This window comes from Flavobacterium soyae (genome assembly GCF_021245985.1).
Classification (GTDB): domain Bacteria; phylum Bacteroidota; class Bacteroidia; order Flavobacteriales; family Flavobacteriaceae; genus Flavobacterium; species Flavobacterium soyae.
Genome location: NZ_JAJQXA010000006.1, coordinates 1 through 115,343, shown reverse-complemented (window position 1 = coordinate 115,343; position 115,343 = coordinate 1). Strand labels below are relative to the sequence as shown.

Here is a 115,343-nt window from a genome sequence, read left to right as displayed (position 1 = left end):
ATAAACGTTGGTATTATTTTATTGGTTTCTTTTTTTATTGGCCAATATGTTCTGTCTTTTTTCGGAATTAGTATTGATGCTCTTCGTATTGCCGGTGGAATTGTAATTGTAAATTCAGGTTTTTCATTACTTTCCGGTAAATTCAATAAAAAACGAGGAATTAATAAAAAAATAGAAAACGAAGTACAGCAAAGAAATGATATCGCTTTAACTCCCCTAGCGATTCCAATGCTTGCTGGACCAGGTTCTATTTCTTTACTAATTGCATTTTATCAGGAACACCATCAAATGGAGGAAATCATTTTTTCTTGTCTTGCAATTTTAACAATTGCTGTAGTTATTTTTGTTATTCTAAAAAGCGCGCATTATCTGGCAAGAATTTTAGGTGCATCTGGAATTGTAGCAATATCAAGGATTGTCGGGTTTATTGTAATTTCTATAGGAATTCAATATATCGTAAGTTCAATTGTAAATATTATCAAGGGAAATTTTTAAATGTAATTTGCCTTTTAGCATAGAGAAACGGGATAGAAACATTTAGTTTTTATCCCGTTTACTTTATATAAAAATCTTAATTTCTTGGCAAAAATACTTCAGCCATCATACATCTTGCGCTTCCACCACCACAAGCTTCAATTGTATCCAAACTTGAACTTAAAATCTCGGCATGTTTTTCTAATTGTTGAATTTGTTTCGGAGTCAAACTTTGATGAGCCGATGCACTCATAACAATATATTTTTTATCATTTGTTCCTCGAACTTCCAACATATTACCTGCAAAATTATTTACCTGATCTTCTGTAATTAAGATGATTTCCTTTTTATCATCTTTAAGATTATCAAGAACCATTTTTCTTTCTTTTTTATCATCAATACAATCTGCACAAATAACAGCAAAAGTTTCACCTAAGCACATCATAACATTTGTATGATATATTAACTTACGTTCTCCATCAACTGTTTGAAAAGCTTCAAAAATTACCGGAGCATAATCAAAATCCTCACAAAACTCAATAAATAATTCTTCATCGGCACGAGGCGATAAAGCGCAATACGCTTTTGCATTGGCACGATCTAAAAGCAAACTTCCAGTTCCTTCTAAAAAATAACCATCATCTTCTGCAGATGTATAATCCATTATATTAGAAATTTCAAAACCTTTTTCTTCTAAAGTATCTAAAATATCTTCACGACGTTCTAAACGACGATTCTCTGCAAACATTGGATAAAGAGCGACATCTCCGTTTTCATGAAATGAAACCCAATTGTTTGGAAAAATACTATCCGGAGTATCCGTTTCTAAAGTGTCTTCAATAACCGTAACATCAACACCTACGGCTCTCAATTTTTCCACAAACGTGTCAAATTCTTGCTGCGCTTTTGCATTAACTGTACTTGGCAATAATCCGTCTAATACTTTTTGGTAATAATTATTTACAGCTGTTTGTTCATTCATTCTGAAAGCAACAGGCCGTATCATTACAATTGCATTTGTTGTTTGTTTCATTTTATATATTTTTTGTTTCAAGTTTTAAGTTTCAGGTTTCACGTCTTGTAAAAAACTTGAAACCTGAAACTTGAAACCCAAAAACTATTTTTTAATCTCTAATTAATGGCAAAGTTGAACATCTCAACAAACCTTCTTGTTTTGCAATTTCAGCATACGGAATTTCCTCCACAGTAAAACCATTTGCCCGAAGCCAATTGTTTAAGCGGGTAAAATTTTTCTCAGAAACAACAACATCTTTATCAATCGAAAATACATTTGAAAACATATTGTACATTTCCTCTCTCTCAATATGAAATAAGTTTTCCTTTCCGAAAAGATTTACCAAATACAAATAATCTGCTTCTTCACGGAAACCTCTTTTATAAATAATTCCTTTGTCTTTTCCAACTGGTTGAAAACAGCAGTCTAAATGCAATGCATTATCACGAGCCTCCAATTTCGATTTAACTAAATCAAATTCTTTCACAATTTTATTTGGAAACAATCCTTTAATATAATTTACACCATGCATATTTGTTCTGGCAGTAATATAATCTTTGTAGTCGCTTCCTTTGTATGTACCAATAAAAATATGATCATTCCAAAGCATAACATCGCCACCTTCAATGTGAACTTCTTCTGGCGGGCGTACAACTTTTATTGTATCAATTTGATCAATAACATACTGAATTGCATCTAACTCTCGTTCACGATCTGGTAAAATATTTGATTTTATGAAAACATCATCAATTACAAATCCTATATCTCTAGCAAAAATCTGATTGTAGTTTTCAATCATTTCAGGGCGATAAACAGTAACATTATACTTCTGAAAAACAGCATTAAAAGCATCCATTTCAGCAACCATATCTTTTTCAATAGGATATGTTCCGGCTTTAATATGTTCCAATGATTTAGGATCATAGGCTTCTTCTAATGAAGGAGTTGGCCCATTATGAACGGCTGAACCCAAAACTACAGCACGCAATCTTGACGTTTCGTTCTTTACATTTAATTGCAACATAACTTTATTATATTTTGAACAAAGATAAAAAAAGCTTTACAGTTAAGTAAAGCTTTAGTTTTTTTTATTTGTTAGACTTAAAGTCTCTTAAAGGATGTCCGGTATAAATTTGTCTTGGCCTTCCAATTGGTTCTTTATTTTCACGCATTTCTTTCCATTGTGCAATCCATCCCGGAAGCCTGCCAATTGCAAACATAACAGTAAACATGTCAGTTGGAATTCCTAATGCTCTGTAAATAATTCCAGAATAGAAATCAACGTTTGGATATAAATTTCTTGATTTGAAATAATCATCTTCAAGAGCTGCAGACTCTAATTTTTTAGCAATCTCTAAAATCGGATCTTCAACACCTAAAGTCTCTAATACTTCTTTAGCAGCTTTTTTAATAATTCTTGCTCTTGGATCAAAGTTTTTATAAACTCTGTGGCCAAATCCCATTAAACGGAAAGGATCATTTTTATCTTTTGCTTTCGCCAAGAATTTATCAGTATCTCCACCGTCTTTGTTTATTTCTTCAAGCATTTCAAGTACAGCCTGGTTAGCCCCTCCGTGAAGCGGTCCCCAAAGAGCAGAAACTCCTGCAGAAATAGAAGCGAATAGTCCCGCATGAGATGAACCTACCATTCTTACTGTAGATGTAGAACAGTTTTGTTCGTGATCTGCATGAAGAATAAATAATTTATCTAAAGCATCTACAACAACTGGATTTACAGCATAAGGTCCTGTAGGCAATTTAAACATTAATTGCATAAAATTCTCTACATATCCTGTTGTATTATCGTAATAGTTTAACGGATAACCCATAGATTTTCTATAAGTCCAGGTTGCAATTACAAGAAATTTACCCATTGTTTTACAAATGGCTTCGTACATTTCTTTTTCATTGTCAACATTTACAGCTTTTGGATTAAATGCTGTCAAAGCGCTCGTCAAAGCAGATAACACTCCCATTGGGTGTGCAGTTTTTGGAAAACCATCAATGATATTTTTCATTTCTTCGTTTACCAAAGTATGCTTTTTAATACCATTTTCGAACTGCTCTAATTCTTGAGCGGTTGGAAGTTCTCCGAAAATCAAAAGATAAGAAACTTCTAAGAAACTAGCTTTTTCAGCCAAATCTTCGATTGAATATCCTCTGTAACGTAAAATTCCTAATTCTCCGTCTAAGAAAGTGATTTCACTTTTACAAGATCCAGAATTTTTATATCCCGGGTCAATTGTAATAATACCTGTTAAATCACGTAATTTGTTAATATCGATAGCGGATTCATTTTCGCTTCCTGTGATTACCGGAAGTTCAATTTTCTTACCATCTACTTCTAATGTAGCTATTTTTGACATAATATAATCGGAAATAATTCTATAAATAATAATTTATCAAATCTAAGGAATTTAAGACTAATTAAAAAAAGAATCCTGCTATGAATTTGTTAAAACTCCAAAAAAAAACCATTCGTACAAAACGAATGGTCTAATCTTAATATATAACTCTTACAATTATTTAATCTTGAAAGCGTTTAACCCTGGAAAATAAGCAGTACTTCCTAACTCTTCTTCGATTCTTAATAATTGATTGTATTTTGCCATACGATCAGAACGGGAAGCAGAACCTGTTTTAATTTGACCACAGTTTAATGCAACCGCTAAGTCAGCAATTGTATTATCTTCTGTTTCTCCAGAACGGTGAGACATTACTGAAGTATATCCAGCGTTTTTAGCCATATTTACTGCAGCAATAGTTTCTGTTAAAGTACCAATTTGGTTTACTTTTACAAGGATTGAATTAGCGATTCCTTTTTCGATACCAGTTGACAAACGAGCAACATTAGTTACAAATAAATCATCACCTACTAATTGTACTTTATTTCCAATTTTTTCTGTCAAATATTTCCATCCATTCCAGTCATCTTCATACATACCATCTTCGATAGAGATAATTGGATATTTAGCAGCAAGTTCAGCTAAATAATCAGCTTGCTCCTCAGAAGTTCTGATTTTTCCAGTTTCACCTTCAAATTTAGTATAATCGTATTTACCGTTTACATAGAATTCAGAAGCTGCACAGTCAAGGGCAATCATAATTTCGTCGCCAAAAGTATATCCTGCTTTTTCAACCGCTAATTTGATAGTATCTAAAGCATCTTCAGTACCACCCGCTAAGTTTGGAGCAAAACCACCTTCATCACCAACAGCTGTACTTAAACCTCTGTCGTGTAAAACTTTTTTCAAACTGTGGAAGATTTCAGTTCCCATTTGCATAGCATGTGTAAACGAAGTTGCTTTTACAGGAAAAATCATAAATTCCTGAAATGCAATAGGTGCATCAGAGTGAGAACCACCATTGATGATATTCATCATTGGAACAGGTAACGTATTAGCAGAAACCCCGCCTACATATCTGTATAAAGGTAGTCCAAGTTCGTTAGCAGCAGCTTTTGCAGCAGCTAAAGAAACTCCTAAAATAGCATTAGCTCCTAATTTAGATTTATTTGGAGTTCCATCTAAATCGATCATTAATTGATCGATAGTATTTTGTTCAAAAACAGAAGTTCCAACTAGTTCTTCAGCAATAACAGTATTTACATTGTTCACTGCATTCAAAACTCCTTTTCCAAGATAAGCTTTACCTCCGTCACGTAATTCAACAGCTTCATGTTCTCCAGTTGATGCTCCAGATGGAACAGCAGCTCTACCTAAAACTCCGTTTTCAGTTACTACATCAACCTCAATAGTAGGATTTCCTCTGGAATCCAAAATTTGTCTTGCGTGAACTTTAATTATAATACTCATTATTTTTTGTTTTTTATTAATAGATTATAGATTTTTTTTCGAAATTAGAAAAATATTTAATATTAAAAACGAATTTTCTTTACTAAACACCTTTATTTATTAACTACATCGTTTTAGACACAGCTAGTTTTATATTCTCAACAAATTCATCAAATAAATATGACGAATCATGGGGTCCCGGACTTGCTTCAGGATGATATTGTACTGAAAAACAATTCTTATTTTTCATTCGCATACCTGCAACTGTACCATCATTTAAGTGTAAATGCGTAATCTCTAATTCAGGATGATTGTCTAATTGTTCTTTTTTTACAGCAAAGCCATGGTTTTGAGAAGTAATTTCTCCTTTTCCTGTAATGATATTTTTTACTGGGTGATTAATCCCTCGATGCCCATTAAACATTTTATAAGTCTGAACGCCATTTGCCAAAGCAATTACCTGATGTCCTAAACAGATTCCGAATAAAGGTTTATCTTCTTCAAGAATTTTCTTTGCAACTTCGATTGCACCAAATAGTGGATCTGGATCCCCAGGTCCATTTGACAAGAAAAATCCATCTGGATTAAACGAATTCAGATCTTCATAAGTTGAATTGTACGGGAAAACTTTAATGTAGCAATCTCTTTTAGCAAGATTTCTTAAAATATTCTTTTTAATTCCAAGATCAAGTGCAGAAATCTTATATGTAGCATTTTCATCGCCAACAAAATATGGCTCTGTAGTCGAAACTTTTGAAGCTAACTCCAAACCTTCCATGTCCGGAACATTTGCTAATTCTTTTTTCAAATCCTCAACTGGAGTTCCATCTGTACAAATTACCGCATTCATTGCTCCATTGTCGCGAATGTAACTTACAAGGGCTCTTGTATCAACATCAGAAATACAAATTAGATTTTGTTTCGTAAAGTAGTCTTCCAGACTTCCAGAAGCACCTTCTCTAGAATAATTAAAGCTAAAGTTTTTACAAACCAAACCAGCAATCTTGATGCTGTCTGATTCAACTTCTAAATCATTAACACCATAATTACCAATATGCGGATTAGTCGCAACCATAATTTGACCAAAATAAGAAGGATCAGTAAAAATCTCCTGATATCCGGTCATTCCAGTATTAAAACAAACTTCACCAAAAGTTTTACCGCTGATTCCGATAGATTTACCATGAAAGATAGTTCCATCGCTAAGTAATAAAATGGCGCTTTGTCGTGTTGTGTATTTCATTCTTTAATTTGTATTGTTTTTAATCGTCTTATGAAACTTATTAATATTTCATTTGTAATTAGGTATTTTGCAAATTTACTTCTTTAAAAGAGCGCTGCCAAGATTTTTTAAATTTTTCATTCATAAAAATAAAACCTTGACACTGAAATAAGTTAAATTTTACTCTTCTAAAAAAATCAAAAAAAAAGGATAAACTAAAAATTAGCTTATCCTTGATTTCTATAGAATCATTACTTTCATAATTATTCAGAAGCTTCAGTAGTCGATTCTGATTCAGCTGCAGGAGCTTCAGGAGCAGTACCTTCAGCTTTCTTAGCTTTACCACCACGACGGCTTTTAGCTTTTTTAACTTCTTTTTTACCTCCATTGTAAAGTTCATTGAAATCTACAAGTTCGATCATCGCCATATCAGCGTTATCTCCCAAACGATTTCCAACTTTAATGATACGAGTGTATCCACCTGGGCGGTCTCCAACTTTAGCAGCTACATCTCTGAACAAATCAGTTACAGCATATTTGCTACGTAAGTATGCAAAAACAATACGACGATTGTGAGTCGTATCTTCTTTTGATTTTGTGATTAAAGGCTCAACGAATTGTTTAAGCGCTTTAGCTTTAGCAACAGTAGTGTTAATACGTTTGTGCTCGATAAGAGAACAAGCCATATTAGCTAACATAGCTTTTCTATGTCCAGTCTGTCTGCTTAAGTGATTGAATTTTTTTCCGTGTCTCATTGCTATTTTAAATTTAATCCCGCAAGCGGGATTGAATTATTCTTTATCTAGTTTGTATTTAGCTAAATCCATTCCGAAAGTTAAATTCTTAACTGCAACAAGTTCATCAAGTTCAGTTAAAGATTTTTTACCAAAATTACGGAATTTCATTAGGTCATTTTTATTGAACGATACTAAATCACCAAGTGTATCAACTTCAGCCGCTTTCAAGCAATTTAATGCTCTTACAGATAAATCCATATCAACAAGCTTAGTTTTAAGCAATTGTCTCATATGCAATGACTCTTCATCATACGATTCTGTTTGTGCAATTTCGTCAGCCTCAAGTGTAATTCTTTCATCAGAAAACAACATGAAATGGTGAATTAAAACTTTAGCAGCTTCAGTAAGGGCATCTTTTGGATTAATAGATCCATCAGTTTTGATTTCAAAAACTAGTTTCTCGTAATCTGTTTTTTGCTCTACACGGAAATTTTCGATTGCATATTTTACATTTTTTACCGGAGTAAAAATAGAATCTGTAAAAATCGTTCCAATTGCAGCATTCTGTTTTTTGTTCTCTTCAGCAGGAACGTATCCTCTACCTTTTTCGATTGTTAGATCGAAGTTCAATTTGATTTTAGAATCTAAATTACAGATAACAAGGTCTGGATTCAAAACTTGAAAACCTGAGATAAATTTTTGAAAATCACCTGCTGTCAATTGATCTTTACCAGAAACAGAAATTGTAACTGATTCATTATCGATATCTTCAATTTGACGTTTGAAACGTACTTGTTTAAGATTAAGGATAATTTCGGTAACATCTTCAACAACACCTGAAATAGTAGAAAACTCATGATCTACACCTTCGATACGAACAGATGTAATTGCATAACCTTCTAACGCTGAAAGCAAAACTCTTCTAAGTGCATTACCAACTGTCAATCCATAACCAGGTTCTAAAGGTCTAAATTCGAATTTACCTTCAAAATCGGTTGAATCGATCATGATAACTTTATCGGGCTTTTGAAAATTAAATATTGCCATAAATTTCGACTAAGTCAATTATTATTTGTTGTACAACTCTACGATTAATTGTTCTTTAATGTTTTCTGGAATTTGAAGTCTCGCAGGTACAGAAACAAAAGTTCCTTCTTTAAGATCATTGTTCCAAGTAATCCATTCATAAACATGACTTGAATTTGATAAAGAACGTTCGATAGCTTCTAAAGATTTAGATTTTTCACGAACAGCAACTTTATCACCAGGTTTTAGGTGGTAAGAAGGAATGTTTACAACTTCTCCGTTTACAGTAATGTGTCTGTGAGATACAATTTGACGAGCACCTCTTCTAGATGGAGCAATTCCCATTCTAAAAACAACATTATCTAATCTTGCTTCACATAGTTGTAATAAAACTTCACCAGTTACACCTTTAGTAGCTGATGCTTTTTCGAATAAATTTCTGAATTGTTTTTCTAAAATTCCATAAGAATATTTAGCTTTTTGCTTTTCCATTAACTGAACAGCATACTCAGATTTTTTTCCTCTTTTCTTAGCCATCCCGTGTTGTCCAGGTGGGTAATTTCTTTTTTCGAAAGATTTATCATCTCCGAAGATTGCTTCGCCAAATTTACGAGCGATTTTGGTTTTTGGACCAGTATATCTTGCCATTTTAAAAAAATTTTAAGGTAGAGATTATGAATTCAGGTCTAATCCTCCGATAATCTATATTCTACCTTGATTATACTATAAAAATAAAAAATTAAACTCTACGTCTTTTTGGAGGACGACATCCGTTGTGCGGCATTGGAGTAACGTCGATAATCTCAGTAACTTCAATTCCACCGTTATGAATAGAACGGATAGCAGACTCACGTCCGTTTCCTGGTCCTTTTACATAAACCTTAACTTTTTTAAGTCCTGCCTCAAGAGCTACTTTGCTACAATCTTCTGCTGCCATTTGAGCTGCATACGGAGTATTCTTTTTAGAACCTCTGAAACCCATTTTACCAGCTGAAGACCAAGCAATAACTTCACCTTTCTTATTTGTCAAAGAAATGATAATATTGTTGAAAGTCGAAGAAATATGAGCTTCACCCGTTGATTCAACGATAACTTTACGTTTTTTTGCAGTTGCTTTAGCCATATTACTTATTATTTAGTTGCTTTTTTCTTGTTAGCAACAGTTTTTCTTTTTCCTTTTCTTGTTCTAGAGTTGTTTTTAGTTCTTTGACCTCTTAATGGAAGACCAGATCTATGACGAATTCCTCTATAACAACCAATATCCATTAAACGTTTGATGTTCAAAGAAACTTCAGAACGTAATTCTCCTTCAATTTTGTAAAATGAAACAGCATCACGAATCGCTCCGATCTCGTCATCATTCCAATCTTGAACTTTTTTATCTTGGCTAACTTGAGCTTTTTCTAAAATCTCAATAGCTCTACTTTTTCCTAATCCGAAGATGTAGGTAAGTGCTATAACACCTCTTTTGTTTTTTGGGATATCTACCCCTGCTATTCTTGCCATAATTATCCTTGTCTTTGTTTAAATCTAGGATTCTTTTTGTTTATCACGTACAATCTTCCTTTTCTACGCACGATAATGCACTCGGCACTTCTCTTTTTTACTGATGCTCTAACTTTCATAGTGAATATCCTTTAATATCGATAAGTAATTCTTGCTTTTGACAAATCGTAAGGACTCATTTCCAGTTTCACTTTATCACCAGGTAATAACTTGATATAATGCATACGCATTTTTCCAGAAATATGAGCAATTACAATATGTCCATTTTCTAACTCCACACGGAACATCGCATTAGATAATGCTTCAATGATTGATCCGTCTTGTTCTATTGCTGATTGTTTTGCCATAAATATATTAAGCTACTGCTTTTCTATTTTTACCAGTCTTCATTAAACCATCATAATGTTTGTTTAACAAGTATGAATTGATTTGTTGAATAGTGTCTATTGCAACCCCAACCATAATTATTAATGAGGTACCTCCAAAAAACATTGCCCAAGATTGTTGTACATCCATAATACTTACAACAATAGCTGGGAACACAGCAATCAAAGCAAGGAATAAAGATCCTGGGAAAGTTATTAAAGACATCACTTTATCTAAGAAATCTGAAGTTTCAGCTCCCGGACGAACTCCAGGAATAAAACCGCCGCTTCTTTTTAAATCATCAGCCATTTTGTTAGTAGGTACAGTGATTGCAGTATAAAAGAATGTAAATACAATAATTAAAGTTGCAAAAACAAAATTATACCAGAAACCAAACATATTACTAAATGCACCAACAATAGATTGTGATGTATCTGACTTAGACAATCCAGCTACAGCTGCAGGGATAAACATAATTGCCTGAGCAAAAATGATTGGCATAACTCCAGAAGCATTAAGCTTAAGAGGAATCCATTGTCTATTACCGCCTGCCAAATCTTGCTCATAATCACCAGTTGTTGTACGACGAGCGTATTGAACCGGGATTCTACGTACTGCCATTGTAAGCAATACACAAGAAATGATTACTAATAACCACACAATAATTTCAATAACTAACAACATTGGACCTCCATTGTTGTTGGTAACTCTCGTTGTAAACTCTTGAATAAAAGCTTGAGGTAAACGAGCTAGGATACCAACCATAATTAATAATGAAATTCCATTTCCAATACCTTTATCAGTAATTTTTTCACCAAGCCACATAGCAAAAATTGTACCTGTAACTAAGATGATAACAGAGGAGAACAAAAATTCAGGTGAATTAAAGCCTAGTAGAAAAGCACTACCAGGCAATGTTCTGTATAAATTATAGATATAAGTTGGACCTTGAACCAGTGTAATAGCTATAGTCAACCAACGAGTGATTTGATTAATCTTTTTTCTACCACTTTCTCCGTCATTTTGAAGTTTTTGTAAATAAGGAATCGCAATTCCCATTAACTGAACAACAATAGATGCAGAAATATAAGGCATAATACCTAAAGCAAAAACTGAAGCTTTAGAGAAAGCACCCCCAGTAAACATGTCTAGGATAGATCCTAAACCATTTTTAGTTTGTCCCGCTAAACCTGTTAATTGAGTTGCGTCAATTCCAGGAAGCGTAACGTGTGCACCAAAACGATATACTAAAAGCAATCCTAATGTAATTAAGATTCTGTTTTTCAGTTCTTCGATTTTCCAAACATTACTTATTGATTCAATAAATTTCTTCATCTTAATAGATAAGTTATATAGTTACAGCTTCTCCACCAGCAGCCTCAATAGCAGCTTTTGCAGTAGCAGTAAATTTGTGGGCAGTTACTTTTAATTTTGCTTTCAATTCTCCTCTACCTAAAATCTTAACGATTTCATTTTTGGTAGCTAGACGATTTGCCACGAAATCTGTCATTGAAACAGAATCAGTAATCACACCATTGTCTACTAATAATTGAAGCGTATCTAAATTAACACCTTCGTATTCTTTACGATTGATGTTTTTGAAACCAAACTTAGGAACACGTCTTTGAAGTGGCATTTGTCCACCCTCAAAACCAATCTTTTTAGAATAACCAGAACGAGATTTTGCTCCTTTGTGACCTCTTGCAGCAGTGCCACCTTTTCCAGAACCTTCTCCTCTACCTAATCTTTTATTTTGATTGTGCGTTGATCCTTCAGCAGGTTGTAAGTTACTTAAATTCATAACAGTATTTGTTATTTAGCTTCTTCAACAGAAACTAAGTGTTTAACTTTATTTATCATACCAAGGATAGCAGGATTTGACTCATGCTCTACAACTTGTCCCATTTTACGTAGACCTAAAGCTTCTAAACCTCTCTTTTGAGAAAGAGGACAGTTGATCTTGCTTCTTACTTGTTTTACTAATAATTTAGCCATAATTTACTTGATTAACCTTTAAAAACTTTTTCTAAAGAAACACCTCTTTGTTTTGCAACAGTATGAGCGCTTCTCATTTGTAATAAAGCATCAAAAGTTGCTTTAACTACGTTATGAGGATTTGACGATCCTTGAGATTTTGATAATACATCATGAATACCAACTGATTCAAGAACTGAACGAACAGCTCCACCAGCAATAACTCCTGTACCATGAGAAGCAGGAATTAAGAATACACGTGCACCACCAAATTTTCCTTTTTGTTCGTGAGGAACTGATTGACCATTTAAAGGAATTTTTACCAAATTTTTCTTAGCATCTTCTACTGCTTTCGCAATTGCTTCAGAAACGTCTTTAGATTTTCCTAATCCGTGACCAACTACTCCATTTTCATCACCTACAACTACAATAGCAGAAAAACCAAAAGCTCTACCTCCTTTTGTAACTTTAGTAACACGATTAACACTTACCAGACGATCTTTAAGTTCAAGACCACTTGGTTTTACCAATTCTACATTTTTGTATTTAGACATAATATATTAGAATTTAAGTCCAGCCGCTCTTGCGCCTTCTGCTAATGATTTAATACGACCGTGATATAAATAACCACCTCTATCAAAAGTAATGGTATCAATCCCAGCTTTTAACGCTTTCTCTGCAACTAATTTTCCAACAGCAGCAGCGATTTCAACGTTAGTACCTTTTCCTATTTCTTTTTCTCTCGAAGATGCAGCTAATATAGTAACTCCATTTACATCATCAATAAGTTGAGCATAAATTTCTTTGTTACTTCTAAATACAGATAGTCTTGGTTTAGCAGCAGAACCACTAATCGTTTTTCTAATTCTGAATTTAATTCTCTGTCTTCTTTCAGATTTTGTTAATGACATAATCTTATTTTTTAAGCTGATTTACCTGCTTTTCTTCTTAATACTTCACCCACAAATTTAACACCTTTACCTTTGTATGGCTCTGGCTTACGGAAACCTCTGATTTTCGCAGCAACTTGACCTAAAAGTTGTTTATCAAATGATGTTAATTTTACGATTGGGTTCTTACCTTTTTCAGATATTGTTTCTAAAGCTACTTCTGGAGCAATTTCTAAAACAATATTGTGAGAATATCCAAGAGCTAAATCTAATTTTTGACCTTGGTTTGAAGCTCTATAACCAACTCCAACTAATTCTAGTTCTTTTGTAAAACCTTCAGAAACACCGATAATCATATTATTGATCAAAGATCTGAATAATCCGTGTTTTGCTCTGTGGTCTTTATGATCAGACGATCTTTCAACTAAAACTTGATCGCCTTCAACAGTTACATTTACGTCCGAAAACTCCTGAACTAATTGACCTTTTTTTCCTTTTACTGTAATAATACCGTCTTTAACTTCTACAGTTACACCAGCAGGGATTACAATTGGGCTTTTACCTATTCTTGACATCTTATCTAGTGTTTAAAATTAGTATACGTAACAAATTACTTCACCACCTACATTTAATTGCTTAGCTTGTTTTCCTGTCATCAAACCTTTTGATGTAGAAACAATAGCAATTCCTAATCCGTTAAGGATTCTTGGTAATTTGGCAGCACCTGCGTACTTACGTAAACCAGGTTTACTAATTCTTTGGATATCTTTAATTACAGGCTCTTTAGTATCTTTATCATACTTTAAAGCAATTTTGATAGAACCTTGAACAGTGTTCGTCTCAAATTTGTAACTTAAGATATAACCTTGATCAAATAAGATCTTAGTTATTTCTTTTTTAAGATTAGAAGCTGGAATTTCAACAACTTTGTGGTTTGCTGCCACAGCGTTACGAACTCTAGTCAAATAATCTGCAATAGGATCTGTATACATATGTATTTGATTGCGATTATGGTTTTCAGGAAGCACCCTGCCTCCTGAACCTTTAATCAATTTATAAACTTTTTTAAATTACCAGCTGGCTTTTTTTACACCTGGAATTAATCCATTGTTAGCCATTTCACGGAAAGTTACACGTGAAATACCGAATTGACGGATATAACCTCTTGGTCTTCCAGTTAATTTACAACGGTTGTGTAAACGAACAGGTGAAGCGTTTTTTGGTAATCTTTGTAAACCTTCGTAGTCTCCAGCTTCTAATAAAGCTTTTCTCTTTTCAGCATACTTAGCTACCGTTTTTTCTCTTTTCACCTCACGGGCTTTCATTGATTCTTTAGCCATATCTTAATTCTTTTTAAAAGGTAATCCTAATTCAGCCAATAATGACTTTGCTTCCTTGTCTGTTTTTGCAGTAGTAACAAATGTAATATCCATTCCTGAGATTTTGTTTACTTTGTCAATATCAATTTCCGGGAAAATGATTTGCTCCAAAACTCCAAGATTGTAGTTACCTCTTCCGTCGAAACCAGTAGCTTTAATACCACTAAAATCTCTAACACGCGGTAAAGCAGAAGTAATAAGTCTATCTAAAAACTCATACATTCTTTCACCACGTAATGTAACTTTTGCTCCAATAGGCATCCCTTTTCTCAATTTGAAAGACGCAACGTCTTTCTTTGAAATTGTAGATACTGCTTTTTGTCCAGTGATCTTTGTTAACTCATCAACTGCATAGTCAATAAGTTTTTTATCAGATACAGCTGCACCAACTCCACGGCTCAAAACGATTTTTTCAAGTTTTGGAACTTGCATAACGTTTGTATATCCGAACTCTTCTTTAAGAGCAGAGATTACTCTACTCTTATATTCTTCTTTTAGTCTAGGTGTATATGCCATTACTATAGTACTTGATTAGATTTTTTTGAAAATCTTACTTTCTTATCTCCTTCTACTCTAATACCTACTCTAGTTGTTTCCTTAGTTTTAGGATCAATTAGTGCAATGTTAGAAATTTGAATAGAAGCCTCTTTCTTAACGATACCACCTTGAGGGTTTTTAGCACTTGGTTTTGTATGTTTTGAAACCAGGTTAACACCTTCAACTATCGCTTTATTTTTCTCACGGTAAACACGTAAAACTTTACCTTCAGCACCTTTATGGTCTCCGGCAATAACTCTTACGATATCTCCTGATTTTATTTTTAGCTTTATCATCTTAAAACGAATTAAAGCACTTCTGGTGCTAATGATACAATTTTCATGAATTGTTTTTCACGAAGTTCTCTTGCTACCGGACCAAAAACACGAGTTCCTCTCATTTCCCCTGCTGCATTCAAAAGAACACATGCATTGTCATCGAAACGGATATAAGAACCATCAGCTCTTCTCACTTCTTTTTTGGTACGCACAACAACTGCAGTTGAAACAGCTCCTTTTTTCACGTTACCGTTTGGAGTTGCATCTTTAATAGATACTACAATCTTGTCACCAACAGAGGCATACCTTCTTTTGGTACCTCCTAAAACACGAATAGTTAAAACTTCTTTTGCTCCCGTGTTATCTGCTACTTTTAGTCTTGATTCCTGTTGTACCATAATTATTTAGCTCTTTCTAAGATTTCAACTAATCTCCAACATTTTGTTTTACTTAAAGGACGCGTTTCGCTAATTCTTACAGTATCTCCAATGTTACAGTCGTTTGTTTCGTCGTGTGCAACATATTTCTTAGTTTTCAACACGAACTTACCGTATAATGGGTGTTTTACTTTTCTTACTTCAGCAATAACAATAGATTTATCCATTTTATTTGAAGTAACAACACCTATTCTTTCTTTTCTTAAATTTCTTTTTTCTTCCATCTTTCAGCAGAATACAATTATTGTAACTCTCTTTTAGTTAACTCTGTAGCCAATCTTGCAACTGTTCTTCTAACGCTTCTAATTTGAAGTGGGTTAGCAATTGGAGAAATAGCGTGAGCCATTTTTAGGTCAGCATATACTTTCTTAGTTTGACTAAGCTTTTCTTGCAACTCCGCTGCAGAAAGATCTTTTATTTCTGATTGTTTCATAATAAATATAAATTATGCTTCGAAATCTCTAGCAACGACGAATTTAGTTTTTACTGGAAGTTTCTGAGCTGCAAGACGTAAAGCCTCTTTTGCAACTGACAATGGAACTCCTCCAACTTCAAACATAATTCTTCCTGGTTTAACAACAGCAGCCCAATACTCAACTGCTCCTTTACCTTTACCCATACGTACTTCAAGAGGTTTCTTAGTGATAGGTTTGTCTGGAAATATTTTAATCCATAATTGTCCCTCTCTCTTCATGTAACGAGTTGCAGCAATACGCGCAGCTTCAATTTGACGAGAAGTTAAGAACATTCCATCTTCATGTACAGATTTAATACCAAACATTCCATTAGAAAGTTCATGCCCTCTTTGAGAGTTACCTTTCATTTTACCTTTTTGTACCTTACGGTATTTTGTTCTTTTAGGCTGTAACATTTTTCTTTAGTTTAAAAATTTACTTTCTTTTACGAGCGTCTGGTTTTCCACCTTTATTAAAGTTAGATTTACCTCTAGGGGCATCTCCACCTTTACCACCGCCAGTACCAGATTGTTTTTTATCCATTCCAGCAAGTGGAGAAAGATCTCTCTTTCCATAAACTTCACCTTTCATGATCCATACTTTGATACCCATTCTACCGTAAGTAGTGTGAGCTTCAGCCAAAGCATAATCAATATCAGCTCTGAAAGTTGATAGAGGAATTCTACCTTCTTTGAAACCTTCAGAACGTGCCATTTCAGCACCATTCAAACGACCAGAAATCAAAACTTTAATACCTTCTGCATTCATACGCATAGAAGCTGCAATAGCCATCTTAATTGCACGTCTGTAAGAGATACGGCTTTCGATTTGACGAGCGATGCTGGTCGCCACAAGATAAGCATCTAACTCAGGTCTTTTAATTTCAAAGATGTTAATTTGAACCTCTTTGTCAGTAACTTTCTTAAGTTCTTCTTTTAACTTGTCTACCTCTTGTCCGCCTTTTCCGATAATGATACCAGGTCTAGCAGTAGTGATAGTAACGGTTACAAGTTTCAAAGTTCTCTCGATGATTACTTTTGATACACTAGCTTTTGATAAACGAGCGTGGATATACTTTCTGATTTTGTGATCTTCGGCAAGTTTATCACCGTAATCATTTCCACCATACCAGTTTGAGTCCCACCCTCTGATGATACCAAGTCTATTTCCAATTGGATTTGTCTTTTGTCCCATGCTGCTTAAGAATTGCTTTGTGTGTTATTGATAGCTCCAAGCACGATTGTAACGTGATTAGAACGTTTTCTTATTCTGTGTGCACGACCTTGTGGAGCTGGACGAAGTCTTTTTAACATCATTCCACCATCTACTCTGATCTCTTTAACAAATAATCCAGCTTCTTCTAAATTACCTTCACTATTTTTTTGCTCCCAGTTATTGATTGCAGATAATAATAGTTTTTCTAATTTTCTTGAAGCTTCTTTAGAACTGAATCTTAAAATGTTAAGTGCTCTTTCTACCTTCTGACCTCTTACCAAGTCCGCTACTAAGCGCATTTTTCTAGGTGAAGTAGGGCAGTTATTCAATTTTGCGAAAGCAATAGACTTATTAGCCTCTTTTCTCGCATCTGCTGTTTCTCTTTTACGAACTCCCATTGCTTCTTATTTTTTACCTTTATTTTTTGCTCCAGCATGACCTCTAAAAGATCTAGTTGGTGAAAACTCTCCTAATTTGTGACCTACCATGTTTTCTGTTACGTAAACTGGTACAAATTGACGACCGTTATGAACTGCGATAGTTTGTCCAACGAAATCTGGAGTAATCATTGAAGCTCTAGACCAAGTCTTAACTACTCCATTTTTACCACTTTCTACGTTTTCCTGAACTTTCTTGTCTAATTTATAATGAACGAAAGGTCCTTTTTTTAATGAACGTGCCATATCTTATTATTTCTTTCTACGTTCTACGATATACTTGTTACTCGGGTTTTTCTTAGAACGAGTTCTGTAACCTTTAGCTGGCAATCCGTTTCTTGAACGCGGGTGCCCTCCAGAAGAACGTCCTTCACCACCTCCCATAGGGTGATCAACTGGGTTCATCGCTACTGGTCTAGTTCTAGGTCTTCTTCCTAACCATCTTGTTCTACCTGCTTTTCCAGATACAACTAATTGGTGGTCAGAATTAGAAACAGCTCCAATTGTAGCCGAACAAGTTAACAAGATTAATCTTGTCTCACCAGATGGCATTTTAATTGTTGCATATTTCCCGTCTCTTGCCATTAACTGAGCAAAAGTTCCAGCTGAACGAGCAATAACCGCTCCTTGTCCTGGACGTAACTCAATACAAGATATAACAGTTCCAAGAGGAATTCTGCTTAAAGGTAATGTATTACCAATTTCAGGTTGAGATTCTGGACCAGAAACTAATTTCTGACCAACTTTCAATCCATTTTGAGCAATAACATAAGTTTTCTCTCCATCAGCGTAAGCTAATAAAGCGATGAACGCAGTACGATTTGGATCGTATTCGATTGATTTCACTGTAGCTGGGATTCCATCTTTAGTTCTTTTGAAATCGATAATACGATATCTCTGCTTGTGACCACCACCCGTATAACGCATGGTCATCTTTCCTTGACTATTTCTACCTCCAGAGTTTTTTATCGGCGCTATCAAAGAGCGTTCCGGCTTATCAGTTGTAATGGCGTCATAACCATTCACAACTCTAAATCGCTGACCTGGGGTAATAGGTTTTAATTTTCTTACTGACATTTTTCTATCTTAGATATTGTTGTAAAAATCAATTGTTTCTCCTTCTTGTACTTGAACAATTGCTTTTTTAATTGCATTTGTCTTTCCACTGATTAAACCACTTTTAGTGTATTTAGTAGATCTATCTGGTCTCACATTCATTGTGTTAACTGAAACGATAGTTACTCCATAAGCAGCTTCAACAGCTTTCTTAATCTGAACTTTGTTTGCTTTTTTGTCAACAACGAATCCGAAGCGGTTTAGAACTTCACTTTCTTTGGTTACTTTTTCAGTTACTATAGGTCTAATTATGATACTCATACTCCTATTATTTGCTTAAATTTTCTTCAATTAACTCTAAAGAACCTTCCAAAAGCACCAAATTATTAGTGTTTAATATTGCGTAAGTGCTTAATTCTGAGCTAGTTACGACATTAGAAGCCTTTAAATTGCGTGACGACAAATATACATTTTTATTTGACTCTCCCAACACAAATAGAGATTTTTTATTTTCTAACCCTAAAGCTTTCAAAACGTTAATGAAATTTTTAGTGTTTGGCGCATCAAAATTAAAGTCTTCAAGAACAATAATATTTGATTCTTTTGCCTTGATCGAGAAAGCTGATTTTCTAGCCAATCTTTTCAACCCTTTATTCAACTTGAATGAATAACTTCTTGGTCTTGGTCCGAAAACTGTTCCTCCACCTTTAAACAAAGGATTCTTAACACTTCCCGCACGAGCTGTACCCGTACCTTTTTGCTTTTTAATCTTACGCGTACTTCCAGTTACTTCAGCTCTTTCTTTAGCTTTGTGAGTACCCTGTCTTTGATTAGCAAGATATTGCTTAACATCAAGATATACAGCGTGATTATTTGGTTCAATTGCGAATACTGAATCAGAAAGTTGAACTTTTCTACCAGTATCTTTTCCGTTGAAATCTAATACTTTTACTTCCATTACTTCTGAATGATTACGTAAGAGTTTTTGTGCCCAGGAATACATCCTTTAACAACAAGTAGATTCTTTTCAGCAACTACTTTTAAAACTCTAAGGTTTTGAACTTTTACATTATCTCCTCCCATTCTTCCAGCCATACGCATTCCTTTGAATACTCTAGATGGATAAGAAGAAGCTCCTACAGAACCTGGCGCTCTTAAACGGTTGTGCTGACCATGAGTAGCTTGTCCAACACCACCAAAACCGTGACGTTTAACAACCCCTTGGAAACCTTTACCTTTAGACACACCTTGTACATCTACAAATTCTCCTTCTTCAAAAATAGAAACATCAATAAGATCTCCTAATTTTTGTTCAGTTGCAAAATCTTGGAATTCAACGACTTTTTTCTTAGCAACAGTTCCAGCTTTTTTAAAGTGACCTAAAGCCGCTTTAGTAGAATGTTTCTCGTTTTTGTCATCGAAACCTAACTGCAACGCTTCGTACCCGTCAACACCTTTGGTTCTGACTTGGGTAACAACACACGGCCCAGCTTCGATTACTGTACAAGGAATGTTTTTCCCGTTTTCATCGAAAATACTAGTCATGCCGATTTTTTTACCAATTAACCCAGACATAAATATTAATTATTAATTACTAAAATTCCCTTCAATTTGAAAATAACAGAAATTTCCAAACAGGGAGTGCAAAAGTAGATATTAAAATTGAATATACCAAACAGTTACAAAAATTAAATCGCTCATTATCAAAATCCAAGCCCCAAACTCACAACAAAAGAGATTTTATTTATTCCAAAATCTAAACTTTAGACTTCAATAAAATTCAATTTTACATACAACAATTACTTAAATAAATCACAACAAAAAACTCTCGCAGCATGCTAAAATAAAGACATCTATACATTTCATCTCTAGCCTTAACTACAAAAAAATCAAATTAAAAATCACCTTGAAGCAATAAAAAAAGCGAGACACTTACGTCTCGCTTTTATATATAAAAAATATAAAAAAAATTATACTTTTATCTCTACTTCAACACCACTTGGCAATTCAAGTTTCATTAATGCATCAATAGTTTTTGATGAAGATGAATAAATATCAATCAATCTCTTGTATGACATTACTTCAAACTGTTCTCTCGCTTTTTTGTTAACGTGCGGAGAACGTAGCACAGTGAAAAGTTTTTTGTGAGTTGGCAACGGAATTGGACCTGTTACAACTGCTCCAGTAGTTTTTACTGTTTTTACGATCTTTTCAGCAGATTTATCTACCAACATGTGATCGTAAGATTTTAGTTTTATTCTGATTTTTTGACTCATTTTCTTAAAATTAAGCGTTACCTTTTGCTTTTTTGATTACCTCTTCTGAAATATTAGAAGGTGTTTCTGCATAGTGAGAAAACTCCATTGTTGAAGTAGCTCTACCAGAAGATAATGTTCTTAATGTAGTTACATATCCAAACATTTCTGATAAAGGCACATCAGCCTTAATAGTTTTAGCACCATTTCTATCACCCATATCATTAACCTGACCTCTACGACGGTTCAAGTCACCTACGATATCACCCATATTTTCTTCTGGAGTAATAACTTCGATTTTCATGATTGGCTCAAGAATAACAGCTCCAGCAGCACGTCCTGATTCTTTATAACCCATTCTTGCAGCTAACTCAAAAGATAATGCATCAGAATCCACAGGGTGGAAAGATCCATCAGTTAAAGTTACTTTCAAACTATCCACAGCATATCCTGCCAACGGACCAGTTTTCATAGCCTCTCTAAATCCTTTTTCAACAGCAGGGATATATTCTTTAGGAACGTTACCACCTTTTACAGCATTGATAAATTGTAATCCAACTGGAACTTTACCATCAACTTCATCAGCAGGCTCGATTGTAAATACGATATCCCCGAATTTACCACGACCTCCAGATTGTTTCTTGTAAGTCTCTCTATGTGTTGCAGATCTTGTAAACGCTTCTTTATACTCAACTTGAGGCTCACCTTGGTTTACTTCAACTTTAAATTCACGTTTCATACGATCCACTAAGATATCTAAGTGAAGCTCACCCATACCTGAAATAATAGTCTGCCCAGAAGCCTCATCAGTTCTAACTGTAAATGTTGGATCTTCTTCAGCTAATTTAGCTAAAGCCATACCCATTTTATCTACGTCAGCTTTTGTTTTTGGCTCAATAGCAATACCAATTACAGGATCAGGGAATTTCATAGATTCCAAGATAATTGGATTCTTTTCATCACAAAGAGTATCTCCTGTTTTAATATCTTTAAATCCAACAGCAGCACCAATATCTCCAGCTTCAATAAATTCGATTGGATTTTGTTTATTAGCATGCATTTGGTAAATACGAGAAATTCTTTCTTTATTACCAGAACGAGTATTTAAAACATAAGATCCAGCATCTAAACGCCCAGAATATGCACGGAAGAAAGCTAAACGCCCAACGAATGGGTCAGTAGCAATTTTAAACGCCAAAGCAGCGAATGGCTCTTTAACATCTGGCTTACGTAAAATTTTCGTTTGATCTTCTTCTAATAAATCAGCATCATCAGGATGAATTCCTTCAATACCTTCTTTATCTAAAGGAGATGGTAAATACTTACAAACCGCATCCAACATAAACTGAACACCTTTGTTTTTGAAAGATGAACCAGCAAGCATTGGAATAATAGCCATATCAATAGTAGCAGCTCTTAATGCATTGTTGATTTCTTCCTCTGTAATAGAGTTTTCATCTTCCATATATTTATCCAAAAGATTTTCATCATAAGTTGCAATCTCTTCGATAAGAATAGAACGGTAATGCTTAACATCATCAATCATATCCGCTGGGATATCAACGATATCAAAAGTAGCTCCTTGAGTTTCATCATGCCATACAATAGCTTGATTTTTCACTAAGTCAACAATACCTTTAAAATCAGCTTCATCTCCAATAGGCAAAGTAATTGCAACCGCATTCGATTTCAACATGTCTTTAACCTGTCCGCATACAGCTAAAAAGTTAGCACCTTGACGATCCATTTTATTTACGAATCCCATACGAGGAACTCTATATTGATCAGCAAGTCTCCAGTTAGTTTCTGATTGAGGCTCAACACCATCAACAGCACTAAATAAGAAAACCAAACCATCAAGTACACGTAAAGAACGGTTTACCTCTACGGTAAAGTCAACGTGTCCAGGAGTATCAATAATATTAAAGTGATAAGGCAATGATTCCGGAAGCGCTTTACCTTGCTCTGTTGGAAAATTCCAAGTACAAGTCGTAGCAGCAGAAGTAATTGTAATACCTCTTTCCTGCTCTTGCGCCATCCAGTCCATTGTTGCAGCACCATCGTGTACCTCACCAATTTTGTGTGACTTTCCAGTATAAAAAAGAATACGCTCAGTAGTTGTTGTTTTACCAGCATCAATGTGAGCAGCAATTCCGATATTTCTTGTATATTTTAAATCTCTAGCCATTTCTTACGAATTAAAATCTAAAGTGAGAGAATGCTTTGTTAGCTTCTGCCATTTTGTGAGTATCCATTCTTTTCTTAACCGCAGCACCTTCTTCTTTAGCAGCAGCTAAACATTCTGACGCTAAACGTTGTGCCATAGATTTTTCATTTCTTCTTCTAGAATAAAGTATTAACCACTTCATTGCCATAGAAATTTTTCTGTCTGGACGAATCTGCATTGGAATTTGAAATGTAGCTCCACCAACTCTACGGCTACGTACTTCTACGTGAGGCATAACGTTTGTTAAAGCATCTTTCCAAATTTCTAATGAAGTTTTCTCTGAATCTTGCTTTTTAGTTTCAATGATATCAATTGCATCATAAAATACTTTGAAAGCTGTAGATTTTTTACCATCCCACATTAAGTTGTTCACAAAACGCGTTACCAACTGGTCATTAAACCTTGGATCCGGTAAAAGTGGTCTTTTCTTTGCCGCTCTTTTTCTCATGTCTTTTTCTTAAAAGTTTTAAATTACTTTTTTGCTTCTTTTGGGCGTTTAGCACCGTACTTAGATCTTCTTTGCGTTCTTCCTGCAACTCCTGACGTGTCAAGCGCTCCACGAACGATATGATATCTAACACCTGGTAAATCTTTTACCCTTCCGCCTCTAACTAATACTATCGAGTGCTCTTGTAGATTGTGTCCTTCTCCAGGAATGTAAGCATTCACCTCATTACCATTTGTCAAACGTACACGCGCAACTTTACGCATTGCAGAGTTTGGTTTTTTTGGTGTAGTAGTGTAAACACGCGTACAAACCCCTCTTCTTTGAGGACAAGAATCTAAAGCAACCGATTTACTCTTCTTAGTTATCTGAGTTCTTCCTGTTCTTACTAATTGTTGAATTGTTGGCATAATTAATACTAAAAATTATTATGTTTATTAAATTCCCGCTTTTTACGGGGTTGCAAATGTATAAAATAATTTCCACTATACAAACGTTAATCTATTAATTTTCAACAACATTATTTATTAGTATGTTTTTACAAACAAACAATAGATATTTGCATACACTTTAATTAAACAAAACATTTTCACTTGAAACAGTTTTTTAATACATTGTTTTTTTTCTTCATAAGCTTTTCTGCTTATACTCAAACCTTTCATCTAAAAATAAACGGATCAAATGAAATTGAAAACAAAATTATTGACTCCTTAAATTACACTGCAGTTCACCCAAATATCAAATCACTGTTTGATGAGATAAAAAACACTTCCGGAAAACTTTCAAAAAAAGGCTTTTTAGACAATAAAACACTAGAAAACAACAAAATAAATGACAGCACTTATGCCGTTATTTTTAGCCTAAAAAACAGAATAAAAAGTATACATATATATATAGGTATAAATAATCGCTTTTTTGATTCTCATAAAAAACAAAATGACTCCATAATTCTTCCTTATAGTGAAATTGAAAACTATTTAAACTCGAAAATAATACAAGCTGAAAAAGATGGTTTTGCACTTAGCAAAATTAAACTCGAAAATATCCGAAGAAAGGATTTGGTAATTTACGCCGACTTAAATTTTAAATCTGAAAAAAAACGCAATGTAAATTCCATTATTCTAAATTATGCAAATAACAATTCTCGTGATTTTTTTCCGAAAGGCCATTTAAAACGACTTAATAAAAAATACCTAAACAAAACATTTAATCAGGAGATCACAAAACAGCTTTACGAAGACATTAATAATTTCGAGTTTGTTTCTCAAACAAAATATCCTGAAATACTCTTTACAAATGATTCTACTAAAATTTATACTTACGTAGAAAAAAGAAAAGCAAACACTTTTGATGGCTTCATTGGATTTTCAAATGACGAAAACAAAAAAGTAACTCTTAATGGTTATCTTGACATTCTACTAATCAACACACTTCATGCCGGAGAACAATTTTCATTGTACTGGAAAAGCGACGGAAATCAACAAAAGACCTTTAACACTAAATTGGAGATTCCATATATATTCAAATCACCACTTGGAATAAAAGCCCAATTAAACATATTCAAACAAGACAGTACTTTTCAAAACACAAAAACGGCAATTGATTTAGGTTATTATATAAATTACAATTCTAAAATATATCTAGGATATCAATCTACTGAGTCAAGCGACATTCAAAACACCAACAACTCAACAATCAGTGATTTTGACAATTCGTATTTCACATCAACTTTCGAATATAAAAAAACAGATTACAACAATTACCTGATGCAAAGAAAAGCATTCTTGAACCTAGCATCCGGATACGGGAGAAGAAATACAAATAACGATTTAGAAACAGCCGGATCAAGCAAACAATTCTACATAAGTCTAAGTGCCGGCTATAATTTTGAACTCAACAGTAAAAATTATATTAACATAAATTCACAAAATTTTTATTTGCAAAGTAAAAACTACATTTCAAACGAATTGTTCAGATTTGGCGGAATTAAATCAATAAGAGGATTTTTAGAAAATAGTCTCCAGGCAAATTTCACAGCATCCATTCTTACAGAGTACAGATATATTGTTTCATCAAATCTCTACATTAATTCAATCTTAGATTATGGAATATATCAAGACTTAACAAGCGTTTCAGAGCCTAACAAAATAAAAAAATTAATAGGAATTGGAATTGGAACCACAATTCAAACTCCAAATGGGTTAATAAATATTAATCTCACAAACGGAGCTAATAAAACTCAGGAATTACAATTATATAACACTATCATAAACATATGTTATAATGTTAAATTTTGACCTTTAACGAAAAAAAAAAATATTTTACTAGGAAAGTTAACAAATTATTAAGAGTTTTGCGATACTAATTCAAAATATTTAAAAATGAAACTAAAGTTCAATGGATTCTTAGTGCTTTTATTAGTACTAGTTGCGCAACTTTCTTTTGCGCAAGAAAGAGCTGTTTCGGGAACAGTTTCTGACAATGCAGGAATGCCTTTACCAGGTGTTAGTGTAATAGTCAAAGGAACAAAATCTGGAACACAAACCGATTTTGATGGTAAATATTCTATCAAAGCTTCATCAAGCCAAATTTTGGTATTTAGCTACATTGGGATGAAAACCCAAGAAATAGCTGCAACTTCATCAACAGTTAATGTAAAATTAGCAGGAGATGCACAAGAACTTGAAAGCGTTGTTGTAACAACAGCTTTAGGTGTAAAAAGAGAGAAAAAATCTCTTGGTTATGCAACACAAGAGGTTAAAGGAGGAGATTTAAGAAATGGTACTGCAAGTGGTAACTTCTTAAACGAACTTTCTGGTAAAGTTGCCGGGGTTAACGTAAGAAGAAATACTAACTTTGGTGGTTCTACAAGTGCTATCTCACGTGGGGTTAAAGCTATCAATCAAAGTAATGAGATGCTTATTGTAATTGATGGTATGCCAATTAACAATGCAAACAATACTAATGATGGTACTGTAGCTCAATCAAGAGGAGCTCAAGGTTATGACTATGGAAATAATGGTATGGATATCAATCCAGAAGATATTGAAAGTGTCAACGTATTAAAAGGTGCAGCTGCATCTGCACTATATGGTTACCTTGCTGGAAACGGGGTTTTAATGATTACTACTAAAAAAGGTAAAGCTAAAAAAGGTTTAGGAATCACTGTTTCATCTGAAGTAGTTACTGGTGTAATAGACAAAAGCACTTTTACTAAATACCAAAAATCATACGGAGCTGGATACGGTGCTTCTTTTGACACTACACAAGATATTGATGGTGATGGTGTAAATGACAGAGTTGTATACATGGGAGATGATGCTTCTGTTGGAGCTGCTTTTGATCCATCATTAAATGTTTACCAATGGGATGCATTCTCTGCTTATCCAGGAAATAACAATTACGGAAAAAAAACTGCTTGGGTTGGAGCTAAAAATGATCCTACATCATTCTTTAAAAATTCTTTATCATTAGTAAATACTATCTCTTTTGAAGATGGTAATGACAAAACGAATGTTGTATTCAACTATACAAACACTAAACAAACAGGTGTAATGCCTAATAGTGAAATAAACAAAAATAATTTCAGTTTAAAATTGAATCATCAATTTACAGACAGATTATCTTTGAGTACTTTTGCTAACTTTTCAAATCAAGCTACAATTGGTAGAAACATGACTGGATACAGCGACAACTTAGTTTCTGGTTTCCGTCAATGGTGGCAGACAAACGTTGATATCAAACAACTTGAGCAAGCTTACAACGCTTCAGGCGGACAAAACATTACTTGGAACAGAACATCTGCATCTAATGGATTCCCAGCTTATTGGAACAACCCATATTTTGATCGTTACAAAAACTACCAAAATGACAGCAGAAATCGTTTTGTAGGTTATGCTAACTTAACATACAAAATTGCTGACTGGTTGTCTGCAACAGCAAAAATATCTACAGATACATACGCTGAACTTCGTGAAGAAAGATTAGCAGTAGGTTCTGTTGGAAAAACTTTTGGTATCAATGCTTTCACAGAAACATCAGGATACCAACGTTATAATGGCAACTTCTCTGAGCAGAACTACGATTTATTACTTAACTTCAAAAAGAATTTTGGAGAGAACTTTAGCTTCACTGGAGTATTAGGTGGAACTGTAAGAAGAAATTACTTCAATCAAATTACAGCTTCTACAGAAGGAGGACTTATTACTCCGGGACTTTATAGCTTAGATAATTCAGTTTCTGGAAGCCCATTCCCTTATGAAAGAGAAACTAAAACTGGAGTAAACAGTTATTTTGCTTCTGTTTCGTTAGGTTACTTAGATCAGTTTTTCATCGATGCAACATCAAGAAGAGATGCATTCTCTCAATTACCAGAAGGTGACAACTCATTATTTAGTAACTCTATTTCAGGCAGCTGGGTTTTCACAAAAGCTGTAGATGCTAGCTGGTTAACGTTTGGTAAATTAAGAGGTGGATACTCTGAGAGCCCACTTGGAACTCCAACATTGGCTTTAGTTGATACTTATACTAAAATCAACTCATTCAATGGACAACAACAATATTCTGTAAACTCTACAAAAAACAATCCTAATTTAGAACCTATCAAAACTAAAACGCAAGAGATTGGTCTTGAGATGCAATTCTTAAACAGAAGAGTTGGTTTTGACGTGAGTTTATACAAAAACGTTAATGACGGTGAAGCTATCCCAGTTCCATATTCAACTGCAACAGGATATTCAACTCGTTATGTAAATGCTGCAACTATTGAAAATAAAGGTATTGAGGTGCAATTTAATGCAACCCCTATTAAAACAAATGATTTCGCTTGGGATATTACAGTTAACTGGTCTAAAAACGACAACAAAGTAACTGCATTAGCTGATGGCGTACAGAACTTATTAATTGGAGCTTCATACCCTGGAGGTGTAACATTAAATGCAGTTGTTGGACAACCATTTGGTGTACTAAAAGGTACAGATTATACTTACACAGCTGATGGTCAAAAAATTGTTAACCCTACAACAGGAAGATATGTTATCAACACATCTACAAATAACATCATTGGTGATATCAACCCAGATTGGATTGGTGGTATTCGCAACAAATTCTCATACAAAAATCTTTCTTTCAGCTTCTTAATTGATATGAAAAAAGGAGGAGATATCTTCTCAACTGACCAATGGTATGGTGTTGGTACAGGTTTAACTGATGATACTGCCGGCAACAACGACCTTGGAAACCCAAAAAGAAATACAATTGCTAATGGTGGAGGTATAATCAATCCGGGAGTTTATGCTGACGGGACACCAAATACTACAAGAACTGCTTATTCAACTGGTGGAGCTATTACTAATGCTTACTCTAACGGACCAAGAAGTCAATATATATACGATGCTGGTTTTATCAAATTAAGAGAAGTAAATATTACTTATACTTTACCAACTTCATTAGTACAAAAAATCAAATTGGTAGATGCAAAAATCTCGCTTATTGGATCTAACTTATGGATAATTGACAAAAATCTTCCAGACGCAGACCCAGAAAGTGGTTTAGGTTCTAACATTGGATCTGCTGGTTTATCTATCGGATCTCTTCCAACCACTAGAAACATTGGTTGCAACTTAACAATAAAATTCTAAGCTATGAAAAATAGACTTCTTATATTAATACCGCTTTTATCCTTGTTTGCATCATGTACTGATGATATCACAGGATTAAACACGGACACTAAACGTCCAACTTACACTCAGGCTGAATACTTATTTACTAACGCAGAACATGCAATGGTAGATCAAGTAACAAGCACTTCTGTTAACTTTAACGTTTTCAGATTATTTGCTCAACAATGGACAGAAGTTCAATATCCACAAGAAAGTCAGTATGATTTAACAGGACGTACTATTCCTGATACTCACTGGACAACATATTACCGTGATGTACTAAAAGACTACAAAGAAGCTAGACAAATTTTGGTTGATTCAAAAGCTGCTTATACTGGAGCTCCTGAAGGTCTAATTGTTATCGATAATAAAATTGCTGTAATCGATATCTTAACTGCATATAGTTATGGAATTTTAGTAGATACTTTTGGAGACGTTCCTTATAGTGAAGCATTAGATATCTTAAATCACCCGCTACCAAAATACGATGACGCTCAAACAATCTACAGAGATCTTATCTCAAAATTAACAACAGCATCAAATGCATTAGATGCCAGCGAGGATAGTTTTGGTGATGCTGATTTGATCTATGGTGGAGATGTAGCAAAATGGGCAAAATTTGCAAATTCATTACGTTTAAGAATGGCAATTAACATGCATGATGTTGATGCTACTTATGCTTCAACTCAAGCTTTAGCTGCAATTGCAGATGGTATAATCACATCAAGTGCTGATGGAACTTATATGAATTATGCTGCAACTCAGCCAAATGCAAACCCATTGTATGTTGATTTAGTTGCATCTGGTCGTAATGACTTTATACCAGCTGATACATTCGTAAACAAATTAAATGCGCTTAGCGATCCTAGAAGACCTCAATATTTCACTGAATATCCAGTTGGATCTGGATTATACAAAGGCGGTGTCTATGGAGCAATTAACACTTACGATGCATTCTCTCATTTAACTGAGACAATTAAAGTACCAACATATCCTGGTGTATTATTTACTTATTCTGAAGTTGAGTTTTTATTAGCTGAGGCATCTGCAAGAGGTATCGCTGTTGGTGGTACTCCAGCATCTCACTACAATGCGGCCATTACAGCTTCTATGTTAGATTGGGGCGTAGCACCAGCTGCTATCGCAACTTACTTAGCAAGACCTGATGTAGCTTATGCTACAGCAACAGGAACTTGGCAGCAAAAAATTGGGGAACAATCTTGGATTGCTTTATACAACAGAGGATTTGAAGCTTGGACTTCATACAGAAGATTAGATTTCCCTGCTTTACAAGTACCTGCAGTAACTTATGGTGACATCACAGAAGTTCCAAAACGTTATTCTTACCCTAACAGAGAGCAAACTCTTAATGCTACTAATTTACAAGCAGCAGTTACTAAATTAGGAAACAATAATGTTACTACTAAAGTTTTCTGGGATAAACACTAAATTTATTCTAAATTAAATACTAAAAAGCCATCCCGTTCATTCGGGGTGGTTTTTTTTTATATAAACATTATACCTATATTTGCCACATGGAAAAAGAACATCAAATATTTGGTATTAGAGCCATTATAGAAGCAATACAAGCTGGTCAGGAAGTTGACAAAGTATTTATACAAAAAGAAATTTCCGGAGAATTAATGAAAGATTTAATGAAGGTAATGAAACGTGCCAACATTAATTTCTCTTACGTTCCGGTTGAAAAACTAAATCGATTAACACCAAACAATCATCAAGGTGCTGTTGCAACAATTTCACCTATTGGATTCATTGATATAGAACATTTAGTAGAATCGACTATTGCTTCGGGTTCAAAACCATTATTTTTAATATTAGACCAAATCTCAGATGCGAGAAATTTTGGTGCTATTATCAGAACTGCAGAGTGTACAGGAGTAAATGGAATTATCGTTCAAAAAGCAGGTTCTGCACCGGTAAATGGCGACACGGTTAAAACATCAGCAGGTGCAGTATTCAATGTACCTATTTGTAAAGTGGAACATATTAAAGATGCAATATTCTACCTTCAGGGATCTGGAATAAAAACTGTAGCCGCTACCGAAAAAACAGATCAAAACATTTATGACTTATCATTAAATGAACCCGTAGCTATTATAATGGGATCTGAAGACAGAGGTATAAATCCTTCTGTTTTAAAAATCGTAGATGAAAAAGCAAAGTTACCAATGTTTGGTTCCATAGGATCACTTAACGTATCTGTTGCCTGCGGTGCATTTTTATACGAGGCAGTTCGTCAAAGAAGTTAATATATCCAAAAAATAGAATGACAACTTAATAAACATTAAATGTCGTCAAAAGTTACTCATAATATAATACGTAGAAAAATTGGGTATGTCGTTGTAATTTTTTTAATTACAACAATGAGTCACGGGCAAACAACAAAGTATAATCAATTTTGGGGTGAGATTCAATTTAACAGAACCATTACCAAAAAGTGGTCAACAGAACTTAATTTAGGCACAAGTTACAGTAGTACTGAATCATCTGCAAATATTTTTGAGGAGAATACGCAACGATCATTTAGAGCTTGGGGGCATTACTATCTGTCTCCACGTTGGAAATTATCCTCATTTGTTGGGTACTTTAATAATAAGGATGTTCCAGAAATTGGACAATACGAATCTCCAGAATGGAGATTCGCCTTACAGGGCATCTATTATTTTCATAAAACCGGATATACATTAAGCACAAGAATGCGGCTTGAACTTCGTCATATGAAAAATGACGATGACAATTATGAAAATGTATTTCGATATCGTCAGCAAGTTAAATACTTAAAGCCCATCAACAGTAAAGTTTTACGAGAAGGTGTTGTATATGCTGTTGCTTCTGATGAACTATTTTTTAAATCTGGAACAAAAGTTACCGGTCTTAGTTTTTTTGACAGAAACAGATTAAATATTGGGGCTGGTTATCTTTTTACAGATAACATACAAATCGAACTAACTTATGCTAACGAATACCTTCCGAGGGATGATGGAAATCAAATCATAAATGCCGCAGCGTTCACACTTACTTTTAATAATTTTTTTGAGAATCTAAACAAAAAGTTCTTACACAAATCCGAAACTACAAGTGATGATTAAATCTACTTTTCTTCTTCTTTTAAAAAGCAGGCTAGCTGATTTACAATTTCATCTTTATGTAATTTGAAATTATAATCACGCATAAACTCAGTTCCCTTCATATTTATAGAAGCAACAACGGCTTCGAATTTAGAAAATGCTTTTAAATCCTTTTTGTCTATTAAATATAAAACCTGCATAACAGAATCATTTTTTATATACTGGGTATCATAATGCGTCAATTTATAAGCATTATTGTCTGCTAAGTGTATTATCAAATCATCTGTAATTTCTTTGCCTACTTTCTTTTCCGGAAATGGCATGGGCTGTAGAGCAACAAAATAATTTTCTTTATCGGTAACAATATTTATTTTTAGAGATTTAGATTTTGCGGTATAAAAAACCGCTGGATCAAAATAATACATCAGAGAACCGTCTGCAAGTACTTTATTTTTTGCATCACATTGAGCAAAAGATTCAGAACCTCCAAAAATCAATAAAATAAAAATAGAAAAGAAAGTGTTTTTCATGAGTTAGAATAATCAAATTAAAATAAATCTTGACAAATTTAATAATTTAAATCCATAAAAATTACCCCTCAAAGCCTTTATCAATTGGTTCTGATTTAGTTACAATATAATTTACAATAATATTGGAGTTAAAATACATATTAGGATTTTCATTTTCTTCTTCAGGAATTTCAGTATTTACGAAATTTCCATCCTCATCAAAATGTTTCATAAAAGCATCTTGCGAAGGATCAAAGTCAGGTTTCTGCCAATCGTAAATTATAGGTTTTGTATATTCAGAAGTCTTATAATATAAAGAGAGTCCAAATCCTGTTATAAATCCTCCTAAATGTCCTTCCCAGGAAATTGCAGCATCTACATCTGGAAAAACATACCAAATCATTCCTCCATAAAGTAAAATAACAGATAACGAAAGTGCCACCAAACGATAATACTTAGTTTGTATTCCTTTAAAAAAAATAAAACTGACCAAAACATAAATTAATCCACTGGCACCAATATGAAAATTTTCCCGGCCAATGATCCAGGTTATTAATCCCGAAAATAGAATTCCATAACAGATAACCCCAAATGACTGCTTGGGATAAAAAAACTGCAAAGCTGTCAGCAAGACAAAAAGCGGAATTGAGTTATTATATAAATGCTCTAAATTTTCGTGAATAAATGGACTAAACAAAATACCTTGTAATCCGAAAAAATCCCTGGGATAAATTCCGTTTTGGTAAAAATCAAAATCAAATCGAATCTGAATCCAGTATATAACCCATAGAAAAAGCACAAAAAATACTGGAACTCCAATAACTGCAGTTGAAAACTTAAATTGATTATCATTCATATAGTCTCGAGTCTAATTCATGTTTTTGACATCAAAAAACTATCCAAACAAAATTTACTGATAATTTGTCAGCTATTCAATTATATGTTAAATGTTTAAAATTGAATTGGTATATAATATTTCATGTAATAAAATTAATTTTGAAAATAGTAATTTTACAAAATGGAAGCACCGTTAGCCGAGCGTATTCGCCCACAGAAATTAGAGGATTATGTTAGTCAAAGTCATTTGGTTGGGCCAAATGGTTCATTGACGCAGCAAATTTCAAAAGGAATAATTCCGTCACTTATTTTTTGGGGGCCGCCGGGAACTGGCAAAACAACTTTGGCACAAATTATTGCACAAGAATCTAAACGTCCGTTTTATATTTTAAGTGCCATTAATTCTGGAGTTAAAGACATTCGCGACGTAATTGAAAAAGCAAAACAAAGCGGAGGTTTGTTTACTGCCAAAAACCCTATTCTATTTATTGATGAAATTCACAGGTTTAGCAAATCGCAGCAAGATTCACTTTTAGCTGCCGTCGAAAAAGGATGGATTACCCTTATTGGTGCAACTACAGAAAACCCAAGTTTTGAAGTTATTCCCGCACTACTATCGCGCTGTCAAGTGTATATACTAAATGCTTTCACAAAAGATGATTTAGAAGCCTTATTACATCGTGCAATGAAAATTGATGTAGAATTAGCGTCTAAGAAAATAATTTTAAAAGAAACAGAAGCATTACTCCGACTTTCTGGCGGTGACGGCAGAAAACTGCTCAATATTTTTGAACTTGTAGTTAATGCCTCTCCAAGCGATAATGTAATTATTACCAACGATCGTGTTTTTGAATTGGTTCAGCAAAATACTGTTTTGTATGACAAAACTGGTGAACAACATTATGATATTGTTTCTGCTTTTATAAAATCAATACGAGGAAGCGATCCAAATGGTGCCGTTTACTGGCTGGCGAGAATGATTGAAGGAGGTGAAGATGTAAAATTTATTGCCCGCAGAATGCTGATTTTATCTAGTGAAGATATTGGAAATGCAAACCCAACGGCATTTATTATGGCAAATAATACTTTTCAGGCGGTTTCAACAATAGGTTATCCGGAAAGCCGAATCATATTAAGCCAATGCGCCATATATCTGGCAACATCTCCCAAAAGCAACGCATCCTATATGGCTATTGGAAATGCACAGCAATTGGTAAAACAAACAGGTGATTTACCTGTTCCTATACATTTGCGAAATGCTCCAACTAAATTGATGAAAGAATTAGGGTATGGTGAAGATTATAAATATTCTCATGATTATGCGAATAATTTTGCTGAACAAGAATTTCTGCCCGATGCCATAAAAGAAACGGTTCTTTACAATCCGGGAAGCAATTCCAGAGAGAACAGCAACCGCGAATTTTTAAAGAACCGCTGGAAAGATAAATATGGTTATTAAACCATAATATGTTTTAGAATTTTACAGAAACTTTTTCTGAAACCAATTTATCATTTTGATAATACTCAAAATACCATTGATTATCTTTTGCGTTTAAAGACCCCTGAATTCCATCTTTAATAGCAATAAAAGAATCTGCACGTGAAGTTTTTAATAGTTTCATTACCACTTTTGGCGTTTTATCAATTAACTGAAAACCATTTTCTGTTGGCTGCGCATATAATAAATTTGGATCTGAAAGATTAACTGCAGGCTTCTCTTCAACTTGAGTATTTGCTACAGCAACAACTGGAGCTGCAGTTTGCATTACACTCGAAGAAATTGAAGAAACAGTTTTTCCATTATATTTATAATGCAGCCCAATAACAGATACAAATGCACCTTCAAGGCTTTCTTTATATGCCGCTTCATAATCCTTTTCCCTGCTTTTTCCAGTTTCAGAAGTATAAACTACTTTTCCGTAGCAATCCTTAAACTGAATAAAAAGTTTCGTTACTAAAAAAGCATTGTCTTTTTTAACATCGATATACAAAAGCTCGCATCTATCATAACCTGCAGGTATTTGCTCATTAGTATAAAAAGCCTCAAAACCAGCTTTAAGTAAATTTGATTTAGTTAACGTAGCTAATCGATATTGATTATCTGTTTTTATAAAATCATATTTAAGAGGAATCATAACCGCTTTATAATCGTTAACAGATTGCGAAAACCCAATAGCAGAACAAAATAGTAAAGCCAGAAAAACTTTTATTTTCATAATTATAAATATTTTTTTAGTTCAAGTAAATGATTAATTTGTTTTAAATTTTTAGGCACATCAATATTTCTAACATTGAAGAAAATTGCATCGAGACCAGCGTTTAAAGCACCATTAACATCTGCATCAAAATCATCTCCAATCATAATGCTGCTTTCTTTTGAAGCCTGGGCCAGATTAACAGCATAGTCAAAGATAATACTATTTGGCTTTTTAACCCCTGCTAATTCAGAATTTGTAATTGTACTGAAATAACCTCCTAGTGAAGCATTATTAATTTTCTTGGTTTGAACATGGGCAAAACCGTTTGTAATGATATGCAATTTATATTTTGGTTTAAGATATTCCAGAACTTCAATTGCTCCATCAAAAAGATAATTATTATCGGTCAAAAACTCAATATAATCGTTAGCAATTTGATCTATGTTTTCATCGGAAATGGAATAATTTAAAGCATCAAAAGAATATTTTAACCGGTTATAACGTAATTCCTGATGCGTAATTTCATCGTTTTGGTATAACCTCCAGCATTCCTGATTTATAGGAACATATTTTTTAATAAAATCTTCAATTTTTATCTCTCCGAAGTTATTTTTAAAAATACGGTCAAATGCCATTTCTGAATTTTTATCAAAATCCCAAAGTGTGTGATCTAAATCAAAAAAAATGTCTGTAATGTTGGTATTCATAAATTAAAAAATTCCTTCATCTACAAAACTATAATATTTTGTTTCAGTAATAATCAAATGATCTAAAATTTTAACATCTAGAATCTCTCCTGCTGTTTTTATTTTCTTTGTAATTTGTTTATCTGCATCACTTGGTTTCAAATTCCCAGAAGGATGATTATGACACAAAATCAAACCTGTAGCGCCATTTTCTAATGCTAATTTAAAAACTAATCGTATATCTACAACTGTTCCAGCGATTCCTCCTTTGCTTAATTGAGATTTAGAAATAACTTTATTCGAATTATTCAGAAAAAGTACCCAAAATTCTTCATGAGACAATTCACCTATAATGGGCTGCATAATTTCGAAAGCATTTTTACTTGAGATAATTTTGGATAATTCAACTGTATCCTCTACTCTTCTTCTTCGCCCTAATTCTAAAGCTGCAATAATCGTAATTGCTTTTGCTTCGCCAATACCTTTAAATTGCATTAATTGAGAAATAGATACTTTTCCTAAAGAATTTAGATTTCCTGCATTGGCTAAAATCCGTTGACTTAATGCAACAGCAGATTCATTGCGACTGCCAGATCCTATTAAAATAGCCATTAATTCAGCATCACTTAACGCATCTTTTCCTTTTAGCATTAATTTTTCCCGAGGCTTATCATCTTCTGACCAATTTTTTATAGCAAAATGACTCCCTTCCATAATAATGTATTTTAAGAGGCGAATATATACTAAAAAGAAGAAAAATCTTTCAAAAAATTGAATCATTTCCAAATTTGTTTAACTTTAAAAACTAACCTATCTCGAAATGAAAATTTTATGTATTTCTTTCCTTCTATTTCTTTTTATATCCTGTCAAAAGAAGGAAATAGCAAAAATTGCAAGCAATGAAAATCAGGCAAATAGTTTTGCAGAGAGATTATCTCAAGCTGCGATTTCAATTATTGATCCATCGATAGATTATGATCCTGCTTATTTTTCAATTCAATATCCTAACGGAGATGTTCCGGCAAAAAAAGGTGTTTGTACGGATGTTATTATTCGCTCTTATCGAAAATTAGGAATTGATCTTCAAAAAGAAGTTCATGAAGATATGATAGAAAACTTTGATACATATCCGAATTTAAAAAATTGGGGAATGACTAAAACAGATACTAATATTGATCACAGAAGAGTGCCAAACCTTGAAATATTTTTTGAAAGAAAAGGAACAAAACTACCTGTAACTCAAAATTCAAACGATTATAAAACAGGCGAAATTGTAACATGGATGATTAATGACAAACTGCCTCATATAGGAATAGTAACCAACAAAAAATCAAAAGACGGAAAACGAAACTTGATTGTTCACAATGTTGGTAATGGCCAAGTTCTTCAAGATTGTTTATTTGAATATAAAATTGTTGGGCATTTTAAATATTCAAAAGAAATTCCAAATTAGAAATTCCAAAATCTAAAAATCTAAAAGTCAAAAAAAAAGCCAGCTGTAAAAACAGCCGGCAATTATCTAATTTTCAAATTGACCAATTTCCTCCTAATTAATCAATTGTTTTACTTCATCAAAATTCAAACCTCCGTAATTTCCTGAACTCATTAATAAAAGTGCTGAATTATCTAAGTTCAAATTGAATAAATATTCTTTAAACTCAGCTGGGTTTGTATAGATAATTAAATCTTCTCTATTAAAAGCAGAAGCAATTTGCTCGTATGTAACTTCTTCTAACTGTTTAATTTTTACAGCATCCGGAGAATAAAAAACTACCGCAACATCAGCATATTCTAAGGCCCCCTCATACTCTTTTAAAAATTCAGCATTTAAACTGCTGTAGGTATGTAATTCTAAACATGCTACTAAAGTTCTGTTTGGATATTGTTCTTTTACTGCTTTTGTTGTTGCAGCCACTTTACTTGGTGAATGTGCAAAATCTTTGTAAGCAACTTTTCCTTTTCCTTCGGCAATTTTTTCTAAACGTTTAGATGCACCTTTAAAACTGGCAATTGCTTCATAAAAATCAGCTTCGTCAACACCCATATTTTGGCAGATCCATTTTGCTCCGGCAAGATTATTTAAATTATGCGCTCCAAAAACTTCAATTGGCATATCGCCTTCTGGTGTTTTTAATAATGTTACACCATCACTAACCGTATATTCAGGAGTGTGATACGGTAATTTACGAATTGGATTTGTTGCAGCTTCAGAAACACGTTTAACTTCCGGGTCATTTTCGTTATAAACTAAAATCCCTCCATTTGTAATTTTCGAAATAAAGATTTCAAATTGCTCTACATAATTTTCATATGTTGGAAACACGTTAATATGATCCCACGCAATTCCAGAAATCAAAGCAATATTGGGTTGGTACAAATGAAACTTCGGACGACGGTCTATTGGGGAAGATAAATATTCATCACCTTCTAAAACCATAAAATCATTTTCTTCGGTAAGATGCACCATCGTATCAAAACCCTCCAATTGTGCACCAACCATATAATCAACTTCAATATTATGATAATGCATTACGTGCAAAATCATCGAAGTAATGGTTGTTTTTCCGTGCGAACCGCCAATTACAACACGGGTTTTATTTTTAGATTGTTCGTATAAAAATTCCGGATACGAATAAATTTTAAGTCCCAATTCCTGCGCTTTCAACAATTCAGGGTTATCCGCTTTTGCATGCATTCCAAGAATTATAGCATCAATATCGGCAGTAATTTTTTCAGGAAACCAACCCAGTTCAGCAGGAAGAATTCCTTTTTTCTCTAATCTTGATTTTGAAGGCTCAAAAATAGCATCATCACTCCCTGTAACCTGATATCCTTTATTATGCAATGCTAATGCTAAGTTGTGCATAGCGCTTCCGCCTATCGCGATGAAATGTGTTTTCATTTAAAATGTTTAATCGTTAAACTGTTTAATTGGTTAATCGAAAAAGCCAATAACTAATAAAACTCCAATAATTATTTTTCAAAAATAAGGAAATATAAAATGTGTTATTTGGTTTGAAGCAATAAATTAGAAAAAAAGCCCGATAGATTTAAAATCCGTCGGGCTTAAGTTTTATAATAAAAATTGCAATTATTTCGTAATCGTCAATTCGTCAATAATATTTTTAGCTCCAGCGTATTTGTCAATAATCCAAAGCACATAACGAATATCAACGTTAATAGTTCTTTGTAGTTTAGGATCAAAAATTACGTCTCCGGCCATTGCTTCAATGTTTCCATCAAAAGCAATTCCAATTAATTCTCCTTTTCCATTTAAAACCGGCGAACCTGAATTTCCTCCAGTAATATCATTATCAGTTAAAAAGTTTACCGGCATGTAACCTGCTTTATCAGCATATTGACCAAAATCTTTTGCTTTGTTTAATTCTAACAAACGAGCTGGTAAATCAAATTCCTGATCTCCTGCTTTATACTTTTTCACCATGCTTTCCATAGTAGTATAATTATTGATTGCAGCATCATTACGAGGATCTGCAGGTAACGCACGAACTTTTCCGTAAGTTAATCTCAAAGTAGAGTTAGCATCAGGATATTTAATTGCGTTTAATTTTGATTCTCTTAAACCTTCAACAAGTTCGCGGTAAGCTATTGCAAAACCATCATCAGCTTTCTTTTGGTCATCTGTTTTAGCACGTGATTTTGTCAATAAATCATTTGAAATAATATACAAAGGATCGTGAACAATTGCCAATGGTTTTGGATCAGCCATAAAAGCTAATACTTTTTCCTTAGTTGTAAAATAACTAATTTCTGTAGCTTTTGCCACATCAGCAGTAAAGTCACCATTATTGGCAGTTTTCATTTTAGCAATTTCTGGAGCAAGTCCATATTCAGCAGCTTTAGAAGCATATAAATTTAATTGCGCTGTCAATACATCTTTTTCAAGCGGAGCATAAAAATTACCGTAGATATTTTCAATCATTGTGTTGATCTTCGGTAACATCTCTGCTCTTTTTGCTTCATTTTCTTTATAGTAAACAATCAGCTCATTTCCTAAATTTGCCGGGCCTGCAGCATAGCTGGAAGTACGTAAAAGCTGTGTCAAGTAATTATCGTGACGTGCTTTTAAGTTTGTTTCTCTGTAATAATCGTTAATAGTAGGAATTACATTTTCATACTTATCTTTATTAGCCGGTTTACTTGCCCACTCATAAAATTTATCTTCCTGCTCTGATTTAGTGTCTACCGTTCCTGCTTTTGTTAAAGCATCGATCATTCCTTGACGGTTTTTCCAGTAGTTTGCTGTCGAAGCATATTTAGATGCATATTTCAAACGAACTGTTGCATCTGTATCCATATACTTTTTCATTACATCCATTCCGGTCTTAGCACCTTCAACCCATGCAGGGTAAGCATATTTTATATTCTGCTCAATTCCTCCCGCCGGCATCCAGCGATTTGTTCTTCCAGGATAACCTAAAATCATGGCAAAATCATTTTCTTTTACACCTTTAATACTTACAGGCAAATAGTGTTTTGGCTGTAAAGGCACATTATCTTTTGAGTAAGCTGCAGGATTTCCGTCTTTATCAGCATACACTCTAAACATAGAGAAATCTCCAGTTTGACGAGGCCACTCCCAGTTGTCAGTGTCTCCTCCAAATTTACCAACACTTTCTGGTGGAGTTCCTACTAAACGAACATCTGTGTAATCTTGGTAAACAAAATAGTAATATTCATTTCCTTGAAAGAAAGGACGAACAGAAACTGTATACTTTCCGTTTTCACTATTTTCTTTTTCAATTAAACTAATCTCTTGCTGAATAATTTTGTTTCTTTCAGTCTCCGTCATAGTATCATTTACTTTAGATAAAATTCTTTTAGAAACATCATCCATACGAACAAAGAAACGAACGTATAAAGATTTAGGTTTCATTTCGGCACTTTTTTCTTTTGCCCAAAAACCATCTTTCAAATAGTTTTGTTCTGCAGTAGAAAGTTCTGCAATCGCATTATACCCGCAATGATGGTTTGTTAAAACCAATCCGCTTTTAGAAACAATTTCAGCTGTACAACCACCATTAAACTGCACAATTGCATCTTTTAAACTATGATGGTTAATACTGTAAATTTCTTCGGCTGTTAATTGCAAGCCCATTTTCTCCATATCTCTATGGTTCAATCTTTCGATAAACATCAAGAACCACATTCCCTCATCAGCTCTTACAGGAAAAGCCATAAGGCACATGGTCAAGAATAAAACTATTTTTTTCATGTTATTTTGTTTAAGTACTGCGAATATAACTCATTTTCGCAAAAAAAATAAACATTTCATCTAAAAACAAAACATATCAAATAAATACAAACATGATTTTGCGAAATTCATAATTTGACAAAAAAGAAAAATTATTAGAATATAAAAAGATAAAAACCAATTAAACCTATAAAATTCTAGATTTTATGAAATCATGATTTTAAATTGTAGAATAAATTGTAAAAATTAACTTTCAATTAAAAATATTTAATCTAATCTATTTCTTACAAATAATAATTGCTTTAATTTGCCATTCTAATTAAAAAAATAAAAATGAAAAAATTATTACTAGCAGTTGTACTTTTAGTGACAACAATAATGAGTGCGCAAAAAGGGTCAATCTTACTTGGTGGAAATATTGGGTTCTCTTCAGAAAAAATTGGAGACATAAAAACTGAAAGTTTCGATTTTTCCCCAAAAGCAGGGTATCAATTTACTGATAAGTGGACTTTAGGAGTTGAAGGTTCAATCCTGAACTATAAACAATCTGGTTTTGAAAGTGAGCAAGCATACCGTGTTGGTGCTTTTACACGTTACTCTGTGCCTCTTTCTGATTTATTCTCTTTCTACACTGATTTTGGAGTAGGATACGAAGAAAGAACTATTGACAAAACAAAAGGAATTTATAGTACGTTGACACCTGCATTATTCATTAACATGAAAAAAGGATTCGGCTTAAATTTCTCAATCGGAGGAATTAATTACGATAATCTTAGTGGAAAAGGAGTTCCTAGAGAAGAACGTTTTGGTTTTGATTTTGGAAAAACTTTCAGCATCGGAATCTCTAAAAACTTTGGAATATAATATCATTAGGATTTAAGTTAGAAAGTAAAATCCTTTATACTTTTTGTTTTTTCGCGCAGAAAGTAAAAAACCCGACAATTTCCATTGTCGGGTTTTCTTTTTTATGTGCTCATCATCTTTTAAAAAAATCACTTTTGAAAAATAAATTTTCTATCTTTCCCAACACAAAAAATCCACAACTGAAAAAGTCATATTTCATTTTATGATAAAAAAAACTCTACATTGTTCTTTTCAAAAACTGATTATACTTATAGTTTTTCTCATAAGCGGTCATTTAAATTCGCAAATAATTCAGGAATTTCTAATTGAAAAACCTGAATCCAAAACACAATTAAAAGAAAGAGGGCTGAAAGGAAAAGTGAAAACAATTAAAACCTGTTTTTTCACAATCGAAAACACTCCAAAACAGCAAAATATTAAAAGACTTTTAAACCCAAATATTTATGGTTTATATGAAACTTTTAATTCTTCAGGAAGACTGACAAAAAAAGTAAACCTTTATCCTCCCGCTTATTTTCCGATGGATACAATTGGCGGTGACAGCTTAGTTTATAACAGTAAAGGGAAACTTGAAAAATCCTTTTATACCAGTGCAATTGGTGTAGATTTTGTTAAAATTTTTAATGATAAAGAAGACCAAATATCTTTGGAAGAAATCAAAAAAGATGAAGATCCCTTTAACAGCAATGATTATTACTCATATAAATATAATGCTGCAGGCAAAAAAACAGAAGCTATAAAATATTCATTCTATGGATCTAAAATGGATAAAAAAAAGATAGGAACCCGCTCTTATTTTAAATATGACCCTAAAAACAGAGTTATAGAAGAAGCAAAATATGGAGAACTCCTTAGTTTTTTGATTACCCCAAAAGAAATACCCATTAAATACAGCTATAAATACGACCTTAAAGATAATCTTATCGAAGAAAGCTGTTTTTATAAAACTCTGGCTTACAAAGCAAATTATAATTACGATCCTAAAAATGTTTTAGTAAAACAAGTTCTTGCAGAAGGGTCTAAAACCGATTCTGCCATACTTAAAGATGGTCAGATAAGCCAGAGAACCATTACTAACAGAAACAATTACGTTGAAAATAGGATTTATAAATATGAATATGATACAAACGGAAACTGGATCAAATTAAATATTTCAACCACATTTTCTGAAAAAGGAAAAAAGCAGACCAAACAAGAAACTTTAATAACCAAAGAAATCACTTATTATGAATAAAATAAAAACTTTACTCTTAGTTTTCTTATTTATAAATTATGGTTTCGCGCAAGTTGGCTCTGAATACATCTTTAAAAATGACTGGGAAAGATCTGGACTAAAAGGCAAAGTAAAATCTATTAAAACTGCTTTAAGAGATATTAATGACAAACGCTGGAGTTCAGACTTATTTTTAAAATACAATCCCGTGCTTCACAATTATTATGCAGCTGATGAATATGATCGTGAATTATATTATAAAAAATTCAATACATACGGCATGATCACTGAACGTTCTGATAAAAGAATTTCTAACTTAAGCGAAGAATTTGAAAAAGGCCAGGTTTTTAAATTTCAAATTGATTCAGTTGATTTTTTTAATAAACAGAAAATGGCACTGCAATGCAGCTTTTTGTTCGGAATGAATCCAAACAGAACACATACATATGACGACTCAAAAGAAGAGATGAAATATCAGTACAAAATAGAAAATCAAAAGATTACTGAAGAGCTCTATTTTAATGATTATATTAGTGAAGAATTTCCAAAAGAAGATTCTTTAAAATTTGACCGCAGGACTTTATTTTTCTACAATCCGAAAGGACAGATTATTAAAAAGCAGATTATTATTCCGTTTGACGTATATAATGATCACAGCACAGAAACATTTTACGATCGGGAAATTTATAACGACAATACTTTAAACGTTACTTATGTTTATGATGATGGAAACCAGCTTGTTAAAATGACCGTTTATAAGAAGAAAGAGTTTCTATATCAGGAAACTTATAAAATCAAAAACAACAAGGTAATTGAAATGGAAAAACTTGTTGACAGTAAACATACCCATAATGAATTAGACAGCAACAAGGTAGTGTACCAATATGATGATTTTGGAAATGTTACAGCCATGACGTCTTATGATAATGATGTTGGAGAAGAAATCCTTATTTCTATACTATTTGATTACACTTTTGACAACACTAATAACTGGACTCTTTGCAAAATGTATGTAAATCAAAAAAACGAAGTTCCAGATGCAATCGCTGAAAGAAGAATAGAATATTATAAAAACTAAATGTATTCGCAAATACCTTTAGGCTGAATTAAAAAAACCACTAACAAGTATTATTTGCTAATGGTTTTTGTTTTAAAAAACTATCTTTTTATTCATTAAGCATTTTCCAAAGTTTATCCTTCAAATCTGTTAAACCTTGCTGTGCAACAGATGAAATAAACATATACGGAATATCTTTAAACGAAACGTCTAATTCTGCTTTCAATTCAGCTTTAAGTTCATCATCCAGCATATCACATTTTGAGATAACTAAAAGACGTTCTTTATCCAGCATTTCAGGATTATATTTTGTTAATTCATTTACCAAAATATCATATTCTGCTTTAATATCCGGCGTATCAACCGGAACTAAAAATAATAAAGTTGAATTACGCTCAATATGGCGAAGGAAATAATGTCCTAAACCTTTTCCTTCGGCAGCACCTTCAATAATTCCCGGAATATCAGCAATTACAAAAGATTGATAATCTCTGTAAGCTACAATTCCTAAGTTTGGTTTTAAAGTTGTAAAAGGATAATCGGCAATTTTTGGTTTTGCTGAAGTTAATACAGATAATAATGTAGATTTTCCTGCATTAGGAAAACCAACCAATCCAACATCTGCCAAAACTTTAAGTTCCAGAATAACATCCATTTCTAAACCTGGCAAACCTGGCTGCGCATAACGCGGCGTTTGGTTTGTCGAACTTCTAAAATGCCAGTTTCCTAAACCTCCCTTTCCTCCTTTTGCAAGAATTCTTTTTTCACCATCTTCTGTAATTTCAAAAAGTACTTCTCCGGTTTCCTTGTCTTTTACAACAGTTCCCAGAGGCACTTCAATAAATTTATCATCTCCATCTGCTCCCGTGCTGCGGTCTCCTCCACCATCGCCGCCGTGTCCAGCTTTAATGTGACGCGCAAACTTTAAATGAAATAATGTCCAGAGTCCTTTATTTCCCACTAAATACACATGTCCGCCTCGACCGCCATCACCACCGTCCGGGCCGCCTTTTTCAATAAATTTCTCTCTATGTAAATGCGTAGATCCTTTTCCTCCTTTTCCGGACGAAACATATATCTTAACGTAATCTACAAAATTTCCTTCTGTCATTTTTCTGAATTTCAGATTTTAGATTTTAGATTTTAGATTGCTCTAAATTCTATATCCAAACTCTATTTTATTTACTTTTCAGTCTCAATCTCAATTTTCAGTCCAACCTGTGACTGATACTGCGACTGAATACTTATTTCTTTTTATTCTTTAAGCGCTTTTACAAGCACCTTATCAATCTTTACGCCGTCCATATCGACAACTTCTAAGATGAATTTTTGCCAAATTAGTTTTTCACCTTCTTTCGGAATATGTGAAAGTTCGGTCATAATCATTCCGCTTACGGTATTTACTTCGTAATCATTTGTTAGTTCGTCTAATTCAAAATACGTTAAGAAATCGTGCAATGAATAATGTCCGTCAACCAGCCATGATCCATCTTCTCTTTCTATAAGCTGGAACTCATCTTTATAAAACTCAGATGCATCACCAACTAAAGCCTCCAGAATATCATTCAAAGTAATTAAACCTTGAAAAACACCATATTCATCTGAAACCAAAGCGTAATGAACACCTGTTTTTTTGAAATTTTCTAACGCTTTATAAGCCGTTGTCTGCTCCATTAAATAAGGTGCATCAGAAATTATAGCTGCAAAATCAAAATTATCGTTCTCGATATTGGCAAATATATTTTTCAGCGTTACAACTCCAACAATGTCATCGTAGTTTTCATTGTAAACCGGATAAACCGTATGCAGATCCTGAACAACCAATTCTTTTATTTTGGATTTATCAGCATTTAAAGGAAGCATATCTACCGATTTTCGGTGTGTCATTAACGAACTTACTTTTCTGTCGCCAATATGAAAAACACGCTCCACAATATCTTGTTCAATTTCCTGAACTTCTCCAACTTCTGTACCTTCTTTAATGATTGCTTTAATTTCTTCCTCAGTAACTTTTCCGTCAGCAGTTGGTTTTATCTGTAAGATATTCAATAGAAAATCTGTTGAAGAGGTTAATAACCAAATAAATGGCGCCGTAATAATCGAGATTACTTTCATTGGCATCGCTACCATTTTTGCAATCGATTCCGGATAATTTAATCCGATACGTTTTGGAAGCAATTCTCCTAAAACCAAAGAGAAAAATGTTAAAACAACAACTACAATTCCAACAGCAATTGAATGCGAGTATGGTTTTAAAGCCGCAAATCCTGCAACGAATAATTCTACGTCCATTGTAATTTTATCACCACTATAAATACCGGTTAAAATCCCAATTAAGGTAATTCCAATTTGTACTGTTGATAAAAATTTATTTGGAGAATTTGCCAGATCAAGCGCTGTTTTGGCACTTTTGTTCCCTTTTTTTGCTGCTGTTTCCAGTCTGTTTTTTCGCGCCGAGATCAATGCAATTTCTGACATCGAAAAAACCCCATTTAATAGTATTAGAAAAAATATTATTAGTATTTCCATTTTTAAGTTTAAAGTTAAAAGTCAAAAGTTAAATGTTTTTCAGAACTTTATTTCAAATTTCCTTCTAAACATTTAACTTTTAACTTCAAACAGATTTTGTTACAAATTATCTATAACTGACGTTAAGCGCTCTGTAATTTCTTCGATAGTTCCGATACCGTTTACGGCGTGAAACTTATTCTGCTCTTTATAATACCCAATTAACGGAGCCGTTTTTTCGTTATATTCCTGATATCTAACACGAATTTTTTCTTCGTCCTGATCATCTGGTCTTCCGCTTGTTTTTCCTCTTTCAAGTAAACGTGCTACCAAAATTTCATCATCAGCCTCTAATGCAATTGTTGCAGTTACGCTTGAACCAATTGTTGGTAAAAATTTATCTAAAGCTTCAGCCTGATCTAAAGTTCTTGGATATCCGTCGAACAAAAATCCTGCACTATCTGGGTGTTTATTTACTTCGTCAATTAACATTGCAGTTGTTACTTCGCAAGGAACTAATTCTCCGTTGTCCATAAAAACTCTTGCTTTTTTACCTAGTTCAGTATCATTTTTTAAATTAAAACGAAAAATATCTCCTGTCGAAAGATGTGTTAAATTGTATTTTTCTTTTAAAAATTCTGCCTGAGTTCCTTTTCCTGCTCCAGGCTTTCCAAATAAAACAATGTTAATCATAGTACGTTTGAGTTGTGTGACTTCTTAATATTTCAAAGAAGTTTAAAATGAATATATAGTTGTGTTTTGTTTAATATTATTCTGCTAATTTATATACTTCTGTCAGGTTTCGTCCAAGACCATCATAATCTAATCCGTAACCCACAATAAATTTATTCGGGATTCTGATTCCGATATAATCTATTTTAATGTCTTTTTTATATGCTTCCGGTTTAAAGAACAAAGTGGCCACCTTAAAATGTTTTACATTTTGTGCTTTAAATAAATGTTTTAATTCTTCAAGCGTATTTCCTGTATCAATAATGTCTTCGATTATTACTACGCTTCTTCCAGATAAATCCTGATTGATCCCAATCAATTCTTTAACTGAATTTGTTGTTTCAGTTCCTTCATAAGAAGCCATTTTAATGAATGAAACCTCGCAGGGCTTTTTATATTTTTTCAGGAAATCGGCAACAACCATAAATGCGCCATTCAAAACTCCAATAAAAATTGGAGTATCATCTCCAAAATCATCTTCTACCTGTGCAGCTAATTTGGTTAAAGCAAAATCAATTTCCTTAGCCGAAATAAACGGAACAAATTGTTTATCGTGAAGTTGTATCATTATTTTTAAATTTAAAATAATGGACAAAGATACAGAATTACAACCAATCTGCCCACATGAAAATATATTCGCGAGATGACTTTTTTGTGAATGTTAAATATCAGTTAATAATTACAAAATCATTCTTGCAGCTACTTTTAAATTCACTAAATTGTTGTTGAATAATCAGTTAACCCCAAGAACCAAATGAAAAGATCCTTACTGCTTTTTTCTATTTCATTAATATTTTTAGTAACTGCCTGCAACGGACAAGTTAAAAAAGAAGAAAAAGAAGCGCTGGCAAAACAACCCGGAAATGTTGTAAAAACGGCTATTGGCGACATTACGCTGCCATCTCCTTATGCAACCGAATCTAAAACCAATAACAGCAAAGTGATTGGATGGCCAGACGGAATTACTCCTAAAGCACCGGAAGGTTTTACGGTTGCCAAATTTGCTGATGGTTTTGAAAACCCGCGTTGGACTTATATTGCACCAAACCAAGATATTTTTGTTGTAGAAAGCGGGACAAGAACGAGTAAAAATCAAATCACGGTTTTGCGCGACAAAGATAAAGACGGAAAATTTGAAACCCGCCAGGTTTTTATTACCGGTTTAAACAGACCTTTAGGAATGCTGGTTTTAAAAGATTTTTTTTACATCGCAAATACCAACGGTTTATACCGTTATCCTTATAAAAACAGTTCGTTGAAATTAGAAACCAAAGGAGAAAAAATTCTTGACCTTCCTGCCGGCGGCTACAATAATCACTGGACCAGAAATTTATTAGCCAGCCCTGACGGAAGTAAAATTTATGTTTCTGTAGGTTCAGGAAGCAATAATGCTGAACATGGCATTGACAAAGAAGTGCGTCGTGCCGGAATTCTTGAAATTAATCCTGACGGAACTGGCGAAAAAATCTATGCTTCGGGGCTTAGAAATCCTGTTGGAATGGACTGGAACCCTGTTAATAAAGAACTTTGGACTGCAGTAAATGAGCGTGATGATTTGGGCGACGATCTGGTTCCTGATTATATTACCAGTGTAAAAAAAGATGGCTTTTACGGATGGCCTTATTCTTATTTTGGAAGTATTCCTGATCCAAGAATGAAAGGCGAACGTAAAGATTTAGTTGAAAAAACTGTTATTCCTGATGTTCCTGTTGGTGCACATACCGCTTCATTAGGATTGGCTTTTTATACTAAAGATGCTTTTCCGGCGAGATATAAAAATGGCGCTTTTGTTGGACAGCATGGTTCCTGGAACCGTGCTAAGATATCAGGCTATAAAGTTGTTTTTGTTCCTTTTGCAAATGGAAAACCTTCAGGAAAACCAGAAGATTTTTTAACTGGTTTTATTTCTAATGAAGCAAAAGCTGAAGTTTACGGGCGCCCGACTGCAGTTACAGTTACGAATGACGGATCGCTTTTAGTAAATGATGACAGCAGTAATACGATTTGGAAAGTTAGTGCGAATAAATAAATTCTAATTTTATGCAGATAATTTAAGCACATAGAAACATAGCTTTTTGTTTTCTTATAAAGTAAGATTGAAAAGAAAACTCGTTTTCACACACATTTATGTGACTTTAAAGATGTGAAATACCTTTTTTGCCTCCATTAATCCTATGTTTCTATGTGTTATAAAGACTACGCCTTTAATTCAAATCATTTATGAACTTAAAAAAATATTGTCTTTCTCTTTTTGTGTTTTTTGTTTTTCAAAACATTTTAGCACAGAAAAAAGAAGGTAAAAATATTGATTCTTTAGGAACTGAAAAACTGAAAGAAGTTGTAATCAGTTCGCTTCATATTGATAACAATTTATTAAATACACCAGCCTCAATTGGTATTCTTTCAAAAAAAGATTTACTGCAAAATAATGCCACAGATATTACAACTGTAATCAATACAATCCCGGGTGTTTTTATGCAGTCGTCCAATTTCACTACAACTAGAATTTCGATTCGCGGTATTGGCGCGAGAACTACTTACGGCACTAATAAAATCAGGGCGTTTTATGGAAGTATTCCGTTAACTTCCGGAAACAGCGAAACGGTAATTGATGATATTGATCTTGAAAACCTCAACAAGATTGAAATTATAAAAGGTTCGCTTTCGAGTGTTTATGGCGCGGGTTTGGGTGGTGCTATTTTAATTTCACCTCAGCTTTCTAAAAACGGAAATCAAAGTGCCGGAATAAGTTCTGTTTTTGGTTCTTTTGGGTTATTAAAAAATAGTTTGAATTTTGGTTTAGATGAAAAAAACGGAAGTTTAAACATAAGCTGCCACAATTTAAAAACAGATGGATGGCGTGAAAACAGCGCGTACAAACGGGAAGGAATTACACTTGCAGGCGAACTATTCCGAAAGAAAAACAGCAAACTGACTTACTTTTCAAATTATACTTATTTAAAAGCTTTTATTCCGAGTTCTATAAATAAAAATACTTTTGAAAACAATCCAAAATCTGGTGCGCCAACTTGGGTCGCCTCAAAAGGATATAAAGAATACAAATCGACTTTAGGCGGATTGGCTTATGATTTTAAAATTAATAAGAACTTAAACAACTCAACTTCAGTCTTTATAAATTATAAAGACAGCAACGAACCGAGGCCTTTTGATATTTTACGTCAATATACTTTTGCAACGGGCGCCAGAACGCAATTCTCAGGAAATTTTAAAACTGGGAGAATAGAAAACAACTTTATTGCCGGAATTGAATGCTTTACAGATACTTATAAAGGCAATACTTTCGAAAATCTGTATCAGCAAAATAACGGTTTAGGAAGTCTAGAAGGCAATCAGCTTACAGAAACTGGACAAAAAAGACATTTCTATAATATCTTTTCTCAATTGAGAACTTTACTTTCAGATCAATTTGAAATTCAGGCTGGTTTAAATTACAATAAAACTAAATTCAGCCTTGATAATTATATCGAAAACACAAATCAGGAATATAGTTATGACGGCATTTTTTCACCGCAATTGTCTTTATTATTTAAACCAAATTCTCAGCAGACGGTTTATTTTTCTGTAAGCCGGGGGTTTTCATTGCCGGCGACAGAAGAAACTCTTACAAGCGAAGGCACAATCAATACGAATATAAAACCTGAAAACGGATATAATTTTGAAGTTGGAGGAAAGTTATATTTCTTCAATAAAAAACTTTATACAGAAATTGCGGTTTACCGAATGGAAATTAAAGATTTATTGGTCGCAAAAAGAGTTGGTGATGATCAATATGCAGGTTTAAATGCCGGAAAAACATTTCATGAAGGAATCGAAATTACCTTAAATCATAATTGGCCAATCAATCGATTCTTTTCTCTGAATTCTTATTTAGCCGGATCTATAGGAAATTATGAGTTTAAAGAATTTGTCGATAACGGAAATGATTATTCCGGAAACAAATTAACCGGAGTTGCCGCAAATAAAATCAACGCAGGAATTACTTTAAATACAAATTTTGGAATTTACTTCAACGCCGATTATCAGTTTGTGGATGAAATTCCTATGAATGATTCTAATACTGCATTCTCTGATTCTTATACTATCATAAACTTAAAAAGCAGTTATCGATTTGAAATTCTCCCGCAGTTAACGACACATTTTTCTGCCGGCGTAAATAATGTAACAAATGCAAAATATGCATCACTAATACTGCCAAATGCCATCGCAGTAGGAAACGCAGCACCCCGCTATTATTATCCCGGGCTCCCTATAAATTATTACGGAACAATCTCATTAAATTATTTATTTTAGATGCTTGAAATTACCCCCAAACCAAAAAAAATGTTTTCTTTATTACAAGAAAAATTGGAATATGTAAGTGCTTATCGGGAAAACCGTTTAAAGTGCGCACAGGACATTCTCGAAAACCCATCTTTATTTGAAGAATTAGTTTCTATTTGCTTTTCGCCCGAAAATAAAAACAATCATAAAGCCTGCTGGATTCTGGAATTTGTATCTTATGAAGAATTAATCTGGCTGCAGCCCCATCTTGATTTTTTCTGTTCTAATTTGAAAGTTCTAAAAGATGAAAGTTCGCTTCGCCCAATTGCAAAAGTGGTGCAGCTTTTAGTAAAATCTCATTATAAGAAAAATGAAAACAGTATTTCATTATCCGAAGAAAACCTTCAGGATTGTATCGAAGTCAGTTTTGACTGGCTCATAAGCGATGTAAAAGTGGCCACAAAAGCCTATTCTATAAGAACTTTATACGTTCTGGGAAATTATTATAACTGGATTCATCCCGAACTTCAGGTTATTTTAAACAAAGATTACGGAGATCATTCTGCTGCATACAAAGCCGTTGCGCGAGAAGTTTTGAAGAAAATAGAGTAGTTTTTTGCCACTCCCGATGGCTATCGGGAAAAAGGATTAAAATGATTTTTTGTTTGCCACGAATTGCACGAATTTTCACGAATTATTTTCTTTGACATTCAATAAAAAGAAAATCCTTCTAATCCTTTTAATCTGTGGCAAAACTTTAAAAATATAATTCGTGGAAATTCGCGCAATTCGTGGTTGAAAAACTAAATTTTGGCTAAAAAAAGATTAAAAGGTATCTTTGCAAAAACACAACACAAAATGAATTATTTTTCTTCTGATTTTAAATTAGGAATATTGGGCGGAGGACAATTAGGTAAAATGCTTTTGTTCGACACCAGAAAATTTGACATACAAACTTATGTTTTAGATCCGAGTGACGAAGCACCTAGCAAAATTGCCTGTAATAAATTCTTTCAAGGCGATTTAATGGATTATGACACGGTTTACAACTTCGGAAAACAAGTCGATGTCCTGACTTTTGAAATCGAATTGGTAAACCTTGAAGCTTTAACACAATTAGAAAACGAAGGCCTAAAAGTATATCCATCTCCAAAAACTTTAAAAGGAATTCAGAATAAAGGAACTCAAAAAGATTTTTACACTAAAAATAATATCCCAACCGCACCATTTGAAAGATTTGAAAATTTAGATAAATTAAAATCTGCTGCCACATCAAACGGAGTCGAGATGCCGTTTGTTTGGAAATGTACTGAATTTGGTTACGACGGAAATGGCGTAAAAGTTATTCGCCAGATTTCTGACATGGATGATTTACCAAATGTGGAATGTATTGCAGAAACAATGATTCCGTTCAAAAATGAATTAGCGGTAATTGTAGTAAGAAATCCATCGGGAGAAATAAAAACTTATCCAGTTGTAGAAATGGAATTTCACCCGGAAGCGAATCAGGTTGAATACGTAATCTGCCCTGCAAGAATCGACGAAAAAGTAGCTGAAAAAGCCAGAGCAATTGCTTTAAATGTTTCAGAAAAATTCAATCACGTTGGACTTTTGGCTGTTGAAATGTTCCAAACCAATGAAGATGAAATTTTAGTTAATGAAGTTGCTCCACGTCCGCATAATTCTGGGCATTATTCCATTGAAGCAAGTTATACTTCACAATTCGAAAATCATTTACGCGCTATTTTAGATCTTCCGTTAGGAAATACAGACAGTAAAGTTGCCGGAATTATGGTAAATTTAGTGGGTGCCGAAGGATTTTCTGGAGACGTAGTTTATGAAAACATCCAAACCATTCTAGGCTGGGATGGCGTTACACCGCATATTTACGGTAAAAAACAAACGCGTCCGTTTAGAAAAATGGGCCACGTGACAATTGTAAATGAAAATATGCAGGAAGCAAGACGAATTGCTGAGGAAGTTAAGAATACAATTAAAGTGATTAGTGCGTAGTAATTAGTGATTAGTCGCAGTCATAGTTTTCAGTTTAAAACTATATTTTAATTAGCTTTGTAAAAATTCAATAAATGAAAATTTCAAAATTACATATCGATCAGTTTAGACATTTAGAAAATCTAGGTTTTGATTTTACATATCCAAAAGATTTTCATATTGAAGAAAAAAGAGGAAAACCTTTAGAAAAAATATGTTTTATTGGACAAAGTGCTACTGGGAAAACTAGTTTATTAGAATTAATTGATATAAAAACTCATAATAATTCATACATTGATTATCCTGTAGAATTTCAACATGTTTCTTCATTGGAAAAACTTAAAGCGTCGTTATGCGTAATATTCAATGATGATCGAAAGGAATTTTGCATTAAAAACAAAGAAATATTAATCAATTATTTCGTTGACAAAAAACTGGACACAAATGATTTGACAAAAAAAATCTTTTTCCCTTCAGAATTAAATATCAGCAAAATAATTAATTTTCTCGAACCTAAAGGAATTCAAAACCTAAATAACAAGGATAAAAATCTTTTTTTAAAGAAATATAATCAATTTAAACTAGGAGATGAAAACTACAATGAAATCTATAGATATATTGCAAATGACTTTGTAGAGTATCAAGAAAGTATTCTAAAAAAAGCCTCAGATTTCTTAAGTAATTCTTCTGATCAAAATAAATTTCTTTCTGATCTTAATCAATGGATGACCGAAAATCCAAATCCAAACTTAGAGTTTGCCACAAAATTAAATATTGTTCTAAAAAAACTAAACTTAGAAGTAGACATAAACAATACATTATCATTTTTAAAAATTAAGAATTCTAACAGTGATAACTTTGTCCCTGTAAACTCCCTCAGCACGGGGACTAAGCTTTTAATATCCTTATTGTTGCCATTATATAAATTCAGCACAGAAGATTCAATAATTTTAATTGACGAGCCTGAACGATCATTATATCCAGATATACAAATGGAATTAATGGATTATTATAAAAATCTTGCTCCAGAAGCACAGTTTATTGTTGCTACACATTCTCCTTTTATCGCTGCTTCTTTTGAACCAGACGAACGGTTTATTTTGTATTTCGACAATGAAGGTAAAGTAGCTGTTCGTAGAGGTATTTCTCCTATTGGTGATGATCCAAATGATATGCTTTTTAATGATTTTGGTGTAAACTATTATAATGATGATGTACAAGAAAAGTTTAAAGAATATCTAGAATTATTAGATAAAGTAAAATCCGAAAGCAATAAAGAGTTAAAGAAAAAATATCTTTTGGAAGCTTCTAAATTAGGCAATCAGTACAATTTTATTTTAGATGAAAAAAATCAAGAAAGACTACAATAATTCTAAAATCATTACTGATATTTTACAATACAATTGTAAAAAGGGAGCCAATAATAGTGTATTGGGTTCTATTCTTCTAAAAGAACAAAAAAGTTTCTGTGCCTATTCAGAAGAATTTATTGATCCAATCAGTGACGCTAATGACATTGAACATTTTAATCCAGATTTAAAATGCTCAGATGATGATTCATATTCAAATTGGTTTAAAGTTAAAAACAAGGTTAATTTTCGAAAAAGACAAAAAGAATTAGAATTCAAGAAAAACAACATCTCTTTTGATGATATTTTACAGCCCTGTGAAAATGATTTTGAAGAAAAACTAAAATATATAGTTGGCCAATATCGATTTGAAGAAAGTTCAGAGGTAAAAGTTAAAAACTTAATAGATTTTTTAGAATTAAACATACCTGAAAAAATTGAACAGAGACGTAATTTCATCATTAGAAAAAGAAAAGAAATAGAGATTTTTGGAGTTTCACCAGAAGACTTTTTTTCTACACTTATTGAAGACGATATAACGCAAATATCATATCTAAGAGCAATTCAAGAAGAATTCAAAATTGATATTTGGAATATGATTCCAGAACTAAAATAAAAAATCAGTCTCTGTTTTCAGTTTCCAACAACTTGAAACTTTAAACCTGAAACAAAACAAACAAAAATAAACACATGAGCAAAGTAGCTATTATAATGGGAAGCATCTCAGACATGCCAGTTATGCAGGATGCAATCGACATATTAAAACAATTTAATGTAGAAGTTGAAGTAGATATCGTTTCGGCACACAGAACGCCGGAAAAATTATTCGATTTCAGTAAAAATGCACATACCCGCGGGATTTCGGTAATTATTGCCGGTGCGGGCGGTGCGGCGCATTTACCTGGAATGGTGGCTTCAATGTCTCCGCTTCCTGTAATTGGAGTTCCTGTAAAATCAAGCAATTCTATTGATGGCTGGGATTCGGTATTATCGATTCTGCAAATGCCGGGCGGAGTTCCTGTTGCAACTGTGGCTTTAAATGGTGCAAAAAATGCCGGAATTTTAGCAGCACAAATCATCGGAAGTCACGATAAAAAAGTTTTAGATACTATTATTTCTTATAAAGAAGAATTAAAAGCTGCAGTTAATAAAGCTGCTGAAGGTTTAAAGAAATAAGCTTTCTGATTCCTGCAAGGTTTCCAAAACCTTGTAGGTCTGATTATCACAATCAAAAAATAATACTTCAAAAATACCTACAAGGTTTTGAAAACCTTGCAGGATAAAAAAATGCAATATGAGTATCTTAACCCAATATTTCAATACCAAACATAACACCGCACCATTTTCGCAAATTAAAATCGAAGATTATGTTCCTGCTTTCAATGAAGGAATTGCTTTGGCTAAAGCCGAAATTGATGCAATTGTAAATAATCCGGATGCGCCGACTTTTGAAAACACAATTGTAGCGATGGATTTTTCTGGTGATATTCTAGATCGCCTTTCTAGTATTTTCTTCAATTTGAATTCGGCAGAAACGAATGACGAAATGCAGAAAATTGCTCAGGAAGTTTCGCCTTTACTTTCAGAATTTGGAAACGACATTCGTTTGAATGCTGATTTATTTGCAAAAGTAAAAGCGGTTTACGATCAAAAAGAAAGTTTAGGTTTAAATCCTGAACAAACAACTTTATTAGATAAAAAATACAAAAGCTTCTCCAGAAATGGAGCGAATTTGCCAGAAGACAAGAAAAATCAATTAAGAGAAATCGACAAAGAATTATCGAAATTGAGTTTACAGTTTGGCGAAAATGTTTTGGCAGAAACCAACAACTTCGAATTGCATTTAACTGATGAAAAGGATTTATCTGGTTTGCCTGAAGGCACAATCGAAGCCGCAAGATTATTAGCTAAAAATCAGGAAAAAGAAGGCTGGGTTTTCACTTTAGATCATCCAAGTTATGTTCCGTTTTTGACTTATGCTGACAATCGTGAATTACGTAAAAAAATGGCAATTGCTTTTGGAGCGAAAGCATTTCAAAATAATGAATTCGACAATCAGGAAAATGTTTTAAAAATTGCTAAACTTCGTTTTGAAAGAGCTAATTTATTAGGTTATAAAACGCACGCACATTTTGTTCTGGAAGAAAGAATGGCCGAAAGTCCAGAGAAAGTTTTTTCTTTTTTGAATGATTTACTGGCAAAAGCAAAACCGGCTGCTCAAAAAGAATTTGCAGAATTAACTGCTTTCGCAAAAGAATTAGACGGAATTGAACAATTAGAAAAATGGGACGGTGCTTATTATTCTGAAAAATTAAAACAGCAGCTTTTTAATTTAGATGATGAAAAACTGAAACCTTATTTTCAATTAGAAAAAGTTTTGGATGGCGCCTTTACTGTTGCCAAAAAATTATACGGTTTAACTTTTACCGAGGTTTTTGATATCGATAAATATCATGAAGAAGTTACGACTTATGAAGTAAGAGATGCCGAAAACAATTTGGTTTCGATTTTCTATGCTGATTTCTTCCCAAGAAAAGGAAAAAGAAACGGCGCGTGGATGACTTCATTCAAATCGCAATATGTAAAAGACGGCGTAAACGAAAGACCGCATATTTCTAACGTTTGTAATTTTACAAAGCCAACAGAAACAAAACCGTCTTTATTGACTTTTAATGAAGTAACAACTTTATTCCACGAATTTGGACACGGTTTACACGGAATGTTAGCAAATACGGTTTATCCAAGTTTATCTGGAACTTCTGTTTATTGGGATTTCGTAGAATTGCCAAGTCAGATTATGGAAAACTGGTGTTACGAACCAGAAGCTTTGGCATTATTTGCAAATCATTATGAAACAGGAGAAATTATTCCGATTGAATATGTGCAGAAAATTAAAGAAAGTGCAAGTTTCCAGGAAGGTTTGGCAACATTGCGTCAGTTAAGTTTTGGATTATTAGATATGGCTTGGCATGGGCAAGATCCAACAAATATTACAGATTTAAAAGCTTTTGAAACGGAGCAGTTTGCCAATACACAATTGTATCCTGATGTAAAAGAAAATGCAATGAGCACGGCTTTCTCTCATATTTTTCAAGGCGGATATTCTTCTGGATATTACAGCTACAAATGGGCTGAAGTTTTAGATGCTGATGCTTTTGAATATTTTCACGAAAATGGAATCTTTAATGAAGAAATTGCGAAAAAATTCAAAGATAATGTGCTTTCAAAAGGAGGAACAGAACATCCGATGACTTTATACAAACGTTTTAGAGGACAAGAACCTAAACCTGAAGCTTTATTAAAAAGAGCAGGACTTTTATAATTGCAGATTTTTGATTTTAGATTGTAGATTTTTGATCTCAAACTCTAATAAATTTTAGATTAAACCGAAGTATTTCAACTTCGGTTTTTTTATTTGATTTCTCTTAGAAATAATTTTAGTTATCTTCGTATTTTTAAATCTTAATCTTACAAATACAAGCCGTGAAAAAATATTTTAGAATAGCTCTTTATATTGCAATTATTGGATTGATTGCTATTGTTTCTATAAACTATTACGTAAAATCTTCTACTAAAAACAAGATTTATTATTCGGTTAAAAAATTTCCGAAAAATGATGTGGGAATTATTTTTGGTGCGGGAATTAATGGGAATCAGCCAAGTAAATATTTAAAGGATCGTCTTGATGCCGGGATTTTATTGTACAAGATGAAACGTATCAATAAAATTTTACTTTCGGGAGATAATGGCCGCGATGAGTATGATGAATTAACGGTTATGAAAAACTACTGTTTTAATCACGGAGTTGACACTGCAAAAATCTTTGTTGATTATGCCGGATTTGACACCTACTCTACTATGTATCGTGCAAAACATATTTTCAAGATTAAAAAAGCAACCTTAATTTCTCAGGAATATCATTTAAACAGAGCGATTTATATTGGCAATAAACTTGGTGTAAAATCGGTGGGATACTCTGCAAACAATGGAGAATATCTTGGTTACAAATATGTAACTTTTAGGGAGTATGGTTCGATTTTTAAATCTTTTTTTGATGTTTTGAGAAATCGTGAACCTCGTTTTTTAGGAAATGAAATTAATATAAATGATGTTTCTAATTATTCTAAAGAAGATAAACGATAAAATCTTTTTAGTTTTATCATCTCAAATCTAATAATTGAGGTGTTTTGGTTGTATTGGGATCCGTATATAAATCAGCAGCTGTAACCAGTAAAACCTCAACCTCCATAAAAAGTTCATCGTAACCTAACAGCTTTTTTAGTGCTTCACATTTTTCTGCAGTAAAATTCAGTTTTTGGTTTTGGGGAACATTTTGTACAAGCAGCATTTTAACGACTTCTTTAAAATCTTTACTGGATAATTGAATCTGAAAAGCTGTGGCGGAACTCGTAAGGAAATTAAATTCATCTAAATCATAGTGCTGTTCAGAAAGTATAAAAGATTTGGTTTCTCTTGATTTTAATTCCAGAAAAGCTTTTCCGTCTAAATTAACCCATCGCCCTAAATCGCCAATAGCATACCGAAAAACAGGAAATCTTTTTCGGAAAGTATTGGTAACGGCAATTGTTCCATATCCGTCATTATCCGGATTAATGATTTCGATTATAATTCCTTCAATAACTGAAAACAAAGAAGGGTTTTGAGTAAAATCCGACAACGCCCAAATTCCAGTTTCGGCAGAACCGTACATGGAATAAATTTGTTTAATCCCAAATACTTTTTGCAAAAGTTTTTGTATTTCAGGTCTTAAAAACTCCCCTGCATATAACAAATTTTGTATTTGCAGTTTTTGATTTTTCTCTTGTAAAAACTGTGCAAAGCATAATAATTTAGAAGGCGTTCCCAGTATAAAATCCGGTTTGAAATAAGCCGCGGCTTGTTCCATATCTTTATAACTGGCGTGCGCACTGAGTGCTAATGTTGTTGCCTGGCATTTTTCTAGAATATCATCCATTATGGCGGCTGTGCGATACATGTCTGAATATCCAAAAATATTTAAAGCGATTGTTTTGGAAGTAAAAAAATTATTTTCTGTTAATTCCTTTGCCATTGCAAGACGCTGGTTTTGATTTTCTTGTATGTCTACCGGAAAAACCAAAGGATTTTGAGTACTTCCTCCTGATCGCACCAAATAAACTCCTGTCTTTTCTTTGTGCAGCTTAAAGTTGTTTTTTAAAATTGGCATCAATTCTTTTTTACTGAGTACCGGAGCTTTATCTGCGTAATCATTTTTCTTATAGAACTCAATGTATAAGGGATTCTTTTTTGCTAATTCAAAATAATCCTGCAATTCTAACTTGTCTGTTTTTGAAATATCTGGGTGCATAATTTTTAAATTAATTTGCTCTTTTTTTGAAATAATACCAATTCCTGATTAAGCTTTTAGAATGGTTTATAAGGAATAACATTTTTTGGTACAAGGATGGTAATCGTTCCATGGCGTGTTCCAGCCATCGCTGTGATAACATGCCCATGAGCTGCTGGTCGTATTTATCTTTACTTTTATGATATCTTTCTATTGTAACGGGAGTTTTTAATTCTTTCCAATTAGAATATTTAATTCTCGACAAACTGCCCTCAACCTCTCTTACTTCGATGCAGACTTTGTTTAGTAATGCCGCTCTGGATTCATTTTTTAAACTTTTTAGAACACGATACCAAAAATCAATTCCTTCGTTTAAGGATACATTTGTTTCGTAGCGAATATTTTCTAAATGCTTTTTTCTGATTACCACATTACTGCCAACTCCCATAATAAAATCCGGAGAACTGATGGTATGTAATATATCAGGAATCAAAAACAATTCATTTGAGAGCGAAGTCATTTCTTTTTTAAAGGATTGAATATTTGGCAGATAATAATCAGACGGAATTAATAAAATTCCGAGTACGAGAACATCTATGTTTTCCTGTTCCATAATTAAGCCGACTTCTTTTAAACAAGAAGAAGTATAACAATCATCGGCATCCAAAAAACTGATAAGATCTCCCGTTGCGAGTTCCATCCCTAAATTTCTTGCATGACCCGGGCCTTTATTTTCCTTTAATTCAATAACCTCAACATCTGTTAGTAAAAACTGCGGTGCAAAAAATGACAAGGCATCTTTTAGCAAAAACATACTTTGATCTGTACTAAAATCATCTACAATAATAATTTGTGAAGCTTTTTTTTCCTGAAAAGCCAGCGACCGAATCGTATCGTATATGAACGCTTCTTTATTATAAAGAGGAATTACAACTGTATGTTTCATGATTTTTACTCTGCTAATTGATAAATTAAAGCTCTGCCCTGATGTACGTTTACAACTGATTCATCTGAACCGCGAAACAAACCCGAACCATAGTTTTTGTCGTCTTTACACAGCAACATTCCTACTAAATGAATCTGACGATTGTTTTCGAGGTCTTTAAATTCTTTTTGTTCTACAAAATGCTGAATTAGATATTTATTCCAGTTTTCTCTAATAATGGTATCCCATTCCTGAGCTGTACAATCAGTTTTTACGTAAGCTCCAATTCCTCTTCCGCCGCTATTTAATTTTAAAATCAGGTTTTGATCGTTTTCAATAAAAGCATCACAGCCGGCGGGATCAACAATTACATAACTTGGAATTAGATATTGTTTTAAAAAATCGTAATCTTCTTCGCTTAGATAATCATACATTATATCGGCATCGTACATTACGGCTAAAACTCTTTTATCATGAATTAAGATTAAAGTCCTGATATCATTAAAATAGCAGTTTTGCTCAATCAGTTTATCAAGTACATCTGGTTTTATTTTTTTTAGTTCTTCCCGATCCATTTCTAATATAAACTGCGAAACGGGTTCTCCATTTACATAAATAGAATTGTTTGAAACGGTTAAATCCTGAGGTTTTACCGAAATTAATTCAACTCCCAATTTTGCTAATTCTTTTTGAAGATAAAAAATCTCGGTTCCTTTTTCGTCGTCGTGAACAAGAGCCAGTTTTTTATTTGGAGCAAATTGATAATATAAATCGTCGATCAGGTTTTTTAAATCGGGATCTTTAAAAGTTAATCCATCTTTAGTTTCACTTATTTCGTCGTTTATCAATTTTAGATAATAACTAATCATCCAGCCGTTTAGCGGATAACGGGCGCCTATCTCACAAATTTTTGCCTGATTGTTTGTATCATATAAAAAATCAGGGCGGTAAAAGCCCTGATTGTATGTTGCGCTGCTGCTTTTTTTTAATAAAGCTTCAAGGTCTTTGTCCAGCTGATAATAATTTCGAATTCTTTCGTCTCTAAAATAATGCTGGACAATTGCTTTACAAGCGTAATTTAAAATAGAACACAAACGATTCATTTCGTTATCATATCCTAAAGGTAGTTTTACCGAAGAATTAGCAAAAAAATGACTCCCCAATCCTGTATTTTTTTCAAAATATTCAGAAAATAATTCCTTCCATTTTTTCTGTTTTTCAGGCTGATTTTGCTGCAGACTTATTTTAGGGGCAATGTGCTGCGCTTTTGGTTCTTTCTTTGTAATCATGTATTGAAATATGAATTATAAACTAAGTTCTTCAATTTCCATAACATCTTCCATTACGGCAGATTTTTTAGCCAAATAGTCCTTAATGATAGTTTCCAGATCGTAGGTTTCCAGATCAACATTCATGGCTTTGGCATAATAGAAAATAGAACTTACGGCAAAAAAGAAGTGATTTTTTTCGGTTGGACCGCAGTGAACGCTTATCCACGCTAATGTTTTGTCACGATCTTCTTCTGAAAAACCGTAATCGTTTGTAAGCCATGATTCAAATTTTGGAAGAATATATTCTACCTCGCCATGTGTATAAATTTCGTGGATTAAAGTTGTTAATAAAGCGATCATTATATCTTTATTTCGCAGCGAATTTTGGTCTTTCCACGCTTTAAAATCGTAGGCACTCTGGTTTAAATATTTACGAGAAAGCCAGTCATCGTCTGTACAAATATTGGTAGCCATGGTATAAAATAACTGAGAGTGTAAAACTCTGCCCACAACTGCCAGGTCTTCGTCTACAATTCTATTTAAACTCGTGATAGACTGCAAAAGTGCTTCTTTGTCTGCAATAGGCTGGTTTTTGTGAACCAGCATTGTCATACGGTTGCTGATTCCTGCAACTGTCATTGCGCTGTTATTGGTTTGGCTCCAACTGTGAAAAAAACGCTGTAAACGCTCTTTGTCCTGAACTTTTGAGGTTAATTGTTTGAAGCTTTTTTCGATTTTTGAAAATGATTCCTCCTGATTTGGCAGAAATTTTAATAGTTGATCTTTTAAATAAGATTCTTCCATATCTTGAAGAACCGGAAGAATAATTGAACTTAGATTTGTCATAATTATTGGGGTTTTATAGTTTAATTTATTTTTAGTTTGTATTTTATTTTGACTGAAAATTCGTTATAGACAGTAGAAAAATTCTTTTTAAAACTTATTCCTTAAATATTTACTGGCTTTAAAAATTGCCGCAAATACATTAACATCAGGTATTAGGTGGTTAATCTCTGTAATAAAAAGTCTTAACTGAGAGAGAACCCTTCTAATTTTTATATTAAGGAGTTTTGGTAAATTTGGAACGATAGTATTTAATTTTTCTAACTACATCAATATCTTTAAGGTGATATTGTTCTAACCATTCGGCTTCATCAAAAAAATTACATCTGGATTCTGCAATTACGATGATCGGTTTATGTAATGAAATCTGATGCAGTTTATTCAATAATTCGGCGTATTGAAAATCATAAAGAGGATTGTACAGATAAAAAATAGTCCCATCGGAAATATCCGTTTTTAAAATATCGCCACAAATTGCAACAGCATTTTTTATTTGCTCTTTTTCGATTAAACCTGCACAAACTTCATGTCGTTCTTTCAGAATTTCAATTCCTTTAAACTTCGCATTTGGGTATTTTACAGCTCCATATAAAATGATGCTTCCATAACCGGAACCTAAATCGTAAAATACCGTTTCATTTGTTATTTCGATAGGATCAAAAAGGTCAGATAAAAAACTGGAGGAGCCGTATCGATAAGAATTAAGTCCATATTTAATTGTAATTTCAGAAAGGCTTAAAGCTCCTTCAATTGTATTTGAATATTGGTCAATTTCTGATTGAATCTTTTGTAGCAGTTCCATATTATTTCATCATTAATAGTTCTAATTTTTCCAATGAACGTTTGGCTATTTCCATTTTAGCGGCATATTCATCGTTTACTTTCTGAATGTCGGCATTGCAAAAAGTGCAGGTCGTTTCTTCTTCATAAACATAATTATCACAGCCATTACAAAGCTTAAGCGCTTTTGGAATTCTTGGAACTCTGTCTGTATTTGATACCGGAACCAGAGGTGCATTATGAGGTGACTGTACTTCGACTACTTCTCCTTTTTCATTTTCAACTATGATTTCAAATAAACCAATATCAAAAGAGAGTCCGGGTGCTTCTTTTATTTTTCTTATTCTTTCGTGAAGTCCTTTCTTTTTTAATTCTAAGGCGCGATAATGGCAAAAAGGATTATTGCCTCTTTTTCCAAATAAGACATGACTAGTCCAGGTACAGCCAGCCAGACAAGAAGATTCGTAATAACAGCCTTTACATCCTCCCCATAATTCTTCTTTATTTCTATATCTGGAAAAAACCATTTCTTCGCTGTATCGCCAAATATCTTCGAGCTTCATGTCTTTTACATTCCCTCCTGTATATTCGGTTGTGGGTAATGACGGACAGCCTTTTATTTTGCCATCGGCTTCAATTCCAATTCCGGTATGTCCGGCAGAACATCCTGTATAATATTTTTCATTGCCTTGTCTCCAGATGTGCTCATAAGGTCCAAAGTAACCTATGTTGTTTCCTGCTTGTATTAAAACATTATTTGCCAGTGCTTTTCTGTATATAACGATAAGTTTTTCGTAAAAGTCAATTAGTTCATAAGGCTGCAGGATCAATTCTTCAGAATGGTCAACGGCATTTCCCATGGCAACTGCCAGTTGTATCTGCCAGTTTCTTACGCCATTTTCGATCAAAACATCCAGAAGTTCACTAAGTTCATTTTGATTCAATTTTGTAATCACTGTATTTACACTAGAAGGTATATTGTACTTTTTTAGTAATTGCAGACAATGGATCACATGCTCAAAAGAATCCCTTCTTCCTCTTATTTTATTGTGAGTATCCGGTAATCCATCAATAGAAACACCAATGTTTCTTATTCCTGCTTTTTTTGCATCACTAATTCGCTCTTCATTTAAATTATAAGCTCCAGACTGCATCGAACATTCAATTCCGCTTTCGTGGATTTTTGCAATTATGTCAAGCCAGTCTTTTCTTAAAAAAGCTTCGCCGCCAATAATTGTAATCTCTCTTGTACCAAGGCGTTTAAGACTATCAATAACGTCAAAACATTGTTCGGTAGTTAGTTCACCAGGTCTCACTTTTCCGGCTCTGGATCCGCAGTGCGAGCATTTCAAATTACAGGCAAGAGTTATTTCCCAAACGACATGAACCGGGGTCGCAGTTTTATAATCATCTCTTACTCTGTATCGTATAGAAGTCTTATCCATCTTAGTTGATTTAGGGTTTTGTTGATTTATTTAAAGAACGGTTTAAAAAGCAAGGCTTAATAAACCGTTCTTTTTAGATTACTTTCTAAGCTTTTCAATAGCCTCCAGCAATTCTACCAAAGCAGCGCTCAGGTCTCCCTGTTCTCTAACTGTTTGTTTAGCTTGTTCAGCTACTGCTCTCATTTTTTCTAAATCATTTGAAGCAATTGCTTCTCTGATTCCTGCTGCGTAAAGCATTACTACTCCCATAACATTTTGTTTTTTAGTTATTCCTACTCTTAAGGTTTTTCGGATTCACCCTTGTTATACTGAACAAGCCAGCTTATTTTTCTATTCATTTTTACTTTTTGTTCTTTAGGGCATCTATTGCTTCCAGTAATTCTAACAAAGCGGCACTTAAGTCTCCTTGTTCTTTTATCAGCTTTTTTGCCTGTTCAGCAATAGATTCCATCTTTGCTAAATCATTTGAAGCTATCGCTTCTCTGACCGCAGCACCGTAAGGCATCATTATTCCCATAGCTATTTTGTTTAATGAGTTATTAACCTCCAAACTGATGTAGAAAAATGGCCGGATCATTTGGGTTTAAACAAGTTAAATTACCCATCGTAACCGTTTTGCCATCTTTGTTTTTTCCGGTAATCATAATGTTTTTCATTCCTGTTCTTAATTGTCCAACACGATTACCGCCGGTTACTTCAATTCCCATTTCATGGGGTGTACCGGTTCTTGTGGCGATAACATTTCCTGATCCGTTTTCGATTAGGAGAATCTCTCCAATTGCCGGAGGAGGAAACGACTGCGTAACAGTAATATCAGTAAGCGGTCCCAGTGTTATATATTCTGGTAAAACTTCTGTGTTAATAGCATCTAAGTCTGGTTTAAGGAGGTTGATCGTTCTTCCAAACTCTGGGTTATTACTTGCATTTGTGCAGTACATCCATGGAGTCGTGAAAGAGGTCCCATCTTCTGTCTCTCCTATCGCTACATATCTCTGGTGTATTCCAAGTTTAGATTTTTGAGTTACAGAATTAAGATCAAGATTGTAAAATATTGATGTAATAAGTGTCCCAACAGCATATGTCCCGCTGGCGCCTTCGATAACAGGAAGAATAACAGGGCCAACGCCTCCGCCTTTCCAGTCTATATAAGGATACACATTTACGTTTTTAACTTTTCTAGGTATAGGTTGCATAATAATAATTTTTTGGGTCTTACTCATAAGGCTTTTCAGCTCCGCCTTCGCTTTTTCCTGTGCGAAACAGTTCGTTTTTTTAAGTGAGTTCTGCTCCACTACTACTATTATTTCGCAATGCATATTTTAAGAAACTATACTTGTTTATGGCATAAAAAGGGCTGTTCTTAAAAATCAAATAGAAATAATTAATAAAATAAATTCTGCCGGCTGCCTTTATTCTATACATTAAAATTAATTCTGATATACAGATGTTTACCTCAAAAATGTTATAAAAAGAATATTTTTTGTCATGAAACAGAAAAAACAAGCCATAAGATTATTCTTAGAAAACAGAAATACATTAAATAAGTTTTTATTTACATTTTATTTATGAAGTTCAAAGAAATATTTTTTTTAAACCGGAGATTTCGGTTTTCATTTTTGAAATAGATAAAATCGGAATGGAGATTTACAGCGAGGCTTTAGAAAAAGATAAGTGGAGATATATTACATAAATAATTCAAGTTGCTAGTTTAATAATTCAATAAATAAATTGGCTCTAAAAAAGTTTAATCCCTCCGGGCAATGTCATTAAGTTAAGAGGAAATCTATAAAATTACTTAACAGTTTAATTAAGAAAGTAATTAGAAAAATCAGTTTTTATCAGCGTTTTCGCTTTAGCGAATCAGTAAAATAAGCGTCTAATTGTGACGCGGATAAAACAGATTTACTTCGTAAAAACGCGGATAAACACGGATTTGATTTGCAATAATTTTATTTTCTAAAAGCTTAACTTAATGACATTGCCCGCAGGGACAATTATATTGTGGTCACATTTTTTTTCTACCGATACTAAACCTCTATCGAGGTAAACTTACTACAATTTAGAAAACTCCGTTAGGAGTTAAATATCGGTAGAAATCAGTTTATTCATGTTAATTTTTGTCCTGCAGGGACTACACTTTATTAACTGGTAGCTTGAATTAAATATCAAAACAAAACGGAGTTTCTATCGTAACAATTTGCTGCGATAGAAACTCCGTTTATCAGGATTGGAATATCATTTAATATTTTGAAAAATCGTGAACCTCGTTTTTTTTACGAAATGAAATTAATAAAAACGCCTTCAAATTATTCTAAAGAAGATAAACAAAAAAGCCGAAGTAATACTTCAGCTTTTCATTTGGAGCAAAATTAAAATAAGACATTTTCGTTTGCGAAAAATGGATTATTTATTCTTACGAACAAATACCTCTTCAAACTGTTTAAGTTTAAGGGCTTTTGTTTCTTCAATTCGTTTCGCTTTCAGGTTAACATTTTTAGCAGCTGCCAATTGAGGTTTTGTAGTATACAAATAAGACTCAAACACATGGCTTAAATACAATGGAGATTTTCCTGTTCCTCTTGATGTATCAAAATTTTGAGATTGATGACATGTAAAACAGTTTACAAGATTTCCTGCATTAATATCGTGTACATCATTTTTAAATGTCTGCGTATAGGTTTCCATTGTAATATTTGCCAGATTCGAAGAACCTCTTGCCAATGAATCCGGAAGAACGCTCGATATTTGGCTTTTTACAATTGTTTGCGCCTGCTGCGCCGGAGTTAACCCATCTGTGTTTAACCAAATTGATCCGTTATAAAAATAATTTTTGAAAACGTCTGTTAACTTAGATGCTACACATTTATTGATAGTATCAATGTTATCAAAATTAGCAGGCTCAGACTGGCTTGTTGTCATGTATTCATTTGTACTTAGAACTTTTGGAATACCGTATTCATAAAGAATAAAAGCTTTATTTGGTGTTAATGGTTTCTTGCTTGTTTTATTCCATTTAATACCCTGCAGACCAGAAGTTGTGCCGCTTTCATAAAAAAGCATTTCGGCAGTTGAAGTTACAGAGTTGTTTTTCCAGTCATAAACCGGTGCCATCTCTTTGTGTTCAAAGGTTGCCCAGATAAATTCAGGATGATTTTTTACAACTCCTACAACGTGCATTCCTAACAATGCAACAGATTTTGCAACATATTGCCCCTGCTTATTTTTGAATGCTGCTTTAGTAACAAAATAATCTGCAATTTTTTCTTTCGGGATTGCATCTGTACTAATCCATGAAACTTTCAATTCAAGTGAACCAACAGGAAATGTTTCTAAATTTGAATAGGGTACTTTTCCGCTGTTAATTTCAGAAGCTGCCAAAGTTGCCTTATCCAGTAATATTTTACTAACATGTATAGAGTAAAATACGGTATCGCCGGCAGTTTTTCCAGGAACATTTTTTGGATTAGAAACCAAAACAGCTTCAGGTCCAGCCTGATTAATAGAGCTCAAAACTAATTTTAATCCCAACTGCGGAGCAACCGGCGCCATCTCAGGGCTAACCACATCCAGTGAATCTAAAAACAAAGGATTCCCGGACGGAAGTGGTTTTGTCAGCCAAAGAAATTTCTGCCATGACCATTGATGAAAGATACAATTTGTAGTGCTTGAAGCATCAAAAGGACTTCCGTCTCCTTCTGCAGGCGGCGGTGTTTGTTCGTGAGGAAACCAGCTTGCTTCGCACTCGCAAGGTTCTGCTGTTTCCGTTTTAGCATATCCTGTAACTCCGGCTTTTCCCAATATTTTTTCTTTATTCAAAAAAAATAATGTAACAGCTGCAGCAACAAAGACAACTAATAAGATGATAATAATAGGTTTTCTTTTCATGTTTTTGTGATTTATTTTTTTCGGTAATAAAAAGGCCGTCTGCAAAGACGACCCTTTCAATCAAAACTGTAACCAAATCAGGCATAATTAAATCCTAATTGTATCGTGCTTCGAGTTGTTTAAATTTGGTGTCTTTTAATTATGCCAACTCTGCTTGTAAATTTGCTACTGCTTTTACAGGTGCATTTTCAATATTATGCTGGTAGTATGAAAAACCTCCTGTTCCGTTCCATGCACCGTCGATTGCTAAGTGAGCATCAAAATCGGCTAAAAATGCGCCAATTGCCGGTGGAGGAAAAGAATGAACGTATTGTCCTTGTAAACTTACTACTTGTGTAAATTGTCCAAATCCAGTTGCATATATTTTTCCTGTTACAGGAACAACTATATTTCCATCAGGACCGCTTATAGCCTGAGTAATTACTACTGTACCAGAAACAGAATTTTGTGATGGTACAACAACTAAACTAAATGATGCGATTGGAGCACCTGGTGTTCCTACATTTCCGATTGTGCCTTTTGCTAAATAAGCACCTGCTAATAAATCTGTCATAACTTTTATATTTTTGGTTTTCCTACTCATAAGGCTTTTCGGAACCGCCTCGTTTTTTTAAGTGGGTTCTGCTCCACCTATTTGATATTTTATATTCTTATTTAAATACTTTATCAAGCATATTAAATAACAATTTTTGGTTTATTTCGATATCAAAACTATATCAGATAAGTAGACATAATATAAAAAATGATATGAAGTGCTGTTTCTTTGACATGAATCAAACAAAAAGTGACACGAGAAAACAGGATGCGTAAAAACACCTGTTTGGAAAAAAGCTGACGTACTGAAGATTGAAATTAATTACAGCTTTTCAAAAAATATTATGCAAATGGATAAACAATTTCAACGGCTACTAATTGACACGAAGATTCTGTTATATCAGCTGTTGGCGGTATATAACCCGGCGGATTAGGCCTTATAGTTACTGCAGCTGAAGTATTGCTGTTTTCATTTACGACCTGACACGAATAAGACAATTCTTCTGATGGATTTCCAATTGATCGTCCTAGAAAGTTAAAGCTTGAAAATTTATTCTCCTCAAAATAATTTTTTACTTTTCTCGCATTACAATCTGTAAAAGTTATATACAACTCAAGAAATTGACTAAATACAAGGGAATTGATGAATCCAAAATCTCCGCCTTCGGTGAAATCAAAATTTGGCTGACTATTAAAGATATATCCGGTAAGATCTGATGGGGCCGGATATCCGTTTTTAATGGCATTTTTTACCGGTTCAGAAAGCATCCAGCCAGTATTTGTCCTGATATCAAAAGGAACCGGGGTTATCATCAGCTGCGGGTCAATAACAGGATTATTAACTATCGCTTCAACAACATAAGATGTTCCTGAGAATGTTTCTTTAAAAACACTGCTCATAGTGCCGTCTTCTAAAACATTTGACAAAAATTTTAATGGCAAAATAGTAATATCTTCTGAATTGAGGACGTTTATTTTTAAAAGTTCTGAGGATAATTTCTGTACATCATTATTATTCGTGTATGAAACAACAGGAACTTTACTCAACTGATCTGTAATATTATCAGGATTAGACGGTTCAAACCACATTCCCGGAATTAAATTGTCTGACCCGGTTAACGAAAGTCCTTTATTTTGAGTGCTGGGATAATTAAGATTATAAATTATCATTGCTAAAGTATGAACCGCATTAGCAATCTCTGCCGTAACCGCTCCCGAAGCACCAGATAAACTATAGATGTTTTCCATTAATTTCTTCATTTCAGGAATAAAGTATTCTTCTGTTGGGATCTCACTATAAATTTTTGAAAATTCATCAATATGGGTATAAGGATATGAAGGTTCATCTTTTAAAACCAGAATATATTCAGGATTTATCCATACTGTATTTAGAGTATCTGTAACTTGAATTAATGCAATATTTGTATTCGTTTCATTTAATTTGCTGATATTGTTTGGATGATATTTATCTACATAAGCATTCCATAATGGAATCAAATCCGTAACTGTAGATGCAACTTTACTGCTTATTTCTTCTTGTTCGGCTTTATCTTTTGGAGATAGCTGATATCTTATTTTCAAATACACACTCAAATAGCTGTTTATAAATGAATCTAATGTTAAGCCTGCTTGTCTGACTCCATATTGAATCCCTTCGCCGGATATTCTTTGGTTTAAAAAATTATTATATAAACTAGCGTTAACTTCTCCCTTATTGTTCATAAAATAAAAGGAAGCCTGCCCGCTGGACGTTCCGGTTAAAAGCTGCAATTTTTCTGAATTCGGCAATTGCAGAATAATATTAGACATATATTCAGCATAGGTCTGATTTTCTACAGAATCATCCTGTACACTTTCAATAAATATTTTATCATCAATGTTTGATATAAGATTTTCCATTAGCTTTCATTTAAATTCTAAAATTTAGATTTGAAGTTATTTTCAACTATAAAAAATAACTTCAAAGTTTAATAACAAGAGGGTTATCAATCATCTCATTATGATTAACAACCCTCTTTAACTATTTTAAAACAATAATTAGGCGAAAGGATATACTACACCTACAGCAACTAATTGAGATAGTGATTGATTGATATTGTCTGTTCCGGGAACATAACCAGGAGCTTCAGGTTTTATAGTAACTCTAATTGAAGTAGCAGTTTCATCGCTGAAAGAATAGCTATAGCTTGAAGATTGGCTTGCTCCTCCTAAACGAATACCTAAGAAATACACGCCCATATCTGTATGCTCTTCAAAGTACTTTTTAACCTGTTTGCTGTCACATTTATCAAAACCAATGTTTATTTCAAGAAATTGGCTAAAAATCAATGAATTAATATATCCAAAATCTGCACCTTCATTAAAGTCAAAATTTGGGTTGCTATTAAATACATAACCAGTAATACCTGTTGGAGCAGGATATCCGTTTTTAATGGCATCTTTTACCGGAGAAGTTGACATCCATCCCTGTCTTGTTGAAATATTATAAAGCATTGGACTGCTGCTCATAAGCGGACTAACAGTAGCGTTATTAACTACTACATCTACTGTAAAATTCGAGCCTGAATAATCTCTTTCGAAAATACTGGTTTTAGCACCGCCGCTAACTCCAACAGAAAAAAATGATAAAATTGGAATAGATATTCCTGCACTTACAGAAGCCTGAACGTTTAATGTTGTTTCAGTAGATTTAGTAACTCTTTTTGAAACTCTGAAAACTGAAGAAGGAGGATTAGTTCTAAGCTGATCTACTATTGCATTTGGTCTTGCTGGTTCAAATACCAATCCCGGAATTGCTTTATCTGATCCTGTAATTGTCATTCCGCCATTTCCATCGTCACCTGTTGTTGGTCTTTGAATATTATCAATAATACCAGCTAAAGTTTGCGTTGCATTAGCAATATCTGCAGTAATAGCCCCCGCAGCACCAGATTTATTAAACACCTCAATCATATAATCTCTCATTTGTTTAGAAACTGATACCGGTATTTTACTGTAAATTGTATTAAAGTCGTTTAAATGTGTATAAGGATAAGAAGAGTCTTTTTCTATAATTTCTTTGAATTTTGGATTAAGCCAAACCGTATTTAGAGTACTAGTCATTTGAATCAAAGCCACATCAGTATTAGTTGCATTTAGCTTTTTAACATCTGTTGGCAAAACCGCTTCGTACCAGGCATTCCAAACAGGAATAAGGGCTCTTACTGTAGAAGCAACATCTGCATTAACTCTTTGTTGTGTCGCTTTGTCGTTTGGAGATAACTGATATCTTAATTTTGTATAAACACTTAGATAACTATTCGTAAATGCATCCTGTGTAAGTCCAACCTGCTCAACACCATTAGCCGTTCCTTCTCCTTCAATTCTTTGGTTCAATAAATTGTTGTACAAAGTCGAATTAACTGCACTAGTTGCGTCGTCCAGAAAATAAAAAGAAGCCTGAGCGCTCGAAGTATTGGTTAATAATTTCAACTTACCCGGATTTGGAAGCTGCTTAATAATATTTGACATATACTCCGCATAAACTTCATATTCTGCTGGTGTGCCAATTGTCTTCAAAGTTGCATTCTCTTTCAAAATTTCTTGTAAAGTTTCCATGATAAATTTGTTTTTTGGGTTCCTACTCGTAAGGCTTTTCAGATTCCGCCTCGTTTTTTATAGTGGTCTCTGCTCCACATTAAAATAAAATTGAAAATAGATTTAGCTAGCCTTTAAATTTTCAGCGTCAAATTTACTTTAGAACAATTCCTACAATACAAAAAATGTCATGAAGTATAAAATATTAGTAATGAAACACTTAAAAACACAACATAAAATTATTCTTACATCAAAAACCATTTTGAATAAAAACAACTTGAAAACAAACTTTCAATTATTTTTGAAAGTTTAAAAACTTTTACTTACATTTGATCCATGGAATTCAAAGAAGCAAAAAATAAGTTTGTACAAACCTGGGGGGCATTAGGCTCACAATGGGGAATTAATAAAACGATGGCACAAATCCACGCTTTATTAATGGTCTCAAACGAAGCTGTTTCTATGGAGGACATTATGGAAGAATTACAGATTTCGCGCGGCAATGCCAGCATGAACCTAAGAGCTTTAATGGATTGGGGAATTGTTTATAAAGAATTTAAAGCCGGAGAAAGAAAAGAATTCTTTACTGCCGAAAAAGATTTAGACGAATTAGCCGCAAAAATTTCCAGAGAAAGAAGCAAACGAGAAATTAAACCGGCTCTTAAAATATTAAAAGAAGTTTCGACAATCGAAGCAAAAGATTCAGCAGAAGAAAAACACTTTGTTGACCAAACTTCCAAATTATACGATTTCGTTTTAAAGGCAGATAATATGCTGGACAAAATGACTGAATTTAATGAAAACTGGTTAGGAAAATTAGTTATAAAAATGATGAAGTAAAAAAATTTAACCAAAACTTTCATTTTTTTCTGAAAGTTTAAAAACAATAAATAGTTATGAAAACAACTTTCAAAGTTTTAGAAATTATTAATATTTGTGCATTATTATTCTTGCTACTTGGAGCATACGGAATAGCAATTACAGGAGCACTGCAAGTTTTGGCTGCGATTTTATTTCTAATACTATTTCCGAAAAACAAACTGATCTATATTTATTTTGGTTTGGTAATTATTTTCTTCCTGATCTGGAATGGAGAATTTAACTGGCTTTTCTTGTTGCCAATTTCATTAATATTCTTCCTTACGTTTATTATTTACAATCAAAAAAAGAAATTATGAACCTCAACATTATTGGATATTTAATCTACTTAGGAATTACGACTTTCATCATTCTAAAAGTTGGAAAAATCTGCTGCAAAAACGGAAATATTTATGTGGCAGACCTAATCCCAAATCATGCTGACCTCTGCCAAAAAATCAATCAGGTTTTGCTTTTGGGATATTATCTCTTAAACATTGGTTATTGTACCATGACTTTAATTTCCTGGCAAAAAATTATTTCATCAACACAATTGATTGAAACAATCTGTATAAAAACAGCTGTCATAATTTTTATTATCTCAGTTCTGCATTACCTCAACATTTTAATTATAACTAAATACATTCAAAAACTAATTAATAACAACAAAAACTAAATATTATGGAAACTACAAAAATCTTAATCGGTTACAGTATTTATTTGCCAGTCGCTTTATTTTTAACTTATTACGTTTCTAAAACACTTTTTAAAAACGGAAAAATCTTTATGCTTGACATCTTTAAAGGCCGGGAAGAAATTGCAGAGGCAACCAACAGACTTTTTGAAACCGGATTCTATCTTTTAAATATTGGCTTTGCCTTAATGATTTTAGAAATGCAGTTATATCGAGACAGTTATCAGGAATTAATTGAAAACTTAAGTTATAAAATTGGCGGGTTTTCTATTTATCTTGGTATCATGTTATTCTTCAATTTGTATTTCTTTTTTAGAGGAAAACGTAAAGCTAAAGAAGCTCAAAGAGAAGAAAGATTAGTTTTTAAAGCATAACACAGAACGAAACCTAACAGGTTTTAAAAACCTGTTAGGTTTAATACTCGACAACAAATGAAAAAACTCATAATCGCGGCAGGAACTGGTTTTCTCGGACAAGTTTTAGTCAATCATTTCAGAGATAAATTTGAAGAAATTGTAATTCTAACTCGAGGAAAATTACAAACCTTAAACGGAATTAAATATGTAAACTGGAACGCCAGAACTTTTTCAGGCTGGGAAAAGGAATTGGAAAATGCTTCAGTTTTAATCAATCTCGCAGGAAAATCTGTTGATTGTCGTTATACCAAAGAAAACAAAAAAGAAATTCTTTGGTCTAGAATTGAAAGCACCAAAATTCTAAACAAAGCAGTTTTGAATTGCAAAAATCCACCAAAACATTGGCTGAATTCATCGACAGCAACAATTTATCGTTTTTCTTTAGACAAACAAATGGGTGAAATCGATGGCGAAATTGGGAATGACTTTTCTATAAATGTGGCACTTTCATGGGAAAAAGCATTTTTTAAAACCGAAACTCCAAATACGTTAAAAACGGCTTTGCGGACTTCTATTGTTTTAGGAAAAAATGGAGGTGCTTTAATTCCGTTGAAAACTTTGGCTAAAATTGGTTTCGGAGGAAAACAAGGAGAAGGAAATCAGTTTGTAAGCTGGATTCATGAAGAAGATTTTGCGAATGCAATTGATCTTGTTATTCAAAAAGAAATTACAGGCGTTATAAATATTGTTTCTCCCGAACCTATTCGAAATACTGATTTTATGCAGAAACTGAGAAAAGCAGTTGATTTTCCGTTCGGAATTCCGATGAATAAATTCTTTCTTGAAATTGGTGCTTTCTTTATTCGTACAGAACCTGAATTAATTTTGAAAAGTAGAAATGTGATTCCGACAAGGCTTTTGGAAAATGGATTTCAATTTAAGTTTGGAGATATTGATAATGCTTTTAAAAATTTATTACACTAAAACTACGTATTTCTTGTCATGCTGACGGAGGAAGGATCACACACGAAGCTCGACAAAGAATTGTCGATATACATTGTGGAGTTTCTAGTGTGATCCCTCGTTCCTCGGGATGACAAAAATGCGGAAAACTAAACTAAATCATGACAACAATACACCTCACAACTAAAATAAAAGCCTCAAAACAAATCGTTTTTGATGCCTCAAGAAATATCGATATTCACCAGCAATCTGCAAGTCCTTCAAAAGAAAAAGCGATTGCCGGCGTAACATCAGGCTTAATAAATTTAAACGAAACGGTAACCTGGCGCGGTAAACATTTCGGGTTTTATCTCACACACAAAACCCGAATTCCTGTAATGGATTTTTATGATTATTTTGTGGATGAAATGGAGGAAGGGAGATTCAAATCTTTCAGACATGAACATATTTTTGAGGAACAAAATGGTGTAACTATCATGAAAGATGTATTACAATATGAAACTCCATTTGGAATATTTGGGGAATTTTTCGATATTTTATTTTTAGAAAAACATCTTACCAATTTTCTTTTGGAGAGAAATAAGGTTTTGAAAGAGGTTTCAGAAAAGAAATAATAAATTGCTCCCAGCTTTAGCTGGAGGGCAAGTAGGATTAAATATTCCTGGCTTTAGCCAAACTTTATCTTTTGGCTAAAGCCCTTGTTAGGAGACTCATTTTTACCTCCAGCTAAAGCTGGAGGCAATTAAATCAAAATTTATTTTTCAAACCCTACAATTTAAACATAGCCTGCGGTTTCAACCGCGGGAAACGTTATGTAAAGAAACCCTCCCAATGGTTTCAACCATTGGTAATGTTAATATCTTATATTCTCTCAAGATATTTTTAAAATAAATTTTTTCGTTTTACGATTTGCGTGAGGGATAGAAGCGGATAGCCCGACCCGGAGGGACACGCCCAAATTATTTAGAAACTTTTACGTATTTTATAAAAACGCGATCATTAGCCACCAAAATATAGGAACACTTTCGACCCAAAAAGAAGTATAATATCGAGATCGGTTTGTATTAGCAAAAAAGATAAAAAGCATTAAAGTCACAACCATAATGAGGTTGATAATAAGATCGTGAAGCGTAAAAGACAAAATTCCTAAAACCCAAAACGGAACTAAAAGCGAAAATCCTAAAATCTTGGTTCGTTTTACACCAATTGTCTGCGGAACGGTTTGCAAATGCGGATCATCATTTGCTAAATCCAGAATTTCAAAAACTAAAATCAGTACAAAAACTAAAACAAAACGCTGCATACATTTTATAAAAAAGTTGGCTGTAAACGGGATTTCGGCATTTATATAAGGCAAAACCAAAGTCGCTCCTACCCAGCAAAGTGCTACAATATAAATTTTTACTCCTGCCCAGTTTCGGGCATTTTTTCTATTTGGAAAAAACGGTAAAGTATAAAGTGCCGTTATAGCAAAAATTACAACCGAAACAATTTGGGTAATTCGCTTTAAATGGAAAAAATAATAGCCAACTAAAATCACCGAAATAAAACTTAAAACCGCGATGATTTTGAGTTGAATCCCAACCGGTTTTCTTTTCACCCGAACTAAAGCATCGTATTTTACAAAATTATATCCTACAATTGTTCCGAAAAAAACAAACAAAGCCATTGGTTCATCATACTGAATATGAAAGAAATGAAAAGTAATACGAACCAAAGCATAACACGATAAAGCCACGTGAATACTGCTGTTTAAATAAAAATCTAATATTTGTTTTAGAAGTTTCATGCCTCAAATCTAATCAATTGGTAACAAATCAACTCTTTAGTTATAAATTTGATAAAAATTGAAGTTAAAAATACCCATTAAATTATTAATAATACTTAATTTTGCGCCACAAAAAAACAACACATTTACTATAAATTGTAATAAACCTTGTGAAATCGTATAGAAACACTCGGCAAATTACTTTTGATCTTTAAAAAATAGACTGCTACAGATGAAAACAGATGCTTTTGCTTTAAGACACATTGGTCCAAGAGAAACAGATCTTCAACACATGTTACAAACCATTGGTGTTGACTCGATCGAACAACTTGTTTATGAAACCCTTCCGGACGATATTCGTTTAAAAGCTCCTTTGAATTTGGATCCTGCAATGACAGAATACGAATTCGCAAATCATATTCAGGAATTAGGAAAGAAAAATAAAGTATTCAAATCTTATATTGGTTTGGGTTATCATCCAACTATCGTTCCAGCCCCAATTCAAAGAAATATCTTCGAAAACCCGGGATGGTATACAGCTTACACGCCTTATCAGGCAGAAATTGCTCAAGGTCGTCTTGAAGCAATTTTAAATTTCCAGACTACAGTTATTGAATTGACAGGAATGGAAATTGCAAATGCTTCTTTACTTGATGAAGGAACTGCTGCTGCAGAAGCTATGGCTTTACTTTTTGATGTTCGTACACGCGACCAAAAGAAAAACAATACAAACAAATTCTTCGTTTCTGAAGAAATTTTACCACAAACTTTATCAGTACTGCAAACACGTTCAACTCCAATTGGAATTGAATTAGTTATTGGAAACCACGAAACTTTTGATTTTTCAACTGAGTTTTTCGGAGCTATTTTACAATATCCAGGAAAATATGGTCAGGTAAACGATTATAGTGCTTTTGTTGCTAAAGCAAAAGAAAATGAAATCAAAGTAGCCTTTGCTGCTGATATTTTATCACTTGCTGCTTTAACTTCTCCGGGAGAAATGGGAGCTGCAGTAGTTGTTGGAACTACACAACGTTTTGGTGTACCAATGGGTTACGGTGGTCCTCATGCTGCATATTTTGCAACTAAAGACGAATATAAACGCTCTATGCCTGGTCGTATCATTGGAGTTTCTATCGATACAAACGGAAACCGCGCTTTACGTATGGCTTTAGGAACTCGTGAACAGCACATTAAACGTGAAAAAGCAACTTCAAATATTTGTACCGCTCAGGTTTTATTAGCGGTTATGGCCGGAATGTATGCGGTTTACCACGGCCCAAAAGGGCTAAAATATATTGCAAACAAAGTTCACGCATCTGCAGTTACTGCTGCTGAAGCTTTAAATAAACTAGGAGTTTTCCAAACTAACACAGCTTACTTTGATACTATTTTAGTAAAAGCAGATGCTCAAAAAGTAAAAGCAATTGCTGAAAAAAATGAAGTAAACTTCTTTTATCCTGATGCCGATACAATTTCTATTTCGTTCAACGAAACGACTTCAATTGCAGACATCAACCAAATTATTGCCATTTTTGCTGAAGCTTTAGGAAAAGAAACTTTTACCGTTTCTGAATTAGCAACTGCAAGTCAATTACCGGCTTCATTAGAAAGAACGTCTTCTTTCTTAACGCATGATGTATTCAACAATCATCATTCAGAAAGTCAGTTAATGCGTTACATCAAAAAGTTAGAGCGCAAAGATTTATCGTTGAATCATTCGATGATTTCATTAGGTTCTTGTACGATGAAATTAAACGCGGCTTCAGAAATGTTACCGCTGTCAATGCCAAACTGGAACAGCATTCACCCTTTTGCACCAGTAGAGCAAGCGGAAGGTTATATCACAATGCTTAAAAAATTAGAGCAGCAATTAAATGTAATTACCGGATTTGCCGGAACTACATTACAGCCAAACTCAGGAGCTCAAGGAGAATATGCAGGTTTAATGGCTATTCGTGCTTACCATATGTCAAGAAACGAAGGCCACCGTAATGTATGTTTAATTCCATCATCGGCTCACGGAACAAATCCTGCTTCTGCAGCGATGGCCGGAATGAAAATCATTGTTACTAAAACTACTCCGGAAGGAAATATTGATGTAGAAGATTTAAGAGCAAAAGCTATTGAGCATAAAGATGATTTATCTTGCTTAATGGTAACGTATCCTTCGACTCACGGAGTTTATGAATCTTCAATTATTGAAATCACAAAATTAATCCACGAAAATGGCGGATTAGTATATATGGATGGTGCAAACATGAACGCACAAGTTGGATTAACAAATCCTGCTACAATTGGCGCTGACGTTTGTCACTTGAACTTACACAAAACATTTGCTATTCCTCACGGCGGCGGCGGACCTGGAGTTGGACCTATTTGTGTGAACGAAAAACTAGTTCCGTTCTTGCCAACAAACCCAATCTTAAAAGTAGGCGGAGAACAAGCAATTACTGCTATTTCATCTGCACCTTACGGATCTGCTTTAGTATGTTTAATTTCTTATGGTTACATCACAATGATGGGAGCTGAAGGATTAAAAAGCGCTACAGAGCACGCTATTTTGAATGCTAACTATATGAAATCTCGTTTCGAAGGACACTACCCAATTCTTTATACGGGAGAATGCGGAAGAGCAGCTCACGAAATGATTTTAGATTGTCGTTCATTTAAAGAAAACGGAATTGAAGTGGGTGATATCGCAAAACGTTTAATGGATTACGGTTTCCACGCTCCAACGGTTTCTTTCCCTGTAGCGGGAACTTTAATGATTGAACCAACTGAATCTGAAGATTTAGCAGAATTAGATCGTTTTTGTGATGCTCTTATCTCAATCAGAAAAGAAATCGAAGCGTCAACGGCTGATGACAAAAACAATGTATTGAAAAATGCACCGCACACATTGGCAATGTTAACTACAGATACTTGGGATTTCCCTTATACTAGAGAAAAAGCGGCTTACCCATTAGAGTATATTGCTGAAAATAAATTCTGGCCATCAGTTCGTCGTGTAGATGACGCATACGGTGACAGAAACTTAGTTTGCAGCTGTGCTCCTATTGAAGCTTACATGGAAAGCTAAAATTTAGTTTTCTTATAAATATTCAAACCCGACAGATTTTAAAAACCTGTCGGTTTTTTTTGTTTCAAGTTTCAGGTTTCAAGTTCCAAACTAACGTGAAACCTGAAACTTGAAACTTGAAACTTGAAACCTAAAACAAAAAAACTTTTCCCTCCACTTTCACTTCAATCGTTTGAAATCTCGGAAAAATTAAAAAATCATTAGAAAATAACCATTATATCATCCAAAAAATTGTTATTCCATAATTATATGCATGCATAGTATTTTTTATGATAGTTATCATATTTTTATTTATACTTTAGCATGAAATTTATTGGATAATTAAGGGAAAAATGAAAATAAAAATTATTGGTATTGGGAGTTATATTCCTAATTTAGAAATTAAAAATACAGATTTTGATAAGCATATTTTTTTAAATGAGGACGGAACTCCTTTTGGTTATCCGAATGAAGTTGTTATTAAAAAATTTAAAGGCATTACCGGAATTGAAAATCGTCGATACGCCGAACCACAATATACAGCATCAGATTTAGCCTTTTTTGCAGCCGAAAAAGCAATTGCAAATGCAAAAATTGATGCCGAAACTTTAGACTACATTATTTTTGCCCACAACTTTGGCGATGTAAAAACCGGAACGCATCAAACGGACATTTTACCAAGTTTAGCAACACGTGTTAAAAACAAACTAGGCATCAAGAATCCTAAATGTGTAGCTTACGACATTCTTTTTGGATGTCCGGGCTGGATTGAAGGTGTTTTACAAGCAAACGCTTTTATCAAATCCGGAATGGCAAAAAGAGTTATGGTAATTGGTGCTGAAACGCTTTCAAGAGTTGTTGACGATCACGATCGTGATTCGATGATTTATTCTGATGGAGCCGGAGTTTCTATCTTAGAAGCTTCAACTGACGAGTCTGGTCTTTTATCTTATGAAAGCGCCACTTATGCAAATGATGAAGCAAATTATCTGTACTTCGGAAAATCATACAATCCAGATTTAGACCCGGATATTAAATACATCAAAATGTATGGACGTAAAATCTACGAGTTTGCCTTAAGCAATGTTCCGTGCGCGATGAAAAGCTGTTTAGACCAAAGCGGAATCGCTATCGACGATGTAAAAAAAATCCTGATTCATCAGGCAAATGAAAAAATGGACGAAGCTATTATCGAACGTTTCTATAAATTATACGATAAAACGGCTCCTAAAGATATTATGCCAATGAGCATTCACGATCTAGGAAACAGCAGCGTTGCAACGGTTCCTACATTATATGATTTGATTCTTCAGGGAAAAATTGAAAACCACGAAATCAAGAAAGGCGACGTCATCATCTTTGCTTCAGTTGGAGCGGGAATGAACATTAATGCTTTTGTTTACCGATATTAATTTATAGTAATCAGTGTTCAGTTTTTAGTATTCAGCCGTATTTTACACAGAATTTAATCTCTGTCTAAAAAGGAGTAACTAATTACACTAAATAAAATCTGAACACTGCAAATCTAATAACTACACTGTTCACTAAAAACTGAACACTGAATACTTTTTTAGTATATTTGCGACCTAATTAAAATCAAGAACGAGAGCTTGTTTCGTTCCTCGCAATAACTATGTACGAAAAAACATTTCCGAATAAAAGATTCAAACTTACCTTAGAGTTTTTACAAAAGCACGTTAGCACATCAGAAACCATTTTTGATTTTGGTGTACCAAATCCGTTTTCTAAAATAATGGAAGAAAATGGTTATACTGTAAAAAATACAAAAGGCGAAGATTTAGACAACGACCAAAGGGCGCTGCAAACGGAAGAATATACTGTTTTTACGGCATTTGAAATTTTCGAACATTTGCTAAATCCATACACAATTTTACAAAACGTAAAATGTGACAAATTATTAATTTCGATTCCATTACGTCTATGGTTTTCACCGGCGTATCGTTCTAAAACTGATATGTGGGACAGACATTATCATGAATTTGAAGACTGGCAGTTAGACTGGCTTTTAGAAAAAACAGGCTGGAAAATAACAGACCGTCTGCAATTTACGCACCCGGTAAAAAAGTTCGGATTAAGACCCTTATTAAGATATTTCACTCCAAGATATTATCTTGTTGTTGCTGAAAAAGTTAAGAACTAAGATTGCAGATTAACGATTTTTGATTTTTGATTTTAGACCACTCCAAACAATCTAAAATCTAAAATCTAAAATCTAAAATTTTTCACATGAAGTACTATATCGTCATTCCCGCGCACAACGAGCAAGATTTAATTGGCCTGACTTTACAATCTCTGGTTACTCAAACTGTTCTGCCTGCTAAAGTTGTAGTCGTAAACGACAATTCGACAGATAAAACAGAAGAAGTTGTATTAAGTTTTGCAAAAGATAATCCATATATTTCTGTTGTCAATAAAACTTCAGATGCGATTCATTTACCGGGAAGCAAAGTAATTCAGGCTTTTCAAAAAGGTTTTGAAACACTGGATTCTGATTATGATATTATGGTAAAGATAGACGGCGATTTAATTTTTCCTCCTAATTATTTTGAAACTATAATTAAACATTTCGAATCTGATCCTAAAATCGGAATGGCTGGCGGATTTTGTTATATAGACAAAAACGGCGAATGGGTTCTTGAAAATCTAACAGATAAAGACCATATTCGCGGAGCTTTAAAAGCGTACCGCAAGGAAACTTTTCAGCAAATTGGCGGTTTAAAACCTGCAATGGGCTGGGATACTGTAGATGAATTGTTGTGTAAATATTATGATTGGAAAATTGTTACCGACGAATCTTTACATGTAAAACACTTAAAACCAACAGGTGCCAATTACAACAAAACAGCTCGTTATAAACAAGGCGAAGCTTTTTATACTTTAGGTTATGGTTTTTGGATCACAGCAATTGCTTCGGCAAAGCTGGCAATGATGAAGAAAAAACCTTTCCTTTTTTTAGATTATATAAAAGGGTTTTTAAAAGCAAAAAAAGCAAAAACTCCTTTATTAGTTACCCCTGAACAAGCTAAATTTATTAGAAATTATCGTTTACAAAAAATGAAGCAAAAGCTTTTCTAGTTTTTTAAAACTTAAAAAACTCTAAAGTGAAACGGTAAACTGTAAACTAATCCTTAATTTAGCCAATATTTGTAAAACTTATGATGCTAGTTCGTTATTTATCCCAAATAGGAAGATATTTTTTAATGCTTAAAGAAATTTTCAATAAACAGACTAAGTGGCCTGTTATGAGAAATCTAATTTTCAAAGAAATTGATGATTTAATTATTGACTCTCTTGGAATCGTTTGCTTTATATCTTTTTTTATTGGAGGAGTTGTTGCCATCCAAACGGCATTAAACTTAACTAATCCATTAATTCCAAAATATTTAATTGGTTTTGCTACACGTCAATCTGTAATACTGGAGTTTGCCCCTACCTTTATTTCGGTAATTATGGCCGGAAAAATGGGATCTTACATTACTTCAAGTATCGGGACAATGCGTGTTACAGAACAAATTGATGCTTTAGAAGTTATGGGTGTTAATTCATTAAATTATCTTGTTTTTCCAAAAATAATAGCTTTATTAATGTATCCTTTTGTAATTGGGATTAGTATGTTTTTGGGTATTTTTGGCGGATGGCTTGCTTGTGCATACGGCGGATTTTCGACTAGTCAGGACTTTATTCAAGGTGCTCAAATGGAGTTTATTCCTTTTCATATTACATATGCCTTCATTAAAACTTTAATTTTTGCAATGTTATTAGCTACAATTCCATCTTTTCATGGATATTACATGAAAGGCGGAGCGCTAGAAGTGGGTAAAGCAAGTACAGTATCCTTTGTATGGACATCTGTTTGTATTATTCTCTTTAATTATATATTAACTCAATTATTATTAGGATAATGATCGAAGTAAAAAACATAGAAAAATCATTTGGTGACAGTAAAGTTTTAAAAGGTGTTTCGACGGTTTTTGAAACTGGAAAAACAAACCTTATTATTGGACAAAGTGGATCTGGAAAAACCGTTCTATTAAAAACGCTGTTAGGAATTCATTCTCCAGATTCAGGAGCAATTGAATTTGACGGAAGGGTTTACTCTGAATTAGATCCGGACGAAAAAAGAGAATTAAGAACTGAAATTGGAATGGTTTTCCAAGGAAGTGCCTTATTTGACTCGATGACTGTTGAAGAAAACGTCGCTTTTCCTCTAAAGATGTTTACAAATGATAACAAAGCTAAAATTCAGGAACGCGTTGATTTTGTTTTAGAAAGGGTTAATCTTGTTGATGCACATAAAAAACTGCCTTCTGAAATTTCTGGTGGTATGCAAAAGCGTGTGGCGATTGCCCGTGCGATTGTAAACAATCCTAAATATTTGTTTTGTGATGAACCAAACTCTGGTTTAGATCCAAATACTTCAACTTTGATCGATAATTTGATTAAAGAAATTACAGAAGAATATAATATCACAACCGTAATTAATACGCACGATATGAACTCTGTAATGGAAATTGGCGAGAATATTGTTTTCTTAAAAAAGGGAATAAAAGCATGGCAGGGAACTAAAGAAGAAATATTTATAACCGACAATAAAGATATTGTCAAATTTGTTTACTCTTCAAACCTGTTTAAAAAAGTTCGTGAAGCTTATTTGAAAGGCTAAAACCTTTTAAATTTTCAATAAAAAATTCCAAATTCCAATTTTTACTAAGATTGGAATTTGGAATTTCTTTTTAGCATCTAGGCGAATAGATTTCAAATTTCAACTGTCCGGATTCTTCTAAAAACAATTTTAATTGATCTGAGTATTTTTGAGAATTCAATTTAATTATGGATTGTTTTTCTAAATGGTTTTCATTCAATAAAATAAAATCCTGAATTGCAAATTCGTAACTCACATCAGCTCCACCTGCACTTAGATATTCGTTTCGCTGAGATACCTTTTTATATAAAATAGAAAATATTTCATTCTTTTTTGGGTTTATCTTTTTTGAATAAAAATCAAAATTAAAAAAAGATAAAGTTCTATAAAGCTCATTATTATGAATTTTAAAACCGACTTTAGAAAAAGTAAGAGCAAATAAGGACATCCCTAAAACTGAGAAAATAAATAACATAATAAAAAAGACATAATTTAATTCTTCTATTTTATGATTAAAAAATGTTTGCCAGCCGATATAAGAAAAATACAAGAAAAAAGAAGTTGGAACTAAGAGTATTGCTTTTTGTTTAAATTCGAAATTATGGCTCAGTACTATTTTATTCATTATGTATTTAATTTTTTATTGGCAAAAGCTCCACTTCTGCATTTGGATTAAAAAGATAGGTCTTTCCTGAACTTATTTCGAGACATTCAAAACGTTTGGTTCTAACGGCTATTTTCTTGAATATTTTTCCGTTTTTAATTCTGAAAACACTTCCGTAGGGAATTTCAAAAACATAATTTTTATCATTGGTCAAATCATATTGTTTTAGTGCCAAAGATAAAGTGGTGTCTGTATCACTGCTTGCCGAAGGATTTTTGAAGTGTCGCGCCAATAAAGGCAGCAAATGACTCGGAAATATTTCCGGTCGTATAAACGGCACCATTAAACGCTGAAAAGAATATTTCCATTCATTTCCATGCGGTTTAATATTTCGCCCAAATTTCTCAAAAGCAACTAAATGAGAAATCTCATGAATAAGCGTAATCAAAAATCGGTACTTATTTAAACTCGCATTAACGGTAATTTCATGTTTACCGCTCAGTCCTCTCCTATAATCGCCATGACGCGTCTGACGCTCATTTACAATCTTCAGATGAACCTGATTGGCTACAATCAAATCAAAAACAGGCTTTACTGCATGTTCAGGAATGTATTTTGCTAATGTATCGCTCAAAATAATTATGAATTATAAAGTATGAGTTATGAGTTGTTTTTCAATTGGAATTTGGAATTTCAAAATTGGAATTCAATTACGGGTTGGTTGATGAAACTTCAAGTACTTTTCCATTAAAATATTTATTTCCGTTAAGAGTAAAATCATAAATATAAGCTGCCATTCCCTCTGCAGAAATTGGAGCCTGATAACCCGGGAAAGCTTCATTTAGCATTTCGGTTTGTACAGAACCCAAAGCTAAAACATTAAATGAAATACCTTTCTCTTTATATTCTTCCGCTAATAATTCGGTTAAAGTAATTACAGCGCCTTTACTTGAACTGTAAGCTGCTAATCCTGCAAATTTTAAACTTCCTCTTACGCCGCCCATCGAACTTATAGTTACAACATGACTTCCTTTTTGTAAATACGGCAGACAAACTCTGGTAAGATTCGCTACAGCAAAAACATTTACTTTATAAATACTTTCAAAATCAGCTTGTGTGGTTTCTGCAAAAGGTTTTAGCAGTAAAGCTCCAGCATTATGCACAATGGCATCGACTTTTTTCCAGGTTGAAGAAAGAAAACTTTCTACTTCCTGCAAAGCTGTTTCATTGGCTAAATCAATTGATAAGCAGGTTATGTTTTGATGTTCTAAAAGTATTTTTGGAATTTTTCTAGAAATCGCTAAAACCTGATTTCCGGCATTGGCAAACTGCAATGCTAATTCATATCCAATTCCTCTACTCGTTCCGGTAACAATAATATTTTTCATGCAGCAAAAATAAGTAAAACCAAAATAATGAGCTGTTATTTATTCATTACAATTTCTTCTGTTGGAGTTGTTGCTATTTTAGTTACTGCTGGTAAAAACTCCTGTATAAAAGCCGTCATGTGCGGAATATCCATTACTTTAAATTCGTCTGAAACGTGGTGATAAAAATCAAAATTTTCAAAATCAAAAGTACTTATCGATTGGCATGGTTTCCCAAAAGCTTCAAAAAACGAATAATTATCAGATCTGTAAAACAATTTATATTCGGCTTCTTTTGGTAAAAACCCAATTGTCTTTTTTCCGGTATATTCATTTATTTTTTCGGCCATATTCGATTTATCAAAACCTGTAATATAAGCCAGATAATCACGTTTCATAGGAACTCCAATCATTTCGATATTTAATTGTGTGTACAAATTAAAGTTCTTTGCTTTAAGTTTCGGAGCCATACTTTTTGATCCCAAAAGACCTTTTTCTTCTCCGGCAAAAAACACAAAAAGAATACTTCTTTTATTGGAGTGGGTTTTACTGAAATATTTTGCCAATTGCGCCACAGCTGTTACTCCCGAAGCATCATCATTGGCACCATTATAAATTTTATCCGGCTGTTGTTTTTTCTCAACTCCAATATGATCGTAGTGTGCGCTTAAAACTACATATTCATTTTTAAGAACCGGATCTGTTCCTTCAAGAACCCCAACAATATTAAAAGCCGGAGATTTAAAATTAGTCAAGGTATCTCGATAAGAAGCAAAATAAGGTTTTACATTATTCTTTTTAAAGAAATCTTCTAAAAAAACTGCTGCTTTTTCTATCCCTTTTGTTCCCGTTTCACGTCCTTCTAATTCATCTGAAGAAAGATATTTTAAAAAATCTGAAACATCAGATTCTTCCACTTTATATGTTATCTCTACTGATTCTGATTTAAGTTCTTTTTCACTTACAACTGTTGTACTTGTTTTACAGGCAATAAAAACAAACGGAAGAAGAAAGTATAGTTTTTTCATAAAAAGATATTTTAATAAATTGAAAATTAAGCCATTATTCTAAAACAATAAACTTTCTGAAAAGTAACGAAAAAATATGAAAAAACCCTTTCGAAGCTCAAAAAGCTGAAAGGGTTTTGTTTTTATTTTGAAAAGAATAAGGGTTTATCCGGCAATAACTGCTCTTGAAATAACGATTTTTTGAATCTCTGAAGTTCCTTCGTAAATCTGAGTAATTTTTGCATCACGCATTAAACGTTCTACATGGTATTCTTTAACATAACCATTTCCTCCGTGAATCTGCACAGCTTCAACTGCAGTATCCATTGCAACCTGCGAAGCAAATAATTTTGCCATTGCGCCGCTCACATCATAATTTTTGTGCTGGTCTTTATCCCAAGCCGCTTTCATACATAAATGACGTGCTGCTTCAATATTTACAGCCATATCTGCCAGTTTAAAAGCAATTGCCTGATGATTACAAATTTCAGTTCCAAAAGCTTTACGCTCTTTAGAATATTTTAAAGCCAGTTCATAAGCTCCAGAAGCAATTCCTAATGCTTGAGATGCAATACCAATTCTACCTCCGGCAAGCGTTTTCATAGCAAATTTAAATCCGAAACCATCTTCACCAATTCTGTTTTCTTTCGGGACTTTTACATCACTAAACATTAAAGAGTGCGTATCAGAACCGCGGATTCCCATTTTTTGCTCTTTTGGACCAATAGAAAAACCAGGCATATCTTTCGTCATAATCAAAGCATTGATTCCTTTATGTTTTAATTCAGGATGTGTTTGCGCAATTACTAAATATACAGAAGCTGTGTTTCCGTTTGTAATCCAGTTTTTGGTTCCGTTTACCAAATAATGGTCGCCCATATCAATCGCAGTTGTTTTTTGCGAAGTTGCATCACTTCCTGCCTCTGGTTCGCTTAAACAAAAAGCACCATGAATTTGACCTGAAGCCAGACCCGGTAAATATTTTTGCTTTTGTTCTTCAGTTCCATATTCCTGTAATCCCCAGCAAACCAAAGAATTATTTACAGACATTACTACAGAAGCCGAAGCATCAACTTTAGAAATTTCTTCCATAGCAATAACATACGAAATTGCATCAAGTCCGCTTCCGCCATATTTTGGATCAACCATCATTCCCATGAACCCAAGTTCACCCATTTTTTTAACCTGCTCGGTTGGAAAAATTTGTTTCTCATCGCGTTCAATAACTCCGGGTAATAATTCATTTTGAGCAAAATCTCTTGCAGCTTGCTGAATCATTAAATGTTCTTCGGTAAGATTAAAATCCATAGTTTTATTTTATTGTTTTTTCAAAACCAAATTTAGAATTCAGTTTTTGTGGTTTTTTATTTGTTTTTTTGAAAAGCCAATTATTTTTAAAAGGCTCCCAAAGATAATTTTTAAATGCGGATTTTACAATGCATGCATATAAATTTAATAGATCAGCAAGAATAACGATAACGTTTTCGTAATAATTTATAATTTGCAGCAAACAGGCTATAATTTTGCAGCATTTTTTCTAAAATCCAAGATTGAAAAATGTGATTTAAAAACTTCATAAAAGTAAAATTTAAGGCATTTCCTGCACAGAAAAGATTAAACAAATCATAAAGAGCGAAAATCTACGTAAAACTAGTACTACTAATTTGATTATTAAAGCAATAGAATAAAAAAAATCGAAAAACGCAGAAAAAAAACTTTCAAAAAAAGATGATTATATTAATAAATTAACATTATTTTTGCCCTAAAAATAAATAATTGACAGAGCATGAAAAAGATTTTACTAGTACTTACACTCCTTTTAACTTTACAATTTTCAGCAGTTTCTGCCCAGACTCATTTAGAGGTAAACGGCGTTACTGTTCCTAGAAAAATAGATTATCAAAACAAAACTTTACAGCTTAACGGCGCTGGCGGCAGATCAAAAATGTGGTTAGAAGTTTATGTACAGGCTTTGTATTTATCTCAATTAAGCCAGGATCCACAGTTTATTATTGACAGTGATACCGAAATGGCAATTCGAATTGAAATTACATCGTCTATGGTTTCAGCAAATAAATTAACTAAAGCGATGAATGTTGGTTTCGAAAAATCTGCAGGAAGCAACTTAGAACAATTACGCCCAAGAATCGAACAATTCAAAACGTATTTAAGCGATGCCATTACAGAAAAAGATGTATTCATTTTGGCATATAATCCGCTTGATCAAACTATCAATGTTTTTAAGAATGAAGTTTTGAAAGGAAAAGTTCAGGGATTTGATTTCAAAAAAGCATTATTCGGCATTTGGCTTTCTAATAAACCAGTTGACGAAACTTTGAAAAAACACTTATTAGGAATATAATCCTTAAAATTTTACATATTCAGAAAGCCGAAAACGGAATAGTTTTCGGCTTTTCTTTTTTGTTTAATAAATTTGACACAAAATACATTATTCGCATTATTCTATTTTATACATTTACACAAAATAAACATATCACAACAAAATGAAAGATTTATTACAACAATTTGAAAATAAAGCACCTGAAATTGTTTTTAACTGGAAAGATTCTGAAACAGAAGCTGAAGGATGGACTGTAATTAATTCGCTGCGCGGAGGAGCTGCCGGCGGAGGAACAAGAATGAGAAAAGGCTTAGACATGAACGAAGTTTTGTCGCTTGCCAAAACAATGGAAGTTAAATTTTCTGTTTCGGGTCCGGCAATTGGCGGCGCTAAATCTGGAATAAATTTTGACCCAAATGATCCCCGCAAAAAAGGAGTTTTACAGCGTTGGTACAAAGCGGTTTCTCCATTATTGAAAAGTTACTACGGAACTGGAGGAGATTTAAATGTTGATGAAATTCACGAAGTAATCCCAATGACTGAGGAATGTGGTGTCTGGCATCCGCAGGAAGGTGTTTTCAACGGACATTTTAAACCTACTGAAGCTGATAAAATTAATAGAATTGGTCAATTACGTCAGGGTGTAATTAAGGTTATCGAAAACCCAAAATTCTCACCAGACGTTACAAGAAAATATACTGTTGCTGATATGATTACAGGTTATGGCGTTGCCGAAGCGGTTCGTCATTTCTACGCAACTTACGGCGGAGACATTAAAGGTAAAAAAGCAATTGTACAAGGTTTTGGAAACGTAGGTTCTGCAGCTGCTTTTTATTTAGCTGAAATGGGCGCGAAAGTTATCGGAATTATTGATCGCGATGGCGGATTAATTAAAGAAGATGGTTTTTCTTTTGAAGAAATCAGAACGTTGTTTTTAAATAAAGACGGAAATAAATTAGTTGCCGATAATATGATTCCGTTTGAAGAAATCAATTCTAAAATCTGGACAATTGGTGCTGAAATTTTCACGCCTTGCGCTGCTTCAAGACTGGTTACTCAAAACCAAATCGACAGCTTAATCGCAAACGGATTAGAGGTTATTTCTTGCGGAGCGAATGTTCCTTTTGCTGATAAAGAAATCTTCTTTGGTTCTATTATGGAAGAAGTGGATCATAAAGTTAGTTTGATCCCTGATTTTATTTCAAACTGCGGAATGGCGAGAGTTTTTGCTTATTTCATGGAGAAAAAAGTTCAAATGACAGATGAAGCAATTTTTAACGATACTTCTGAAATTATAAAAAATGCAATTGTAAAAGCACACACTTTAAATTCATCAAAAACAAATATCAGTGCAACAGCATTCGAAATTGCATTGAAACAATTAGTGTAATCTTATCTTATACTTTATATATAAACGAGCCAGACTTCAGACTTCTATTTGGCTCGTTTTTTTGTTTTGCCACAGATTAAAATGATTAAAATGATTTTCAAAGCTTTGCCTTAAATGTTTAACGCAGATTTTATACAGATTTAAGCAGATTCGAGCAGATTTAAATTTTTATTTATTTGATTAAAAAATCAAAAGAAAAAATCTGCTTAAATCTGCCAAATCTGCGTGCAAAAAACATTGCCTCGTAAAATCTTCTAAACAATTTTTAGTACTTTTAAACGTTTTTATTTAATACAATTTCAAAATTCAGAATTACAATGAGTTTCACTATTTCTTCAGATAAAAAGAAATCATTACTACTCACAACTGCAATATATGCGGCAATCATTGTATTGCTGTTTTTTATACGTTTTTGGCCTCCATACAATCCGGAAAATAACGTTGCACTTGCAGATGGTGGCGGTGGCGGTGGCGGCGTAACGGTAAATTTTGGCGACAGTGATTTAGGTTCCGGAGCCAATTATAAAAGCGAGGTTCTGGAGGTGAAAAACGAAGTAAAACAAGCTCCTGCAAAAGCTGTTGAAGAAGAGGCTATTATTTCTCAGGAAAATTCAAAAGCCGATGAAACAGATGTTGTTATTCCTGTAAAAGAAAAACCTAAAAAACCTGTTCCGGTTGAAAAACCAATACAAAAACCTGTTCCAGAAAAACCAAAAGTTTCAAACTCTACAAACGATGCTTTGTCAAGCATTTTAAAAGGCTCGAAAAAAGGCGGCGACGGCGATGATAAAGCAGCAGGAAATAAAGGAAAACCCGGAGGAGATTTAAACTCTAAAGGTTATTACGGATCCGGAGGTTCTGGCGGAGGAACCGGAGGCGGTAACGGAACCGGAAATGGAATTGGTACAGGAAGCGGTTACGGAGCCGGAAGCGGCGGTGGTTCTGGCGGAGGAACGGGATATTCTCTAGGAACAAGAAAAGCACTTTCTAAACCCGCACCAAAATATACTTGTAACGAAGAAGGAAAAGTTGTTGTTGAAATTAGCGTAGATCAAAACGGAAAAACAATAAGTGCAACTCCGGGAATAAAAGGAACAACCAATACGGCAAAATGTTTATTAGACCAAGCTAGAATTGCGGCTATGAATACGAAATGGGAATCTGACAATGATGCTCCCTCTAAACAAGTTGGAAAAATTATTTATAATTTCAGTTTGAATTAAAACACTAATTACACGGATTTACACAAATCTGTTTTCATAAAAAAGGCTTTCTGATTATCTCAGAAAGTCTTTTTTATTGTCTTTATTCTAATTTACGATTAGCTTGTCATCCTGAGCGAAGTCGAAGGACACACAAAGTATTTCTGCAAAGGTAACCGCCAATCTTTGTCGAGCTTCTAGCGTGTCCTTCGACTTCGCTCAGGATGACAAATTGTTGCGTAAAATTTGTGTTGTTTTGCGTGAGGGATAGAAGCTGGCTACCGAAGTAGCGCTCCCGATAGCTATCGGGACGACCGGAATAAAAAAATGGGCGAATCAACGTTATGCTGATTTGCCCATTTTTTTATTGTGGTCACGCCCTAATGATTATTTTACTTCGGACTCGTTGCAATTACAAACTTCAAATTGTTCTTTACTCCTATCTGCAAAACATCAACTAAATCCTGAACCTGCAGGTTAAAAGGAATTCGAACTACGACAGTCTGGCTTTTATCTGCACCAATTTTATTCATTAAAGTGGTTTCCAGTTCTTCAAAAACAACTGGCTTTTTGTCGATATAAAAATGCTTGTCTTCTGTAACAGATAAACTTATTAACTGCTTGTTCGTTTTTTCATTTGATTTCGCTTTAGGAAGCGTCATCTTAATAACATTCGGATTTGCCAGTGTTGAAATAATAAGGAAAAACAACAGCAGGAAAAACATAATGTCACTTAAAGATGAAGTCGCAACTTCGGCGTGAAATCTTCTTTTTCTCTTAATAGACATATCTTATGATCTTTGAATTATGTTTACAAATTCTAATATCTGTTTCTGAATTTTTAAAGCAAAATCATCAATTTTTCCGTTCAGTAAGTGGTAGGCACTATAAGCAATAATTCCCACGATAAGTCCTGATCCTGAACTGATCATTTTTTCGTATAAACCTCCTGAGATATTTCCGATACTGATATTTTCTGTAACCGAAATACTGTAGAAAATTTTAATAACCCCAGAAATAGTTCCGATGAAACCAAGAGTTGGCGCAATACCGGCGATAAGTCCTAAATGGCCTAAACGTCTTTCCATTTCACCAATTTCAATATCGGCAGCGCGGTCCATATTTGATTCGATTTCAGCAATTGGTCTCCCAATAACCAAAACACCTTCTTTTAAAATATTTCCAACTGCTGTGTCATTTCTTTCAACAATTGTTCTGGCTAATTCAATGTTTCCGGCATTTAGTTTTTCTCCCACATCCTGCATTAATCTCGCATCTATTCTCGAAGCTTTTTTGATATATAAGTAACGTTCGAAAATTACATAAATCGTGTAAAACAATAAAAGTGCGATTGGTATTAGGAAGAAACCTCCTTTTAAGATAAATCCTAAAACAGAAATTTCGGTTTCCGGGTGAGCAATTTTTTCGATCACCACGTTTGAGGCGTTTGCGAGAGTATCAGCTTGTAATTGAATGTAGCTAAACATATTTTAATTCTGGTTTTTAATAATTAATTCTAAAAAATATTTCAATTTTGCAATAAAGATAATTTTCATTGTAATATTAAACTAAAAAAACTGGAAATTATTTCAATCAACAACTATTTTATCCAAATAAAATGAACTATCAGGAAACAACAAACTGGATGTTTAATCGATTACCTATGTATCAGCTTCAGGGTGCTTCGGCATACAAAGAAGACCTGACAAACATCAAGTTACTGGCAGAACATCTTGGTAATCCCGAAAAGAAATTACAAACGATTCACGTTGCGGGAACAAACGGAAAGGGTTCAACTTCGCACATGCTGGCTTCGGTTTTGCAGGAAGCTGGTTATAAAGTAGGTTTGTATACTTCGCCGCACTTAAAAGATTTCAGGGAAAGGATTAAAATAAACGGCCAGGAAATTTCAGAAGATTTTGTCTGCGAGTTCATTTCAAAACACAAAGATTTTTTTGAAGCCAATGATATGAGTTTCTTCGAAATGTCGGTTGGTTTGGCATTTGATTATTTTGCTTTTGAAAAAACAGATATCGCGATTATCGAAGTTGGTTTGGGCGGAAGACTGGACGCAACGAATATTATTACGCCTTTGGTTTCGGTTATTACCAATATTGGTTTAGATCACACGCAATTTTTAGGAAATACGCTTGAAGCTATTGCGGGCGAAAAAGCCGGAATTATTAAACCAAATGTTCCGGTTGTTATTGGCGAATATACTCAGGAAACTCAGCCTGTATTTTTGACTAAAGCCGAAAAGAATAAAGCGCCAATCTATTTTGCTTCTGATTTAATTTCAGAAATTTTCCCTTCTGACTTAATTGGAGATTATCAATTTCATAATAAAAAGACAGTTCAGCAGACTATTTCAATTCTTAACAATCAAACCGATTTTAAAGTTTCGACTGAACAATTAAAAGAAGGTTTATTGAATGTTGTAAAAAATACAGGTTTACAAGGAAGATGGCAGCAGTTGGGCGAAAACCCAAAAATTATCTGTGATACGGCTCACAACAAACACGGATTAGCCGTTGTGATGAATCAGCTTCAAAATGAAAAATATGAAAAACTGCATATTGTTTTAGGTGTCGTAAATGATAAAGATTTGGATTCTATTTTGCCACTTTTCCCTAAAGAAGCGCAATATTATTTCTGCAGTCCGAATTCGGCAAGAGGTTTACCAACTGAAACGCTGCAAAATGCCGCTGAGAAATTTAATTTAAATGGTGAAAAATATGATTCAGTTGAAAGCGCTTTCGCGAAAGCCAAACAAAACGCTTCAAAAAATGATTTTATTTACGTCGGCGGAAGCACTTTTGTCGTTGCCGAATTGCCTTTGTAACAATCAAAACTTAAATCTTAGAAAAAAGTCTAAAAAAACCGATTTAATAACAAATTCATAAACAGCTAGATATAGTTTATTTTTAAAAAAGTTTTATTTTTTATTCGATTTTCTTTGCAGAACTCAAAAACTAGCGTATATTTGCACTCGCAATCACAAACGATAGCAACCTAATAAAATAGGGCGATTAGCTCAGCTGGTTCAGAGCACCTCGTTTACACCGAGGGGGTCGGGGGTTCGAACCCCTCATCGCCCACAGAAATTCCAAAAACTCCAAAGTCATTTGATTTTGGAGTTTTTTGCTTTATATACATTTCATGAATTTTATTGTTTATATCTTATTTAGCGAAAGCAAGAATAAATTTTATATTGGATTTACTTCTAATTTAGAAGAAAGGCTTATTCGTCATAATCAAAAAAGCAAAGGTTTTACTGGAAATGTAAATGATTGGAGAGTTGTTTATACTGAAAATTACGAAGCAAAAGAACTTGCACATAAAAGAGAATTACAAATTAAATCTTGGAAAAGCAGAATTAAAATTCAGAAATTAATTAATAATAGAGATTAGCTCAGCTGGTTCAGAGCATTCCGATTTTTCATCGGAAGTGGTCGGGGGTTCGAACCCCTCATCGCCCACAGAAATTCCAAAAACTCCAAAGTCATTTGATTTTGGAGTTTTTTGCTTTATATACATTTCATGAATTTTATTGTTTATATCTTATTTAGCGAAAGCAAGAATAAATTTTATATTGGATTTACTTCTAATTTAGAAGAAAGGCTTGTTCTTCATAATCAAAAAAGCAAAGGTTTTACTGGAAATGTAAATGATTGGAGAGTTGTTTATACTGAAAATTACGAAACAAAAGAACTTGCACATAAAAGAGAATTACAAATTAAATCTTGGAAAAGCAGAATTAAAATTCAGAAATTAATTAATAATAGAGATTAGCTCAGCTGGTTCAGAGCATTCCGATTTTTCATCGGAAGTGGTCGGGGGTTCGAACCCCTCATCGCCCACCAAGAAACTCCTTAAGAAATTAAGGAGTTTTTTTTTATGGTTATTTTTTCTTACATCTTTTTGTATTAATTCATCTTGCCTTTGTCCAATTTTTGTATCTTGCAAATACCAAAAACAAAATATGACACCAGCATTATTCAACCAACTGATTAGTAAAGGCGAAAATGATTTCGTCGATTTTAAAGAAATTGGCTATTTTACAGATACCATAAGTTCTTCAAAAAAGGATAAAGATGCAGAATTTATAAAGGACCTTATTTCGTTTACAAATACTGTAAGAGACGAAAATGCTTTTATCATCATAGGAATTAATGATAATGGTCAAAAAATAGGTATTACAGAAAGTGATTACATAGATGGTGCAGTTCTTCAATCAAAAATAAAAGATAAAATTTCACCAATACCAAAATTTCTTACTTATCCTTTTATAGATGAAAATGGTTTAAAATTTCAAATTATTGAAATACCTATTGAAAAATATTCAAGTCCCTGTCAACCTACAGTTGCTATAGGTAACTCACTTGAAAAAAATGCAATATATATAAGAAGAAATACTAGTAATGAAAAAGCTTCATATGATGAAATCATTAGACTTAATGAATGGTTAAAAACCATACCTGTAAGAGCAAGTGCAAATTCGAGAGCTAATACAATTGCTAAAAACCAAGATCTGGATTTTCAGTTTGACGAGATTACAATCCAAAAGCTATTTGGAAATGAAGCAGCCGAAGACGAAAATGCAGAAAGATTAAAAGAATATTATTTCAAGAATGAAACTTTCAAAAAAGTTGCAGTCGATTTACCTCTTAGAATTTTAGTTGGTCACAAAGGAATTGGTAAATCAGCCCTGTTCAATGTGGCGATGTCCGAGGATAAGGAAAGCGGCAAACTACCAATAAAAATAAGACCTAATGATGTTTCACATATTGGAAAAGAGCTAACTGATTTTTCAGATATAATTAGAAATTGGAGAGAAGGTTTATTCACAGTTATATTAAAGAAAGCTTTTAGCTATTTTGAGATAAAAAAAACTATACAACGCAACTTTAATGACTTTGAAGGTAATTTTATTGAATTGCTTATAGAAGACTTACAAGAGGCAATCGAAGGAGGATTTGTTCCCGAAAAAAATATTTCTCTTTTGAATGTTTTTTTATCTAATCCATCAGTAAATGTTTATATTGACGATCTAGATCGTGGGTGGGAAGGTACTAAGTCAGATATTACCAAAATTTCTGCTTTACTAAACGCTGTTAGGGATATTATTAGTGAAGAAAACCAAAGATTACACTTTAAGATCTCATTAAGATCAGATGTATATTTTTTATATCGAACTTCCGATGAAAGCACTGATAAAACTCAAAGTTCAGTTATTTGGTATAAATGGACTTATCATGAAATTCTTGCTTTGTTAGTAAAGCGTGTAAGGACGTTTTTTAAAAAACCTATTGATGAAGGGCTTTTAAGGAGCTCACATCAAGCTGATCTTGCTCATGACTTAGACAGTATTATCGAACCTATATTCTCCGGTCAAGGTAAATGGGAAAGTCGTGAGACTTACAGAGTTCTTCTTTCTGTAATTAGAAAAAGACCTAGAGACTTAGTAAAACTTTTGACATTAGCTGCTAGAAATGCTGATAACAGAAAATCTCCAATAATTACTACTCAAGACTTAAAAGCCATATTTGACGAATATTCTCTTGATCGAATTCAAGATACTATTAATGAGTACAAATCAGAGTTACCCGCAATTGAAAGATTACTTTTTGGCATGAAACCAGATCGGATAACTGCAAAAACATCAGATAGTTTTTATTACACAACCCAAGGGCTTCTTTTAAAAATTAATAAAATTAGAGAACGTGGTGAATTTAGATTCGCAAATGGTAAAACCGCTGATGCAAAACAATTAGCAGCCTTTCTTTATAAAATTAATTTCATTACTGCCACAAAAATAAAAGAAGATGGATTTATTGAACGCAAGGATTTTGAAGAAAATCGCTATCTAGTACCTAAATTTGAAGATTTCGGTTACGACTGGGAAGTTCATATGGCTTTTAGGTGGGGGCTTCAACCAACTGACCAAGACAAAATTTATAATATTCTTTAGCAAAAAATTGTCCCATCGTCATTGAGCTGAATTCAGTTTAAAATTCTTAAACTTTAAAGTACAAAATCTACAATCCAAAAATACTTATCAGAAAAATTGTATTTTTGTTCAACGCTCCCAATAAATAGTTGTAACCTACATTTTAAATTATGTTTTTTACAGTTCCGTTTATTATACTTAATTATTATCTTTGAATTATGAGTACACTATCAAGACCAAAACACATTGGAAGAGACATAAGCTGAAAAATACAAAGTTGAATATCTCGAAAAAATATTAATAAGGAAAATAACCTTTTACAAAACATCTAAAGAGGCTGTCTCAAAAGTCGAGACAACCTCTTTTTTATTCGGATACCTATCGGAGAAATTTTCCGTTTACGCGATTCTCAACAGCTTGATTTTACTTTTGAGACAGCCTCATTTTATATCTATCAAAATTCTTAAAATGAGTTCCTGTACCTAAGAAGTAATATTAAGCTTATATCCTTTACCGCGTATAACAACAATTTGGACATTCGGATCATATTCCAGTTTTTTTCTGAGTTTTGATATGAACATATCCAGACTACGGCCCACAATAACACCTTCATCTTCCCATATCTCTTTTTGGAGTCGGCTTCTTTCTATGGTTTCGTTAGGAGACAATGCAAAAATGAGCAATAAACGGGTTTCCGTTCCCGTGAGGTCTAATGTCTTTTCATTTATGAGCAGCTTACGGTTCTTCGCATCAAACACCACCGAGCCTAAAGTGAACAAACTAGTAGAATCATTAAGTAAAGTTACTTTCGGCTTAGCAGATCTAAAAAAAACAAATCCAACAAACGCTAAAAATGACAGACCGCCTACCAAAAAATATTTATTCTTTGTTGTATAAATACCCAATGGTTTAAATTTGATGTTAATCATGTAACATGCTTTGGGCTGCTTTCTTCCTTTACATGGCACAATATCATCTTTCTTATTTTCTGATATAGCATATCCATAAGCTACATTGGTATTTTCACAGTTCACTACGTTAACAACGTAATCATGTGCGAGTGGATCTTGGGCTAACAAACGCTGCGTAATATTCACCAAAGAGTCCGTTTGAAAAGCAAACTCATTCTCAAACCTGATCTGGTATTCATTTTCAGCGATCTTTTTTACGGGAAGAACCCTTGATGTTTTATCTCCCGACTGTAAAAGTAGTTCATGTCCGATTCTGCGGAGCAAAATTTCCCTTCTTGCAATAGCAAAGTCGTCACTATCTTCCAAACTGAAAGCTGTGCCGATTGCAGATATAAACAAAAGCATTATCAATCCAAAGATATATTTGCCTTTTTCGGATAGGAGATTTCGACTATGATGCATAGTGTCAAGTTTTTTATTTACAAAGTTTACATTTTTATTTACAATCTAAGTTACTCAGACTGAAATATATCAAAGTAATTTTGCTACAACAGCTTTAAAGATTGTGAAAAATAAAAGAATCCCTTACATGAACGAGATTTATCAGGAGATAGATCTATTTTAATTAAACCTATAAAAAATATGAAAAAAAACATTTATGCGCTGATCTTACCGCTGGTTGTGGTAAGTGGACTAGTTTTTACAAATTGTGAAATTAAAAATGAAACTTCTAAAAAACCAATCCCAAAAACACTTTCCATTGCTGAAAGGAAAGCCAAATTGAAAAAATGGGAAGCAACCCCTGATGGTGTAAAATTCAAAAACTGGGAAATGTCTCCCCGAGGTAAAAAAGTGCTTGCCGGCGCTGCTAAAATAAGCAAGAATACCACTATGGAGGCTGTTGTAACTTCTCTTTCTCTTCCACCAGGATCACTATTAGGTTTCGGAGTGATGGCCAGGATTGATGGTGAAGATTATATTCTTAGATTTGAGCCGGAAAAGTCCCAACTTCAGCAATTGTACAGTCTGAAAGTTAACGACACAATAATTTTAAAAAGCCATGGCGTATCATACGCGCCCAAGTATTCGTATCCAATAATATCAGGCAGCTACGTAGAACGAGATAATAAAGTACTTTATAAACGTTTCCCTCGCAAAGGCGGCTGTTAAGTAATAAATTAGAGATACATTCACGTATATAGCTTATGAACAACAAGTAAATAATTTTAATTATTGCTCCTTTTTCTTCGGCTGCCGTGGATATGTAAAAGAGGAACGAGAAATCGCACTAGAAAATCGACAAAGATTGGGGACATACTTTGCTGAATTTCTGGTGCGATTTCTCCTTTCAGTCGAAATGACAAGATTGTGTATTACAAAACCGCGTTACCGTAATGTAAACATATCCAAGCGAGGTTATAACTTCTAAAACGCAATAACATTTTTTAACTATATTTGATCTGGATATTATTTTGTTTGGCAGCTTTTTTGCTGAAAAGAAAATCAAATCATCAAACCCAAATCTTAAAAATGAAAACAAACCTAATAACTCTTTTATTTGTATTTGCTGTTATAAATACGTTTGGGCAAACGCCTGCCGTTTCAAAAACTACCAATACAAATAATAAAACTTTACCGCCTGGTGAGCAGGTTACGAATAAAGCTGTAAGCGCACTTAAAAAAGTTCCGCTAGATGAAGCATCGATTTTAATTTATGATTACGACGGTGCTCTTTTTTCATATGATTTAGAATCTGAACAAATTGGCTGGACTGTAAAAGCTACAAGTCCTTATACTGAAATGTGCGCCAATAAAGTAACTATCTCTAATGGCGTTGTGTACATTCCGTTTATAAACGGTGAAATTGTTGCAGTAGATAACCAAAGTGGTGATGTGTTTTGGAAATCAAGATTAGGAAATATTACCGATCAAATTGTTCTTAAAGATCAGGTTCCGGTTGTAAATAATGGAAAGTTGTATATAACTGCTCAAAACCAAAACGGAAGCAGTAATATTTATGCTCTTGACACAAAAGATGGAAGTTTAGCATGGACTTACAAACTGGATACTCCAACTAACGACATTCCGGTATTGTTTTTTAATAACAAAGTTTTTGCTCCAAGCGCAACAAATTTATATGCTTTTGATGCCAATACAGGAAAAGTCCTTAACCAAAAGAGTTTTGACGAAAGCATGCACAGTAAACCTGTAACTGATGGTGAAAATGTATTTATTGCAAATGAAAAAGATTTACTTTTTGCCTTAACTCCAGATAAACTAGATGTTTTATGGCAATTTAAATTAGATGAAAATCAATATAATATTAAGGAACGCATCTTTACTAAAGACAAAAAAATATATTTTGCAGCGCAAGGCACTACAGTTTCTTCTGTATATGCTGTAGACTCTAAAACAGGAACTCAAATTTGGAAAAGGGATTTTCAAGATGATAATGTAGAATATATAACTGAGGACAGTGATAATATTTGGGGCTATACTAAAAAAGGAAAGCTTTTTCAACTAGACATAAACAATGGTGAAATTGCATTTGAACTAAAATTAACAACCCAGCCTATTTCAAATATTGAATTTCCGGTTGATGATACTATATTTTATTATTGTGATGCTGGTTTAATTAAATTTGATTTAAGCACCAAAGATGAAGATTTATATTATATGCGAACTTCTATTAAAGATGATGTTTACAGCGCATTTCTAAAAATAATTAGATAATATATAAAACTCCAAAGTCATTTGATTTTGGAGTTTTTTTTGCTTACTATCCATATAATCCCTACGGGATATTTATTTATTGGGTTCTTGTTTTTTTCTACCGATATTTTTCTACCGATATTTAACTCCTAACGGAGTATTTCGTAGAAATTAAATATCGGTAAATAAATAATGACGACTAGATATTTATCCCGTAGGGACTACACGGAATATAATTCAGAAATTATAATCCCTACGGAATATTCATCTATTGGATTCTTGTTTTTTTCTAACCAACTTAACTCCTAACGGAGTATTTCGTAGAAATTAAATATCGGTAGGAATAAATAATGACGACTAGATATTTGTCCCGTAGGGACTACACGGAAATATAATTCAGAAATTATAATCCCTACGGGATATTCATTTATTGGGTTCTTTTTTTTCTAACGATACTTAACTCCTAACGGAGTATTTCGTTTAGACTTAACTTATTCAATTATTTTAAAACTTACATTACCTCACCCCTCCACCAAACAAATCTCAAAAACCGTTTTCCCATTCTCAGTTTTAAACGAAATATAACCGCCATGCGCTTCGATAATATTTTTAGAAAGCGTTAAACCAATTCCGGCGCCTTCGTTTCTCGTGGTGAAGAAAGGCAGGAAAACTTTATTTTCGATTTCTTTTTCAATTCCGCTTCCGGTGTCGGTGATTTTAATGTAGGTTCTGTTTTCTTTGGCTTCAGCCGAAATTAGAATTTGTTTTTGAGTCATATTCTTTAATGCATAAACAGAATTCATTAAAAGATTAATAATAACCTGTTCCGTTTGCTGTGGGTCGACATTAATTGGGCCTTTTAGGGAAATTGTGTTTACAGCTTCAATTCCGTCTTTTTTAAATAACGGATTCATGATTTGCAGACAATTCTCAATTAAAGGCTGTAGTTCTGTTTTTTGTTTTTTGGGAGACGGAAGCATGGCCAGTTTTCGGTAACCTTCTACAAATTTCTGCAAATGATCGCTTCGCCTTAACATGGTTTCTACGCTGTTTTTGATATCTTCTAAATCTTCTGCCGAAAGTGAATCCTGCTCTACCAAATCCTGCAGGTTTTGGCAAATGGAACGAATGGGCGTTATCGAATTTAAAAGTTCATGCGAAATCACTTTCATCAAATTAACCCACGCATCTTTTTCTTTTTTCTCGACTACATTTTGAATAGAATCGAGTAAAACAATACAATACTCACGTTCAAAAATTTCTGTTTTTGATGCCTGCAAAACAAATGTCTGTGCTGCTTGTTCGTTTATACTAATTTCAACTGATGTTTTTATTTCATGAAAATCATCTTCTTCAATAATTTCACAAAGCGACGGCAATTGATTTTTAAGATATTTCCATTTCGAAACTTTAGGTACATTAAAATGAGACGAAAAATAATCGTTCATTAAAAATATATTCCAATCATTTTCCTGTTTTTCTAAAATGATAATTCCGGTTTCGATATTATTTAAAATCGAACGGTAAATAATATCTTTTGAAATCTGTTCGTTTTGTCTGCCTTTTAAAGTATCATACAGTTGAAACAAATCACCATAATTTTTATTGGCTTTATGTTTGGTAAAATCAGATGAAAAATCATTCTGCAGGATCGAAGCAATGGTTTTATCGTAAAGCAAAACAAAATTGCGAATATAAAAATACATTTCGCGAATGAGCAGAAAAACAATAAAAAAGCCAAATATCCCCGTAAAAAGCATATGGCTTTTAAAGAAATAAATCGAAATTTCAATTCCCAAAACAATAGCAATTAATCGAAAAAAAAGCAGCTTATAAGTTTGCAGTGTTTTAAACATACTAGTTAATATTGATATTATATTTCTCTAAACGTCTGTACAAAGAACCTCTTGACAAGCCTAATTCATCGGCTGTTTTGCTGATATTATTACCGTGCTTAAGAAGTGCTTTTTCAATCGTCGCTTTTTCTACAGAAGAAAGCTGAATATCATCCGGGTTTTCATCATAAGGAGTTATGGTTTCTAAATCTAAATCAGAAACTGTGATTGTGTTGTTTTCACAAAGAATAACAGCGCGTTCAATTTTATTTTCCATTTCGCGGATGTTTCCGTTCCAGGCGTGTTTTTCAATTTGTTCCAAAACCTTTTTATCAAAAGTAATTTCGCTTCTTCCGTATTTTTCAATCATTTTATCGAGAAGATATTCTGCCAGCGGGATTTTATCTTCGTTACGTTCCCGCAGCGGCGGCAGCACAATTTCCATCGTATTAATGCGATAATACAAATCTTCTCTAAAGTTTTTATCGGTCACTTCCAATTTCAAATTCAGATTGGTTGCCGTAATTATTCTAACATTCAAAGATCTTGGTTTTGTTTCGCCCAATCTTGTTACCGTTTTAGTTTGAATAACCTGCAATAATTTGGATTGCAAATGCAGCGGAACATTTCCTATTTCATCTAAAAAAATAGTTCCGTTCTGCGCCATTTCAAAACGTCCGGGTGTATCCATTTTTGCATCGGTAAAAGCGCCTTTTGCATAACCGAATAATTCACTTTCGAAAATATTCGAATTCAGTGAACCTAAATCAACAGCTATAAACGGATTGTTTTTTCTTTTGGACTGACTGTAAATATGATGTGCCAGAACAAATTTTCCGGTTCCGTTTTCTCCAAGAATTAAAACATTAGCATCGGTTTTGGCCACTTTATCAGCAAGAGAATATGCTTTTTTTATTATTTCAGAAGTGCCGACAAAAAAGTCATTATCAGTTTCAATCTCTTTGTTCTTTTTTTGTTCTTTTCGGGATTTATCAACGGCTTGTTTTACAGACTCTAAAAGCTTTTTGTTTTCCCAGGGTTTTAAGATATAATCAAAAGCGCCAGATTTTAATCCTTCAACAGCAGTTTCTACTTTTCCAAAAGCTGTCATTAATATCACAACGGTTTTTGGCGAAAGCGTTTTTATTTCTTTCAGCAGATATAAACCTTCTCTTCCATCCTCAAAACCTATTCTATAATTCATATCGAGCAAAACAACATCAATGGCATTTTTTGACAGTAATTCGACTATTTTTTTCGGATTATTGAGTGTATGAATGTTCTCAAAATACTTTTTCAGGTACACTTTTGATGCAAAAAGAATGTCTTCCTGATCGTCGATGATTAATATTGATGCGTTTGTCTTTTTCATTTTTGTTCGGTTTTGGACAAAAGGTGTCCAATTGTGGACACCATGGATTTTTTTTGGAAAATAAAATTTTAAAAATAAGGCAGTTACAAGGTTTAAATTTTTGGCATGAAAATCACTTTTCTACTTGTAAATCATTAATTATTAACATCTTCCTGAAGTAAAAATAGCAAAATAAATATCTATAAACCGCATTGTTAATTATCTTAATTTTCGGGTGTATTTCTTTTACTTCAGAAGACAAAAAAATCAGAAAACGAACAGCAATCAAACATTAAAAAATCAATTATGATTACGATCAAAAAACTTTCAAAAATTTTTAGAACCGAAGAAGTAGAAACAAATGCTTTAAACGAAATTTCATTAACCATAAACGAAGGCGATTTTGTCTCGATAATGGGACCTTCGGGGAGCGGAAAATCGACTTTATTAAATATCATCGGATTATTAGACAGCGCTTCTGGCGGAAGTTATGAATTGCTGGGACAGGAAATGATTGGCCAGAAGGAGAAATTAAAATCGAAAGCGCGAAAAGAAAATATCGGATTCATTTTTCAGAATTTTAATTTAATTGATGAATTATCGGTTTATGATAATATCGAACTGCCATTGATTTACAACAATGTTTCCTCATCTGAAAGAAAGAAAAAAATAGAGCATATTGCAGGTGTTTTAGGCATTTCACATCGTTTAAAACATTATCCGCAGCAGCTTTCAGGAGGTCAGCAGCAACGTGTAGCTGTGGCAAGGGCTTTAATTAATGACCCAAAAATTATTCTTGCTGATGAACCTACAGGAAATCTGGACAGCAAAAATGGAAATGAAGTAATGGAATTATTGACGGATCTTCATGCTAATGGTTCTACAATTTTGATGGTAACGCATTCTGATTATGATGCTTCTTTTTCACAGAAAATAATTTTGATGAAAGACGGAGTTATTCTTTCTGAAAAATTAAATCAGAGAAATGTGGATGTTTTAGTAACTTCTAAAAACTAAGGTCATGCTGAAAAATTGGATTAATGTTTTTACGTACCATATAAAAAACAACAAACTTTTTACGGTTTTGAATGTTTTGGGGTTGAGCATTGGAATTGCGGGTTTAATTTTTGCAATTTTGTATTGGAACGAGGAATATTCATATGATAAATGGAATCCCGAAAAAGATAAAACTTATATCGTTCTCAATGATATTGGCAACGGAAGTGTCTGGGCTACAAACTCTCCTGTAACTGCCCCAGCTTTAAAATCTTCCACTTCCTATTTAGAAAATTATTGTTATTTCAGAACGTATTATACTAAGGAAATTATAGCCTATAATGGCAAACAAGAATTAGTAGATAAGATTTTTTCTGCACAGAGCAGTTTCTTTTCTTTTTTTCCTTTTGAATTTATTCGAGGCAATAGAAAAACGGCTATTCATGATCGTAATAGTATTGTTTTATCTGAAGAAACTGCTGCGCGTTTGTTTAAAGATGAAGACCCAATGGGAAAACAGATCAAGTATGCTGATCGTTTTTTTGTAGTTCGCGGAGTGTATCGATTATCTGGAAAATCGGCCGTTATGCCGGCAGTAATTACTACTATTGTTGAAGACGATTTGAAAAAAGACAGAGAAGACTGGGGTTTTAGTTATGGTTTACTACTTAAACTGAAAAAACAAAGTGATACGACTGCTGTCGTCAAAAAGCTAGATGAAATTTTTATTGAACAAAACTATAAAAAACAGGCTCAGAATGAAGGTTTATCACTTGATGCTTTTATAAAAATGTATGGTGATCCTGTAAAAGCGCAATTACTTCCTTTAAACGGATCGAGACTTTATGAAGGAAATTATCCTTTTCCTGAGGGAACTGGAAATCTTCAGTTTTTGAGAATATTAATGGGTTTATCGATACTTATTTTGTTATTGTCGATTGTAAATTATATTAATCTGGCTACGGCAAACGCAGTAAAACGTGCAAAAGAAGTTGGTGTACGCAAGATTGTGGGCGCTGCAAAATTTCAAATCATTGCCCAGTTTGTATTTGAAACTATATTAATTACGCTTTTTTCGCTTTTACTGGCATTGGTAATTGTGGAGCTTTCGCTGCCTTTTTACAACTCTTTTTTAAATAAAAACCTGGTTCTTATCGGAACTCCATTTTACCTGCAGTTAATTTTAATATTCTTTTTTGTTGTATTTGTTTCCGGAGTTCTTCCTGCAGTATATATCTCAAATTTTGAAGTATTGAAGGTTTTAAAAGGAAATTTTTCAAGAAGTAAAAATGGTGTCTGGCTTCGAAACGGTATGTTGATTCTTCAGTTTGCAATAGCCGCCTTTTTTATTATTGGTTCTTTTATAGTTTACAAACAAGTAAGTTATATGGCCGAAAAGGATTTGGGTTTTAAAGGCGCTCAGGTTATGGATATTTCTTTTAAACCCAAAAAAGGAAAAGAACAATTTGAAAGATATAAAACTATAAGACAAGAACTTTTAAAAATAAAAGGTATTGAAGCAGTTTCTACCGGATCATTTTCTATCGGAAGCGGCAGCAATTCCTGGTCGGGCATGCATTATAAAGCAAATAAAGAAGTTATAACGCAGCAAATGGGAATTGACTTTGGGCTTTTGGATATTCTGGGAATAAAGATAATTAAAGGAAGAAATTTAAGTGATAAATTGGCTTCAGACAGTATTTCTAATGTTTTACTAAATGAAACTGCGGCTAAAACACTGCAGGAAAAAGATCCTTTAAATAAGGAAATAACCTGGAAGGACCAAAAATTTAAGGTAATTGGGATTGTAAAGGATTTTAATTACTTCGGTTTGGAACATAAAATTGCCCCAATGATTTTCTTTCATATCAATGCATACAATTCTTCACAAGAAGAAATCAAAACTATTTCTGTTAAGATTACACCACAGGAAATGTCTAAAACTATCGCTGCTTTGGATAAATTTTGGAGAACAAAAGTAGATACCGAATATCCGTTTGAATATAATTTTGTCGACACAAACTTTGCCCGAACGTATAAAAAATATGAAAACCAAAGTAACTTGTTTTCACTTTTAAATGGAATTGTAATTCTAATTGCCATTTTCGGATTATTTGCTTTGGCTTCTTATTCAATGGAAAGACGTTTAAGAGAAATTGCAATCAGGAAAACCTTAGGTGCAGAAACTAATCTTTTATTAAAAGAGTTATCAAAGCAATATATTGTTTTCTGCTTAATCGGGTTTTTAATCGGAATAATTCCGGCTTACCTCTTACTCCGAAAATGGCTGGAAAACTTTGCCTTCAGAATTGATATTCCGCTGCTTCCATTTGTGACTGCATTTGTATTTTTAATGTTTCTGACTTTAGTCATTGTTTTGGCAAAAGCATATCAGGTAACTAAAATTGATGTTTTGAAATACTTAAAATACGAATAGATAATTTCTTAAAATATTTTGAATTTATTATTTCAATTAAAACTTAAAAGACTCCAATGTTTCTATTGGAGTCTTTTTTATCTTATAAGCTAACTGTTTTACCAAGGACTTACTCCTGTTTCATCTTCAATATCATTACTAAAGAATTGTCCGGTTGGTCCGTTTTCATCAGTTAATGTATGTTTGATAATAAAAGATGCTGCACTTTCTACAGTTCCCGGTCCACTATGATGATTAAAATCTGTTGCTGTGTAACCCGGATCGATTGCATTTACTTTAAAAGACAAATCTTTTAGTTCATAAGCCAGTACAATGGTGTATGCATTTAATGCTGATTTTGAAGTTCCATAAGCTGCCGATTTGAAATCGTAATATTTCCATGATGGATCACTATGCAAAGTCAAAGAACCAAGTCCTGAAGTAATATTACTGATTCTCGGACTGTCTGATTTTTTAAGCAATTCTAAAAAAATCTGAGTAACATTTATAACACCAAAAAAGTTCGTTTCAAATACATTTTTAATGTCTTTGACACTGGTATCCGAAGCGGTTTGAGGAAACTGGCCGCCGCTTATTCCCGCATTGTTAATCAGGATATCTAATTTTCCCTGTTCGCTTTCTACAATTTTTTCAGCCTCAAAAATTGAATCTGAATTGGTAACATCAATTTGAATGGCTCTGATATTTTGAAATCCCTCTTTGTTTAATTGTTTTACAATTTCTTTTCCTTTTTCAAGATCGCGGCTTCCTAAATAAACAAACAATCCTTGCTTTGAAAGTTGTTTTGTTATTTCTAATCCTATGCTTCTGTTTGCTCCTGTTATTAATACTGATTTCATTTTTAAATTGTTTTAAAATTATAATACAAAGTTGGTTACTTTGAAAATGGAATCATTTGTCATTTGGCAAAAAGCAATTTTAACTGATGTTTTTTCTAATTCTGCTTAATGACGATTGTGTAATTCCTAAATAAGAAGCCACATAAGATAACGGAATACGATTGATTACATTTGGATAAATTTTCAGAAACATTAAATAGCGTGTAGTGGCATCTTCTGAAACCAGCGGACTTCTTCTTTCTACTTTTTGTCTCAATGCTTTTGAAATAATTCTATGTACAATAGCATCCCAGCCAATAATAGTTTCTAAAAGTTCCCTCCAGTCTTTTTTAGAAAAAACCAACAGTTTACAATCCGTTATCGCCTGCACATAAGCATTGGAACAAATATCATTATCGAAACTTTCCATATCAACAACCAGATTGTTTTCGTCGATAAAATATTTGGTAATTTCTTCACCTCTATTGTTGTAATAACAAACGCGGGTAATTCCGTCCAAAACAAAACCTACTTGCTGCGCAATTTTTCCAGCTTCCGAAAAATATTCATCTTTCTTAAGCTCCAATACAGTTATTTTACTCGCAATTAAATCCAGCTGATGCTGATTTAAAGTCCCAAACTGCAATATATAATCTATAAATTCTTTCATAGAGGCAAGTTAATCAAAGTTATTGGTGCAGAATTTGTCATTTGGCAAAAACGATTCAAAACATAAAAATTAATTTCCCTCTAATAAAATTGTCTTTTGCATTTTTAATTGTTTTAAAATTATAATGCAAAGACCAACCCAAGCTTAAAGCTGTTTCTAGTCATTTTGAATAATTGATTAGCCAAAATGACGATTGATAAAATAAGTTTATTCTTTTGTGAGTCGGTCTAACTCTTTTAATAAAGTCGGCATTCTAAATTCTCCAGACATGCGTTGTACTTTTTGAAAAGCTTCTTCTAAATCAATCCCGATAGATGTTACAAATAACGGTTTTGCGCTGTCACCTCTCAGTAAAGCTTTTTTATCTTTTTCGACACTAGCAAAATTCGTTTTAGCAACACCAATAATTGGAATTTGGTTATTCAGCTTTTCATATAAACGTCCGCCCAGACCATACTTTTTATCATCATCTAAATACACAAATCCGTCAACAATTATGGCTTCGATATTTTTTAAATTCATTTGATTTAACAAACTAATAATACACGGTAGTTCTCTTTTGTAAAATTCTCCCGGAATATATTCTGCAACATTGTCAATTATTTCTGTATGAATTTTAAAGTTTTTATCTTCATTCCAATCCTCAAACTCAAGGCAGACTGTTTTCGCTTTATTATCAAAATAATAAGTATCGAAGGCTAATATCATATTTATTTTTACTATTTAAACTCTTAATGAACCACGAAAACCTCTTGCGGCATAATACGAATCGGCCCCATTATGATATACAAAAATCGTATCATATCGAAAGTCTGAAAAAATTGCTCCGCCAAGTTTTCTGATATTTGCAGGCGTTAAAATCCAACTTGAGGTTTTAGTATCAAATTTTCCAAGTTTTTGAAGTTCACGATATTCTTCTTCATTCAAAATTTGAATTCCCATTTCAGAAGCCATATTTATAGCGCTGTCTTTAGGTTTATTTTCTTTTCTCTTTTCTAATGCTTCATGATCGTAACAAATACTTCTACGTCCTTTTGGGCTTTCTGCTGCACAATCATAAAAAATATATTCATTTGTTTTTTCATCATAACCTACAACATCCGGCTCGCCTTCAGTTCTTTCCATTTCGTCAAGAGACCAAAGTTTTTCAGGATTAGCTTTTAGTTTTAATTCAACTTTTTCCCATTCGATATTTTTATGACGATGCTTATTATTTTCAAAACGTGCTTCTAAAACACTCAATAATGATTCTTGCTGTTCTGACGATAATTTATTTTTTTGATTATTCATAACTTTTGAATTAATTATTTGAAAATAAATTCTGAGAGATATTTTTCAAGCTTTTCTATATTCTCTTTTTGTCCTTGATCTGCTTTGTGAGCTTTTACAATAATATCAAACATTTCTTCAGAATCGAATAAAAGTGTCCAGTCTAATAGTGTTTCAGAATTGTTAGATTCAAATAAAACAGTTGTAATAAAATGCGGATTGAAATGTTCGAAGACAATTTTTCTAAGTGAGATAATTTCTTTAAAGATACTGCGGTTTGGGTAATTCTTTCCATCCGGTCCATGCATTGTTAAATTCCACTCCCCTTCTTCCCTAAAATCCATTTTATGAATTGTATTTGTAAAACCGTTTGGTCCCCACCAATTTTCAATATGTTCGGGATTTTTCCACATTTCCCAGACTATATCCGTTGGAACTTTAAGCAATATTTTACTTTGAAGAATTCTATTTTGAATATTATTTTCTCTTCCCATCTTTAACTGACTGATTTAATCGTTCAACCCTTTACCTTCTAAAATATTTGGAATATTTTTTTCAACTCTAGATACTCTGGTTTTGGATTGTTTTGGTTGAGAAAAATGCAAAAGATAAGCCCTTTGTCTTCCAGGTGTAAGTGCAGAAAAAGCTTTTTGTAAATCAGGCATAGCATCTAATTTCTTTTGAAATTCTTCTGAAACGGCAAATTCAGAAGTTTTTTTCAACTCTACTTTCAAACCTGCTTTTTCGATTTCTATTGCTTGATAGATATATGTTTTCAAGATGTCTTTTAATTCGGTAATTTCTTTAAGATTTGTAAATCGTATTTGACGTGCTGCCTGAACATTCTCAGATTGCTGGATCAAAATTCCATCTGTATCTTTTAATAAAGCTCCTTTAAAAAACAAAAAGGCACAATATTCTTTAAAAGTATGAATTAAAACAATATTGGTATTTTGAAAAGTATAACATGGAACTCCCCATTTTAATTCTTCACTTAATTGACAATCTAACACGATTGTTCTCATTACATCTAATTCTTCCTGCCATTTCTTGGCTTCATCAAAAAAGAAATCAACTTTTGGATTTGCATTAATTTGTGACATCTCAATTTAATTAAAAAAATAATCTTTCAGAATAGGGAAAGATTTCAATTTAAAATTAAAACTTTTTTTTGATTTAATGATACAATTTAAAAATCCAATAATTAGAAGAATATAGTATCTAATGCAAGATAGGAATGAAATAGTTTTAAGGCTTACAAATTAACAAGCGAAAAATAAGTTCTAAGCATTATCTATTATCAATAAAACACAAAGTCGTTTTGACAAAAAAAACAAGTTAAAACATATTATTTTAAGTAAAAGAAAAACAACACCATTCTCATTCAAACGTATGAAGACATAAAAGCTGTAAAATATTGCCTACGGTTTCAACGGACGCTTGTATTATAACGTTAGATTCTTTTCCTTGGATTTTGTTTCCAAAAGTTTTACAAAACAAAAAATCCTCATCAAATGAATGATGAGGATTCTTCAAAGAAAGGCGACGACATACTCTCCCACAATGATGCAGTACCATCTGCGCAGGCGGGCTTAACTACTCTGTTCGGGATGGGAAGAG

Annotated in this window: 121 protein-coding genes, 2 tRNA genes and 1 rRNA gene (1 of these 124 running past the window's edge); 45 read left to right on the top strand and 79 right to left on the bottom strand. The window is 33.3% G+C overall.

Annotated features, from left to right (window positions below; translation table 11 throughout):
* A protein-coding gene (locus LUU93_RS09655) for a MarC family NAAT transporter (RefSeq protein WP_232680711.1) crosses the window boundary here: on the top strand, positions 1–495 show its 3' portion. It extends 132 nt beyond the left edge of the window; the window shows 495 of its 627 coding nt (coding positions 133–627); the start codon falls outside the window, past its left edge; its stop codon occupies positions 493–495.
* Positions 496–571: 76 nt separating this feature from the next.
* Here the strand turns inward: LUU93_RS09655 and ctlX are convergent, their stop codons facing one another.
* From ctlX to rpsL, 37 genes are all read right to left on the bottom strand, one after another.
* A complete protein-coding gene (gene ctlX, locus LUU93_RS09650) occupies positions 572–1,507 on the bottom strand; it encodes a citrulline utilization hydrolase CtlX (protein ID WP_232680709.1) in 936 nt (311 codons plus the stop codon).
* Positions 1,508–1,598: 91 nt separating this feature from the next.
* Positions 1,599–2,513, bottom strand: a complete 915-nt coding sequence (locus LUU93_RS09645) for a dimethylarginine dimethylaminohydrolase family protein (protein ID WP_232680707.1) — start codon at positions 2,511–2,513, stop codon at positions 1,599–1,601.
* A 64-nt stretch (positions 2,514–2,577) separates the two neighbouring features.
* Positions 2,578–3,855: a citrate synthase gene (locus tag LUU93_RS09640; RefSeq protein ID WP_232680704.1), complete on the bottom strand. Its 1,278-nt coding sequence runs from the start codon at positions 3,853–3,855 to the stop codon at positions 2,578–2,580.
* Positions 3,856–4,011: 156 nt separating this feature from the next.
* Entirely contained in the window at positions 4,012–5,304 is a 1,293-nt protein-coding gene (gene eno, locus LUU93_RS09635) for a phosphopyruvate hydratase (RefSeq protein ID WP_232680702.1), read from the bottom strand.
* 103 nt (positions 5,305–5,407) lie between these two features.
* Positions 5,408–6,526, bottom strand: a complete 1,119-nt coding sequence (gene carA, locus LUU93_RS09630) for a glutamine-hydrolyzing carbamoyl-phosphate synthase small subunit (protein WP_232680700.1) — start codon at positions 6,524–6,526, stop codon at positions 5,408–5,410.
* A gap of 242 nt (positions 6,527–6,768) precedes the next feature.
* The gene (gene rplQ, locus LUU93_RS09625; RefSeq protein WP_053470833.1) at positions 6,769–7,260 is read right to left on the bottom strand and encodes a 50S ribosomal protein L17; all 492 of its coding nucleotides are present in this window, start codon (positions 7,258–7,260) and stop codon (positions 6,769–6,771) included.
* 36 nt (positions 7,261–7,296) lie between these two features.
* Positions 7,297–8,289 (bottom strand): DNA-directed RNA polymerase subunit alpha, encoded by a 993-nt coding sequence (locus LUU93_RS09620; protein WP_008464329.1) that lies wholly within the window; start codon positions 8,287–8,289, stop codon positions 7,297–7,299.
* A gap of 21 nt (positions 8,290–8,310) precedes the next feature.
* Positions 8,311–8,916, bottom strand: a complete 606-nt coding sequence (rpsD, locus tag LUU93_RS09615; protein WP_008464326.1) for a 30S ribosomal protein S4 — start codon at positions 8,914–8,916, stop codon at positions 8,311–8,313.
* Positions 8,917–9,007: 91 nt separating this feature from the next.
* The gene (gene rpsK / locus LUU93_RS09610; protein WP_012022477.1) at positions 9,008–9,391 is read right to left on the bottom strand and encodes a 30S ribosomal protein S11; all 384 of its coding nucleotides are present in this window, start codon (positions 9,389–9,391) and stop codon (positions 9,008–9,010) included.
* Between the two features lie 8 nt (positions 9,392–9,399).
* Positions 9,400–9,774, bottom strand: coding sequence for a 30S ribosomal protein S13 (rpsM, locus tag LUU93_RS09605; protein WP_012022478.1), 375 nt, complete (start codon positions 9,772–9,774; stop codon positions 9,400–9,402).
* A 2-nt stretch (positions 9,775–9,776) separates the two neighbouring features.
* Positions 9,777–9,893, bottom strand: a complete 117-nt coding sequence (gene ykgO, locus LUU93_RS09600; RefSeq protein WP_002987490.1) for a type B 50S ribosomal protein L36 — start codon at positions 9,891–9,893, stop codon at positions 9,777–9,779.
* Positions 9,894–9,905: 12 nt separating this feature from the next.
* Positions 9,906–10,121, bottom strand: coding sequence for a translation initiation factor IF-1 (infA, locus tag LUU93_RS09595; RefSeq protein WP_007136545.1), 216 nt, complete (start codon positions 10,119–10,121; stop codon positions 9,906–9,908).
* Between the two features lie 7 nt (positions 10,122–10,128).
* On the bottom strand, positions 10,129–11,475 hold the full coding sequence (secY, locus tag LUU93_RS09590) for a preprotein translocase subunit SecY (RefSeq protein WP_017495008.1): 1,347 nt from the start codon (positions 11,473–11,475) through the stop codon (positions 10,129–10,131).
* A 13-nt stretch (positions 11,476–11,488) separates the two neighbouring features.
* Complete coding sequence (gene rplO, locus LUU93_RS09585; RefSeq protein ID WP_109190654.1) at positions 11,489–11,941, bottom strand: 50S ribosomal protein L15; 453 nt, start codon at positions 11,939–11,941, stop codon at positions 11,489–11,491.
* 11 nt (positions 11,942–11,952) lie between these two features.
* Positions 11,953–12,135, bottom strand: a complete 183-nt coding sequence (gene rpmD / locus LUU93_RS09580; protein WP_056068811.1) for a 50S ribosomal protein L30 — start codon at positions 12,133–12,135, stop codon at positions 11,953–11,955.
* A gap of 11 nt (positions 12,136–12,146) precedes the next feature.
* A complete protein-coding gene (gene rpsE / locus LUU93_RS09575; RefSeq protein WP_085950926.1) occupies positions 12,147–12,671 on the bottom strand; it encodes a 30S ribosomal protein S5 in 525 nt (174 codons plus the stop codon).
* Positions 12,672–12,674: 3 nt separating this feature from the next.
* On the bottom strand, positions 12,675–13,025 hold the full coding sequence (rplR, locus tag LUU93_RS09570; RefSeq protein ID WP_083572173.1) for a 50S ribosomal protein L18: 351 nt from the start codon (positions 13,023–13,025) through the stop codon (positions 12,675–12,677).
* Positions 13,026–13,036: 11 nt separating this feature from the next.
* Positions 13,037–13,579, bottom strand: a complete 543-nt coding sequence (gene rplF / locus LUU93_RS09565) for a 50S ribosomal protein L6 (RefSeq protein WP_232680698.1) — start codon at positions 13,577–13,579, stop codon at positions 13,037–13,039.
* A gap of 18 nt (positions 13,580–13,597) precedes the next feature.
* Complete coding sequence (rpsH, locus tag LUU93_RS09560) at positions 13,598–13,996, bottom strand: 30S ribosomal protein S8 (protein WP_029272051.1); 399 nt, start codon at positions 13,994–13,996, stop codon at positions 13,598–13,600.
* A 78-nt stretch (positions 13,997–14,074) separates the two neighbouring features.
* Positions 14,075–14,344: a 30S ribosomal protein S14 gene (gene rpsN, locus LUU93_RS09555; protein WP_008464305.1), complete on the bottom strand. Its 270-nt coding sequence runs from the start codon at positions 14,342–14,344 to the stop codon at positions 14,075–14,077.
* A 3-nt stretch (positions 14,345–14,347) separates the two neighbouring features.
* Positions 14,348–14,899, bottom strand: coding sequence for a 50S ribosomal protein L5 (rplE, locus tag LUU93_RS09550; RefSeq protein WP_017495015.1), 552 nt, complete (start codon positions 14,897–14,899; stop codon positions 14,348–14,350).
* A gap of 2 nt (positions 14,900–14,901) precedes the next feature.
* Complete coding sequence (gene rplX, locus LUU93_RS09545) at positions 14,902–15,216, bottom strand: 50S ribosomal protein L24 (RefSeq protein WP_008464300.1); 315 nt, start codon at positions 15,214–15,216, stop codon at positions 14,902–14,904.
* An 11-nt stretch (positions 15,217–15,227) separates the two neighbouring features.
* Positions 15,228–15,596 (bottom strand): 50S ribosomal protein L14, encoded by a 369-nt coding sequence (rplN, locus tag LUU93_RS09540; RefSeq protein ID WP_007803649.1) that lies wholly within the window; start codon positions 15,594–15,596, stop codon positions 15,228–15,230.
* A gap of 2 nt (positions 15,597–15,598) precedes the next feature.
* Entirely contained in the window at positions 15,599–15,859 is a 261-nt protein-coding gene (gene rpsQ / locus LUU93_RS09535; protein WP_007803646.1) for a 30S ribosomal protein S17, read from the bottom strand.
* A 17-nt stretch (positions 15,860–15,876) separates the two neighbouring features.
* A complete protein-coding gene (gene rpmC, locus LUU93_RS09530) occupies positions 15,877–16,068 on the bottom strand; it encodes a 50S ribosomal protein L29 (protein ID WP_008464297.1) in 192 nt (63 codons plus the stop codon).
* A 12-nt stretch (positions 16,069–16,080) separates the two neighbouring features.
* Positions 16,081–16,506, bottom strand: a complete 426-nt coding sequence (gene rplP, locus LUU93_RS09525) for a 50S ribosomal protein L16 (protein WP_017495016.1) — start codon at positions 16,504–16,506, stop codon at positions 16,081–16,083.
* 19 nt (positions 16,507–16,525) lie between these two features.
* Positions 16,526–17,284 (bottom strand): 30S ribosomal protein S3, encoded by a 759-nt coding sequence (rpsC, locus tag LUU93_RS09520; protein WP_012022487.1) that lies wholly within the window; start codon positions 17,282–17,284, stop codon positions 16,526–16,528.
* Positions 17,285–17,289: 5 nt separating this feature from the next.
* Positions 17,290–17,703 (bottom strand): 50S ribosomal protein L22, encoded by a 414-nt coding sequence (gene rplV / locus LUU93_RS09515; RefSeq protein WP_007803631.1) that lies wholly within the window; start codon positions 17,701–17,703, stop codon positions 17,290–17,292.
* A 6-nt stretch (positions 17,704–17,709) separates the two neighbouring features.
* Positions 17,710–17,988, bottom strand: a complete 279-nt coding sequence (rpsS, locus tag LUU93_RS09510) for a 30S ribosomal protein S19 (RefSeq protein ID WP_115889866.1) — start codon at positions 17,986–17,988, stop codon at positions 17,710–17,712.
* Between the two features lie 6 nt (positions 17,989–17,994).
* Positions 17,995–18,819 (bottom strand): 50S ribosomal protein L2, encoded by an 825-nt coding sequence (gene rplB / locus LUU93_RS09505; protein WP_035650459.1) that lies wholly within the window; start codon positions 18,817–18,819, stop codon positions 17,995–17,997.
* A gap of 9 nt (positions 18,820–18,828) precedes the next feature.
* The gene (gene rplW / locus LUU93_RS09500) at positions 18,829–19,119 is read right to left on the bottom strand and encodes a 50S ribosomal protein L23 (protein ID WP_012022489.1); all 291 of its coding nucleotides are present in this window, start codon (positions 19,117–19,119) and stop codon (positions 18,829–18,831) included.
* Between the two features lie 7 nt (positions 19,120–19,126).
* Positions 19,127–19,756 (bottom strand): 50S ribosomal protein L4, encoded by a 630-nt coding sequence (gene rplD / locus LUU93_RS09495; RefSeq protein WP_057124293.1) that lies wholly within the window; start codon positions 19,754–19,756, stop codon positions 19,127–19,129.
* Positions 19,756–20,373, bottom strand: a complete 618-nt coding sequence (gene rplC / locus LUU93_RS09490; protein ID WP_057124294.1) for a 50S ribosomal protein L3 — start codon at positions 20,371–20,373, stop codon at positions 19,756–19,758. The genes rplD and rplC overlap by 1 nt, the downstream gene beginning before the upstream one ends.
* Before the next feature lie 395 nt (positions 20,374–20,768).
* Entirely contained in the window at positions 20,769–21,074 is a 306-nt protein-coding gene (gene rpsJ, locus LUU93_RS09485) for a 30S ribosomal protein S10 (protein ID WP_007803605.1), read from the bottom strand.
* Positions 21,075–21,084: 10 nt separating this feature from the next.
* A complete protein-coding gene (gene fusA / locus LUU93_RS09480; RefSeq protein ID WP_053470826.1) occupies positions 21,085–23,241 on the bottom strand; it encodes an elongation factor G in 2,157 nt (718 codons plus the stop codon).
* A gap of 10 nt (positions 23,242–23,251) precedes the next feature.
* A complete protein-coding gene (rpsG, locus tag LUU93_RS09475; RefSeq protein WP_056200545.1) occupies positions 23,252–23,728 on the bottom strand; it encodes a 30S ribosomal protein S7 in 477 nt (158 codons plus the stop codon).
* Between the two features lie 23 nt (positions 23,729–23,751).
* Entirely contained in the window at positions 23,752–24,135 is a 384-nt protein-coding gene (gene rpsL / locus LUU93_RS09470) for a 30S ribosomal protein S12 (RefSeq protein WP_007136570.1), read from the bottom strand.
* Between the two features lie 183 nt (positions 24,136–24,318).
* Between rpsL and LUU93_RS09465 the strand changes: the two genes are divergently transcribed.
* From LUU93_RS09465 to LUU93_RS09445, 5 genes are all read left to right on the top strand, one after another.
* The gene (locus LUU93_RS09465) at positions 24,319–26,022 is read left to right on the top strand and encodes a BamA/TamA family outer membrane protein (RefSeq protein ID WP_232680696.1); all 1,704 of its coding nucleotides are present in this window, start codon (positions 24,319–24,321) and stop codon (positions 26,020–26,022) included.
* An 84-nt stretch (positions 26,023–26,106) separates the two neighbouring features.
* Complete coding sequence (locus LUU93_RS09460) at positions 26,107–29,364, top strand: SusC/RagA family TonB-linked outer membrane protein (protein ID WP_232680694.1); 3,258 nt, start codon at positions 26,107–26,109, stop codon at positions 29,362–29,364.
* Positions 29,365–29,367: 3 nt separating this feature from the next.
* Positions 29,368–30,834 carry a SusD/RagB family nutrient-binding outer membrane lipoprotein gene (locus LUU93_RS09455; protein WP_232680692.1) on the top strand — a complete coding sequence of 489 codons (1,467 nt, stop codon included), beginning with the start codon at positions 29,368–29,370 and terminating at the stop codon, positions 30,832–30,834.
* 86 nt (positions 30,835–30,920) lie between these two features.
* On the top strand, positions 30,921–31,655 hold the full coding sequence (rlmB, locus tag LUU93_RS09450; RefSeq protein WP_232680690.1) for a 23S rRNA (guanosine(2251)-2'-O)-methyltransferase RlmB: 735 nt from the start codon (positions 30,921–30,923) through the stop codon (positions 31,653–31,655).
* 39 nt (positions 31,656–31,694) lie between these two features.
* Positions 31,695–32,495 carry a DUF2490 domain-containing protein gene (locus LUU93_RS09445; RefSeq protein ID WP_232680688.1) on the top strand — a complete coding sequence of 267 codons (801 nt, stop codon included), beginning with the start codon at positions 31,695–31,697 and terminating at the stop codon, positions 32,493–32,495.
* Positions 32,496–32,497: 2 nt separating this feature from the next.
* Here the strand turns inward: LUU93_RS09445 and LUU93_RS09440 are convergent, their stop codons facing one another.
* Together LUU93_RS09440 and LUU93_RS09435 are read right to left on the bottom strand one after the other, a co-directional pair.
* Positions 32,498–33,004 (bottom strand): hypothetical protein, encoded by a 507-nt coding sequence (locus tag LUU93_RS09440; RefSeq protein ID WP_232680686.1) that lies wholly within the window; start codon positions 33,002–33,004, stop codon positions 32,498–32,500.
* 61 nt (positions 33,005–33,065) lie between these two features.
* Positions 33,066–33,839: a rhomboid family intramembrane serine protease gene (locus LUU93_RS09435; protein ID WP_232680684.1), complete on the bottom strand. Its 774-nt coding sequence runs from the start codon at positions 33,837–33,839 to the stop codon at positions 33,066–33,068.
* A gap of 162 nt (positions 33,840–34,001) precedes the next feature.
* Here LUU93_RS09435 and LUU93_RS09430 point away from each other — a divergent pair, with 162 nt between their 5' ends.
* Positions 34,002–35,279, top strand: a complete 1,278-nt coding sequence (locus tag LUU93_RS09430; protein WP_232680682.1) for a replication-associated recombination protein A — start codon at positions 34,002–34,004, stop codon at positions 35,277–35,279.
* Between the two features lie 13 nt (positions 35,280–35,292).
* Here LUU93_RS09430 and LUU93_RS09425 read toward each other — a convergent pair whose 3' ends face one another.
* Genes LUU93_RS09425 through radC form a run of 3 tightly spaced genes read right to left on the bottom strand, consistent with a single transcriptional unit; the run spans position 35,293 to position 37,418 of the window.
* Entirely contained in the window at positions 35,293–36,036 is a 744-nt protein-coding gene (locus LUU93_RS09425) for a hypothetical protein (protein WP_232680680.1), read from the bottom strand.
* Between the two features lie 2 nt (positions 36,037–36,038).
* A complete protein-coding gene (locus tag LUU93_RS09420; protein ID WP_232680678.1) occupies positions 36,039–36,725 on the bottom strand; it encodes a YjjG family noncanonical pyrimidine nucleotidase in 687 nt (228 codons plus the stop codon).
* 3 nt (positions 36,726–36,728) lie between these two features.
* A complete protein-coding gene (radC, locus tag LUU93_RS09415; protein WP_232680978.1) occupies positions 36,729–37,418 on the bottom strand; it encodes a RadC family protein in 690 nt (229 codons plus the stop codon).
* 106 nt (positions 37,419–37,524) lie between these two features.
* Between radC and LUU93_RS09410 the strand changes: the two genes are divergently transcribed.
* A complete protein-coding gene (locus LUU93_RS09410; RefSeq protein ID WP_232680676.1) occupies positions 37,525–38,157 on the top strand; it encodes a DUF1287 domain-containing protein in 633 nt (210 codons plus the stop codon).
* 93 nt (positions 38,158–38,250) lie between these two features.
* On the opposite strand, the gene LUU93_RS09405 is transcribed toward LUU93_RS09410, so the two are convergent.
* Positions 38,251–39,606 carry a UDP-N-acetylmuramate--L-alanine ligase gene (locus tag LUU93_RS09405; RefSeq protein WP_232680674.1) on the bottom strand — a complete coding sequence of 452 codons (1,356 nt, stop codon included), beginning with the start codon at positions 39,604–39,606 and terminating at the stop codon, positions 38,251–38,253.
* A gap of 189 nt (positions 39,607–39,795) precedes the next feature.
* Complete coding sequence (locus tag LUU93_RS09400) at positions 39,796–41,940, bottom strand: S46 family peptidase (protein ID WP_232680672.1); 2,145 nt, start codon at positions 41,938–41,940, stop codon at positions 39,796–39,798.
* 312 nt (positions 41,941–42,252) lie between these two features.
* Here LUU93_RS09400 and LUU93_RS09395 point away from each other — a divergent pair, with 312 nt between their 5' ends.
* The 3 genes from LUU93_RS09395 (at position 42,253) to LUU93_RS09385 (ending at position 45,074) form a co-directional block, all read left to right on the top strand.
* Positions 42,253–42,783, top strand: coding sequence for an outer membrane beta-barrel protein (locus LUU93_RS09395; RefSeq protein WP_232680670.1), 531 nt, complete (start codon positions 42,253–42,255; stop codon positions 42,781–42,783).
* 202 nt (positions 42,784–42,985) lie between these two features.
* Positions 42,986–44,017: a hypothetical protein gene (locus tag LUU93_RS09390; RefSeq protein WP_232680668.1), complete on the top strand. Its 1,032-nt coding sequence runs from the start codon at positions 42,986–42,988 to the stop codon at positions 44,015–44,017.
* Complete coding sequence (locus LUU93_RS09385; RefSeq protein WP_232680666.1) at positions 44,010–45,074, top strand: hypothetical protein; 1,065 nt, start codon at positions 44,010–44,012, stop codon at positions 45,072–45,074. The genes LUU93_RS09390 and LUU93_RS09385 overlap by 8 nt, the downstream gene beginning before the upstream one ends.
* A gap of 88 nt (positions 45,075–45,162) precedes the next feature.
* On the opposite strand, the gene obgE is transcribed toward LUU93_RS09385, so the two are convergent.
* The 4 genes from obgE to hpt all read right to left on the bottom strand — a co-directional run bounded on the left by obgE (position 45,163) and on the right by hpt (position 48,861).
* Positions 45,163–46,164 (bottom strand): GTPase ObgE, encoded by a 1,002-nt coding sequence (gene obgE / locus LUU93_RS09380; protein ID WP_073486737.1) that lies wholly within the window; start codon positions 46,162–46,164, stop codon positions 45,163–45,165.
* A 143-nt stretch (positions 46,165–46,307) separates the two neighbouring features.
* Positions 46,308–47,582, bottom strand: coding sequence for a hemolysin family protein (locus LUU93_RS09375; protein WP_255669437.1), 1,275 nt, complete (start codon positions 47,580–47,582; stop codon positions 46,308–46,310).
* A 99-nt stretch (positions 47,583–47,681) separates the two neighbouring features.
* Positions 47,682–48,254, bottom strand: a complete 573-nt coding sequence (locus LUU93_RS09370; RefSeq protein WP_232680664.1) for an adenylate kinase — start codon at positions 48,252–48,254, stop codon at positions 47,682–47,684.
* Positions 48,255–48,330: 76 nt separating this feature from the next.
* On the bottom strand, positions 48,331–48,861 hold the full coding sequence (gene hpt, locus LUU93_RS09365; protein WP_232680661.1) for a hypoxanthine phosphoribosyltransferase: 531 nt from the start codon (positions 48,859–48,861) through the stop codon (positions 48,331–48,333).
* A gap of 186 nt (positions 48,862–49,047) precedes the next feature.
* On the opposite strand from hpt, the gene LUU93_RS09360 reads away from it, so the two are divergent.
* From LUU93_RS09360 to LUU93_RS09320, 9 genes are all read left to right on the top strand, one after another.
* Entirely contained in the window at positions 49,048–50,322 is a 1,275-nt protein-coding gene (locus LUU93_RS09360) for a PQQ-dependent sugar dehydrogenase (RefSeq protein ID WP_232680659.1), read from the top strand.
* Positions 50,323–50,513: 191 nt separating this feature from the next.
* Positions 50,514–52,604: a TonB-dependent receptor family protein gene (locus LUU93_RS09355; RefSeq protein WP_232680657.1), complete on the top strand. Its 2,091-nt coding sequence runs from the start codon at positions 50,514–50,516 to the stop codon at positions 52,602–52,604.
* 30 nt (positions 52,605–52,634) lie between these two features.
* Entirely contained in the window at positions 52,635–53,186 is a 552-nt protein-coding gene (locus LUU93_RS09350; RefSeq protein ID WP_232680655.1) for a HEAT-like fold family protein, read from the top strand.
* Positions 53,187–53,432: 246 nt separating this feature from the next.
* Positions 53,433–54,587, top strand: coding sequence for a 5-(carboxyamino)imidazole ribonucleotide synthase (locus tag LUU93_RS09345; RefSeq protein ID WP_232680653.1), 1,155 nt, complete (start codon positions 53,433–53,435; stop codon positions 54,585–54,587).
* Positions 54,588–54,661: 74 nt separating this feature from the next.
* A complete protein-coding gene (locus LUU93_RS09340; RefSeq protein WP_232680650.1) occupies positions 54,662–55,936 on the top strand; it encodes an AAA family ATPase in 1,275 nt (424 codons plus the stop codon).
* Positions 55,908–56,531, top strand: coding sequence for a hypothetical protein (locus LUU93_RS09335; protein WP_232680648.1), 624 nt, complete (start codon positions 55,908–55,910; stop codon positions 56,529–56,531). The genes LUU93_RS09340 and LUU93_RS09335 overlap by 29 nt, the downstream gene beginning before the upstream one ends.
* Before the next feature lie 74 nt (positions 56,532–56,605).
* Positions 56,606–57,091: a 5-(carboxyamino)imidazole ribonucleotide mutase gene (purE, locus tag LUU93_RS09330; RefSeq protein WP_012022518.1), complete on the top strand. Its 486-nt coding sequence runs from the start codon at positions 56,606–56,608 to the stop codon at positions 57,089–57,091.
* A gap of 118 nt (positions 57,092–57,209) precedes the next feature.
* On the top strand, positions 57,210–59,237 hold the full coding sequence (locus LUU93_RS09325) for a M3 family metallopeptidase (RefSeq protein WP_232680646.1): 2,028 nt from the start codon (positions 57,210–57,212) through the stop codon (positions 59,235–59,237).
* Between the two features lie 161 nt (positions 59,238–59,398).
* Positions 59,399–60,058 (top strand): SanA/YdcF family protein, encoded by a 660-nt coding sequence (locus LUU93_RS09320; RefSeq protein ID WP_232680644.1) that lies wholly within the window; start codon positions 59,399–59,401, stop codon positions 60,056–60,058.
* A 16-nt stretch (positions 60,059–60,074) separates the two neighbouring features.
* On the opposite strand, the gene LUU93_RS09315 is transcribed toward LUU93_RS09320, so the two are convergent.
* From LUU93_RS09315 to LUU93_RS09255, 13 genes are all read right to left on the bottom strand, one after another.
* On the bottom strand, positions 60,075–61,262 hold the full coding sequence (locus LUU93_RS09315) for a phenylacetate--CoA ligase family protein (protein WP_232680642.1): 1,188 nt from the start codon (positions 61,260–61,262) through the stop codon (positions 60,075–60,077).
* A 10-nt stretch (positions 61,263–61,272) separates the two neighbouring features.
* Positions 61,273–62,187: a glycosyltransferase family 2 protein gene (locus LUU93_RS09310; protein ID WP_232680640.1), complete on the bottom strand. Its 915-nt coding sequence runs from the start codon at positions 62,185–62,187 to the stop codon at positions 61,273–61,275.
* Positions 62,188–62,192: 5 nt separating this feature from the next.
* Positions 62,193–63,455 (bottom strand): ATP-grasp domain-containing protein, encoded by a 1,263-nt coding sequence (locus tag LUU93_RS09305; protein ID WP_232680638.1) that lies wholly within the window; start codon positions 63,453–63,455, stop codon positions 62,193–62,195.
* A gap of 15 nt (positions 63,456–63,470) precedes the next feature.
* Complete coding sequence (locus tag LUU93_RS09300) at positions 63,471–64,283, bottom strand: hypothetical protein (protein ID WP_232680636.1); 813 nt, start codon at positions 64,281–64,283, stop codon at positions 63,471–63,473.
* A gap of 214 nt (positions 64,284–64,497) precedes the next feature.
* Positions 64,498–65,082 carry a class I SAM-dependent methyltransferase gene (locus LUU93_RS09295; RefSeq protein WP_232680634.1) on the bottom strand — a complete coding sequence of 195 codons (585 nt, stop codon included), beginning with the start codon at positions 65,080–65,082 and terminating at the stop codon, positions 64,498–64,500.
* Position 65,083: 1 nt separating this feature from the next.
* Complete coding sequence (locus LUU93_RS09290) at positions 65,084–66,505, bottom strand: radical SAM/SPASM domain-containing protein (RefSeq protein WP_232680632.1); 1,422 nt, start codon at positions 66,503–66,505, stop codon at positions 65,084–65,086.
* A gap of 78 nt (positions 66,506–66,583) precedes the next feature.
* The gene (locus LUU93_RS09285) at positions 66,584–66,754 is read right to left on the bottom strand and encodes a DUF1843 domain-containing protein (RefSeq protein WP_232680630.1); all 171 of its coding nucleotides are present in this window, start codon (positions 66,752–66,754) and stop codon (positions 66,584–66,586) included.
* A gap of 91 nt (positions 66,755–66,845) precedes the next feature.
* Entirely contained in the window at positions 66,846–67,022 is a 177-nt protein-coding gene (locus LUU93_RS09280) for a DUF1843 domain-containing protein (RefSeq protein WP_232680628.1), read from the bottom strand.
* A gap of 22 nt (positions 67,023–67,044) precedes the next feature.
* Entirely contained in the window at positions 67,045–67,698 is a 654-nt protein-coding gene (locus LUU93_RS09275; protein ID WP_232680626.1) for a hypothetical protein, read from the bottom strand.
* 1,210 nt (positions 67,699–68,908) lie between these two features.
* Positions 68,909–70,390: a hypothetical protein gene (locus tag LUU93_RS09270; protein WP_232680624.1), complete on the bottom strand. Its 1,482-nt coding sequence runs from the start codon at positions 70,388–70,390 to the stop codon at positions 68,909–68,911.
* Between the two features lie 139 nt (positions 70,391–70,529).
* Complete coding sequence (locus LUU93_RS09265) at positions 70,530–70,943, bottom strand: DUF1842 domain-containing protein (RefSeq protein ID WP_232680622.1); 414 nt, start codon at positions 70,941–70,943, stop codon at positions 70,530–70,532.
* Between the two features lie 323 nt (positions 70,944–71,266).
* Positions 71,267–72,823: a hypothetical protein gene (locus tag LUU93_RS09260; protein WP_232680620.1), complete on the bottom strand. Its 1,557-nt coding sequence runs from the start codon at positions 72,821–72,823 to the stop codon at positions 71,267–71,269.
* A 138-nt stretch (positions 72,824–72,961) separates the two neighbouring features.
* Complete coding sequence (locus tag LUU93_RS09255) at positions 72,962–74,521, bottom strand: hypothetical protein (protein ID WP_232680618.1); 1,560 nt, start codon at positions 74,519–74,521, stop codon at positions 72,962–72,964.
* A gap of 315 nt (positions 74,522–74,836) precedes the next feature.
* Here LUU93_RS09255 and LUU93_RS09250 point away from each other — a divergent pair, with 315 nt between their 5' ends.
* From LUU93_RS09250 to LUU93_RS09225, 6 genes are all read left to right on the top strand, one after another.
* Positions 74,837–75,340 (top strand): GbsR/MarR family transcriptional regulator, encoded by a 504-nt coding sequence (locus LUU93_RS09250; protein ID WP_232680616.1) that lies wholly within the window; start codon positions 74,837–74,839, stop codon positions 75,338–75,340.
* 56 nt (positions 75,341–75,396) lie between these two features.
* The gene (locus tag LUU93_RS09245) at positions 75,397–75,678 is read left to right on the top strand and encodes a hypothetical protein (protein ID WP_232680614.1); all 282 of its coding nucleotides are present in this window, start codon (positions 75,397–75,399) and stop codon (positions 75,676–75,678) included.
* On the top strand, positions 75,675–76,034 hold the full coding sequence (locus tag LUU93_RS09240; RefSeq protein ID WP_232680612.1) for a hypothetical protein: 360 nt from the start codon (positions 75,675–75,677) through the stop codon (positions 76,032–76,034). Before LUU93_RS09245 ends, LUU93_RS09240 begins: the two co-directional genes overlap by 4 nt.
* Before the next feature lie 5 nt (positions 76,035–76,039).
* Complete coding sequence (locus tag LUU93_RS09235) at positions 76,040–76,426, top strand: hypothetical protein (RefSeq protein WP_232680610.1); 387 nt, start codon at positions 76,040–76,042, stop codon at positions 76,424–76,426.
* A gap of 57 nt (positions 76,427–76,483) precedes the next feature.
* On the top strand, positions 76,484–77,392 hold the full coding sequence (locus tag LUU93_RS09230; protein WP_232680608.1) for a TIGR01777 family oxidoreductase: 909 nt from the start codon (positions 76,484–76,486) through the stop codon (positions 77,390–77,392).
* A gap of 140 nt (positions 77,393–77,532) precedes the next feature.
* Positions 77,533–77,985, top strand: coding sequence for an SRPBCC family protein (locus tag LUU93_RS09225; RefSeq protein WP_232680606.1), 453 nt, complete (start codon positions 77,533–77,535; stop codon positions 77,983–77,985).
* A 368-nt stretch (positions 77,986–78,353) separates the two neighbouring features.
* Here LUU93_RS09225 and LUU93_RS09220 read toward each other — a convergent pair whose 3' ends face one another.
* The gene (locus tag LUU93_RS09220) at positions 78,354–79,160 is read right to left on the bottom strand and encodes a UbiA prenyltransferase family protein (protein ID WP_232680604.1); all 807 of its coding nucleotides are present in this window, start codon (positions 79,158–79,160) and stop codon (positions 78,354–78,356) included.
* 211 nt (positions 79,161–79,371) lie between these two features.
* On the opposite strand from LUU93_RS09220, the gene gcvP reads away from it, so the two are divergent.
* The 6 genes from gcvP to LUU93_RS09190 all read left to right on the top strand — a co-directional run bounded on the left by gcvP (position 79,372) and on the right by LUU93_RS09190 (position 86,884).
* On the top strand, positions 79,372–82,221 hold the full coding sequence (gcvP, locus tag LUU93_RS09215) for an aminomethyl-transferring glycine dehydrogenase (RefSeq protein WP_232680602.1): 2,850 nt from the start codon (positions 79,372–79,374) through the stop codon (positions 82,219–82,221).
* 332 nt (positions 82,222–82,553) lie between these two features.
* On the top strand, positions 82,554–83,612 hold the full coding sequence (locus LUU93_RS09210) for a 3-oxoacyl-ACP synthase III family protein (RefSeq protein ID WP_232680600.1): 1,059 nt from the start codon (positions 82,554–82,556) through the stop codon (positions 83,610–83,612).
* 221 nt (positions 83,613–83,833) lie between these two features.
* On the top strand, positions 83,834–84,361 hold the full coding sequence (locus LUU93_RS09205; RefSeq protein WP_232680598.1) for a methyltransferase: 528 nt from the start codon (positions 83,834–83,836) through the stop codon (positions 84,359–84,361).
* Between the two features lie 86 nt (positions 84,362–84,447).
* Positions 84,448–85,296, top strand: coding sequence for a glycosyltransferase family 2 protein (locus LUU93_RS09200; protein ID WP_232680596.1), 849 nt, complete (start codon positions 84,448–84,450; stop codon positions 85,294–85,296).
* Between the two features lie 80 nt (positions 85,297–85,376).
* Positions 85,377–86,123: an MlaE family ABC transporter permease gene (locus LUU93_RS09195; RefSeq protein ID WP_232680594.1), complete on the top strand. Its 747-nt coding sequence runs from the start codon at positions 85,377–85,379 to the stop codon at positions 86,121–86,123.
* Entirely contained in the window at positions 86,123–86,884 is a 762-nt protein-coding gene (locus LUU93_RS09190) for an ABC transporter ATP-binding protein (RefSeq protein ID WP_232680592.1), read from the top strand. The genes LUU93_RS09195 and LUU93_RS09190 overlap by 1 nt, the downstream gene beginning before the upstream one ends.
* 70 nt (positions 86,885–86,954) lie before the next feature.
* Here the strand turns inward: LUU93_RS09190 and LUU93_RS09185 are convergent, their stop codons facing one another.
* The 5 genes from LUU93_RS09185 to LUU93_RS09165 form a co-directional block, all read right to left on the bottom strand.
* Positions 86,955–87,488: a hypothetical protein gene (locus LUU93_RS09185; RefSeq protein ID WP_232680590.1), complete on the bottom strand. Its 534-nt coding sequence runs from the start codon at positions 87,486–87,488 to the stop codon at positions 86,955–86,957.
* 7 nt (positions 87,489–87,495) lie between these two features.
* Positions 87,496–88,101 (bottom strand): SprT-like domain-containing protein, encoded by a 606-nt coding sequence (locus tag LUU93_RS09180; RefSeq protein ID WP_232680588.1) that lies wholly within the window; start codon positions 88,099–88,101, stop codon positions 87,496–87,498.
* Between the two features lie 76 nt (positions 88,102–88,177).
* Complete coding sequence (locus LUU93_RS09175; RefSeq protein ID WP_232680586.1) at positions 88,178–88,855, bottom strand: SDR family NAD(P)-dependent oxidoreductase; 678 nt, start codon at positions 88,853–88,855, stop codon at positions 88,178–88,180.
* 35 nt (positions 88,856–88,890) lie between these two features.
* Positions 88,891–89,862, bottom strand: a complete 972-nt coding sequence (locus tag LUU93_RS09170; RefSeq protein WP_232680584.1) for a M20/M25/M40 family metallo-hydrolase — start codon at positions 89,860–89,862, stop codon at positions 88,891–88,893.
* Between the two features lie 144 nt (positions 89,863–90,006).
* The gene (locus tag LUU93_RS09165; RefSeq protein WP_232680582.1) at positions 90,007–91,149 is read right to left on the bottom strand and encodes an acyl-CoA dehydrogenase; all 1,143 of its coding nucleotides are present in this window, start codon (positions 91,147–91,149) and stop codon (positions 90,007–90,009) included.
* Positions 91,150–91,627: 478 nt separating this feature from the next.
* Between LUU93_RS09165 and LUU93_RS09160 the strand changes: the two genes are divergently transcribed.
* The 3 genes from LUU93_RS09160 to LUU93_RS09150 all read left to right on the top strand — a co-directional run bounded on the left by LUU93_RS09160 (position 91,628) and on the right by LUU93_RS09150 (position 94,795).
* Positions 91,628–92,203: a chalcone isomerase family protein gene (locus LUU93_RS09160; RefSeq protein ID WP_232680581.1), complete on the top strand. Its 576-nt coding sequence runs from the start codon at positions 91,628–91,630 to the stop codon at positions 92,201–92,203.
* 142 nt (positions 92,204–92,345) lie between these two features.
* Positions 92,346–93,572 carry a Glu/Leu/Phe/Val dehydrogenase dimerization domain-containing protein gene (locus LUU93_RS09155; RefSeq protein ID WP_232680579.1) on the top strand — a complete coding sequence of 409 codons (1,227 nt, stop codon included), beginning with the start codon at positions 92,346–92,348 and terminating at the stop codon, positions 93,570–93,572.
* A 317-nt stretch (positions 93,573–93,889) separates the two neighbouring features.
* The gene (locus LUU93_RS09150; protein WP_232680577.1) at positions 93,890–94,795 is read left to right on the top strand and encodes an energy transducer TonB; all 906 of its coding nucleotides are present in this window, start codon (positions 93,890–93,892) and stop codon (positions 94,793–94,795) included.
* Positions 94,796–95,166: 371 nt separating this feature from the next.
* On the opposite strand, the gene LUU93_RS09145 is transcribed toward LUU93_RS09150, so the two are convergent.
* Both LUU93_RS09145 and LUU93_RS09140 read right to left on the bottom strand, forming a co-directional pair.
* Positions 95,167–95,562, bottom strand: a complete 396-nt coding sequence (locus LUU93_RS09145; RefSeq protein ID WP_232680575.1) for an ExbD/TolR family protein — start codon at positions 95,560–95,562, stop codon at positions 95,167–95,169.
* Positions 95,563–95,565: 3 nt separating this feature from the next.
* Complete coding sequence (locus LUU93_RS09140; RefSeq protein ID WP_232680573.1) at positions 95,566–96,261, bottom strand: MotA/TolQ/ExbB proton channel family protein; 696 nt, start codon at positions 96,259–96,261, stop codon at positions 95,566–95,568.
* Between the two features lie 131 nt (positions 96,262–96,392).
* On the opposite strand from LUU93_RS09140, the gene LUU93_RS09135 reads away from it, so the two are divergent.
* The 6 genes from LUU93_RS09135 to LUU93_RS09110 all read left to right on the top strand — a co-directional run bounded on the left by LUU93_RS09135 (position 96,393) and on the right by LUU93_RS09110 (position 100,745).
* Positions 96,393–97,616 carry a bifunctional folylpolyglutamate synthase/dihydrofolate synthase gene (locus LUU93_RS09135; RefSeq protein WP_232680571.1) on the top strand — a complete coding sequence of 408 codons (1,224 nt, stop codon included), beginning with the start codon at positions 96,393–96,395 and terminating at the stop codon, positions 97,614–97,616.
* A gap of 181 nt (positions 97,617–97,797) precedes the next feature.
* Positions 97,798–97,872 (top strand) — tRNA-Val (locus LUU93_RS09130).
* Positions 97,873–97,933: 61 nt separating this feature from the next.
* Positions 97,934–98,185 carry a GIY-YIG nuclease family protein gene (locus LUU93_RS09125; RefSeq protein WP_232680569.1) on the top strand — a complete coding sequence of 84 codons (252 nt, stop codon included), beginning with the start codon at positions 97,934–97,936 and terminating at the stop codon, positions 98,183–98,185.
* Positions 98,180–98,253: transfer RNA gene (locus tag LUU93_RS09120), tRNA-Lys, on the top strand. Before LUU93_RS09125 ends, LUU93_RS09120 begins: the two co-directional genes overlap by 6 nt.
* A 61-nt stretch (positions 98,254–98,314) precedes the next feature.
* Complete coding sequence (locus LUU93_RS09115) at positions 98,315–98,566, top strand: GIY-YIG nuclease family protein (RefSeq protein ID WP_232680567.1); 252 nt, start codon at positions 98,315–98,317, stop codon at positions 98,564–98,566.
* A 190-nt stretch (positions 98,567–98,756) separates the two neighbouring features.
* Positions 98,757–100,745 (top strand): AlbA family DNA-binding domain-containing protein, encoded by a 1,989-nt coding sequence (locus tag LUU93_RS09110; RefSeq protein WP_232680565.1) that lies wholly within the window; start codon positions 98,757–98,759, stop codon positions 100,743–100,745.
* Between the two features lie 461 nt (positions 100,746–101,206).
* Here LUU93_RS09110 and LUU93_RS09105 read toward each other — a convergent pair whose 3' ends face one another.
* Positions 101,207–102,097, bottom strand: a complete 891-nt coding sequence (locus LUU93_RS09105; RefSeq protein WP_232680563.1) for a winged helix-turn-helix domain-containing protein — start codon at positions 102,095–102,097, stop codon at positions 101,207–101,209.
* A 180-nt stretch (positions 102,098–102,277) separates the two neighbouring features.
* Here LUU93_RS09105 and LUU93_RS09100 point away from each other — a divergent pair, with 180 nt between their 5' ends.
* Together LUU93_RS09100 and LUU93_RS09095 are read left to right on the top strand one after the other, a co-directional pair.
* Positions 102,278–102,805 (top strand): hypothetical protein, encoded by a 528-nt coding sequence (locus LUU93_RS09100; RefSeq protein ID WP_232680560.1) that lies wholly within the window; start codon positions 102,278–102,280, stop codon positions 102,803–102,805.
* A 360-nt stretch (positions 102,806–103,165) separates the two neighbouring features.
* The gene (locus tag LUU93_RS09095; RefSeq protein ID WP_232680558.1) at positions 103,166–104,368 is read left to right on the top strand and encodes a PQQ-binding-like beta-propeller repeat protein; all 1,203 of its coding nucleotides are present in this window, start codon (positions 103,166–103,168) and stop codon (positions 104,366–104,368) included.
* Positions 104,369–104,868: 500 nt separating this feature from the next.
* Here the strand turns inward: LUU93_RS09095 and LUU93_RS09090 are convergent, their stop codons facing one another.
* A complete protein-coding gene (locus LUU93_RS09090) occupies positions 104,869–106,203 on the bottom strand; it encodes a sensor histidine kinase (protein WP_232680556.1) in 1,335 nt (444 codons plus the stop codon).
* A gap of 1 nt (position 106,204) precedes the next feature.
* Positions 106,205–107,554, bottom strand: coding sequence for a sigma-54-dependent transcriptional regulator (locus tag LUU93_RS09085; RefSeq protein WP_232680554.1), 1,350 nt, complete (start codon positions 107,552–107,554; stop codon positions 106,205–106,207).
* 285 nt (positions 107,555–107,839) lie between these two features.
* Here LUU93_RS09085 and LUU93_RS09080 point away from each other — a divergent pair, with 285 nt between their 5' ends.
* Together LUU93_RS09080 and LUU93_RS09075 are read left to right on the top strand one after the other, a co-directional pair.
* Positions 107,840–108,550 carry an ABC transporter ATP-binding protein gene (locus LUU93_RS09080; protein WP_232680552.1) on the top strand — a complete coding sequence of 237 codons (711 nt, stop codon included), beginning with the start codon at positions 107,840–107,842 and terminating at the stop codon, positions 108,548–108,550.
* A gap of 4 nt (positions 108,551–108,554) precedes the next feature.
* Positions 108,555–110,966, top strand: coding sequence for an ABC transporter permease (locus tag LUU93_RS09075; RefSeq protein ID WP_232680550.1), 2,412 nt, complete (start codon positions 108,555–108,557; stop codon positions 110,964–110,966).
* 98 nt (positions 110,967–111,064) lie between these two features.
* On the opposite strand, the gene LUU93_RS09070 is transcribed toward LUU93_RS09075, so the two are convergent.
* The 7 genes from LUU93_RS09070 to rrf all read right to left on the bottom strand — a co-directional run.
* On the bottom strand, positions 111,065–111,805 hold the full coding sequence (locus LUU93_RS09070; protein ID WP_232680548.1) for an SDR family oxidoreductase: 741 nt from the start codon (positions 111,803–111,805) through the stop codon (positions 111,065–111,067).
* Between the two features lie 79 nt (positions 111,806–111,884).
* Complete coding sequence (locus LUU93_RS09065; RefSeq protein ID WP_232680546.1) at positions 111,885–112,454, bottom strand: Crp/Fnr family transcriptional regulator; 570 nt, start codon at positions 112,452–112,454, stop codon at positions 111,885–111,887.
* A gap of 207 nt (positions 112,455–112,661) precedes the next feature.
* Positions 112,662–113,162, bottom strand: coding sequence for an endonuclease V (locus LUU93_RS09060; protein ID WP_232680544.1), 501 nt, complete (start codon positions 113,160–113,162; stop codon positions 112,662–112,664).
* Between the two features lie 15 nt (positions 113,163–113,177).
* Positions 113,178–113,744, bottom strand: coding sequence for a DUF4256 domain-containing protein (locus tag LUU93_RS09055; protein ID WP_232680542.1), 567 nt, complete (start codon positions 113,742–113,744; stop codon positions 113,178–113,180).
* Positions 113,745–113,758: 14 nt separating this feature from the next.
* A complete protein-coding gene (locus LUU93_RS09050; RefSeq protein ID WP_232680539.1) occupies positions 113,759–114,217 on the bottom strand; it encodes an SRPBCC domain-containing protein in 459 nt (152 codons plus the stop codon).
* 15 nt (positions 114,218–114,232) lie between these two features.
* A complete protein-coding gene (locus LUU93_RS09045; protein WP_232680537.1) occupies positions 114,233–114,826 on the bottom strand; it encodes a YdeI/OmpD-associated family protein in 594 nt (197 codons plus the stop codon).
* A gap of 434 nt (positions 114,827–115,260) precedes the next feature.
* A 5S ribosomal RNA gene (gene rrf, locus LUU93_RS09040) occupies positions 115,261–115,343 on the bottom strand; the annotation flags it as partial.

Excerpts from the sequence above, each read along its gene's own strand:
- ctlX (WP_232680709.1), bottom strand. The coding sequence starts at position 1,507 with ATGAAACAAACAACAAATGCAATTGTAATGATACGGCCTGTTGCTTTC.
- LUU93_RS09645 (WP_232680707.1), bottom strand. The coding sequence starts at position 2,513 with ATGTTGCAATTAAATGTAAAGAACGAAACGTCAAGATTGCGTGCTGTA.
- LUU93_RS09640 (WP_232680704.1), bottom strand. The coding sequence starts at position 3,855 with ATGTCAAAAATAGCTACATTAGAAGTAGATGGTAAGAAAATTGAACTT.
- eno (WP_232680702.1), bottom strand. The coding sequence starts at position 5,304 with ATGAGTATTATAATTAAAGTTCACGCAAGACAAATTTTGGATTCCAGA.
- carA (WP_232680700.1), bottom strand. The coding sequence starts at position 6,526 with ATGAAATACACAACACGACAAAGCGCCATTTTATTACTTAGCGATGGA.
- rplQ (WP_053470833.1), bottom strand. The coding sequence starts at position 7,260 with ATGAGACACGGAAAAAAATTCAATCACTTAAGCAGACAGACTGGACAT.
- LUU93_RS09620 (WP_008464329.1), bottom strand. The coding sequence starts at position 8,289 with ATGGCAATATTTAATTTTCAAAAGCCCGATAAAGTTATCATGATCGAT.
- rpsD (WP_008464326.1), bottom strand. The coding sequence starts at position 8,916 with ATGGCAAGATATACTGGTCCAAAAACCAAAATCGCTCGTAAATTTGGC.
- rpsK (WP_012022477.1), bottom strand. The coding sequence starts at position 9,391 with ATGGCTAAAGCAACTGCAAAAAAACGTAAAGTTATCGTTGAATCAACG.
- rpsM (WP_012022478.1), bottom strand. The coding sequence starts at position 9,774 with ATGGCAAGAATAGCAGGGGTAGATATCCCAAAAAACAAAAGAGGTGTT.
- ykgO (WP_002987490.1), bottom strand. The coding sequence starts at position 9,893 with ATGAAAGTTAGAGCATCAGTAAAAAAGAGAAGTGCCGAGTGCATTATC.
- infA (WP_007136545.1), bottom strand. The coding sequence starts at position 10,121 with ATGGCAAAACAATCAGCAATAGAACAAGACGGATCAATCATTGAAGCA.
- secY (WP_017495008.1), bottom strand. The coding sequence starts at position 11,475 with ATGAAGAAATTTATTGAATCAATAAGTAATGTTTGGAAAATCGAAGAA.
- rplO (WP_109190654.1), bottom strand. The coding sequence starts at position 11,941 with ATGAATTTAAGTAACTTACAACCTGCTGAAGGATCAACGCACAATCAA.
- rpmD (WP_056068811.1), bottom strand. The coding sequence starts at position 12,135 with ATGGCTAAATTATTAGTAAAACAAGTAAGAAGCAAGATCAACTGTCCT.
- rplR (WP_083572173.1), bottom strand. The coding sequence starts at position 13,025 with ATGTCATTAACAAAATCTGAAAGAAGACAGAGAATTAAATTCAGAATT.
- rplF (WP_232680698.1), bottom strand. The coding sequence starts at position 13,579 with ATGTCAAGAATAGGTAAAAGCCCAATTGTAATCCCTGCTGGTGTAACT.
- rpsH (WP_029272051.1), bottom strand. The coding sequence starts at position 13,996 with ATGTATACAGATCCTATTGCAGATTATTTGACTAGAGTTCGTAACGCT.
- rpsN (WP_008464305.1), bottom strand. The coding sequence starts at position 14,344 with ATGGCTAAAGAATCAATGAAAGCCCGTGAGGTGAAAAGAGAAAAAACG.
- rplE (WP_017495015.1), bottom strand. The coding sequence starts at position 14,899 with ATGGCATATACACCTAGACTAAAAGAAGAATATAAGAGTAGAGTAATC.
- rplX (WP_008464300.1), bottom strand. The coding sequence starts at position 15,216 with ATGATAAAGCTAAAAATAAAATCAGGAGATATCGTAAGAGTTATTGCC.
- rplN (WP_007803649.1), bottom strand. The coding sequence starts at position 15,596 with ATGGTACAACAGGAATCAAGACTAAAAGTAGCAGATAACACGGGAGCA.
- rpsQ (WP_007803646.1), bottom strand. The coding sequence starts at position 15,859 with ATGGAAGAAAAAAGAAATTTAAGAAAAGAAAGAATAGGTGTTGTTACT.
- rpmC (WP_008464297.1), bottom strand. The coding sequence starts at position 16,068 with ATGAAACAATCAGAAATAAAAGATCTTTCTGCAGCGGAGTTGCAAGAA.
- rplP (WP_017495016.1), bottom strand. The coding sequence starts at position 16,506 with ATGTTACAGCCTAAAAGAACAAAATACCGTAAGGTACAAAAAGGTAAA.
- rpsC (WP_012022487.1), bottom strand. The coding sequence starts at position 17,284 with ATGGGACAAAAGACAAATCCAATTGGAAATAGACTTGGTATCATCAGA.
- rplV (WP_007803631.1), bottom strand. The coding sequence starts at position 17,703 with ATGGGAGTTCGTAAAAGAGAAACAGCAGATGCGAGAAAAGAGGCTAAT.
- rpsS (WP_115889866.1), bottom strand. The coding sequence starts at position 17,988 with ATGGCACGTTCATTAAAAAAAGGACCTTTCGTTCATTATAAATTAGAC.
- rplB (WP_035650459.1), bottom strand. The coding sequence starts at position 18,819 with ATGTCAGTAAGAAAATTAAAACCTATTACCCCAGGTCAGCGATTTAGA.
- rplW (WP_012022489.1), bottom strand. The coding sequence starts at position 19,119 with ATGAGTATCATAATTAGACCTATAGTAACTGAAAAAGTAACCAAAGAA.
- rplD (WP_057124293.1), bottom strand. The coding sequence starts at position 19,756 with ATGGAAGTAAAAGTATTAGATTTCAACGGAAAAGATACTGGTAGAAAA.
- rplC (WP_057124294.1), bottom strand. The coding sequence starts at position 20,373 with ATGTCTGGGTTAATTGGTAAAAAAATCGGCATGACTAGTATTTTCGAT.
- rpsJ (WP_007803605.1), bottom strand. The coding sequence starts at position 21,074 with ATGAGTCAAAAAATCAGAATAAAACTAAAATCTTACGATCACATGTTG.
- fusA (WP_053470826.1), bottom strand. The coding sequence starts at position 23,241 with ATGGCTAGAGATTTAAAATATACAAGAAATATCGGAATTGCTGCTCAC.
- rpsG (WP_056200545.1), bottom strand. The coding sequence starts at position 23,728 with ATGAGAAAAAGAGCGGCAAAGAAAAGACCACTTTTACCGGATCCAAGG.
- rpsL (WP_007136570.1), bottom strand. The coding sequence starts at position 24,135 with ATGCCAACAATTCAACAATTAGTAAGAACAGGAAGAACTCAGATAACT.
- LUU93_RS09460 (WP_232680694.1), top strand. The coding sequence starts at position 26,107 with ATGAAACTAAAGTTCAATGGATTCTTAGTGCTTTTATTAGTACTAGTT.
- LUU93_RS09455 (WP_232680692.1), top strand. The coding sequence starts at position 29,368 with ATGAAAAATAGACTTCTTATATTAATACCGCTTTTATCCTTGTTTGCA.
- rlmB (WP_232680690.1), top strand. The coding sequence starts at position 30,921 with ATGGAAAAAGAACATCAAATATTTGGTATTAGAGCCATTATAGAAGCA.
- LUU93_RS09445 (WP_232680688.1), top strand. The coding sequence starts at position 31,695 with ATGTCGTCAAAAGTTACTCATAATATAATACGTAGAAAAATTGGGTAT.
- LUU93_RS09440 (WP_232680686.1), bottom strand. The coding sequence starts at position 33,004 with ATGAAAAACACTTTCTTTTCTATTTTTATTTTATTGATTTTTGGAGGT.
- LUU93_RS09435 (WP_232680684.1), bottom strand. The coding sequence starts at position 33,839 with ATGAATGATAATCAATTTAAGTTTTCAACTGCAGTTATTGGAGTTCCA.
- LUU93_RS09430 (WP_232680682.1), top strand. The coding sequence starts at position 34,002 with ATGGAAGCACCGTTAGCCGAGCGTATTCGCCCACAGAAATTAGAGGAT.
- LUU93_RS09425 (WP_232680680.1), bottom strand. The coding sequence starts at position 36,036 with ATGAAAATAAAAGTTTTTCTGGCTTTACTATTTTGTTCTGCTATTGGG.
- LUU93_RS09420 (WP_232680678.1), bottom strand. The coding sequence starts at position 36,725 with ATGAATACCAACATTACAGACATTTTTTTTGATTTAGATCACACACTT.
- radC (WP_232680978.1), bottom strand. The coding sequence starts at position 37,418 with ATGGAAGGGAGTCATTTTGCTATAAAAAATTGGTCAGAAGATGATAAG.
- LUU93_RS09410 (WP_232680676.1), top strand. The coding sequence starts at position 37,525 with ATGAAAATTTTATGTATTTCTTTCCTTCTATTTCTTTTTATATCCTGT.
- LUU93_RS09405 (WP_232680674.1), bottom strand. The coding sequence starts at position 39,606 with ATGAAAACACATTTCATCGCGATAGGCGGAAGCGCTATGCACAACTTA.
- LUU93_RS09400 (WP_232680672.1), bottom strand. The coding sequence starts at position 41,940 with ATGAAAAAAATAGTTTTATTCTTGACCATGTGCCTTATGGCTTTTCCT.
- LUU93_RS09395 (WP_232680670.1), top strand. The coding sequence starts at position 42,253 with ATGAAAAAATTATTACTAGCAGTTGTACTTTTAGTGACAACAATAATG.
- LUU93_RS09390 (WP_232680668.1), top strand. The coding sequence starts at position 42,986 with ATGATAAAAAAAACTCTACATTGTTCTTTTCAAAAACTGATTATACTT.
- LUU93_RS09385 (WP_232680666.1), top strand. The coding sequence starts at position 44,010 with ATGAATAAAATAAAAACTTTACTCTTAGTTTTCTTATTTATAAATTAT.
- obgE (WP_073486737.1), bottom strand. The coding sequence starts at position 46,164 with ATGACAGAAGGAAATTTTGTAGATTACGTTAAGATATATGTTTCGTCC.
- LUU93_RS09375 (WP_255669437.1), bottom strand. The coding sequence starts at position 47,582 with ATGGAAATACTAATAATATTTTTTCTAATACTATTAAATGGGGTTTTT.
- LUU93_RS09370 (WP_232680664.1), bottom strand. The coding sequence starts at position 48,254 with ATGATTAACATTGTTTTATTTGGAAAGCCTGGAGCAGGAAAAGGAACT.
- hpt (WP_232680661.1), bottom strand. The coding sequence starts at position 48,861 with ATGATACAACTTCACGATAAACAATTTGTTCCGTTTATTTCGGCTAAG.
- LUU93_RS09360 (WP_232680659.1), top strand. The coding sequence starts at position 49,048 with ATGAAAAGATCCTTACTGCTTTTTTCTATTTCATTAATATTTTTAGTA.
- LUU93_RS09355 (WP_232680657.1), top strand. The coding sequence starts at position 50,514 with ATGAACTTAAAAAAATATTGTCTTTCTCTTTTTGTGTTTTTTGTTTTT.
- LUU93_RS09350 (WP_232680655.1), top strand. The coding sequence starts at position 52,635 with ATGTTTTCTTTATTACAAGAAAAATTGGAATATGTAAGTGCTTATCGG.
- LUU93_RS09345 (WP_232680653.1), top strand. The coding sequence starts at position 53,433 with ATGAATTATTTTTCTTCTGATTTTAAATTAGGAATATTGGGCGGAGGA.
- LUU93_RS09340 (WP_232680650.1), top strand. The coding sequence starts at position 54,662 with ATGAAAATTTCAAAATTACATATCGATCAGTTTAGACATTTAGAAAAT.
- LUU93_RS09335 (WP_232680648.1), top strand. The coding sequence starts at position 55,908 with ATGAAAAAAATCAAGAAAGACTACAATAATTCTAAAATCATTACTGAT.
- purE (WP_012022518.1), top strand. The coding sequence starts at position 56,606 with ATGAGCAAAGTAGCTATTATAATGGGAAGCATCTCAGACATGCCAGTT.
- LUU93_RS09325 (WP_232680646.1), top strand. The coding sequence starts at position 57,210 with ATGAGTATCTTAACCCAATATTTCAATACCAAACATAACACCGCACCA.
- LUU93_RS09315 (WP_232680642.1), bottom strand. The coding sequence starts at position 61,262 with ATGCACCCAGATATTTCAAAAACAGACAAGTTAGAATTGCAGGATTAT.
- LUU93_RS09310 (WP_232680640.1), bottom strand. The coding sequence starts at position 62,187 with ATGAAACATACAGTTGTAATTCCTCTTTATAATAAAGAAGCGTTCATA.
- LUU93_RS09305 (WP_232680638.1), bottom strand. The coding sequence starts at position 63,455 with ATGATTACAAAGAAAGAACCAAAAGCGCAGCACATTGCCCCTAAAATA.
- LUU93_RS09300 (WP_232680636.1), bottom strand. The coding sequence starts at position 64,283 with ATGACAAATCTAAGTTCAATTATTCTTCCGGTTCTTCAAGATATGGAA.
- LUU93_RS09295 (WP_232680634.1), bottom strand. The coding sequence starts at position 65,082 with ATGGAACTGCTACAAAAGATTCAATCAGAAATTGACCAATATTCAAAT.
- LUU93_RS09290 (WP_232680632.1), bottom strand. The coding sequence starts at position 66,505 with ATGGATAAGACTTCTATACGATACAGAGTAAGAGATGATTATAAAACT.
- LUU93_RS09285 (WP_232680630.1), bottom strand. The coding sequence starts at position 66,754 with ATGGGAGTAGTAATGCTTTACGCAGCAGGAATCAGAGAAGCAATTGCT.
- LUU93_RS09280 (WP_232680628.1), bottom strand. The coding sequence starts at position 67,022 with ATGGGAATAATGATGCCTTACGGTGCTGCGGTCAGAGAAGCGATAGCT.
- LUU93_RS09275 (WP_232680626.1), bottom strand. The coding sequence starts at position 67,698 with ATGCAACCTATACCTAGAAAAGTTAAAAACGTAAATGTGTATCCTTAT.
- LUU93_RS09270 (WP_232680624.1), bottom strand. The coding sequence starts at position 70,390 with ATGAAAAGAAAACCTATTATTATCATCTTATTAGTTGTCTTTGTTGCT.
- LUU93_RS09265 (WP_232680622.1), bottom strand. The coding sequence starts at position 70,943 with ATGACAGATTTATTAGCAGGTGCTTATTTAGCAAAAGGCACAATCGGA.
- LUU93_RS09260 (WP_232680620.1), bottom strand. The coding sequence starts at position 72,823 with ATGGAAAATCTTATATCAAACATTGATGATAAAATATTTATTGAAAGT.
- LUU93_RS09255 (WP_232680618.1), bottom strand. The coding sequence starts at position 74,521 with ATGGAAACTTTACAAGAAATTTTGAAAGAGAATGCAACTTTGAAGACA.
- LUU93_RS09250 (WP_232680616.1), top strand. The coding sequence starts at position 74,837 with ATGGAATTCAAAGAAGCAAAAAATAAGTTTGTACAAACCTGGGGGGCA.
- LUU93_RS09245 (WP_232680614.1), top strand. The coding sequence starts at position 75,397 with ATGAAAACAACTTTCAAAGTTTTAGAAATTATTAATATTTGTGCATTA.
- LUU93_RS09240 (WP_232680612.1), top strand. The coding sequence starts at position 75,675 with ATGAACCTCAACATTATTGGATATTTAATCTACTTAGGAATTACGACT.
- LUU93_RS09235 (WP_232680610.1), top strand. The coding sequence starts at position 76,040 with ATGGAAACTACAAAAATCTTAATCGGTTACAGTATTTATTTGCCAGTC.
- LUU93_RS09230 (WP_232680608.1), top strand. The coding sequence starts at position 76,484 with ATGAAAAAACTCATAATCGCGGCAGGAACTGGTTTTCTCGGACAAGTT.
- LUU93_RS09225 (WP_232680606.1), top strand. The coding sequence starts at position 77,533 with ATGACAACAATACACCTCACAACTAAAATAAAAGCCTCAAAACAAATC.
- LUU93_RS09220 (WP_232680604.1), bottom strand. The coding sequence starts at position 79,160 with ATGAAACTTCTAAAACAAATATTAGATTTTTATTTAAACAGCAGTATT.
- gcvP (WP_232680602.1), top strand. The coding sequence starts at position 79,372 with ATGAAAACAGATGCTTTTGCTTTAAGACACATTGGTCCAAGAGAAACA.
- LUU93_RS09210 (WP_232680600.1), top strand. The coding sequence starts at position 82,554 with ATGAAAATAAAAATTATTGGTATTGGGAGTTATATTCCTAATTTAGAA.
- LUU93_RS09205 (WP_232680598.1), top strand. The coding sequence starts at position 83,834 with ATGTACGAAAAAACATTTCCGAATAAAAGATTCAAACTTACCTTAGAG.
- LUU93_RS09200 (WP_232680596.1), top strand. The coding sequence starts at position 84,448 with ATGAAGTACTATATCGTCATTCCCGCGCACAACGAGCAAGATTTAATT.
- LUU93_RS09195 (WP_232680594.1), top strand. The coding sequence starts at position 85,377 with ATGATGCTAGTTCGTTATTTATCCCAAATAGGAAGATATTTTTTAATG.
- LUU93_RS09190 (WP_232680592.1), top strand. The coding sequence starts at position 86,123 with ATGATCGAAGTAAAAAACATAGAAAAATCATTTGGTGACAGTAAAGTT.
- LUU93_RS09185 (WP_232680590.1), bottom strand. The coding sequence starts at position 87,488 with ATGAATAAAATAGTACTGAGCCATAATTTCGAATTTAAACAAAAAGCA.
- LUU93_RS09175 (WP_232680586.1), bottom strand. The coding sequence starts at position 88,855 with ATGAAAAATATTATTGTTACCGGAACGAGTAGAGGAATTGGATATGAA.
- LUU93_RS09170 (WP_232680584.1), bottom strand. The coding sequence starts at position 89,862 with ATGAAAAAACTATACTTTCTTCTTCCGTTTGTTTTTATTGCCTGTAAA.
- LUU93_RS09165 (WP_232680582.1), bottom strand. The coding sequence starts at position 91,149 with ATGGATTTTAATCTTACCGAAGAACATTTAATGATTCAGCAAGCTGCA.
- LUU93_RS09160 (WP_232680581.1), top strand. The coding sequence starts at position 91,628 with ATGAAAAAGATTTTACTAGTACTTACACTCCTTTTAACTTTACAATTT.
- LUU93_RS09155 (WP_232680579.1), top strand. The coding sequence starts at position 92,346 with ATGAAAGATTTATTACAACAATTTGAAAATAAAGCACCTGAAATTGTT.
- LUU93_RS09150 (WP_232680577.1), top strand. The coding sequence starts at position 93,890 with ATGAGTTTCACTATTTCTTCAGATAAAAAGAAATCATTACTACTCACA.
- LUU93_RS09145 (WP_232680575.1), bottom strand. The coding sequence starts at position 95,562 with ATGTCTATTAAGAGAAAAAGAAGATTTCACGCCGAAGTTGCGACTTCA.
- LUU93_RS09140 (WP_232680573.1), bottom strand. The coding sequence starts at position 96,261 with ATGTTTAGCTACATTCAATTACAAGCTGATACTCTCGCAAACGCCTCA.
- LUU93_RS09135 (WP_232680571.1), top strand. The coding sequence starts at position 96,393 with ATGAACTATCAGGAAACAACAAACTGGATGTTTAATCGATTACCTATG.
- LUU93_RS09125 (WP_232680569.1), top strand. The coding sequence starts at position 97,934 with ATGAATTTTATTGTTTATATCTTATTTAGCGAAAGCAAGAATAAATTT.
- LUU93_RS09115 (WP_232680567.1), top strand. The coding sequence starts at position 98,315 with ATGAATTTTATTGTTTATATCTTATTTAGCGAAAGCAAGAATAAATTT.
- LUU93_RS09110 (WP_232680565.1), top strand. The coding sequence starts at position 98,757 with ATGACACCAGCATTATTCAACCAACTGATTAGTAAAGGCGAAAATGAT.
- LUU93_RS09105 (WP_232680563.1), bottom strand. The coding sequence starts at position 102,097 with ATGCATCATAGTCGAAATCTCCTATCCGAAAAAGGCAAATATATCTTT.
- LUU93_RS09100 (WP_232680560.1), top strand. The coding sequence starts at position 102,278 with ATGAAAAAAAACATTTATGCGCTGATCTTACCGCTGGTTGTGGTAAGT.
- LUU93_RS09095 (WP_232680558.1), top strand. The coding sequence starts at position 103,166 with ATGAAAACAAACCTAATAACTCTTTTATTTGTATTTGCTGTTATAAAT.
- LUU93_RS09090 (WP_232680556.1), bottom strand. The coding sequence starts at position 106,203 with ATGTTTAAAACACTGCAAACTTATAAGCTGCTTTTTTTTCGATTAATT.
- LUU93_RS09085 (WP_232680554.1), bottom strand. The coding sequence starts at position 107,554 with ATGAAAAAGACAAACGCATCAATATTAATCATCGACGATCAGGAAGAC.
- LUU93_RS09080 (WP_232680552.1), top strand. The coding sequence starts at position 107,840 with ATGATTACGATCAAAAAACTTTCAAAAATTTTTAGAACCGAAGAAGTA.
- LUU93_RS09075 (WP_232680550.1), top strand. The coding sequence starts at position 108,555 with ATGCTGAAAAATTGGATTAATGTTTTTACGTACCATATAAAAAACAAC.
- LUU93_RS09070 (WP_232680548.1), bottom strand. The coding sequence starts at position 111,805 with ATGAAATCAGTATTAATAACAGGAGCAAACAGAAGCATAGGATTAGAA.
- LUU93_RS09065 (WP_232680546.1), bottom strand. The coding sequence starts at position 112,454 with ATGAAAGAATTTATAGATTATATATTGCAGTTTGGGACTTTAAATCAG.
- LUU93_RS09060 (WP_232680544.1), bottom strand. The coding sequence starts at position 113,162 with ATGATATTAGCCTTCGATACTTATTATTTTGATAATAAAGCGAAAACA.
- LUU93_RS09055 (WP_232680542.1), bottom strand. The coding sequence starts at position 113,744 with ATGAATAATCAAAAAAATAAATTATCGTCAGAACAGCAAGAATCATTA.
- LUU93_RS09050 (WP_232680539.1), bottom strand. The coding sequence starts at position 114,217 with ATGGGAAGAGAAAATAATATTCAAAATAGAATTCTTCAAAGTAAAATA.
- LUU93_RS09045 (WP_232680537.1), bottom strand. The coding sequence starts at position 114,826 with ATGTCACAAATTAATGCAAATCCAAAAGTTGATTTCTTTTTTGATGAA.